Below are 115343 nucleotides of genomic sequence, written 5' to 3' on the forward strand. Positions count from 1 at the left end.
CCTGAACGGGGCTGCGGGACGTGGCGCGATCAAGGAATCGACAGCTATTCGTCAGGTTGCGAAAGGGCGGCGGTATACTTCTGCACTTTTTGAAGGAAAGCCCATGAGTACCTTGCCCGCCTGCCCGCAATGCCAGTCCGAGTTCACCTACGAGGATGGCGGAATGTATGTCTGTCCGGAGTGCGCTCACGAGTGGTCGTCCGAAGCAAGCACGCCCGCTGAGGCGGCCGCAAAGGTCTATCGGGATTCAGCCGGCAATGTTCTCCAGGATGGCGATACGGTTACGGTCATCAAGGATCTGAAACTGAAGGGTTCCAGCGGCGTGGTCAAAATGGGAACCAAGGTCAAGAACATTCGACTGGTCGATGGCGACCACGACATCGATTGCAAGATCGACGGCTTCGGCGCGATGAGCCTGAAAACCGAGTTCGTTCGAAAGGTCTGACCCGCCGGCATTTGGCGCGTCTAAAATGGCGCCCATGAATACTCCGACCACCACCTCCTCCCCGCGCGCGCTGCCGCGCATCGCCGTGCTCGCCACCGGCGGCACGATCGCCGGCTCGGCGGCCGATTCCGCGCAGACCGCGGGCTATCAAGCCGGCGTCGTCGGCGTCGACAAGCTGCTCGCCGCGGTGCCCGGTCTCGCGAACGTCGCGCGCATCGACGCCGAGCAGGTCGCCAGCATCGACAGCAAGGACATGCCGCTCGCGCTGTGGGCGACGCTCGCCGAGCGCGTCAACACGTTGCTCGCGAGCGACGACGTCGACGGCGTCGTCATCACGCACGGCACCGATACGCTCGAAGAAACCGCGTACTTGCTGCATCTGACCGTCAAGCACGCGAAGCCCGTCGTGCTCACGGCGGCGATGCGGCCGTCGTCGGCGCTTTCGGCCGACGGTCCGCTCAATCTGCTCGGCGCAGTGACGGTCGCGGCAAGTCCGGCGGCGCGCGGGCAGGGCGTGCTCGTCGCGTTCAACAACCGGATCCACAGCGCGCGCGACATCGTGAAGACCAGCACCTATGCGGTCGATGCGTTCCAGTCGCCGGAGATTGGCGCGCTTGGGTGGGTGCAGGATGGGCGGGTCGAATTTCAGCGCGGCGCGGTGCGGCCGCATACGGCGAGCACGCCGTTTTCGATCGGCTCGGTGGCGGCTGAATGGCCGGTCGTCGAGATCGTCGCGAGCTATGCCGGCGTGTCGCGCGTGATGGTCGATGCGCTGGTGGCGGCGGGCGCGCGCGGCATCGTCGTCGCCGGAACCGGCAACGGTTCGATCCACGCGACGCTGCAAAGCGCGCTGGCCGATGCGGTGAAGAAGGGGATTGCCGTGGTGCGTTCGTCGCGCGTGGGCTCGGGCCACGTGATGCGCAACGGCGCGGCGTCCGACGATGCGCTGGGCTTCGTGAGCGCGGGGACCTTGAATCCGTACAAGGCGCGCGTGTTGCTGATGCTCGCGCTGGCCTCGGGCAAGTCGACTGCTGCGGAGCTGCAGCAGATCTTCGACCAATACTGATACCGATAAAAACGTAGCAATCCGACAGCCGGACACCCGACGACGACGTCTGACCGACCAAGGCTTCCCCGGCGCCGCCGGGTGCCGCTGCGGACCCCACCTGCCGCTCTCAGCCCAGAGCGGCTCGTTTTGCCCGTCCGGCGCGCGTGGCTCGATATCTCGAGATTCACACGTGCCGGACAAGGCGCCCCACATTCCGGGGCCGAGCTAAACGCACGGCCCCGATGTACCTACATCCTTTGCTGCATGAGGCCGCGTAACAGCGCGGCCTTCGTCTTTCTTAAGCGTTGGCGATTTCAAAGTTCGCCATGATTTCGAGCGCGCGAATCAGCGCCGAGTGATCCCACGCCTTGCCGCCGTTCGCCGCGCAGACGCTGAACAGTTGCTGCGCGCTGGCCGTATGGGGCAGGGCGATGCCGAGCTTGCGCGCGCCGTCGAGCGCGAGGTTCAGATCCTTCTGGTGCAGCTCGATGCGGAAGCCCGGGTTGAACGTGCGCTTCGTCATGCGCTCGCCGTGCACTTCGAGAATGCGCGACGACGCGAAGCCGCCCATCAATGCCTTGCGCACGCGCTCCGGATCGGCGCCGGCACGCGAGGCGAACAGCAGCGCTTCCGCCACGGCTTCGATGTTCAGCGCGACGATGATCTGGTTGGCGACCTTGGCGGTCTGGCCGTCACCGTTGCCGCCCACCAGCGAGATGTTCTTGCCCATCAGCTCGAAGAGCGGCTTCGCGATCTCGAACGCTTTATCCGGGCCGCCGACCATGATCGAGAGCGTCGCTTCGCGCGCACCGACTTCACCACCGGACACCGGCGCGTCGAGGTAGTCGCAGCCGAGCGCGTTGATCTTCTTCGCGAACCCTTGCGTTTCGAGCGGCGAGATCGAGCTCATGTCGATCACGAGCTTGCCGGCCGAGAGGCCTTTCGCGACGCCGTCGTCGGCGAACAGCACGTTCGCGACGTCAGGCGTGTCCGGCACCATCGAGATGACGATGTCCGCGGCTTGCGCGACCGCCGTCGAGTTCGCGACGACCGTCGTCGTCTTGCTCAGGTCGTCCGGCACCGGATACGCGCCGTTCACGAACAGCGTGTGGCCACCCTTGATGAGATTGCGCGCCATGTGCGCGCCCATGATGCCGAGGCCGATAAAACCGATCTTTGCCATTTCGTTGTCTTCCGTATGTTTGATCTTGGAATGAATGCGCCGCGCGGCTTACACGTGAGAGGCAGGCGGCGCCGTGAATCACGCCGCTTGCTGTCCCGCGACGCTCTGCAGCCAGCCCAAGCCTTCGACGGTCGTCGTGCGCGGCTTGTACTCGCAGCCGATGTAGCCGTCGTAGCCGAGCGAATCGAGCAGCGCGAATAGGAACGCGTAGTTGATTTCGCCCGTGCCCGGCTCGTTGCGGCCCGGATTGTCGGCGAGCTGGATGTGCGCGATCTGCGGCAGGTTCTTCTTGATCGTGGCGGCCAGTTCGCCTTCCATGCGCTGCATGTGATAGATGTCGTACTGCAGGAACAGGTTGTCCGAGCCGACCGCGCGGATCACGTCGAGCCCTTCGGACGAACGGTTCAGCGCGAAGCCGGGAATGTCGTACGAGTTGCACGGCTCGACGAGCAGCTTGATGCCTTCCTTCTTCAGCTCGCCCGCGGCGAAGCGCAGGTTGTCGACGATGGTCGAACGCGCTTTGTCCTTGTCCACGCCTGCGGTCGGAATGCCGACGAGGCAGTTCAGTTGCGGGACCTTCAGCGCCTTCGCGTACTGAATCGCGCGGCCCACGCCTTCTTGAAACTCGCCGACGCGATCGGGCAGGCAAGCGATGCCGCGCTCGCCGCCTTCCCAGTTGCCCGCAGGCAGGTTGTGCAGCACGAGGCGCAGCTTGTTCGCTTCGAGGCGCTCAGCCAATTCCGCCGTCGAGAACGGATACGGAAACAGGAATTCGACTGCATTGAAGCCCGCGTCGGCGGCCGCCTTGAAGCGGTCGAGGAACGGCACTTCGTTAAAGAGCATCGTCAGGTTTGCTGCAAATTTCGGCATGGCTATGTGTCTCGCTGGTCGGTCAATGGTGTGTTGCGCGGCGAGCGCTCAGTGATTACGCGTTGAGCGCTCGCCGGGGCGATCAAGGCTCAGTCGAGCATCGAGATCGCGGTCGGCGCGTCCTGCTTCTTCTCGGCCAGCTCTTCGAACTCGTTGATCGCGTCGATCTCGGTGCCCATCGAGATGTTCGTCACGCGCTCGAGAATCACTTCGACGATGACCGGCACATTGAACTCGGAGAGCATCGACTTCGCTTTTTCGAGCGCGGGCTTGATGTCTTCCGGCTTGAACACGCGGATCGCCTTGCAGCCGAGACCTTCGGCAACCGCCACGTGATCGACGCCGTAGCCGTTCACTTCCGGCGCGTTGATGTTCTCGAACGCGAGCTGCACGCAGAAGTCCATGTCGAACGCCCGCTGTGCCTGGCGGATGAGGCCGAGGTACGAGTTGTTCACGACGACGTGCACGTACGGCAGCTTGAATTGCGCGCCCACGGCCAGTTCTTCGATCATGAACTGGAAGTCGTAGTCGCCCGAGAGCGCGACGATCGGACGCTGCGGATCAGCCGCCCGCACGCCGAGCGCTGCCGGAATCGTCCAGCCGAGCGGGCCTGCCTGGCCGCAGTTGATCCAATTGCGCGCCTTGTAGACGTGCAGGAACTGCGCGGCGGCGATCTGCGAGAGGCCGATCGTGCTCACGTAGCAGGTGTCGCGGCCGAACACGCGGTTCATCTCTTCGTAGACGCGTTGCGGCTTGATCGGCACGTTCTCGAAGTGCGTCTTGCGCAGCATCGTGCGCTTGCGCTCCTGGCACTCCGCGACCCACGCGCCACGATCCTTCAGCTTGCCGGCTGCCTTCCATTCCTTGGCGACTTCGACGAACAGTTCGAGCGCAGCCTTGGCATCGGACACGATGCCGAGATCCGGACCGAACACGCGGCCGATTTGCGTCGGCTCGATATCGACGTGCACGAACTTGCGGCCCTTCGTGTAGACGTCGACGCTGCCCGTGTGGCGGTTCGCCCAGCGGTTGCCGATGCCGAGCACGAAGTCGGAGGCGAGCATCGTCGCGTTGCCGTAGCGGTGCGAGGTCTGGAGGCCGACCATGCCGACCATCAGCGGGTGATCGTCGGCGATCGCGCCCCACGACATCAGCGTCGGGACGACCGGCACGCCGACCGTTTCGGCGAACTGCACGAGCAGGTCTTCAGCGGCTGCATTGAGCACGCCGCCGCCGGAAACGATCAACGGCTTGTCGGCGTTGTTGAGCAGCGTGAGGGCGGCTTCGATCTGCTTGCGCGTCGCCTTCGGCTTGTAGACCGGCAGCGGCTCGTAGGTGTCGATGTCGAACTCGATTTCGGCGAGCTGCACGTCGATCGGCAAGTCGATCAGCACGGGACCGGGACGGCCCGAGCGCATCAGGTGGAACGCCTGCTGGAATGCGCGCGGCACGAGCGCGGGTTCGCGCACGGTGACGGCCCACTTCGTCACGGGCTTCGCGATCGACTCGATGTCGACGGCCTGGAAGTCTTCCTTGTACAGACGCGCACGCGGTGCCTGGCCCGTGATGGCGAGAATAGGAATCGAGTCAGCCTGGGCCGAGTAAAGGCCGGTGATCATGTCGGTACCGGCGGGGCCCGAGGTGCCGATGCACACGCCGATGTTGCCGGGCGCGGCGCGCGTATAGCCTTCGGCCATGTGCGAGGCGCCCTCGACGTGGCGTGCGAGCACGTGGCTGATGCCGCCGGCCTTCTTCATCGCCGAATAGAACGGGTTGATCGCGGCGCCCGGAACGCCGAAAGCGGTGTCGATGCCTTCTTTTTCGAGCACGAGCACGGCTGCGTCGACGGCTCTCATCTTGGCCATGGAATGTCTCCTGAATGTCAGCTAGAGGGTGGTTGAGGAGCACTGTAAGGCCGCGCTATAGGTTTGATAAGATCAGTCCGGGTCGTTTATTTCGAAACTAAAAGTATGGAATGTGCTGACGCCAAGTCAGCACCGGCACAGCGCGCTTTGCCATGTCCAGCATGGCAGCCGCGCCTAAGCAGAAACCCTGATGGGTGGAGACAAGACGATGGACCGCTTCAAGCAAATCGAAACTTTCGTGCGTGTTGCCGATGCCGGCAGCCTTGCCGCCGCGGCGCTGGAGGAGGGGGTCTCGCCGGTGATCCTCGGGCGGCGCATCGACGCGCTCGAAAAGCGGCTCGGCGTGAAGCTCATGTACCGCTCGACCCGGCGCCTGGTCGTCAGCGAAGAGGGGGCGTCATTCCTGGAGCGCTGCCGAGGGTTGCTCTCCGAATGGGACCAGGCCGAGAACGAACTCGCCGCGGGGCGGCGCTCGGTGGGGGGGCACCTGATCGTGTCGGCGCCGGCCGCCTACGGCCGCAAGCATGTCGCGCCGCTCGCCCCGGCGTTCCTGAAGGACAAGCCCGATCTGCAGATGTCGTTCAACCTGACCGACCGCGTCGTCGATCTCGTGCGCGAAGGCTATGACTTGTCGATCCGGATCGGCGGCGCGGTCGATCCCAATTTCGTCGCGGTGAAGCTCGCGTCGAACCGGCGTGTCGTGTGCGGCACGCCCGGCTACTTCAAAAAGTACGGGCGGCCGAAGTCGCTCGAGGATCTGCCGAACCACAACTGCCTCGCGTTCAACCTGCAGGGCGGCCAGAATCGCGGCTGGTATTTCCGGCGCAACGGCAAGCTCGTGACGGTGCGGGTCGCCGGCACGCTCGACTGCAACGACGGCGAGCTGCTGCACCGCTGGGTGTCGGAGGGGCTCGGGCTCGGCTGGCGCTCGACCTGGGAAATCAATCAACAGCTCGAACGAGGCGAGCTCGAAACGGTGCTCGACGAGTACGCGCTGCCTGATTACGACATCCTCGCCGTCTATCCGCAGCAGCGCTACGTGCCGGCGAAAGTCCGGTACTTCATCGACTATCTGAAAGAGGCTTACGCGCGCCCGGGGTATTGGAGCGAGAACGAATAGCCTCCAGCCGTCTCGATCCGCCCAGGCGCGATCCGAAAGCGGCTTAGCCGACGACGATCATCCCGTTCATCGTCTCGTGTCCCGAGCCGCGGAGCGCGATGCGGTTTATTCCCGCTTTTTTTGAAGCGACTTCAATCGATGTGGGGGGCACGGGAATAAACTCGATTCGTCACTGGTATTCCATGTGTAAGCCTTTTGGGGACTAAGGGTGGGCGACACCAAACCATGCGCGGCTGACCAGCGCGCGCTCGACGAGCGCAACCGCCGCTTCCAGCAGATGGCGCTGCCGCATCTCGATGCGGCGTACAACCTGGCGCGCTGGCTTTGCGGCAACGCGAACGATGCGGACGACGTCGTGCAGGAGGCCTATCTGCGCGCGTTCCGCTTCTTCGACAACTTCCGCGGCGACAGCATGCGCCCGTGGCTCTTCGCGATCGTGCGGCGCACCTGGTACACGGAGTGGCGGCGGCGCGCGTCGTCGCACGAGGTCCAGGCGTTCGAGGACGCCGAGCCGGGCGATGAATCCGCCGACGAGACGTTCGAAGGCTGGTCGCGCTCGATCGAGGACCCGCAGACGGTGCTGATCCGCGACGAAGACGTGCGGCTCGTGCATGCGGCGCTCGAAAAGCTGCCGGTAGAGTTCCGCGAGGTGCTGATCCTGCGGGAGCTGGAAGACATGAGCTACCGCGACATCGCGGCGATTGCCGATCTGCCGGTCGGCACGGTGATGTCGCGGCTTGCGCGGGGGCGCAGGAAGCTGGCCGCCGTGCTGCATGCGTCGGAAGCCTCGGGGGCAGGGGCCGCGCAGGGTGCGCCGGCCTCGCGCGCGGCGCCGGAGTCGCGGCGCGACGTCCCGCCCGACACTAGCGCCGATTCGTGGCCGAACCGGCGCCTGGCTGCCACCCCCGCAGCCGCTAAGGAGAATCCAGATGGACTGTAAAGAAGCGCGGCCGCTGATCGATGCGGATGCCGACCGCGAACTCTCGGCGCCCGACGCCCGGCGCGTTCAAGCGCATTTGGCCGAGTGCCCCGATTGCCGGCGCGAAAGCGAAAATGTGCGCGCGCTTGGCGACACGTTGCGCGCAGCCGGCTACTACCGCGCACCTGAGTCGTTGCGGGCGCGCATTTTGGCCGACTTGCCGCCGCTGACGGAGCCGGAGGCCGAGCCTGCTCGCCAGCCGGACGCCCAATTTCGACCCGAACCCACGCGTGCCAAGCCGCGCGGCCGCCAACCGCTCGACGGCTGGCGAAACTGGTTCGGTGGCCGCTGGCCGTCGTTCGGGCCGCAGCCGGGGGGCGGGGCCGCGTGGTCGCTGGGCTGGACGGGCGCGCTCGTTCTCGCGGTTGCGGCCGCGGCGGCGGGCGTGACGCTCGCGCTGCATCGGCCGGCGGGCGTTGGCCCGATCGCCGACGAACTGGTGTCGAGCCACGTCCGCGCGCTGATCTCGGAGCGCGACATCGACGTGATCTCGACCGACCAGCACACCGTCAAGCCCTGGTTCAACGGCAGGATCGACTACTCGCCGCCCGTGGAGGATCTGGCGGCGAGCGGCTTTCCGCTGGTCGGCGGACGGCTGGACTACGTCGAGCACCGGCGTGTGGCCGTGCTGATCTACCGGTACAAGAAACATCCGCTCGACGTCTACGTGTTTCCCGAGGCCGCCGACAGCTCGGGCCGCGCTCCCGCGACGCTCGTCCGGGACGGCTATTCGCTCTCGCGCTGGCAGGAGGACGGGATGACGTTTTGGGCCGTCACCGATGCGACGCCGGACGCGCTCGTCGCGTTCAAGGCCGCGCTGCAGGCGCGGCTGCATGGCGGGGGCTCGGGGGAAGCGGGATGAGGAGGCGGGCGGCTTCGGTACGCGCCGATGCGGCGTTCCCCGAGCCGCCCCCTCTAAATCCTTGAAAACACGGCCGAATCCGCAGAAGACAGTGTCATTTGGCTTGCACTTCGGCCGAAAGCCGGGTTACAATCTTCGGCTTCTCACTTGCCACACCGGTTCCGACGCCCGGGTGGCTTTAATCCACAAGGAGTGTGTATGCGTCATTACGAAATCGTCTTCATCGTGCACCCCGATCAAAGCGAGCAAGTGCCCGCGATGATCGAGCGTTACAAGTCCACGATCACCACGCACGGTGGCCAAATCCACCGTATCGAAGATTGGGGCCGTCGCCAACTGGCCTACATGATCGAGAAACTCGCGAAGGCTCACTACGTCTGCATGAACATCGAATGCGACCAAGCCACGCTCGACGAACTCGAGCACGCATTCAAGTTCAACGACGCCGTGCTGCGTCACCTCATCGTCAAGATGAAGAAGGCCGAAACCGGCCCGTCGCCGATGATGAAGGAAGTGCAGCGCGAAGAAGCCAAGAAGGCGGCTGCATCGTCGCAACCGTCCGAAGCGCAGGCTTAAGGACTCTGGTTTATTAAGCCACCAAGGCTCACTCTGCTCTCGTGAACCGGCTGCAACTCACGGCCAGCGTCGTCGAACGCGAACCGGTGCGGTACACCCCCGCCGGCGTTCCGATCGCAAGCTGCACGTTGCAGCACCGCACGGAAGTCGTCGAAGCGGGCATTGCCCGGCAAATCGAACTGACCATGCCGGCGGTCGCCGCGGGAGCCGCGAGCGGCAAGCTGGAAAGCTGCGAGATGGGCGTCGAGACGCTCTTCACCGGCTTCCTGGCGAAGAAAAACCGCAACGCGCGAACCTTGGTGTTTCACATCACTGAATTGCAGGACATTGGAAAGGACTGAACATGCCCCGCCCGACTGGTAAGAAATTCGACAAGCGTCGTCAGCAACAAAATCCGCTCTTCAAGCGCAAGAAGTTCTGCCGTTTCACGGCCGCTGGCGTCGAATCCATCGACTACAAGGACACTGAAACGCTGAAGGACTTCATCGGCGAAAACGGCAAGATCACGCCGGCTCGTCTGACGGGTACGAAGGCCCACTATCAACGCCAGCTCGACACGGCAATCAAGCGCGCACGTTTCCTCGCGCTGCTGCCGTACACCGATCTGCACAAGGCCTAATCAGACGACGCAATAAGGAGAATCCGAATGCAAATCATTCTTTTGGAAAAAGTCGTCAACCTGGGCAACCTCGGCGACATCGTCAAGGTGAAGGACGGCTACGCACGTAACTTCCTGATCCCGAAAAAACAAGCTCGCCGCGCAACGAAGGAAGCGATCGCCGAATTCGAAGTCCGCCGTGCGGAACTCGAAAAGGTTGCGGCTGAAAAGCTGGCAGCGGCTCAAGCTCAAGGCGAAAAGCTGGCTGGCCTGACCGTGCAAATCGCGCAGAAGGCTGGCGTCGACGGCCGTCTGTTCGGCTCGGTGACCAACGCCGACATCGCCGAAGCGCTGACGAAGCAAGGCTTCGCTGTGGAAAAGGCGCAAGTGCGTCTGCCGGAAGGCCCGCTGAAGCTGGTCGGCGACCATCCGGTGCAGGTTTCGCTGCACACGGACGTCCTGGTCGACGTCACGGTGTCGGTGCTGGGCGAGCACGCCTAAGCGCGCAAGCTGTATTACGCCGAGCCGGCTAATTGTCGATTCGGCGTGCAAGGAAAAAGACAGGGGCCGGGAAACCGGCCCCTGTCTTTTTTTATCGGCTTTCCGCATCCGCCGGGCTGGTACGAACACTGCCATTTCGCGATAATTCCTCCCCATGAACGCACCGCCGAAAGACCCCCAACTCGAGTCTCTGAAAGTCCCGCCGCATTCGATCGAGGCCGAGCAGTCGGTCCTCGGCGGGTTGTTGCTCGACAATGCGGCATGGGATCGTATCGCCGACTTCCTGGCGCAGAGCGATTTCTACCGCTATGACCACCGCATCATCTTCGAGCACATCGGCAAGCTGATCGCCTCGACGCGGCCGGCCGACGTGATCACCGTCTATGAAGCGCTCGGCACCTCCGGCAAGGCGGAGGAGGTGGGCGGCCTCGCGTACCTGAATGCGCTCGCGCAGAACACGCCGAGCGCGGCGAATATCCGCCGCTATGCGGAAATCGTGCGCGACCGCGCGGTGCTGCGCCGGCTCGTGTCGGTGGCCGACGAGATCTCCGCCGATGCTTTCAACCCGCAAGGCAAGGAAGTCCGCCAACTGCTCGACGAGGCCGAATCGAAGGTGTTTTCGATCGCCGAAGATGGCGCGCGCGGGACGCAGGGCTTCCTCGAAATCGGGCCGCTGCTCACGCAGGTCGTGGAACGGATCGACACGCTCTACCACACGGCCAATCCGAGCGATGTGACCGGCACGCCGACAGGCTTCGTCGACCTCGACCGGATGACCTCCGGCATGCACGGCGGCGAGCTGATCATCGTGGCGGGACGCCCGTCCATGGGCAAAACGGCCTTCAGCATGAACATCGGCGAATACGTCGCCGTCGAATACGGCCTGCCGGTCGCGGTCTTCTCGATGGAAATGCCGGGCACGCAACTCACGATGCGTATGCTCGGTTCGGTCGGCCGGCTCGATCAGCATCGGATGCGTACCGGGCGCCTCACCGACGAAGACTGGCCGAAGCTCACGCACGCGGTGCAGAAAATGAGCGAGGCGCAGCTCTTCATCGACGAAACCGGCGGCCTGAATCCGATGGAATTGCGCTCGCGCGCGCGGCGGCTTTCGCGCCAGTGCGGCAAGCTCGGTCTCATCATCATCGACTACCTGCAGCTGATGTCGGGCTCGTCGCAGGGCGAGAACCGCGCGACCGAAATCTCCGAAATCTCACGCTCGCTCAAGAGCTTGGCCAAAGAGCTCGACGTGCCGGTGATCGCGCTGTCGCAGCTGAACCGCGGCCTGGAGCAGCGTCCCAACAAGCGTCCGGTGATGTCGGACTTGCGCGAATCAGGCGCTATCGAACAGGACGCGGACGTGATCCTCTTCATCTACCGCGACGAGGTCTACAACCCCGACAGCCCCGACAAGGGCACGGCCGAGATCATCATCGGCAAGCAGCGTAACGGTCCGATCGGACCGGTTCGGTTGACGTTCATCGGCCAATACACGAAGTTCGACAACTTCGCGGGCCCGCAGCACTTCCACGGCGGCGAGTAATGACGTAGCAACCGAAGAGAACGAAGGTCGGCCGCAAAGTAAAGCGCCGCGTGAGAAAACGTTGCTTTCCACGTCTGCGCGGCACTTTGCGGGTTCGGCAGGGAATCCGGAACCGTTACAATGTTGCGGTTTTATGTCAGTCACACCGCGACCACTTTCTGGGATTCCAATGTTCGGCCGATTCATGCCCACCGAGGGCAAGTTCTTTGAAATCTTCAATGCGCACGCGAACTACATCGTGACCGCCAGCCAGGAGCTCGAGCTCCTGATCGACAATCTCGAAGACGCCGAGATTCACAAGCAGAACGTCCAGGTAAGCGAAAAGGCGGCCGACAAGGTTACGCACGAAGCGATCGACCTGCTGCACAAGACCTTCATCACGCCGTTCGACCGCGACGAAATCCACAAGCTGATCACCACGATGGACGACATCCTCGATTTGATGGAGGACGTCGCCACTTCGATTTCACTGTATGACGTGCAGAGTGTCACGTCGGAGGCGCGCGAACTCGCTCATTTGTGCACGGCGACGGTCAAGCACGTGCAGCAGGCGGTGAGCCTGTTGTCGGATATGAGTCAGGCCGCGCAAATCCTGAAGGCGTGCGAGGAGATCGACCGCCTGGAATCCGACGCCGACCGTGTGCTGCGCTCGGCCATCTCGAAGCTTTTCCGCGAAGAAGACGATGTGAAGACGCTCATCAAGCTGAAGGCGATCTACGAGCTGCTCGAAACGATCACCGACAAGTGCGAGGATGTCGCGAACATCATCGAAGGCATCGTGCTGGAAAACGCGTAAGCGAGCGGACCGTCACCGATGCAAACGATCCAACTCGCCCTTTGGGCGCTTGCGACGCTGGTCGTGGTCGCACTCGTGTTCGACTTCATGAACGGTTTTCACGACGCGGCGAACTCGATCGCCACGGTCGTGTCGACCGGAGTGTTGAAGCCGCAGCAGGCGGTGGCCTTTGCCGCCGCGTTCAACGTCATTGCCTATTTCATCTTCCACCTGAAAGTCGCACAGACGGTCGGTAAAGGCACGATCGACCCGGATATCGTCGACCACTACGTCATATTCGGCGCGCTCGTCGGCGCGATCGGATGGAACATCGTGACCTGGCGTTACGGGATTCCGTCGAGTTCGTCGCACGCGCTGATCGGCGGGCTGGTCGGCGCGGCGCTCGCGAAGTCGGGCTGGGGCGCGCTCAACTGGGACGGCCTTCTGAAGACCGTCGCGTTCATCTTCATTTCGCCGCTGCTCGGTTTCGTGCTCGGCTCATTCTTCATGCTGGCCGTGTCGTGGATGTACTTCCGCACGCCGCCGAGCAAGGTCGACGGGCGCTTCAGGCGCTTGCAGCTCGTGTCGGCCGGGCTCTATAGCCTCGGGCACGGCGGCAACGACGCCCAGAAGACCATCGGCATCATCTGGATGCTCTTGATCGCGACCGGCTACGCGTCGGCAACCGCCGAAGCGCCGCCGATCTGGGTAATCGGCGCGTGCTATCTGTCGATGGGGCTCGGCACGCTGTTCGGCGGCTGGCGCATCGTCCGCACGATGGGGCAGAAGATCACGAAGCTGAAGCCGGTCGGCGGCTTCTGCGCGGAGACGGGCGGCGCGATCACGCTGTTCGTCGCGTCCGCGTTGGGCATTCCGGTGTCGACGACGCATACGATCACCGGGGCGATCGTCGGGGTCGGCGCGACGCAGAAGCTCTCCGCGGTGCGTTGGGGCGTGGCCGGCAATATCGTCTGGGCCTGGGTCTTGACGATCCCGGCATCCGCGCTGCTTGCCGCCATCGGCTGGTGGTTCGGGCACCGGTTCATGTAGTTCGATTCACCGCTTCGCGACAGCCGGCGCCCGCTGGCTTGTCGTCGATGCGGGATGTCTCGGCGGCGCCCCATTGGGCGCTGCGTCTTTCATCTACTCCCTCCAGACTCTGTCCTCAGCGCGCAATCCGCTTGGCTGCGCGCGGCCGTCATGCCACCGAGCTGAGACTGAATAGCGCTCATCGATTTTTCGCCGGACCTCAATCGTCCCTGTCGCGGCCAAACACACCTTACTTCGCCCTGTCTGCGCCGTGTGAAATGCTGAATTCATCAGCAATCACTGATGCATTTATCTGCATCTCATAAATTAGCCAGTTGATTTGCCTATGAAAATCACGTATTCCAGTGCTGGCATGATGTCTGCGTTATTGGGTGTGAGAACTCAACAAAGAAGGTGATCGGCATGAAAAAGAACGCAGTGGTAATTGATCCCATCGATTGTGTCGCTACGGCGCTGCAGTCATTGAAGGCGGGCGACAAGGCAGCGATGTTTATCGGCGACGAGACGTTGGAGGTCGTGCTGCGCGACGCGATCCCGCACGGCCACAAGTTCGCCATCAAGGGCGTGGCCGCGATGGGCGAGGTTTACAAATACGGCGAATCGATCGGACGTGCGACTCAGGAGATCAAGGTAGGCGACTACGTGCATGTGCATAACGTCGAAAGCGAGCGTGGCCGCGGCGACTGGAAGTAACGCCTGCTTAATCTCCCAATATCGATACTTGAGGAACAGAAAATGAAAACCACAATTAAAGGTTATCGCCGCCCGGATGGCGCAGTGGGTATTCGCAATTACGTTTTGATTCTCCCCACCAGCATTTGCTCGAATAAGGTCGCGCAAGACATCGCCAATCAAGTAAAAGGCGCGACGTGGGTGAATAACACTTTTGGCTGCTGTCAGATCGCCACTGACGCCAAGCAAACCGAAAGAACGCTGATCAACGTGGCCAGAAACGGCAATGTCGGCGCGGTTCTCGTCGTTGGTCTCGGTTGCGAAGGCGCTGAGCCGACACACATCGCGGCGGAAATTGCCAAGAGCGGCAAACCCGTTTCGTGCATCACCATTCAAGGCGAAGGTGGCACGCTTCAATGCCAGGCGCGCGGGATCTCGATTGCGCGCCAATATGCGCAAGACCTGTCGACGATGGAGTTCGAAGCGCTGCCCGTCGGCGAGCTGATTCTCGCGATGGAATGCGGCGGCTCGGATACGAGTTCCGGTCTCGCGTCCAACCCCGCATGCGGCGTGGCGTCGGATACGTTGATCGCCAATGGCGGCACGTCGATCCTGTCGGAAACGACGGAGTTCATCGGGGCCGAGCATGTCGTCGCGAAACGCGCGATCACTCCGGAAGTCGGCGAGAAGCTGATCAAGCTCGTGGTGGGGTGCGAAGAGCGTGCAAAGTCGTTGGGCGCCGATATTCGCGGTGGTCAGCCGACGCCGGGCAATATTCAAGGCGGTCTCACGACCATCGAAGAAAAGTCCCTCGGCTGCATGCACAAGGCGGGCCACGCGCCGCTGACCGGCGTTCTCGACTACGCGGAACTGCCGACCTCCAACGGCCTGTGGGTGATGGACACGCCGGGACAGGATATCGAGTCGATCTCCGGCATGGTGGCCGGCGGTGCTCAAGTCGTTATCTTCACGACCGGACGCGGCACGCCGACGGGTAACCCGATTGCGCCGGTTATCAAGATCACGGCCAACGACGAAACGTTCAATCGCATGAAGGACAACATCGATATCGATGCGTCTGCCGTCATGCGTGGTGAGGCTTCGATCAACGATATGGGCCAAGCGATCTATGACGAAATCGTTGCGGTCGCCAATGGCAAAACCACCAAGGCCGAAGACCTGAATCACCAGGAATTTTCGATCTACAAAATCGCGCCATCTTTCTAAATAGACCAGACGGGTTTGTTTGATTGGAATGCTCTAATAGAAATCGATAAAATGAATTAGTTGGCATCGTGAATGAAGCGTGCTTTACGGCACGCTTCATTTTTGAGTCGTATTTGTTCTATGCGGGTGAAGGTCATGCGGAAACAACCGGAAATTTGTATCGTCTCTCCGTCTATCGAGCTTTCCGAAAAAGTGGAACGGCTCATTTCCCGCTACCAAGACAAGGTCAGTATTTCCGTATTGAACACATCGTTGCGAGATATCGCCGATGTGATTCCCGTACTAGAGAAAAAAAAGCCCGATGTGATTGTCAGTCGTGGCGGCATGACTTGGGCGCTCAAAAAGAGCATCGCGACGCCCGTAGTCGATATCCCCACTTCTGGCTACGACATCATCGATACGTTGAGCCCTTTTTTGCGCTCCAACAAGACGATTGGTGTCGTGGGGTTCAAGAGCGTTGTCGACGGCTGCAAGAAAATCGCCGATATGCTTGGCATCGACGTGAAAGAATTTACGATCACGGAACTCGATGTTCGAGCGATCAATAGTGCCAAGGCGGATTTTCGCCACTATGTTTACTCCAATTCCTTGGACGTGGTGATCAGCGACACGATTTTCCCCGTTTATTTCGGAGAGAGTGTTTATCAGTTCCTGCCGTTCAATACCGGAATCGACTCCATCGAGCGCGCGTTGGATGAGGCGGTTCAACTATGCGATTTGCTGCTGCGCGAACGCATCGAGCAACGGCAGCTCAATTTGATTTTGAATAGCGTGGATAAGACTGTCGTCACCATCAATCCACAGGGTGACATTTTGTATTGCAACGAGCAATCGCAGCGTGCATACAACATGAGGAAAAATGCGGCTTTGACTAAATTTTTCCCCAATCTGGAGATTGATTGGGAGCGCTTGAAATCCGGTGAGGCAGTGGAAAATGAATTGCTCGCGAGTGCGTCGGGAGAGCTCGTGGTCAATCAATATCCGATTGTGGAAGACGACGATTTAAACCGAGTGGTGGTGACATTTCAGACCGCTTCCAGCCTGAAAGGCACCGAGCAGAAAATTCGTCTGAAAGAGGCGGAACGAAAAGGCCTCTACGCGAAATATACGTTCGATGATTTCGTTACGCGCGACGCCGAAATGAAAACGCGCCTGCTGCTCGCGCAAACCTATGCGGCTACTCAGGCGACTATCCTCGTTTTGGGCGAAAACGGCACAGGCAAGGAAATCGTGGCGCAGAGCATCCACAACGCCAGTCCGCGGCGCGATGGGCCGTTCGTGGCGGTCAACTGCGGAGCCATTCCCGCTCCGATACTCGAAAGCGAATTATTCGGTTATGTCGACGGCGCTTTTTCCGGCGCCTCGCGAAAAGGCAAAGCGGGCTTGTTCGAGCTCGCGCACAACGGCACCTTGTTTCTCGATGAAATCAGCGAACTGGACAAATACCTGCAAACGAAATTGCTACGCGTATTGCAGGAGCGCCAGCTCATGCGATTGGGCTCTGACCATATCGTGCCGATCGATATTCGTGTGGTCGCGGCAACCAATAAAGATATCCCCACGCTGATCGAAAGCGGCGATTTTCGCGAGGATTTGTATTACCGCCTCAATGTGCTCAAAGTGACGATGTTGCCTCTGCGGGATCGGTCGGAAGACGTGCGGACAATTGGCGCGGTTCGGCTCGCTGAATTAAGGCGGCAATATCATATGCCGCCCCTGGAATTCAGCGAGGAATTGTGGGATTTTCTGAATCGATACAACTGGCCGGGTAACGTCAGGCAACTCAACAATATTATGGAGCGCCTCGCACTTTCTTTTAAAGAAGGGACGATCACGCTGCAGGATGCCGCGCTATTCATCGAGGATCTGACAATGCGCGAGACGGTGGATGCCGGAGACGAGCCTGGCGACCACGAAGAACATCCATGCACGGTTGAAGACTGCGCCTCGTGCCAGCTTTTGGACGGTTCCTTTAAGGAAATCCGCAACCGGATTGTCAAAGCTGTGGTCGTCAAGCAAAAGAACAATAAGAGCAGCGCCGCGCGTCAACTCAACGTCGATCGCAATTCGCTCAACCGCTGGCTTGACGATTAGGACGCGCGTTTTGCCGGCGCCGATGGTGGTGCAACGTCGGCCCGACCGTCAGATCAGAGCCGACGCGCCGCCATCCATCGGTACGATCGCGCCCGTCACGTAGCTTGCCCGGCGGCTCGCGAGAAAGAGCGCGACGTCCGCGATTTCCTCCGGCTTGGCGTATCGCCCGAGTGGCACCTGCGCTTCGCCGCGCGCAAGCGCTTCTTCGGTGCTGATGCCTTGCCTCGATGCCTCCAGTTGTAAAGCTTCCTGGACTCGCTCGGTCAGCGTCGAAGCGGGGTTGATCGCGTTGATCCGAATACCGAAGCGCGCGTAGTAATGGGCGAGTCCGACGCTCGCGAGCATCAGCGCCGCATTGGCCGCGCCGCCCGCGATATGGATGTCGCTCGCGATCTTGCCGCCCATCCCGATGATGTTCACGATTGCGCCCGGTTCGGAGACGCCGCCTGATTTCAGGCGCTCGGACATGCGGCGCAGCACCGCCTGCTGCGTGTGAATGTACGGAAAATATTTGGCGTCCATGGCCGCCTTGAATGCAGCGGCGTCGAGCGTCGCCGGGTCGTAGCGTTTTGCGGCGCCTGCGCTGTTGACGAGAATATCGATTGGGCCGACGGCCGTTGTGGCTTCTTCGACCACGTCCTCGGCGCTGTGCGCTTCGTGTAAGTCGGCGCGGGCGAGATGGATGTGATGGCCGTCCGCGGCAAGCACCTCGCGCGCTCGCGCAAGATTGGCCGGATCGCGCGAGACGATCGCGACTTTGGCGCCTTCCGCAGCGAACGCCCGCGCGCAAGCCAGTCCGATGCCCTTGCTGCCGCCCGTGATCAACACCACCTTGCCTTCGAGTCCGAGATCCATCGTCGTTCCTCGCCTGTGAATGCGTTGCCGAGTAGGGAACGATAGCAGAACGAGGTGGGCGGCGCTGTCGATTGGCGGCGCGGAACGGGAGTGCGTGCGGCGGTTAATCGCCGCCGTTGGCGAAGCGGGCGATCGGGTCGTCGGAGGTCGAGGTCGGGGCGGGCATGCTCGGCGATGCTGTGGACGCACGCATGATCTGCACGCGGCTCGGGGCGGCAGGCGAGGGCTGTGCCGCGGCTTGCTGCGCCTGTTGGGCCTGACGCGCGGCGACGGCCGCGGTGGGCGGCGGTGGCTCGAAGGCGTCGGCGGCGGCGTCGATTGCATCGGGGGCGTTCGGCGCGGGCGCTACAGTGGCGAGCGATGGGGCCGTCGCGCCCGTTGCGCCAGGAGCGCGCGCGGCTGCCTGTGCATTGCCAGCTGGCCGCTGCGTCTCGACCGCGACCGATGGCGCGACCGCGCCCGCCGCACGCGCCTGGACTTGCGCCGCGTTCATGCCGGGCGGAGGCGGCTCGAATGCATCGGCCGCCGGGCCGGGCTGGGCGGCGGCCGGCGCGACGGCCACGGCCGCCAGATTGCGGTTCGGCGACGCCGCAGCCGGATTCGAATCCGCCGGCGCAGCCAACGGTGCTGCGGAGGCGCTGCCCGCCGTCGCGTACGCGGCTGCGGCGGTCGCGGGCACTGGCGAACTCGGCGCCGGCGCTTCGCGCGGCGCGGCGAGATACGTCGGCGCATCGAATGGCGCCGGTTTGTCGAGCGGCGCGGCCACGCGCCGAATGCCGTCGAAGCGCTTCGCCCAATAAGGGTTCGTCAGATAGTCGAGCCGCACGGTGCCGCCCGTCGACGGCGCGTTGACGAAGCGCAGCTTGCCGACATAGATGCCCACATGCGAATGCGGCCGGCCGGTCGTATTGAAGAAGATCAGGTCGCCGGGCGCGATTTCGTCGGGCTCGATCGATTCGCCGCGGCTGCTCATGTCGGCGGTCGTACGCGGCAAATTGACCGAAGCGGCTCGCAGGACGACATAGCGGACGAGCCCGCTGCAATCGAAGCCGGCGTCGGGCGTATTGCCGCCCCAGCGATACGGCACGCCGACGAGGCTCATCGCCTGAATGGAGATCTCTTCGCGGCCGGTGCTGTGATCGACGAAGTTCGGGAATCCGGGCGGCGGTTCGGTCCGGTATGCACCGCCCGCGCTACCGGCGGAACCCGAGCTGCGCGTCTCCTTTTGCGGCGCGCTCGAACACGCGGCAAGCAACAGCACGATCAGCAGCGGGAACCAAAGTCGGCGCATGGACAGGAGCGATAGGGCGCGAGCAACGCTCGCCTATCGTATGGCTAACGGACGATGGGCCGATGGTAGCCCGCAGACGGACCTCCGGCAAGGATTCTTCAGAACTTACTTGAGCTTTCGCCGCTAAGTGTTGCTGTGCGAGCACGCATGAAATCATGCACATCGTGTACTTATTAAGCATCGAAATGATGAAAAAAAGCCGCATCCGGTTTCCCAGATGCGGCTTTTGAACCACGAAAAACGCGCTTTAGAGGATGTCGGACGCGTAATCGGCCAACCGCGAACGTTCGCCGCGCGCGAGCGTCACATGACCGCTATGCGCCCAGCCCTTGAAGCGGTCGACGACATACGTGAGCCCCGAGCTGCCTTCCGTCAGGTAAGGCGTATCGATCTGCGCGATGTTGCCGAGACAGATGATCTTCGTGCCCGGACCCGCGCGCGTGATCAGCGTCTTCATTTGCTTCGGCGTCAGGTTCTGGGCCTCGTCGATGATCAAGTACTTGTCGACGAAGGTCCGGCCGCGCATGAAGCTCATGCTCTTCACCTTCAAGCGCGAACGGATCAGTTCCTGGGTGGCCGCGCGGCCCCATTCTCCGGCCGCGTCATCGGTTTTCTGGAGCACTTCGAGGTTGTCGTCGAATGCGCCCATCCACGGCTGCATCTTCTCTTCCTCGGTGCCCGGCAAGAAGCCGATGTCCTCGCCGACCGGGACCGTCGCGCGCGTCACGATGATCTCGTTGTAGCGCTTGTCGTCGAGCACTTGCGCGAGACCCGCCGCGAGCGCGACGAGCGTCTTGCCGGTGCCGGCCTGGCCGAGCAGGGTGACGAAGTCGATCTCCGGGTTCATCAAGAGGTTCAACGCGAAGTTCTGCTCGCGGTTGCGCGCCGTGATGCCCCACACGTTGTTCTTGTGGTGGCCGTAATCGCGCAGCGTCTGCAGCAGCGCCGTCTTGCCGTTCAGCTCGCGCACGAGCGCGTGGAACGCGGGCTCGCCGTTCTGCGGCTCGAGATACACGAACTCGTTGACGAGCAGCGAGGAGCACAGCGGACCGGTCACGCGGTAGTACGTCGTGCCCGTCTTCGTGTCCTGCCAGCTCTCCATGCCCTTCGCGTGCTTGGTCCAGAAGTCCTGGGGCAGCGCGCGCACGCCGGAGAAGAGCAGGTCCTTGTCTTCGAGAACCTGGTCGTTGAAGTAGTCTTCGGCGGGCAGACCGAGTGCGTGGGCCTTGATCCGCATGTTGATGTCTTTCGACACCAGCACGACCTGGCGATCGGCGCGATCGCGTTGCAGCGCGCGCACGACACCGAGAATCTGGTTGTCGGCCTTGCCTTGCGGTAGGCCCTCGACCGGCTCGATGTCCGTCAGTTTGGTCTGGAAGTACAGGCGCCCGAGCGCTTCGCGGCTGCCCAGACGCGCGAGCGGCAGGCCCTCGGCCATGTCGCCGGCGTTGGCGACGAGCGAGTCGAGCGTGCGGCTGACTTGACGCGCGTTGCGCGCGACTTCGGACATCCCCTTCTTGTGATTGTCGAGTTCTTCGAGCGTCATCATCGGCAGATAGACGTCGTGTTCCTCGAAGTGGAAGAGGCAAGTTGGGTCGTGCATCAGCACGTTCGTATCGAGCACGAACAGCTTGCGGATCTCGGTCTCGCCGGTTTTGCGAGTGCGGGCTTTTTCCGTGCCTCGGGACTTCGGCGCAGCGGCGGCGGGCGCATCCGCCGGTTTGTCTTTATCCAGGCGCGCGACGGGCGCGTGAGCCGGCTGCGATGCCGGCACGGGCTGCAGCAGCGCTGCTGTCTGCTTCGATTTTCGGCCGCGCACGACCGGCGCGGCTTCTTCGGCTTCCGTAATCAGGGCGGCAGTCTTGACGGGACGCAGGCTCGTGGCGGTGTTGGCTGCGCGCGTCATCGGTTCGGCGACGCTTGCCGGGCCGCTCATCGAGCTATAGTCGGCCGTTTCTGCTTGCTCCCCAACAGTGTCCTGTTTTTTCGCTTGTTTCGCAGGCCGTGCTTTGGCTTTGAATTCATCCGGTGACAACAGGTTGCCGAGCTTGCTGGGTGGGGTAGGCAAAGGCATGAGTTCCCTCGAAAAAATCGGGTCGCATATCGTGCGCTGCGTGATCGATCCGCTCATTCCCCGTCGTGAGACGCAAGCGGTTATGACAAGCAGCGCGCTTTCAATTTCGAAACACCGGTTCGCCTAGTTTTCGATCGACTCCTTGACAGTAAAAACGCGCCGGCTTGCCGGGCCGGCTCGGTCCGAATAAAAATAAAAAAGCCGCTGCCCCGTGACCGGAGTAAGCGGCTCGACTTCAAGTATCGCGCGGCGCCTGGCGACTACGAGATCAACGGCCCCTAGGCCGGCGCGGCAGCGAAAAAAATGGGGTGGACAGGCACTCATTGAAACCCAATATAACGCGCCTCAAAGCGCTTGTACAGCCTCCAACGCCGCATCGACATGGCCCGGCACCTTGACGCCGCGCCACTCGCGCCGCAAGACGCCGTCAGCGTCGATCAAGAACGTGGAGCGTTCAATTCCACGTACTTCTTTGCCATACATTTTCTTCATTTTGATGACGTCGAAGAGCGCGCAAAGCGTTTCGTCGGCATCCGAGATCAGCGGGAACGGCAGTTCCAGCTTTGCCTTGAAGTTGTCATGCGAGCGAATGCTGTCGCGCGACACGCCGACAATCTCGGCGCCCGCCTTCTTGAATTTCGAATAGAGGTCGCGGAATTGCAGGCCCTCGGTCGTGCAGCCGGGCGTGTTGTCCTTCGGATAGAAATACAGCACCACCTTTTTGCCCCGCAAACCTGACAGCGAGAAGTCGCCGCCGGTTGCAGCGGCGGTGAAATCGGGGACGGGTTGGTCGACTGCGATGGACACGTGGTTCTCCTGTTGTTATGGCGAGGGCTGCCGATCGATCGATAGGCGGCCTGCGAGAGCTTGATGCGGAGGACGCGACCCAGGCTTGCGGTACGGGCTTGGCCAGACTGGGTTAATCGGGTTGGACGATCAGTTCGCCGGAGCGGCCCGCAATCTCGCCCCATACGACAGGGTACGATGGCAGGGTGTCGCGGTCCAGCGCAGCATGATAGTCGCCCATCGTCGCAAATGTGTGACCTTGTGCGCGCCAGCCTGCCAGCAGTTGCTCGAACACCGGCGCGAGCTTTTGGCCTTCGAGTTCCGCGTGCAGCGTGAAGACTTGATCGTGCGGGTTGTTTTCGGTCTGCCGCAGGATGCGCGCGGCGACGTTGGTCTCGTCGACGCCGTCGATGCCCAGCACTTCATCGAGCGTCGGCAGCGTAGTGGGCATTTGCACGTGCGTCAGTGTCTTGCCGTCGACGACCGGGAAGTACGGCGTGTGGCCGCGCCCATCGGACGCGTAGCGCATGCCCCAGGCGTCGATCTGCTTGAACGCGTGGCCGTTCATCTGCCAGCCGGCCGCGCCGTGCGTGACGGGCGGCGCGCCGAAGATGTCGATGAAGCGCGCGTAGCTCTGCTGCATTTGCTGCGCGGTCCAGTCGGACGAACGCGAGCGCACGTTGTCCTGCCAATAGACGTGGTCCCACGTGTGGATGCCGCACTCGAAGCCGGCCTCGTGGATCGCGCGCATTTCAGTGGCGGCCTTGACGCCGATATCGGGTCCGGGCAGCAGCACGCCGTACATCAATTGCTTGACGCCGTAGTGCTCGACCACCGACGTGCGCGACACCTTCTTCAGAAACCCCGGACGCAGCACGCGCCGCATCGCCCAACCGGTGTGGTCGGGCCCGAGGCTGAAGAGGTAGGTGGCGCGCGCCTTGAAGCGATCGAGCAAGCGCGCGAGATTCGGCACGCCTTCGCGCGTGCCGCGCAGCGTGTCGACGTCGATCTTCAGGACGATGCGGGCCAAGGAGCGGTCCTTATCCTTGTTGCTCGACCAGCGCGCGGGCCTCGGCGACGTGGCCTCGATACGCTTCGAAGATCTTGCGCAGCGCGTCGTCGAACGTGGCCAGCGGCGCCCAGTTCAATTCCTGCATCGTGTTGTCGATCTTCGGCACGCGGTTCTGCACGTCCTGATAGCCGTTGCCGTAGTAGGCGCCCGACGACGTTTCGACGAGCTTCACTTGCTTCGCCGAATCCGCGTACTCGGGGAATTCCGCTGCGAGGGCCAGCATCTTGTGCGCGAGTTCACGCACCGAGAAGTTGTTCTTCGGGTTGCCGATGTTGTAGATCTTGCCCGACGCGACGCCGTTCGAATTTTCGATGATCTTCATCAGCGCGCTGATGCCGTCGTCGATATCGGTGAACGCGCGCTTTTGCGAACCGCCGTCGACGAGGCTGATGTTCTCGCCGCGCACGATGTGGCCGAGGAACTGCGTGACCACGCGCGAGCTGCCTTCCTTCGGCGTATAGATCGAGTCGAGGCCCGGGCCGATCCAGTTGAACGGGCGGAACAGCGTGAAGTTCAGGCCTTCCTGCATGCCGTAGCCCCAAATCACGCGGTCCATCAGCTGCTTCGAGCATGCGTAGATCCAGCGCGGCTTGTTGATCGGGCCGTAGGTGAGCTGCGAGGCTTCCGGATCGAATTGCTCGTCGGCGCACATGCCGTAGACCTCGGAGGTCGACGGGAACACGAGGTGCTTCTTGTATTTCACGGCCGAGCGCACGATCGGCAGGTTCGCCTCGAAGTCGAGTTCGAACACGCGCAGCGGCTGCTGCACGTAGGTGGCGGGCGTGGCGATCGCGACGAGCGGCAGGATCACGTCGCACTTCTTGACGTGGTACTCGACCCACTCTTTATTGATCGTGATGTCGCCTTCGAAGAAGTGCATCCGTTCATGATTCGCGAGATCGCCCAGACGGTCGGTCTGCATGTCCATGCCGAAGACTTCCCAGTCGGTGGTCTCGAGAATGCGCTTGGACAGGTGGTGGCCGATGAAGCCATTGACGCCCAGAATCAGGACTTTTTTGCCGGAGCCTACGGTTTTCATGAATGACGGGAAGAGTGAATGAGCTGGACGAACTGCGAAGGAGTGACGACGGGTTGGTCGTCGTCGCGTTGGTGCCGCAGTTCGGAAATGGCGACGGCTCGACCGTCGCCGCAGACGCCAAGAAACGCATTATCGCTTACGTGGAGTCCCTGCGGCAAATCCGCCAGGCTTACCGAGTGCGGCGTGCCAGGCCCGGCCAGGCGCGCCCGCGCGACGATGAAGCGCTCGCCTGCGATGTCGGTGAACGCGCCGGGATAGGGCGGCGCGACCGCGCGAATCAGGTTGTAGACCTGCTGTGCCGACTGCGACCAGTCGATGCGGCCGTCTTCGGGCTTGCGTCCACCGAAGTAGCTGCCGTGCGCGAGGTCGTTCGGCAGATGCGGCGCTTCGCCCTTGACGAGCGCGGGCAGCACGCGCCAAAGCGTTTGTTCGGCGGCGACGGTGACTTTGTCGAACACTTGCGCGGCCGTGTCGTCGGGCAGGATCGGCACCGGCGTCTGCGCGATGATCGCGCCGGCGTCGGGCTTCGCGGCCATCTCGTGGAGCGTCGCGCCGGTCTCGGTTTCGCCGTTGAGCACTGCCCAGTTGGTCGGCGCGCGGCCGCGGTACTTCGGCAACAGCGAGCCGTGCATGTTGTACGCGCCACGCGCGGCGATCGCGAGCAGGTCGACCGGCAGCATGTGCCGGTAGTAGAACGAGAAGATGAAGTCGGGCTTCGCGCGGCTCACGGCATCGCGCAGCTCGGCGCTCTTCGGGTCGGCGGGCGTGATAGTCGGGATGCCGTGCTCGGCTGCTACCGCGGCCACGCTGCCGAACCAGATGTTTTCGGTGGCGCTGTCCTCGTGCGTGACGACGAGTGCGACATCGACGCCGCGCGCGAGCAGCACCTGCAGGCAGCGCACGCCGACGTTGTGATAAGCGAAGACGACGGCGCGTGGTTTCATCGGTTGATGCCCTGATCGGCGATGTTGGCGGGCTGCACGGCTTGCACCGGCTGCTGCACGGGCGCGCTTACGACGGGCTCGCCGTTGCGCTGTTCGAGAATCGTCTGCACGAGATAGCGGGGCCGTGCGCGCACTTGCTGATAAATGCGGCCGATGTACTCGCCGAGCAGGCCGAGCGCGAAGATGATCACGCCGAGCATGAAGAACGTGATCGCGAAGAGCGTGAACACGCCTTGCACTTCCGCGCCGATCACGAAGCGGCGAATCAACAGCAGCAGGAACAGGCCCGCCGAGCCCAACGACAGGATCACGCCGATGAACGACAGCCACTGCAGCGGCACGACCGAGAAGCCGGTCACGAGGTCGAAATTCAGACGGATCAAGCTGTAGAGCGAGTACTTCGATTCGCCGGCGAAACGCTCCTCGTGGGCGACCTCGACTTCGATCGGGTTCTGCGCGAACGTGTAAGCGAGCGCCGGGATGAATGTGTTGATCTCGCCGCAGCGGTTGATCGTATCGATGATGTGGCGGCTGTACGCGCGCAGCATGCAGCCCTGGTCGGTCATCTTGATGCGCGTGATGCGCTCGCGCAGACGGTTCATCGCGCGCGATGCCTTGCGGCGCCACAGGCTGTCCTGCCGCTGCAGGCGAATCGAGCCGACGTAGTCGTAGCCTTCATGCATCTTCGCGACGAGCTTGCCGATCTCCTCGGGCGGGTTCTGCAGGTCCGCATCGAGCGTGAGGACGATGTCGCCGCGCGACTGCTCGAAGCCCGCCAGGATCGCCATGTGCTGGCCGTAGTTGCCGTTCAGCAGGATCACGCGCGTCGTATCGGGGCGCGCGCGGAACTGCTCGGCGAGCATCGCCGCGGATTTATCGCGGCTGCCGTCGTTGATGAAGATGACTTCGTAAGTCGTCCCCAGTGCGTCGAGCGCCGGATAAAGGCGCGAGAAGAGCGCGGCGAGCCCCGCCTCCTCGTTGTACACGGGGATGACGACGGAGACTTCCGGCGGCGCGATGCGCTGTTCCGTTTGACTCATTTCCGCTTATTTTCCGTATTGTTCGCAAATTTCATTGACTGCGGCGCACACGCGTGCCACGTCGCCTTCGGTCATCTGCGTGAAGAGCGGCAGCGTGACCGTCGTCGCCCCGAAGCGCTCGGCGTGCGGGAACATGCCTGGCTTGAAGCCGCGTGCGCGATACAGCGTGAAGAGGTGGATCGCCGGGTAGTGCACGCCCGAGCCGATGCCTCGCAGCTTCAACTGCTCCATGAATCCCGCGCGGTCGAGCTTCAAGCGCTCGAGCGGCAGCGTGATCTGGAACATATGCCAGTTGGAGTTCTCGAAGTCGGCGACCGGCAGGCCGATGCCGAGCTTCACCGCCGCGCCGCCTTGGAGGCGCTCGAAATACGCGCGCACGAGCTGACGGCGCTGCGCGTTGAAGCGCTCGATCTGCGCGATCTGGCCGAGGCCGACGCGCGCGGCGACGTCCGTCAGGTTGTACTTGCCGCCGAGCACGTCGCAGTCCATGCCGTCGAAGCCGGTGCGCGTGATGCCCTGCAGACGGTACTTGGTCGCGAGCGTCGCTTCTTCCTCGTTGTTCAGAACGAGCGCGCCGCCTTCGATCGACGTCAGGTTCTTGTTCGGGTGGAAGCTGAACGACACGATGTCGCCGATAGCGCCGATGCGCTTGCCTTTCCAGGTCGAGCCGATGGCTTGCGCGGCGTCTTCGATCACGCGCAGCTTGTGGGCGCGGGCGATCTCGTAGAGCCGGTCCATGTCGACGGGCAGCCCTGCGAGATAGACCGGAATGATGGCCTTGGTGCGCGGCGTGATCGCTTTTTCGACGAGATCGAGATCGATATTGCGCGTGACCGGATCAATGTCCGCGAACACCGGCGTCGCGCCCACTTCATAGATGACGTTGCTCGTCGCGACCCACGACGCCGGCGTTGTGATCACTTCGTCTCCCGGCCCCACACCGGCGATCCGCAGACCGATTTCGAGCGTCGCCGTGCCGGAGTTGTACGCGCGCACCGGACGGCCGCCGAAGTACTCGGACAGCGCCGCTTCGAACTTCTGGTTCTGCGGGCCGGTCGTGATCCAGCCGGAGCGCAGCACGTCGGCGACGCCCTGAATCGTTTCCTCGTCGATCTCGGGCTTCACGAACGGCAAAAAGGGGAGTGATTCCTGACTCATGAATGCGTGGCTCGTGTAAGGGTTGGCAAGCTGTTCGCGTCGCTCGTGACGCCGCGGCAGCGGTTTATGCATTTGCTTAAAGCACTCGTAACGGAATTCAACTGCGTGCCAGCACGAACACGCCAATCAGGATGATGCCGATACCGACGAGCCGCTGCACCGACAGCACTTCGCCGAACAAATACCAGGCGGCGAACGCATTGACGACGTAGCCGAGCGAGAGCATCGGATACGCAATCGACACGTCCACCCGCGACAGCCCGATGATCCACACGGCCACGCTCACCACGTAGCAGGCGAGGCCGCCGATGATCGGCAGTTGCGTGGCGAGCTTGAACCCGATGGGCAGAATGTTCGCACGGGTGAAATCGAAGTGTCCAACGGCATTCACCCCGGCTTTGAGAAGCAATTGCGCGCCGGCGTTCAAGGCGACGCCTGTCAGGATGCAAAAGAGCGATATCGGGTTCATCGGTAATTTGGGGTCCAGCGGGTTGGGATCAAGGTTGCGTCGCGTCGATGGGCTACTTACTCGGCGGCGGGCTTCTCGACGATGACGCGCCGCGTGTCCTGGGCGATCACCTGCATCGGCAGATGTTCGGCGGCGAGCGCTTTATAGCGGTCCACCGGAATCAGCGCAAGTGCAGTTTTGTCGGCCTTCCAGCGCGTTTCCCATTCGGCGATGGTCGGCACCCATTTCTGCGGTTCTTCGGTGACGCCAAAGCGCAGCTCGTCGGCGTTCTCGACCATGATCATCGTATGGCCGACGTAGAAAGGCACCGTATGGTCGAGCACGCCGACCGAGTAGAACGGTGTGTCGGGCGGCAGCTTGGCGAGTGCCGCCTTGACCGCCGGAGCAAGATCCGCCCCCGAGCTCTGGCGGCCGAACACGTCGTGGCCGGTGCCCGCGATCGTGCCGAGCATGAGCCAGGCCGCGCCGAACGCGATCACGGCCGGCATCACGCCAGCTTGCTTGCGCCGCGTCAGCGCGATCGCCGCGAGCGTCAGCACCAGCGCGACGGCGATCGCGGCCCAGACCCACACCTGGTACTCGCGATAGAGCACATTCGGCGTGCGCGCGTCGCCCTGGGTGCCGAGGAAGATCGTGCCGAACGCGGCGATCACGAGGAAGGCCGCGTAGCCGATCCAATGGCGGCGCAACGTGTCGCTGTTAAGCGTCGTCAGGTACATCCCGAGCATCAGCGCGAGCGCCGGCGCGATCGGCAGCACGTACGAAATCAGCTTCGAATGCGACGCGCTGAAGAACAGGAAAATGAAGCCCGACCAGATCAGCAGCATCGTGGCCGGGGCAAAGCCGTTGGGCTGCCGCGGCAGCCGCAGCGCGTGGCGCAGGCTCTGCCAGCCGATCGACAGCCAAGGCAGGAAGCCCACCAGAATCACGATGGCGAAGTAGTAGACCGGGCCGGGCCGGTTCTGCTCGGGCGTCAGGTAGCGCGCGAACTGCTGCACGATGAAGAAGAAGTTGAAGAACTCCGGGTTGCGCATCTGCACGAGCACGAACCACGGGGTCGCGATCGCAAAGAAGAGGATGAGCCCGCTTCCCAGATACAGACGCTTCCAGATCGCCCAATCGCGTGCGATCAGCGTGTAGAGAACGAGCACCGCGCCCGGCAGGATCAGGCCGACGAGCCCCTTGGAGAGCACCGCGAGCGCCATTGACGCCCAGCACGCCCACATCCAGAGTCTTACCTGGCCTTTCGGCAGCCCCGGCCGCTGCGCGAGCAGGAGCGAGCACAGCGAGAGCGCCATCCAGAACGACAGGGCCATATCGAGCGTATTGAAGTGGCCCATCAGGTTCCAGTACGGCGAGCACGCGAGGATCACGGCGGCGGCGAGGCCGGCGGTCGCGTTGAAGACGCGCGCGCCCGTATAGCCGACGAGCAGCACGCCCGCAAAGCCGGTCAGCGCGGTGTAGAGGCGCGCCTGCCAATCGCCGAGACCGAACCACGCGAACGTGAGCGCGTTGGCCCAGGTTTGCAGCGGCGGCTTCTCAAAATACTTGTAGCCGTTGTAGCGGGGGGTGATCCAGTCGCCGGTGACGAGCATTTCGCGCGCCATTTCGGCGTAGCGGCCTTCGTCGCTCGGCACGAGGTGGCGCCAGCCGAGCGGCACGAACCACACGAGGGCGAGCGCGAGAATGAGGAACAGCAGGGCGTTGCGATTGAGCGGTAGCCGGGTAGGCGTATCGTTCATTTTTGTTGAGCCTGTCAGTCGATGCCGCACGAAGGCAGCGTGGTGAGCATGGGTGAAGCGCGGGGGTTCCCGCAATCCAGCCGGCGCCGTCGGCGGACCAAATGGGTTCGCGCAAATTCGACGGCGCGCAGCCGAGGGCCGTGCCGCGGACGCTTGAACTCCCAGCGTCGACCGGCGGCGCGGATAATACACGCCCCAACTTAGCGGCGGCTTATGACTCGATCAGCAACGCGGCCGCGACCTTGCGGCCTTCGGCCATCAAGATGTTGTAGGTCCGGCAGGCCGCCATGAAATCCATGCTCTCGACGCCGATGCGCTTGGCCGCCAGCGCGGCCGTCAGGCGCGGATGCGGAAAGCGCAAGCGCGAGCCGCTGCCGAACACGACGACTTCCGGTGCCGGCGCGATCAGGCATTCGAAGTGCTCGAGCGTGAGCGCGTCGAACGACGACACGGGCCAGGGGATGACGGGACTTTCGGGCATCACGATGATGCTGCCTTCGTAACGCTGCAGATTGATTTCGACGTAGCCGGCGCCGTAACCGGTCACGGTATTGAGGGCGCCGCTCGAATCCTGATGTAATTTCAAATTGAGTTTCCGTTGTGCCGATGGATTTCGCGCTTGCCGCACGCCATTGGTGCATTGCGGAAGTCGGTCAAAATCCGCTAAATTATAACTTTTTAGCCGCCCCACTGCGGCTGCCGCCTTGTGCGCCGCCATAAGCCGCGCCCAATCCTGTTCGGATAAGTCCGACATCTCATCAGACAAGTCCTTCGTGAGCGTGCTCGGACCGGCCGCTCGCGAGCGCCGCCGAGTACTATCGAGCACCGCCGAGCGCCGCCCAGTGCCAGGCTTCCCCGTCTTCAGGCTTTCCCAGGAATAGTGCCCGCCGTGAAACCGATTCTGAAATCGAACAAGCTGCTAAACGTCTGCTACGACATCCGCGGGCCCGTGCTCGAGCACGCCAAGCGTCTCGAGGAAGACGGCCACCGCATCATCAAGCTGAACATCGGCAACCTCGCGCCGTTCGGCTTCGACGCGCCGGACGAGATCATTCAGGACATGATCCGCAATCTGCCGATGTCGTCGGGCTATTCGGATTCGAAGGGCGTGTTCGCGGCGCGCAAGGCGATCATGCACTACACGCAGCAAAAGGGCGTGCAGGGCGTCGAGCTCGACGACATCTACATCGGCAATGGCGCGTCCGAGCTGATCGTAATGGCCACGCAGGGCCTCTTGAACGACGGCGACGAAGTGCTGCTGCCGGCGCCCGACTACCCGCTGTGGACGGCTGCCGTGAGCCTGTCGGGCGGCACGCCGGTGCACTACCTGTGCGACGAGTCGAACGCCTGGATGCCCGATCTCGACGACATCCGCGCGAAGATCACGCCGAACACGCGCGCGCTCGTCATCATCAACCCGAACAACCCCACGGGCGCGCTCTATTCCGACGAGCTGCTGCTCGATCTGATCGAGATCGCGCGCCAACACGGCCTCGTGATCTTCGCCGACGAGGTGTACGACAAGATCGTCTACGACGGCAAGAAACACACGTCGATTGGGGCGCTGTCGGAAGACGTGCTGACGGTCACGTTCAACAGCCTGTCGAAGAGCTATCGTTCGTGCGGCTACCGCGCCGGCTGGATGTTCGTCTCGGGGCTGACTGGCGACAACCGTCGCCGCGCGAAAGATTACTTCGAGGGTCTCGGCATCCTTGCGTCGATGCGCCTGTGCCCGAACGTGCCGGGACAGTACGCGATCCAAACGGCGCTCGGCGGCTATCAGAGCATCAACGATCTGATCGTGCCCTCGGGGCGCCTCTATAAGCAGCGCCAGATCGCGTACGACATGCTGACGTCGATCCCGGGCGTGACCTGCGTGAAGCCCGAAGCCGCGCTGTATATGTTCCCGCGCCTCGATCCGAAGATGTATCCGATCGAAAACGACCAGCAGTTCATCCTCGACCTGCTGCTCGAGGAGCGCGTGCTGCTCGTGCAGGGCACGGGCTTCAACTGGCCGAAGCCGGATCATTTCCGCGTCGTGTTCCTGCCAAACGCGGACGATCTCGCCGATTCGATCAACCGCATTGCCCGGTTCCTCGATGGTTACCGGAAACGGCATGCGGCTTGACCTGCTTCATTGACCTACGACAGGCAATGTTCGGGTTCGCCGATGCGCTGGCTCGGGGCGACTTACCGGTCCTTTATCATTAACGTTTCACTCACATAGAACACACACGCTGCATGGAACCGATCAAAGTTGGCCTTTTGGGCTTCGGCACGGTGGGCAGCGGCACCTTTACGGTACTGCGCCGCAATCAGGAAGAAATCAAACGTCGCGCGGGCCGTGGCATCGAGGTGGCGCGCATTGCCGTGCGCAATCCGGCCAAGGCGCGCGCCGCGTTGAACGATGACGCGCTGTCCGCGCTCGTCACCGATAACTTCGAGGCCGTCGTCGACGATCCGTCGATCGGCATCGTCGCCGAAATGATCGGCGGCACGACGATCGCGCGCGATCTCGTGCTGCGCGCGATCGCCAACGGCAAGCACGTCGTGACGGCCAACAAGGCGCTCCTCGCCGTCCACGGCACCGAGATCTTCGAGGCGGCGCGCTCGAAGGGCGTGATGGTCGCGTTCGAAGCGGCGGTGGCGGGCGGCATTCCGATCATCAAGGCGCTGCGCGAAGGGCTCACGGCCAACCGCATCCAGTACATCGCGGGCATCATCAACGGCACGACGAACTACATCCTGTCGGAGATGCGCGAGCGCGGGCTCGATTTCGCCACCGCGTTGAAGGGCGCGCAGGAGCTCGGCTACGCGGAAGCCGATCCGACCTTCGATATCGAAGGCGTCGACGCCGCGCACAAGGTCACGATCATGAGCGCGATCGCGTTCGGCGTGCCGGTGCAGTTCGACCGCGCTCACATCGAAGGCATCAGCAAGCTCGCCGCGATCGACATCAAGTACGCCGACGACCTCGGCTACCGCATCAAGCTGCTCGGCATTACGCGCCGTACCGAACGCGGCATCGAATTGCGCGTGCATCCGACGCTGATCCCCGCCAAGCGCCTGCTCGCGAACGTCGAAGGCGCGATGAACGCGGTGGTGGTGCACGGCGATGCCGTCGGCGCGACGCTGTACTACGGCAAGGGCGCGGGCGCGGAGCCGACGGCGTCCGCCGTGGTCGCCGATCTGGTCGACGTGACGCGCCTGCATACCGCCGATCCGGAACACCGCGTGCCGCATCTCGCGTTCCAGCCCGATAGCCTCTCGAACACGCCGATCCTGCCGATCGAAGAGGTGACGAGCGGCTATTACCTCCGTCTGCGCGTGGCCGACGTGACCGGCGTGCTCGCCGACATCACGCGCATCCTCGCCGATTCGGGCATCTCGATCGATGCGCTGCTCCAGAAGGAGTCGCAAGAGGTGGACGACGGCGGCGAGACCGACATCGTCATCATCACGCACGAAACGATCGAGAAGAACGTGAACGCGGCGATCGGCCAGATCGAAGCGCTCTCGACGATCGTCTCGAAGGTCACCAAGCTGCGCATGGAAGCGCTGAACTAGGTCTCTGAAATAACCCCCACGCTCCCTGTGGTCGCTGCCCCCCGAGGGGGCGTCAGCACTCTTGGGGGCGGCCCGGCGAGTACTGACATGAACTACATCTCCACGCGCGGCGCCGGCATCGGCGAGCGCCATACGTTCTCCGACATTCTCCTCGGCGGTCTCGCGAAGGATGGCGGCCTGTATCTGCCCGCCGAATATCCGCGCGTATCGGCTGACGAACTCGCGCGCTGGCGCACGCTGTCGTACGCGGATCTGGCGTTCGAAGTGCTGTCGAAATTCAGCGACGACATCCCGGCCGAAGACCTGCGCGCGCTCACGCGCCGCACCTATACCGCCGATGTCTACTGCAACGTGCGCAACAGCGAGAGCGCTGCGCAGATCACGCCGCTCAAGCCGCTCGGCGTCGAGTCGGGCGCGCAGTTGTCCTTGCTGGAACTGTCGAACGGACCGACGCTCGCGTTCAAGGACATGGCGATGCAGCTGCTCGGCAACCTGTTCGAGTACACGCTCGGCAAGACCAGCCAGACGCTGAACATCCTCGGCGCGACGTCGGGCGATACCGGCAGCGCCGCCGAGTACGCGATGCGCGGCAAGAAGGGCGTGCGCGTCTTCATGCTCTCGCCGAACAAGAAGATGAGCGCGTTCCAGACCGCGCAGATGTACAGCCTGCAAGATCCGAACATCTTCAACATTGCAGTGGAAGGCGTGTTCGACGAGTGCCAGGACATCGTGAAGGCCGTCTCGAACGACCACGCGTTCAAGGCGAACTACAAGATCGGCACGGTCAATTCGATCAACTGGGCGCGCGTCGTCGCGCAGGTCGTCTATTACTTCAAGGGCTATTTCGCGGCCACCAAGAGCAACGACGAACGGGTGTCGTTCACGGTGCCGTCGGGCAATTTCGGCAACGTCTGCGCGGGCCACATCGCGCGCATGATGGGCCTGCCGATCGAAAAGCTCGTCGTCGCGACCAACGAGAACGACGTGCTCGACGAGTTCTTCACGAGCGGCATCTATCGTGTGCGCGCCTCCGCCGAGACCTATCACACGAGCAGCCCGAGCATGGATATTTCGAAGGCGTCGAACTTCGAGCGTTTCGTGTTCGATCTGCTCGGCCGCGATCCGAAGCGCGTGCTGCAACTGTTCCGCGATGTCGAGGAGAAGGGCGGTTTCGACCTCGCGGCGAGCGGCGATTTCGCGCGCGTGCGCGAGTTCGGTTTCGTGTCGGGCAGCAGCTCGCACGCGGACCGCGTCGAGGCGATCCGCGACGTCTATCAGCGCTACAACACGATGATCGACACGCATACCGCCGACGGCCTGAAAGTCGCACGCGAGCATCTGCAAGCGGGCATCCCGATGATCGTGCTCGAGACAGCGCAGCCGCTCAAATTCGGCGAAACGATTCGCGAGGCGCTTGCGCGCGAGCCGGAACGGCCCGCGGCGTTTGCCGGGCTGGAAGCACTGCCGCAGCGGTTCGAAGTGCTGCCGGCCGATGCCCAGCAGATCAAGGAGTTCATCGCCGCGAACGTGCGCGACTGAACGACGCTGATCCGAGTATCGAAGCAAACAGTCGTACCGGGCGAGGGAGGCGCAGCTTCGCTATAAGCGGCGCCTTGCACGGCCTCTTCATGGGGCCGCTACAATGGCCTTTTCAAGACTCGCCCGCCACTGATCGATGTCCACGCCTTCTTCCCCGGTGCCTCGTGCGCCGATGCTGTCGACCGCCGAGGCGCTCGCCACGCTCCTTGCCGCAGCACGCCCCCTCGCCGAAACGGAAACCGTCGCCACGCTCGACGCGCTGAATCGCGTGCTGGCTGCCGACGTCGTGTCGCCACTCGACGTGCCGCCGATGCACACGAGCGCGATGGACGGCTACGCAGTGCGTGTCGCGGATCTCTCGCATGGCGATCGGCGTCTGCCGGTGTCGCAGCGCATTCCCGCGGGCCACGCGCCGGAGCCACTCGCGGCGGGCACGGCGGCGCGCATTTTCACGGGCGCCACGCTGCCGCCGGGCGCCGACGCTGTTGTGATGCAGGAGCAAACCCAGGCTGCCGGCGACGAGGTCGAGATCCTTCACACGCCTAAAGCGGGCGAGTGGATCACCGCGCAAGGCGCCGACATCCGGCGCGATGCCGTGATCCTGCCGGCCGGCACGCGGCTCACGCCGCAGGCGCTCGGCCTGGCCGCGTCGATCGGATGCGCGCAATTGGCGGTCACGCGGCGCGTGAAGGTCGCCGTGTTCTTCACGGGCGACGAATTGACGATGCCCGGCGAGCCGCTCAAACCGGGCGCGATCTACAACTCGAGCCGCTTCACGTTGCGCGGCCTGCTCGAGCGGCTCGATTGCCAGGTCACCGATTTCGGCATCGTCCCGGACCAGCGCGAGGCGACGCGCGCCACGCTGCGCGAAGCGGCGCGCAAGCACGATTTGATCCTGACCTCGGGCGGCGTCTCGGTGGGTGAGGAAGACCATGTGCGGCCCGCCGTCGAGGCCGAGGGGCGGCTCGCCATGTGGCAGATCGCGATGAAGCCGGGTAAGCCGCTCGCGTTCGGCGCGGTGCGCCGCGCTGACGAAGCGGGGCGCCCGGGTGGCGACGCGAACGAAGCGTATTTCATCGGCTTGCCCGGCAACCCCGTGTCGAGCTTCGTGACCTTTCTGCTGTTCGTGCGGCCGTTCGTGCTGCGCGTCGCGGGCGTGCAGCACGTCGCGCCGCGCACGCTGTCGCTGCGCGCCGACTTCACGCAGACGAAAGGCGATCGCCGCAACGAATTCCTGCGCGCGCGCGTGAATGCGGCGGGCGGTCTCGATCTGTTCCCGAACCAGAGCTCGGCGGTGTTGACGTCGACGGTATGGGGCGATGGCTTGATCGACAACCCGCCCAATCACGCGATCAGCTTCGGCGAGACCGTGAGTTTCATTCCTTTTTCCGAATTACTGAGCTGACGATGTGCGGGGCGCTTGCGCGAGCGAAGCTGACGAAGCGACGCATGGCGCCGCCACATCGAGGAACCCCGGCAAGATGAAGATTCAACTGAGATATTTCGCAAGCGTGCGCGAGGCGGTGGGCCTCGCGGACGAGTCGATCGAGCTGCCGGACGGCATCGCGACGGTCGGCGACGTGCGCGCGTGGCTGCGCGTGCGCGGCGGCGTCTGGGCCGAGGCGCTCTCGGAGGGCCGCGCGCTGCGCATGGCCTGCAATCACACGATGACGGATGCCGCCACGCGCATCACCGAAGGCTGCGAAGTCGCATTCTTCCCGCCCGTCACGGGTGGCTGACGCGCGCCGCTTCGCGCGTTCCAATGAACACAGCAAGAGGTCCACGATGTCAGTCCGCGTTCAAACCGCCGATTTCGACTTGACCGCCGAGGTGGCGGCGTTGCGCGCGGACAATCCGAAAGTCGGTGCGGTGGCGTGCTTCGTCGGCACGGTGCGCGACTTGAACGACGGCGAAAGCGTCGAGGCAATGGAGCTCGAACACTATCCGGGCATGACCGAAAAGGCGCTCGAAGCCATCGCGGCCGACGCGCGCCGCCGCTGGCCCGGTTCTGACGTGCTGATCGTCCATCGCGTCGGCAAGCTCTATCCGCTCGATCAGATCGTGCTCGTCGCGACGACGGCGGCGCATCGCGGCGACGCGTTTGCTTCGTGCGAGTTCGTCATGGACTATCTGAAGACCCAGGCGCCGTTCTGGAAGAAGGAAACGACGGAAGCCGGCGAGCGCTGGGTCGATGCGCGCGTGACCGACGACGCGGCCCTCGCGCGGTGGGGCGTCGATGCGGGTAACGCGGCTGGATCGGCGGAGTCAGCGGTCCGCGGCAATGCGGATCGCGTCGAGTACGACGAATAGGGCGCTGGGCGATTCCGCGGCGATTCAGCGTCGACGGTTGGGCGCCCGGAGGCGTCAGCGAGCCGGCGTGTCGCCGTCGTCGGCGGTTCGGCCGATGATCTTCGCTGGAAACGGCTCGCCGCGAGGTTTGCCGCGACCCTCAGGCAAGTGCGCATCCGGCGCCTCGTCTTTGCCTTGGCGCTTCGGCGCGACCAGATCGAGCAGCGCCTGCTGCTCGGCCGGAATCACATAATCCCAGCCGAAACGGCTCAACTGCAGGCTTTGCGCGATGCGCAGCGCCGGTTCCATGAAGCGCACGGCCGCGGCCGGCTCATAGCGGCTTTCGACGGTATCCAGAAAGAGATGCAGCCAGCGGCTGAAATGGCGCGGCTCGACGCCATCGAGCGGCGCATGCGCCTGCTGCACGTTGCCGCGGTATTGCTTCGCGCCCAGCACGAGACTGCCCCAGAAGGTACACATCTTCGGCAGATGATCGTCCCAGCGGCCTGTGAGCACCGCATCGAAGACCGGGCCGAGCAGGGCGTCGGCGCGCACGCGGTCATAGAATGCGTAGACCAGTTCACGGATATTCGCTTCAGTGGGCTCGGTATATCGGGAATTCGGTCGGGAATTAGGCCGGACGTCCGAAGGCGGCGTGGAATTTGAATTCATCTGATGAATGGCGCGAATTTTGATCATTCGGCGCGGACAAAGAAAGTGATAAAAAAGCGTGAAGCGAATATCTGTTTGCTAAAACGTTAAATTGTTCTACCAATCGCTCGAATAGGCGAAAATTGAAGCACAATGGCGTTCTGGTAATCGCCTAAGCTGTATTGAAAATGCATGTTATGGCGAAGTCCGATTATCGGCAACCCTTTGCCCAGCAAGGTTTTTGCCGAAAATTAATGGCGCGTCGCATTGTGCGCCTGTCACGATTGCACTCATGAGACTAACCGACTATACCGATTACGCATTGCGCGTAATGCTGTACCTCGCGGTACGAGGAGACGAATTGGCGACGATTCAGGATATTTCGGATGCCTACGGCATTTCGAAAAATCATCTGATGAAAGTCGTGCAGCGGCTCGGCGAATTAGGCTGGATCGAAACGATTCGCGGCCGGAATGGCGGATTGCGGCTTTTCGAGCAATCGCGGCAATTGAGCGTCGGCGCAGTGGTGCGCGCCACCGAGAGCGATTTCGCGCTGGTCGGCTGTTTCGCGGATGAGGGTGTCGAGCCTCGCACGTGCGTCATCGAACCGCAATGCCGTCTCAAGCATGTCTTCCACGAGGCGCGCAATGCGTTTCTCGCGGAGCTCGATCGCCACACGATCGACGAGCTGACTCAACCAGCCGCACCGCTTGCCGCGTTGCTCGGTTTTCGGCGGCCCGTGGTGCAGATCGCCGTCAACGGCGCAGCGCCGCCCGACTGAGCGAGCCACGTCGCCCCGATTTGTCGTATCTCAACGGAAGCCGCCCATCCGCGCGAAAAATCGGAAAAAAGTGCTTGAAAGACGCAGGAGACGCCTCATTTTGGTGATATTCGAAAATTGGAGGTCTCTTGATGAGAATCGACAAACTCACCACCAAATTCCAAGAGGCGCTGGCTGATGCGCAGAGCCTGGCCGTCGGCCAAGGCAATCAGTACATGGAGCCGGTCCACCTGCTGGCCGCGCTCGTCGCGCAGGAAGACGGTTCCGCGCGTTCGCTGCTCTCGCGTGCCGGCGTGCACGTGCAGGCGCTGCAAACGGCGCTGAAAGAGGCGATCTCGCGCTTGCCGCAAGTGCAGGGCACCGACGGCAACGTGCAAGTGAGCCGCGAACTGAACGGCCTTCTGAACCAGGCCGACAAGGAAGCGCAGCAGCTCAACGACACCTATATTGCGAGCGAAATGTTCCTGCTCGCTGTCGCCGACGACAAAGGCGAGGCGGGCAAGCTCGCGCGCCAATACGGCCTCACGCGCAAGGCGCTGGAGTCGGCGATCGTCGGGGTGCGAGGCGGCGCGCAAGTGCACAGCCAGGACGCCGAGAGCCAGCGCGAGGCGCTCAAGAAATACACCATCGACCTGACCGAGCGCGCCCGCGCGGGCAAGCTCGATCCGGTGATCGGCCGCGACGACGAAATCCGCCGCTCGATCCAGATCCTGCAGCGCCGCACGAAGAATAATCCGGTGCTGATCGGCGAGCCGGGCGTCGGCAAGACGGCGATCGTCGAAGGGCTCGCGCAACGCATCGTCAACGGCGAAGTGCCGGATTCGCTCAAGAGCAAGCGCGTGCTGTCGCTCGATATGGCGGGGCTGCTCGCCGGCGCGAAGTATCGCGGCGAGTTCGAGGAGCGCCTGAAAGCGGTGCTGCACGACATCGCGAAGGACGAAGGCCAGACCATCGTCTTCATCGACGAAATCCACACGATGGTCGGCGCGGGCAAGGCCGAAGGCGCGATGGATGCGGGCAACATGCTGAAGCCGGCGCTCTCGCGCGGCGAACTGCATTGCATCGGCGCGACCACGCTCGACGAGTACCGCAAGTACATCGAGAAGGACGCCGCGCTCGAGCGCCGGTTCCAGAAGGTGCTCGTGGACGAACCGTCGGTCGAGGCGACGATTGCGATTCTGCGCGGCTTGCAGGAGAAGTACGAGTTGCACCACGGCGTCGAGATCACCGACCCGGCCATCGTCGCGGCCGCCGAGCTCTCGCATCGCTACATCACCGATCGCTTCCTGCCGGACAAGGCCATCGACCTGATCGACGAAGCCGCATCGAAGATCAAGATGGAAATCGATTCGAAGCCCGAAGAGATGGACAAGCTCGACCGCCGTCTCATTCAGTTGAAGATCGAGCGCGAAGCCGTCAAGAAGGAAAAGGACGAAGCGTCGCAAAAGCGCCTGCAGCTGATCGAGGAAGAGATCGAGCGTCTGAACCGCGAGTATTCGGATCTCGAAGAGATCTGGACCGCCGAGAAAGCGACGGTGCAGGGCAGTGCGCAGCTGAAGGAAGACATCGAACGCACGCGGGCGGAAATCACGCGCCTGCAGCGCGAAGGCAAGCTCGAGAAGGTCGCCGAGTTGCAATACGGCAAGCTGCCCGAACTCGAAGCGCGTCTGAAGCAAGTGACGCAGGCCGAGGCGAGGGAGCAGAACAACCCGACCCGTCCGCGTCTGTTGCGCACGCAAGTGGGCGCCGAGGAAATCGCGGAAGTCGTGTCGCGCTCGACCGGCATTCCGGTGTCGCGAATGATGCAGGGCGAGCGCGAAAAGCTGCTGCAGATCGAAGAAAAGCTGCATGAGCGCGTGATCGGCCAGGACGAGGCGATCAACGCGGTGGCCGACGCGATCCGCCGCTCGCGCGCGGGCCTGTCCGATCCGAACCGTCCGTATGGCTCGTTCCTGTTCCTCGGGCCGACAGGCGTCGGCAAGACGGAGCTGTGCAAGGCACTTGCCTCGTTCCTGTTCGATTCGGAAGATCACCTGATCCGGATCGACATGAGCGAGTTCATGGAGAAGCACAGCGTCGCGCGCTTGATTGGCGCGCCGCCGGGCTATGTCGGCTACGAGGAAGGCGGCTATCTGACCGAGGCCGTGCGTCGCAAGCCGTACAGCGTGATCCTGCTCGACGAGGTCGAGAAGGCGCACCCGGATGTCTTCAACGTGCTGCTGCAAGTACTCGACGACGGACGCATGACCGATGGCCAGGGCCGTACCGTCGACTTCAAGAACACGGTGATCGTGATGACATCAAACCTCGGCTCGCAGGTGATTCAGCAGATGGTCGGCGAGCCGCAGGAAGCCGTGAAGGACGCGGTCTGGGAGGAAGTGAAGCTGCAGTTCCGGCCGGAGTTCTTGAACCGGATCGACGACGTCGTCGTGTTCCATTCGCTCGATCGTTCGAACATCGAATCGATTGCGAAGATCCAGCTGCAGCGTCTGCACGATCGCCTCGCGAAGCTCGACATGCAGCTCGTCGTGTCGGACGCGGCGCTCGAGCAGATCGCCAAGGTCGGCTACGACCCCCTGTTCGGCGCGCGGCCGTTGAAGCGCGCGATCCAGCAGGAGATCGAAAATCCGGTCGCGAAGCTGATTCTGGCCGGCAAGTTCGGTCCGAAGGACGTCATTCCGGTCGAGGCGGACAACGGCAAGCTCGTGTTCGAGCGGGTCGTGCACTAAGCGGTAGCGCGTCGTGCATTAGGCCGTAGTGCAGTAAAAAAACAAACACCCCGCCTTCGTGCGGGGTGTTTGCTTATGTGCGCGACAAACTCGTCTGTCGCGCGGTGGTGTGCTGCTGCAAGGCGCCGCTTGAATAGCCGACGCCGCAGCGCGCGTTCAGGCGTCCTTCTTGCCGAACAGCCCGCCCGCGAGCGATGCCAGGCCGCCGGCGCCGCCGAGCGCACCTAGCACGCTCGACACATCGAGCTGGCCGCCGGCCGGCACTTCGCCGTCAGGCGTCGCGTGATTGACGACGTGCGGCAGCACTTGCGCGAGCAGCCCGGACACTTGATCGGACGACACGCCTGCCTTCTGCGCGATGCCGGAGAGCGCGTCGGAGCCGAGCACGTTTTGCAGCGTTTCAGGCGAGATCGCCTGGTTCGCGCCGTTGCCGATCCACGAGCTGACGATGTCGCCGGCGCCTTTCTCCTGGAACTGCTGGACCAGGCCGCTCAAGCCGCCCGGCTGGTTGTTGACGAACTCCAGGGCGGCCTGGATCAGATTCTGGCTGCCTTCGGGCGACGAGTTGTTGCCTAGCAGGGACGAGACGGTGTCGAGCAAGCTCATGACGGACTCTCTTTGTGAACGGCATCGCGTGTAGTGCTTGATGCCTGTGGTGAACGGCGCCGCGCGCGAAGCGCGGCGAACGGGGGGATGCGGATGGCGGCGATCAGCCGCCCGATGCGGCAGCGGCCGATGCCGCCTTGGCCTTCTTCGACTTCTTCGATGCTTTGCCGCCCGATGCGGCCATCGGCGCGCTCGCGGCGGTGCTCGCCGAGGCCGCGGCCATCGTCGACGGCGCGGCGCTCTTCGACATGGCCTTGGCGGCCGGCGCCGAAGCGGCGGGGCTCATCGCGCCAGTGGCGCCCTTCGTGCTATTCGTGCTCTTGCTGCCGGCGCCCGTCGGCGGCACCGATGATCCGCCGATCGTCAGGCCCTCGGATTCGAGTTTCGTCACCGATTTCGTGCCGAGGCCCTTGACGCGATTCGCGAGGTCGTCGGCGTCCTTGAACGGACCGTTCTTGCTGCGCTCGTCGATGATGGCTTTCGACTTGACGGGGCCGAGTCCCTTCAAGCTTTCGAGCGTGGTTTGGTCAGCAGTGTTGACGTCGACGGATGCCGCGAACGCCGCGGACATCGTCAGGAAGCAAGCAACGCACAGCAGTAACAGCTTCTTCAGCATGGCAACGACTCCATTGAGGGCAAAGGGAAACAGCCGGGAACGGACGACACATTGCAGCAGGCGCTGCGGTTAAGCATAGGACAATTTGCGCGCCCTTTTTATGACGCGCTCAAAGTTTGCCGGGGCCGTGCGAGCGCTGTAAAGCGCATCTGACCATATCTGACGATTCATTCTGGAACTATTGATGCGGCGTTACGCGGCTGCCTTCGCGCGCGGCGGCACGCTTCGCGCTCGCGCCGCGCACTTCGAAGCGCACGGTGTCGGCGACGTTGCCGTGCGCTTCGACGAGTTCGAGCACGTGTGTCCCGGGCCACGGCAGCCACGCGACGCGCGCTGCGCTGCCGAGCGGCTTGCCGTCGAGCCGCCAGGTGCTGCGCGCGGATGAGCCCGGCGCGCGCTCGAACCACACGCGTTGGCGTGCGGGCGGGATGTCGGGGTCGAGCGCGAAGATCGTGCCGTCGGTCGGTCCGACGATTTGCGGCGCGGCGGCTTGCGCGCTGGTCGTGGCGTTCGGAGTGGCGGCGGCGTTTGCAGCCAACCCGACGAACGGCGTTTGCGTGCCGGCCATGAACCAATCGTCGCGCGCAGGTTCGAGCGCGTTCTCGAAGACGACGCGCGTCCTCACGACGCCCGGCGGCGCGGCCGGCGCGACGCTCGGCGTGTTCCGGTGCAAATAGCCGGCGATCGCCGCCCACACGGGCGACGCGCCGGAGACGCCGGACACGTCCCACATCGGCGTGCCGTCGGCATTGCCGACCCACACGCCGATCGTGTAGCGCGACGTGAAGCCGACGGTCCAGTTGTCGCGCATGTCTTTGCTGGTGCCGGTCTTCACGGCCGAGAAAAAGCGCGTCGCGAGCGGACTGTCGAAACCGAACGTGCGCGTGCGGGCGTTGTTGTCGGAGAGCACGGTCGTCACGATGAAGCTCGCGTCGCGGCTGAAGACACGGGTTTCCTTGGCTGCCGATACCGACGCCGACGTTGCCGTTTTTGCGGAGGACGCGTCGCGCGGAATATCGAACGTCGGCCGCACCACGCCATCGTTCGCGAGTGTGCGATACGCGTTGCTCAGCGTAAGCAGATTCACGTCCGCACTGCCGAGCGCGAGGCTGTAGCCGTAGTAGTCGCCTTCCTGCGTGAGCGGCAGGCCGAGCGCGGTGAGCGTCTTGGCGAAGCGGTGCGGCGTGACCATCACGAGCGTACGCACCGCCGGCACGTTCAGCGACGACCCGAGCGCCGTGCGCACGCTGACCCAGCCCTTGAAGCCCTTGTCGTAGTTCTGCGGCATGTAGAGGCCGCCGCCGGCCGCGAGGTCGAGCGGGGCGTCGTCGAGGAGCGAGGCGGTCGTCACGCGCCGCTCGTCGATCGCTTCGGCGTAGAGGAACGGCTTGAGCGTCGAGCCGGCCTGACGCAGCGCGAGCACCGCATCGACGTCGCGCGCCTTCGACAACGCGCCCGACGAGCCGACGTAGGCAAGGATGTCGCCCGTTGCATTGTCGATGACGACGGCCGCGCCATCCTGCACGTTGCGCCGATGGGCCGGCGCGTTCAATTCGATCAGCGTGCGCGTGAGGGTGTCGCGCGCGAAGCGCTGCAGGCGCGCGTCGAGTGTCGAGCGCACGCGCATGCCCGCGCTTGGGTGGACTTCGTTGGCGACGCGTCGTGCGAAGTGGGGCGCGAGGGCATCCGAATCGGTGGACGCGCTCGCGACCGTGCTCACTACAGGCAGCGCCGGACGCGCAAACGCAAGCTGCACGAAGCCATCGAGATTCGCGCAACCGCTTGCCGAATCCATGTCGCGCAGGATGCGGCAGGCGCGATCCGCCACTTTGCGATAGGGCGCGTTCGGCGCGCGGATCAACGCGGCGGCGACGGCTGATTCGCGCTCATCGAGCCCGGACGGCGCCTTGCCGAAGAGCGTCTGCGAGAGCGCCGAGAGGCCGACGGTCTCGCCGCGAAACGGCACGAGGTTCAAGTACGCTTCGAGGATCTGGTCCTTGCGCCAGGTCCGCTCGAGCCAGAGCGCGCTCGCGGCCTGCGTGGCCTTTTGCGCGATCGATCGTTGTCCAGAGCGTTTCGGATCGTCGTCGAGCAGGCCCGTGAGCTGCATCGTGACCGTCGACGCGCCGCGCGTGCGCGTATTCCACAGGTTGCCCCACGCCGCGCCAGCAACGCCACGCCAGTCCACCCCGCTGTGCGCGTAGAAGCGCTTGTCCTCGGAGACGACGATCGCCTGCCGCAGCGCGGGCGACACGTCGGCGAGCGCCACCCAGTCGCCGCGCCGCTCGCTGCGGTCGACGCGCGTGCGTTCGAGCGGCTCGCCGTCGCGTGAGAGCAGCACCCAATCGGAGCTGCGCCAGTCGCTTTTGACGATGTCGAACGTGGGCAGTGCGAGGGCGTGGAGCGGGAGCAGCGCGAGGATGACGATGGCGGCTCGGCGCAACGTGGCGCGCGCTGTCGCTCGGCGTTCGCCCAGGCGTGCCGGCGCGTCGTCACGCGCGGGCAGCCGGATAGCGAACGTCGATATCCTCATCGCAGACTCACTTCGCCGCCGGCGCCGGCTGCACGGCCAGTTGGGCATTCGGCAGCACGCCGAACGTCGAAGGCGCATAGAGCGCCTCGACGCGCGTCGGCGGCAGGCCGAACGTGCCGACGTTGTTCAGGCGCACCGTGTACTCGACCGAGAATTTGCCCTTCGGCACGTACTCGTAGTACGCGCGATAGCCGTCGAAGCCGCGCTCGACGAACGCGGGCCAGGTGTCGCCGCGCTGCTTTTCACCTTGCGTTGCCGCTTCCGAGTCGCGCCCGAGCCCCGAGCCGAGGATCGTTGCGCCGGCTGGAATCGGATCGTTGACGACGACCCAGGTCATGTCCGTCTGCGCGTCGATGTCGAGATGGACACGCACGATATCGCCGCGCGAATAGGCGCCTTTGACAGCGGGTTCGACCGGCGTGATGGTCTTCATGATCCGGTAGCCGGCGGCGAAGGGCGCTTTCAATGCGACGGCTGCGAGGCTTTCGATCGTCGCCCACGGCTTGCCGGTGCCTTCCTGCGTCAACGTGAGCGGCGCGGTGGATTGCGCCGCGGGCCATGGCAGCAATTCGCTGCGCACATTGCGGGTCCGAGTGACGGGCGATGCGTTGACGCTCGATACGGCGGATGCCGAGCTCGCGGCCTGCGCGGGCGCAGCCGCGGCCGACGTCGCCGCGCTCCAGCCGATCGTTTTCGTGACGCCATCGAGCTGAATCTTCGTCTGCCCCGTGACCGGCGTACTCTCGAACACGCGCGAGAACCGCTCGACCGCCAGCGATCCATAGACGTTGGCAGTCGTCGTCTGCCATGCGCCGCGGGTCTGCAGCGCGAGCATGCCGGCCACGAGCCGCGGCATCTCGTCTTTCCAGCCGGGGTTGTCGACGAACGCGAGCGCCATGCGCGCCGCGTTGACCTCGGGATCGGTCATGAGCCACCAGAGCGTGTCGCCGGCTTCGGTCGAGAACGTGAGGCGCGTGCCCTGGTACGTGAGCCGCGCGCGCAGGATCTGCTCGGCTTGCACGAGCTTCTCGTCGCGCTGTGGAACGTCCTTCACGCGCGAGAGGATCTGGTAGTAGTCGAGCACCGCCGAGGTTGGCCACTGGTTCGGCGCGATCTCGATCGAGCCCAGCATGCGCGCGTTGCCCGCGCCATAGCGCGACAACGCCTCGATCGCCGCGAGCTTGCGCAAGTCGAGGTCTTTGCGCGGCGCCCAGAAGTTGCGCTCGATGCGGCCTTCGACAAAGCTCGTGAGGCCCGCTTCGAGCTTGCTGCGCAAATCGTCGGGCAGGGCGAAGCGCGGATCGAGCTTCGACGCTTCGTCGGTGACGGCGAGCAGATACGCCGACAGCGTGGGGCTGCCGTGACTCGCGTCGTCGTCGCTCGGCGGGAAGTAGTTGGCGAGGCCGTCGCGGTCGAGATAGACAGGCATGCGTGCAATCACCGCCTGCCATTGCGTCGCGTCGCGCAGGCCGATCGCGCGCGAGGTCTGCTGTTCGAGGCAGCTATACGGGTAGCGCTCGAACCAGCGCGTGACGCCGGGCATGCCCTCGGACAGCTTCGGCTGCAGCGAGACCGCGATGCCGCCGCGCAGGACGCCGGCTTGCGTCGATGTCGCGTTCGCGGGTGCGGCCACCGGGATCGACAACGTGCTGTCCACCTGGGCGAGCGTGGCCTGCTGGACCGTGACGGGCACGGCGGCAGCCACGCGCTGCGAGAGCTTCACCGCATCGGCCGCATGCGTGCCGCCTTGCTCGGCGGCGTTCACGGTCCAGGTGAGCGTGGGCGTCGGGGCGTCGGCAATGCCGTCTGGCGTGGTGACAGTCCACGCGATATCCTGCGCCGCGTTGGGCGCGAGGTCGATCGTCTGCGGCGCGAGCGTCAACGGCGCGGCGTTCGGAGTCACGACGACCTTCATCGCGCGCGCCGTCGTATTGCGCACGGTGAACTGCGCGCGGAACTGATCGCCTTCGCGCACGAGCGGAGGCAAGCCCGAGATCAGCTGCAAATCCTGCGTGCTGCGGATCGATGCGCTGCCGCTGCCGAACTGGCCCGTGCCGACTGCGGCGATCGCGACGATCCTGAAGCTCGTCAGCGAATCGTTGAGCGGCACTTCGACGCTCGCCTGGCCGTTCGCATCGAGCGTCACGCGCGGGTTCCACAAGAGCAGCGTGTCGAACAGCTCGCGCGTGGCGCTATGCCCACCGCCGCCGCCCGCGGGCACCGCCTTGCGGCCGAAGTGACGGCGTCCGACGATTTCCATCTGCGCGGTCGACGTCTCCACGCCGTAGGCACGCTGTTGCAGCATCGCGTCGAGCACGTCCCAGCTTTGGTTCGGCATCAGTTCGAGCAGCGCTTCGTCGACGGCGGCCACGGCGACCTGCGTGCCGGCCGGCGCCGGCTTGCCGTCAGGCAATTGCACGCGCACGGTGATGTGCGACTTGCCGCGCACGGGGTAGGACTTGGCATCGGGCGTGACCGTCACCGCGAGCCGATGCGCCGCCGTGCCGACCTTGATCTGAGCGAGCCCATAGCGGAACGCGGGCTTCGAGAGATCGACGAGAGGCGTCGGCGCCTCGTATTGGCGGCCCTCGTACCAGAACGCGCGCACCCATTCGAGCGGCGCCTTCCAGCCCCAGGTGAAGAACGAGTACCAGGGCACTTCGTGGATGCGCCCGCGCAGCGCGAGCACCGACACGTACACGTTCGGCCCCCACGCTTCGTTGACTTTGAGCTCCACGGTCGGGTCCTTGCCGTCGAGCTGCACGACGTGCGTCTCGATGATGCCTTCGCGTTCGACCGCGACCAGCGCGGTCGCGAAACGGAACGGCATGCGCACCTGGAAGCGGGCGGTCTCGCCCGGCTCGTAGCTGGTCTTTTCCGGCAGGACGTCGATGCGGTCGGTGTTCTCGCCGCCGAACCACAACTCGTCTTCGCGTGTGACCCACACGGAGGTGCTGGCGCTCGAAGTGTGGCCGTCGCCGTCCTTCGCGACCGCGATCAGATCGATGTTGCCCGCGTCGCGCAGCTTGGCGTCGCACGACAGGAGGCCGTGGTCGTCGCTCGTGCCGCTGCACAGCGTGCCGAGATCACGCGTTTCGGTGTGGTTGTCGTAGGCATAGAAGCCGCCCACCATGCGCTTGCGCGAAGTCGTCATGATGCGCGCGACGCCGCGCACTTCGAGCGCGACGCCGGAGCGAGGCTTGCCCTGCAGATCGACGGCGAGCGCCTTGACCGGCACAGAGTTGCCGACCGACACCCAGCGTCCCGATTTGATCCCCGCGACGACGGCCGCGGGCCACAGCGTCGCGTTGCCGCTGATCGTCTGCACCTCGCCGTTCGGATCGGCGAACGTGGCTTCGAGCGCGAGGCGCTTCGGCGCATCGACGCTCGGCAGATTCTTCAGCACGAGCGCCCCCGAGCCGTTTCGATCGAGCGTGACGGGCTCCTTGTCGGCAACGAGCTTCGCCACTTCCTCGGCCGCTTGCGTGTCGCTGTCTTCGTCGGACGAAGCGTTTTCGTCGCCGGCGTTGTTGTCGTCCGCATGACGGCGGTACGGCGCGAAACTGAAATCGGGGAAACGGTCGGTGAAGGAGGGCGTAGCCGGCTTCACGAGCGCCGATACCTGCACCGGCAGATTCGATGCCGGGCCGCCGGAGACATAGTCGATTTGCACCGAAACGGGCGCTTCCTTCGCGGCGACGAGCGGGCTCGTTTTCTCGTTACGCACGGCAATCGTGCCTTTGAAAACCGGCAGGCGGAATTCTTCGACGCGGAAGCTCCCGCTGTCGTAACTCACGCGCGGGGAATCGCCGGCGTCGCTGTTGTCGCTGTCGCCGCTATTGTCGTCACCGCCTTGACTATCGCCGCTCGCACCCGCGTCGCCGTTGTCAAGCGACACGCTGTACTCGCCGAGCTTCGCCGATGTCGGAATCGTGAACGTCGAATCCGCCGTGTGATCGGCGGCCCAGGTGAGCGGCAGATGATAGGTCTGGCCAGTGCCGAGGTGGCGGATCGTGACGCGCGTCGGATACTGCTTCGGAAACGCGAAGCCCTGCAGCGTCTGGATGCGGATCATGTGCTTCATCGACACCGTTTCGCCCGCGCGCAACAGCGTCCGGTCGAACACGGTATGCGCACGCACGGTTTGTTCGGTGCTGAGATCGGTCGGCACGTTGAAGCGCCACGATTCGATGCCGCGATTCCAGTCCGATTGGACGAAGGCCATGTCCGGACCGGTCTTCGGATCGTCGATGCGCGCCGAGACGAAGAAGCCGTTGAAGCGATCGTCGTCGCAGCGGCGCTTGGCTTCGAGCGGGCCATCGATGGTCAGGAGGCCGCGCGCATCGGTCTTGCCCGAGGCGATCTCGTCGCCGTCGCAATCGGACACGTGCACATTCGCGTTCGGCACGGGCTGCCCTTTGTCGAGCGTCGTGACCCACACGACGCTGTTCTCGCGCCCTTGCTTGAAATGCACGCCGAGGTTCGTGACGAGCACCGCCGTGCGCACGTACATCGGCGCCGGCTTGCCGAGCAGCGATGCGCCGAGCGCGGGCGACGCCAGCTCGATCACATAGAAGCCGGGCTTGCCGACCGGCACGCCGACGACTTCGAACGGCCGCAGCGTCTTCGGATCGGCTTTCGGCAAGTTCAGCGTTTCGACGCCCTTTTGCCCGGCAAGCAGCGACAGCGAACGGACATCGATGAGCGGATCTTTGCGGCTGGCGCTATCGGCTTGCGTATCGGTCTGTGCGTCATCGGACGAACCTCGCGGCGGCGGCACGATCACCGCGTTGGGGTTGCGCGCGAGCAAGCCCGGCAGGAGCTTGTCGATCGACGACTTGCTCATGCCGTATTCGTCGAAGCGCTCGACAAGCTGCATCCAACGGCGGATATCACTGTCTGCGCCGACTTGCAGTTTCGTGAACTGCGCGCTGCCCGCGTTGAGGCCGGCGATGTGCAGATCGGCTTCGACGTTGCGCAGCGTGACAGGCACGAGCGGCGGCATATCGGGCTCGGCGTAACGCTCGATGATGCCGAACGTCGACGACGAAAACTTCGCGAGCGGCGGCATCGGAGCAGTGCGCGTTTTGAGCGGGAAGAGGTCGGCGTTCGAGAGCGATCGACCGCTCGCGTCTTTGAGCGACTTGGGCACGTCGATCGTGAGTTCCGCGTTCTCGGGCAACGGCGCCGCGAATTCGACGATGGCGGTTTCCGCGTCTTTGTCGTCGGGCGCGAAAGTCGGCGCGATCGCGCCGCTCGGGCCTTGCACGCGGATGGTTTCGGCATCGGCGCGCTTGATCGGCGCGTTGAATTGCAGGCGGATCGGTCGCAGCGGCGTGCACGGCGCCTTCGCGTTTTCGCGCTCGCACGAAAAGCTCGCGGCGAACGGCTCGCGCACCGTGTAGTCGAAGCGCCGCTCGACATCGTTCGCGATGCCACTCGGGCTCGCGACCCCCTTGCCATAGACGAGCTGCATCTTCGCGCTCGAAGGCAGCGTCTGCTGGCAAGCAAGCGTCAGCACGCGCGCGCTTTCTTTCTTGAGGCGGAAGTGATCGAGGAGCGCGTTGCGCGTCGCGGCGTCGGCGTACTGCACAGGGATGCGATTGCCAAGGCCGTTCGATTCGCACCAGACATGCTCGCGCACCGATGCCTCGGTCGCCGGACCATTGAGCTTCACGACAAAGACCTGGTGCTCTTCGATTTCCCCGCCGCCCGGCATGACGTCGGTGGGGAACGGGCCGCCGGTTTCGAACGTGAACCGCCGCGTGCCCGTCACCGCGTTGCCGGCGCTGGACTTCAGCCCGCCATTCAAGTCGATCGTGCAGCGCACGCCCGGCGGGAGGTCGTTCGTGAAGTCGTAGGCCCAGGTCTTTTCGTCGATCCAGCGGCCTTGGCCGCTCGTCGCGGCGGCATCGTTGCAATGAAGCTGCGCGGGGTTGGGCAGATCGGGCGCGCCGAACGGCACCATCGCTTCATCGAATTTGACGACGGCCTGCCGCACCTGCGCGACCTTGCCTTGCGGGGACACGCTGATGGTGCGCGCCGCGTCGGCTCGCCACGCGGTCAGGCTGACGATACCGATGACCGCAGCCGTCGCGACGGCCCATATGCCTTGTTGTTTTGCTTTGCCGTTTCGCATCGACCGCGCTCCTGATGGCTTTCAGAGTGCTGGCGATTCTACCTGAGGGTCGTAAGCGGTTGTAAGCAAAACGGTGCCCAAGCATGACAAGCATGGACGCTTGACTTAGAGTGCACTCGAACTCCTAACCTTGGTGCTGTCATGTCAAACGCACTCACGATCGGCCAGATGGCCACGGCCACCGGCGTCTCGACGCACACGCTGCGCTACTACGAACAGGCGGGCCTGATCCGGGCCGTCGCGCGGACGGAGGCGGGGCACCGCCTCTATTCGGGCGCCGATCGCGACTGGCTGGTGATGCTGATGCGGCTGAAAGCGACCGGCATGCCGATCGCCGGGATGCAAGCGTTCGCGGAGCTGCGTGCGCGCGGCAATGCGACGGTGGGCGAGCGGCGCGAGATGCTGGCCGCGCATCGCGACGCGGTGCTGGCGCAGATCGAGCAGTTGCAGACGAACCTCGCGGCGATCGACGAGAAGATCGTGCACTACGCGACGCTCGAAGCGGACATGACAGGTAAGCATGAAAACCCCTCTCAACCTGCCAAGGACACGCCATGGAAAATACCAACGCACAAGCTGACCGCTACGCACGAGGATGGAACAAGCTGAAGGAGATCGACGGCGAGGCCGGTCAGCGCGTCGTCGATGCGCTCGCACCGATCGCGCCGGATTTCGCGCGTCTTCTGATCGAGTTTCCGTTCGGCGATATCTACAGCCGGCCGCAGCTCGACTTGAAAGCGCGCGAGATCGCGACGATCGCAGCGCTGGCCGCGCTCGGCAACGCGCAACCGCAGTTGAAGGTGCACATCGAAGGGGCGCTGAACGTCGGCTGCTCGCGTGAGGAGATCGTCGAGGTGTTCATTCAGATGGCGGTCTACGCCGGGTTCCCGGCGGCGGTGAACGCGCTCTTCGCGGCGCGCGAAGTGTTCGAGCAGCGGGACGCGCTCGAGGCTGCTTGACGCGTGCTTAGCGCGAGGCGGGACGCGCTGAGTACGGCTGTGTTGCGCTCAGACGGCGTCCGTCGATGCCGTCCGAGCGACGGCATGGAGGTGCCGCGAACTCACGTGGCGCCAATACAGGAACAGCCCGCCACCCGCGACCGCGAGGCTCGCGGCATTGGCTGACCAGAAGCCGCGCGCGCCGGTGAGCCATGCCGGTGCGAGGCCGCCGATGTCGAAGCCGAGCCAGTAGCCGCCGCCGAGCCCGACGCCCCACAGCGCGACCGCATAGATGACGGTCGGCACGATGACAACCTTGTACGCGCGCAGCACGAACGCCGTGCTGACCTGCAGCGCGTCGAACAGGTGATAGACGGTCACGATCAGGACGAGCGGCATCGCTGCCGCCGCGACGTTCGCATTCGGCGTATAGCCGGCGATGATCAAAGGCCGCAGCACCGCCACGGCGAAACCGAAACAGCACGCGATCGAGCACGCCATCATGATGCCGTGCCGCGAGAGCGTGCGCGCCGCTTCGGGCTTGCCGGCGCCGAGCGCCTGCGCGACGAGCGTCGAAGCGGCGATGCCGATCGACAGCGGCGTCATGTACAGCACGGCTCCGATGTTGCCCGCGATCTGATGCCCGGCGAGCGTCGTCGTGCCGAAGCGCGCGATAAAGAGCGCCATGAACGTATAGGACGTCACTTCGATCAGATACGACAGACCCATCGGCAAGCCGAGCTTGAGCAGCTCGACCTGACGCCGCCAGACCGGCCAGCAAAAGCGCGAGAAGATCGCGAACGGTTGGAACACGTCGAGCTTGGCGAGGAGGGCGAGGCCGGTCGCGGCGAGCGCCCAGTTGATCGCGATGCTCGCGAGCGCGCAGCCCGGGCCGCCCAGCGCCGGCACGCCGAGCCCGCCGAAGATGAACCACGTATTGAGCGGAATCTTGACGATGAGCGCCGCGACTTGCAGAAACATCACGAGCCGCGGCTTGCCGACCGCGTTCGTGAGCGAGTTGTAGACGCGAAACACAAGCGCGGCCGGCAAGCCGAACGCGAGGATGCGCAAATACGCGACCGTGCGATCGTGCAGCGCTTCCGGCGCCCGTGCGATGCGCAATAGCGGCTCGGGCGAAAACAGAAACCAGAAGCCGACGACCGCGAGCGCCGCCGCGAGCCAGAGCGCTTGCCGGACTTCCTCGCCGATCTCCGGCTCGCGCTGCGCGCCGAAGAGCTGCGCCGCCACCGGCTGCAGCGCGACGAGAATGCCGGTCAGGCCGATATACACCGAGATATAGATCGAGGCGCCGAGCCCCAGCGCGGCGAGATCGGTCGCGGAGTAGCGGCCGACCATCGCCGTATCGATCACGCCGAACGCGATGATCGCAAGCTGCCCGATCAGCACCGGCCAGGCGAGGCTCGTGATTTTTCGCACATCGGCGAACATGGCCCTAGCCCTTTGGTTGGCGATAGATGCGGCGCTTGACGGTGGGCGGAGGCTTCGGACGGTCGACGCGCACATACAGACGGAAGCGCTCGTCGCGGTCGGCCGCGCGGCGGCCTTCCCAGACCAGCTTCCACACGTAGCTCAGCATCGGGCTTGGCGCGCTGAAGTCCTGCGAATCCTGGCGCAAGATCACGTCGCAGTCGTCGGTGAACGAGAACTGCATGTCGCCGAAGTACGCGAAGGTGGCGATCTGCGCGTCGCCCAAGCGGATCGGCGAGATGCACGTGTAATCGTCGGGCAGGTGCGCGGCGATTTGCTGCGCGACGTCGCGATAGGTCCGGCTGTAGTTGACCATCGGCAGCCACAGCGTCATCAGCAGCACCCACATCAGCGTCGTGCCGGCGCTCGATAGCACCACGCTGCGCCAGAGCACCTTCGGATGCCGCGCGAGACGCCAGCGCACGAGCGCGAACCAGCTCAGCGTCACGACGACCGCGCAGACGAAGCTGATTGCGCTGAATTGCCCGACATACCCCGGCACGATCCGTGAGAGATTGCGGGCGAGTTGATGCGGCGTGCCCGTCAAGCTCGCGAGCCACACGAGCCAGACGAACGTGCCGAGGATCGTGAAGGAGAGGAGCGCGAACCAGTCGATCGCATTGATGGCGCCGCGCTTCAACGTGGGCAGCGCGAAGGCCGCCAGCGTCGCGAGCGGTGGCAACAGCAGCATGTAGAGGAGGTTGCTCTGATGGCTTTGCAGCACGACCAGCACGAGCAGCGGCGCGATCACGAGCAGCGGAATCGCGATGTGCGGCTTGCGGCGCAGGCCGCCCCAGCTGAACCACGCCCAGATCGCGAGCGGCCAGGCGGGCCACGTGAAGAGCGGCAGGTTCTTCAGCGCGTAGATCAGCACATAGCCCGGCGGCGCGGAAAAGCGGTTGAAGCTGCCGTTCGCCCATTGATTGAGGAACCACGCGGCGTCCTCGCGATACGTGAGCAGCGCGGCCACCGGCCATGAGATCGCGAGCGCGACCGCAAGCGGCAGGCCGATCAGCGGCCGCCAGACCGAACGCACTTCGGGAACGATGACGACCATCGCGATCGTGCCGACGAGCAACGCGGCGACGACGAGCGGATTGCTCGCCATCGCGATCAGCCCGAGCGCGAGCCCCCACCACAGCGCGCCTTGCACGGGCTTGTCGATGCCGCGCACGAGCCCGTAGACGAGCATGCCGATGCAGACGAACTGCGCGAGCTGCGGCGTCGTTTCATGGCCGCGCTCGGCCAAGCCGAAGCACGCGAGCAGGATCAAGAGCGCGCCGTCGGCGAGCGTGCGGCCGTAGTCGCGCGGCTCGGGCTCGCCGCCGAACGCATACTTGAACGGCTGCACCTCGGCGCGGCGGCCGAGCAGATAGGCCGTGTACCAGACGAACGCACAGGCTGCGCAAAAGAGCAGGCCGGTGAACAGACGCGACGCGTTGCTCGCATCGACCCATGGGCTGAGTGCGCGGATCGACGCCGCGCCGAGCCAGTAGCCGAGCGGGCCGTTGTCGGTGATGTACTTGCCCACGAGATTCGGCAGCAGCCAGTCGTGCGTGCCGCCGTTGGCCATCGTCCACATCACGCCGAAACCCGCCGCATCCTCGTTTTTCCATGGATCACGGCCGAAGAGACCGAACGCCGCATAGACGATGGTCAGCGTGAGCAGGAGCCAGCGCGGCAGCGCGCGGGTGGCGGAAGCGGTGAGGCGGACAACGGGTCTCATGCAGATTGAGCGGATATCGGTGAGCGGATCATCCCGCTTAGGCGTGACGCCAGCGGGCTTTTTTGAGCATCCGGCATTGTAGACGGGGCGGACGCCGCGGGACAGCGCACCTTACAGGCGGCAACGATATGTCGCGATTGGGAATGAGCTGAAAGTTTTGGAAACAGCTTGGTGGCCCCGTGCGTGGCCAGCCCGCCGACGGCCAAGCGCACGCGACAAAAAAGGGCAGCCGAAGCTGCCCTTTCTCGTTTGTGCCGGCTTGCCGTCGACTGAGTGCCGACGCCCGATCCGGGGGTATTACTTCGCTGCCTTGGCGCCAGCGCGCATACCGAACTTCTTGTTGAACTTCTCGACACGGCCGGCCGTGTCCATGATCTTTTGCTGACCCGTGTAGAACGGATGCGATTCCGACGACACTTCGATCTTCGCGAGCGGGTAGGTCTTGCCGTTGAACTCGGCGGTTTCCTTCGTCTGGATGGTCGAGCGCGTCACGAACTTGAAGTCGATCGACAAATCGACGAACAGGACTTCGCGGTAATTCGGGTGAATGCCTTCTTTCATGGTCTTTCCTTTAGTCTGGCGGTAGCCAACCCGCTGCGGTCGTCCGCATTGCCTCGGACGTTCCCAGGCGCGAGCCACTTGCCTAAGGTCGAAAAACGGCGATTATGCCAGAAAATCAGTCGGTTGACGAATTTTTGGCGGCCGTGGCTATGGCGCCCCCGGCCGTTTCGCCACCCGCGCCTGCCAGCACGCCGGTGCGGGCCGGATCCTGCCGGTAATAGCGCGCGAGCAGCCGGTACAACTCCGGGTATTCGGCTTCGAAAGCGCGCGGCTTCACGAACAGGGCCTCCGTGCATACGGCAAAAAATTCCGATGGATGGTCGGCCGCATAGGGATCGATCAGCGATTCGCGCTCGAAGCGCGCCCAGCGCCGCTCGGGGACAGCGTCCACGCGCGCGCAGAACTGGTCGTAGGCGTGATCGAACACGTCGGCCCAGTTAGCGGCGTCGAGGGGAGCGTGCCAGCGCCGGAAGAGCGGCGGGTGGCCGTCGGTTTCGCCCGTCAGCATATCGATCTTGTGCGCGAATTCGTGGATGACGACGTTGTAGGCGTCCTGGCCGTCGGTCATCTGCGCATCCTCCCAGGAGAGGATCACCGGGCCGCCTTCCCATGCCTCGCCGCTCGCATCGTGCTCGACTTCGTGCACGACGCCGTCCTCGTCCTCGACGGTCTTGCGGATGATGAACTCGCCCGGATACACGATTACGCCGACCCAGCCGCGGTACAAGTCGAGGCTCAGATTCAGCACCGGCAGGCATGCCTGCACGGCGATTGCGACGGTCATCGCGTCGGTCAGTTCGAGCTCGTGCGCGGTGGAGAACTCTTTTTGCGCGATGAAGAGGCTCGTCAAGTCGCGCAGGCGGATGACGTCGGCCGCATCGAGGTGCGCGAGAAACGGCAGGCCGTCGAGCGTCGCCTGCCAGACGTCGTCGGCGATCGCGTGCTCGCGCAGCGCGCGGTCGCGCCGCCGGTTATCGAACCACTGAGTGAATTTGGAAAGCATCGTCGGAGAGGGTGCGGTGCGCGCGGCAATCGGGCGCACCGCATCGCATGAATCAGTCGGTGAAGGAAACGTAACTCAATCGATCTGCTTTTGCCACGCCGCAAATATACCGCCGCAAACCGCCACGCCGATCAGGAATTGAAAACCGTCGAGCGAGCTTAGGAAGCTTGCCTGCTGCGAGACCAGCTTGCTCACTTCGACGAGCGCGAGCGAATGCGCCGCGCCGAGCGTGTGGCCCGCGGCGGCGAAGCCGTCGGTGAGCGCGGCGATGGCGTTCTGGAACTCCGGGTTATACGGGTTCGCAGCTTCGGCGAGCCGAGTCTGGTGCAGCGCTTGCCGATGCTGCTCGACGATGATGACAAGCGCCGTCGCAAAGGAGATCGTCAGTTGCCGCACGATGTTCTTGAGACGGTAGCCGTGCGTAAACTCTTCGATCGCGAAGATGCTGAACGTCACGTTGGCGACCGGCAGCACGATGAACAACAACAGCAGGCCGCGCAACAGCAACGGCACGATCAGCGCGCTCTGGCCGACGTCGGGCGTGAGGCGCGTCATCATGAACGCGGCCAGTGCCGCGACCGCGAAGCCTGGCACGACGACCCATTTTTTGTGCGTCACGAACTTCGCGTAGCGCAGATAGACGAAGAGGGCGGTCGCCGAAATCAACGACGTGATGCCGACGATTCGTCCTGCGTTTTCGACGGGATAGTCGAGACCCTGCTCGAGAAAGCGCGACACCAGGTAGCTGAAGGCGGTGGTCTCGAAGTAATAAAACATATAGAGGGCGAGCCCGACGCGGAATGTCTTTTCGCGCAGCGCATGCAGGCGCACGAGAGGCGCCGGGTGATGCCATTGATGGTAGGCGAACCAGACGAGCGCGGCGATGCCGGCCGCGGTCAGCCCGATCAGCAGCGGCGAGCCGCTAAAGAGCTGGAACCGCACCTGTTGCATGACGATCTGCAGCGCGCCCTGAGCGAACGCGAAGACGAGGTAGGGCCAGAAGTGGAGGCTGCCACGTGCTACCGGCTCGACGTCGCCTGAATTGGGCAGCGTGAGGAGAGCGAGCGCGGCGAACACGACGGCGGCGGGCGCCGTGCATGCGAACACCATGCGCCAGTCGAAGTGCGACACGAGCAGGCCGCCGATAAGCGGAGCAAGCGCCGTGCTCGACACGATCAACGTCAGGAAGGCCCGCGTCGCTTTCGGGCGTTCCTTCGGGGCGAAAGAGAGCTGGATCAAGATGCGGCAGGTGCCCATCATCGGTCCGATGAAGTAGCCCTGAAAGCCGCGCACGAAGGCGAGTTCGAGCGACGACTCAGAGGCCGCGGCCGCCATCGCTCCGGCCGCGTATAGCAACATGCAGCCCGCGACGTAGCGTCGATAGCCGAACCGCTCGACCCACCATTGCTGCTGCAGGATGCCAAGCACGGCCGCCACGGCATACGCGCTCGACGACCATACGAGTTCGTCGGGCGACGCATTGATGCCGCCCGCGATGTAGCTCGTAAAGAAGGAAAAGATCGAGTTGTCGAAATAGTCGAGGCCCGTAACGAGGGCGAGCACCCACGGAAATGCGTCGCCGCGCAGACGCTCGGAGAAGAGGGCTGGTGGGCTGCTGGTAGCGGTGCTCATGAACGGCGGCCCCGCGCCGGCGCTTTTGTCGGCGGCGTATCGCCGCGTTTCTTGCTGGCGGCTTGTGCGCGGCGCTCTTCGATCAATGCGTCGGCGTTCTCGCCGGCGAGACGCCGCTCGATGTAGTCGAGATCGCGGCCGAGTTCGGACTTGAGCGCCCGGGCTTCCTTCAATTCGCGCTGCACGCTTTCGATGCGCGCGTCCAGTGCCTGCACTTGTTCGGCCAGTCCGTCGCGAATCTGCTGTAAAGAGTCCGTGGAATAGCGTTTGCGCCCGCCCTCGACGGATTCGAGCGGACGCTTGAGCATTTCGATGATCCCGTTGAGCGAGAACCCAAGCGAACGCAATCGCAGGATACGTCCGAAGCGTTCGAGATCCTGATCGTCGTAAAGCCGATAGCGTCCCTCGCTGCGCGAGGGCGTGACGAGCCCGCGCTCCTCGTAGTACTTGAGTGTTCGAGGCGTCACGCCAAGCCGCTCGGCGGCGTCTCGAACGGTCATTAGGGCGGCGGATTCCTTGGTCATGGAAGGCTTGCGGGGTGTTGATCGAATGAGCGAAGTATAGCAAAACGTGAACGTTCACGTTCATGTTTGGAGCCGAATCGCCCTGATCGAATTGTCCAGCGTACGGGCGAAAAAAAACCGTCCGCGGGGCGGACGGCTTTTCTGGCGCGCAGGGCTGTGAGTATCAGCCGCCGCGGCGCATCAGATCGAAGAACTCGGAATTGCCCTTCGTCTGGCGGATCTTGTCGAGCAGGAATTCCATTGCCTCGACTTCGTCCATGTCGTGGATGAACTTGCGCAGCACCCAGATCTTCTGCAGGACTTCCGGCTTGATCAGCAGTTCTTCGCGGCGCGTGCCCGACTTGTTCAAGTTGATCGACGGGTATACGCGCTTCTCCGCGAGACGCCGCTCGAGGTGCACTTCCATGTTGCCGGTGCCCTTGAACTCTTCGTAGATCACGTCGTCCATGCGGCTGCCGGTTTCGATCAGCGCGGTGCCGATGATCGTGAGCGAGCCGCCTTCTTCGATGTTGCGCGCCGCGCCAAAGAAGCGCTTCGGACGTTGCAGCGCGTTCGCATCGACACCGCCCGTCAGCACCTTGCCAGACGCCGGAATGACCGTGTTATACGCACGTGCGAGACGTGTAATCGAGTCGAGCAGAATCACGACATCGTGCTTCATTTCGACGAGACGCTTGGCCTTCTCGATCACCATTTCGGCGACTTGCACGTGACGCGTGGCCGGTTCGTCGAACGTCGACGCGATCACTTCGCCCGCGACCGAGCGCTGCATTTCCGTCACTTCTTCCGGACGCTCGTCGATGAGCAGCACGAACAGGACGACATCGGGATGGTTCTGCTTGATCGCATGCGCGATGTGCTGAAGCATCACGGTCTTGCCCGACTTCGGCGACGCGACGAGCAGGCCGCGCTGGCCTTTGCCGATCGGCGCGATCATGTCGATGATGCGGCCGGTGACGTTCTCTTCGCCGCGCATTTCTCGCTCGAGCAAGAGCGGCTTGTTCGGGTGCAGCGGCGTGAGGTTCTCGAACATGATCTTGTGTTTCGAGGCCTCGGGCGGCTGCCCGTTGACTTTGTCGACCTTCACCAGCGCGAAGTAGCGCTCGCCGTCCTTCGGCGTGCGGACTTCGCCTTCGATGGTGTCGCCGGTGTGCAGATTGAAGCGGCGGATCTGCGACGGACTGATGTAGATGTCGTCGGTGCTCGCGAGGTACGACATTTCAGGCGAGCGCAGGAAACCGAAGCCGTCGGGCAGCACTTCGAGCGTGCCGTCGCCGAAAATGGTCTCGCCGGTCTTGGCGCGCTTCTTGAGAATGGCGAACATGAGTTCCTGCTTGCGCAGGCGGTTCGCGTTTTCGATCTCGAGGCCGTTCGCCATCTCGATCAATTGCGACACGTGCTGAGACTTAAGCTCGGATAAATGCATACGGAGAACCCGTCGGGGAGAGAAGGTGCGACGAAATGAAATCTGGGAGGAGGAATCGAGCGGAACCGCTCAGGGACTTACACGTCTTCTTGAAGTCTTATGATTCTAGCATAGCACACGCAAAAACCCGCCCGGGCGGCGGATTGGCACGCATGCTCCGCGCGTGTTGTCCACCGACAACACGCGCGGAGAACAACGATTAAAGATTGCTGTCGAGGAACGCCGTCAGTTGCGACTTCGACAAAGCGCCGACTTTCTGTGCAGCGACCGCGCCGTTCTTGAACAGGATCAGCGTGGGAATGCCGCGCACGCCGAACTTGACCGGCGTCGACTGATGTTCGTCCACATTGATCTTTGCGATTTGCAGGCGGTCGCCGTAATCCTTCGCGACCTCGTCGAGGATCGGGGCAATCATCTTGCAGGGACCGCACCACTCGGCCCAGAAGTCGAGCAGGACGGGTTTATCGGATTTCACGACGTCCTGTTCGAACGATGCGTCGCTGATGTGCTTGATTTGTTCGCTCATGAATGAATACCTCTTTCGGTTCGAGGTCCGCCTGAAAAATTGCTCGCCACGATACACCAAAACTGGGAAAAGTTCCGTTTGCGCTACCGCTCGATGAGTCCGGGCAAAACGCGTTGAAGCCTGGCTTCGAAGCGTTTTAACGTTCCGGAAACCGCGGTTTGCGGGTCATCCGAGCGTCATATTAGCCTAAATTGCTATGCGTTGCCGGTAGCGATAGTACTCATTCGCACAGTAGGGTTGTATGGGCTCCAATGCCTCACCGGACCTTCGATCGGCTTACGTATCGAGTCAGAAATGGAGGTGTCGCGAACGAATGCAATAGACGTGCTGCGCGATATTCTGGCGATTTAGATTCGCGCTATGCGGTGACCGATGATAGAATACGCCGTGACGGGCCTCCTCGCATGGAGGCGCGGTCAACCTGGTCAGGTCGGGAACGAAGCAGCCACAGCCGTTTTCCACCAGTGCCGAGGGTCGGGCTCGTCACCTTCCGCTTTTTCTTCCGTTTTTCCTCATCTTCCGCTGTCCATTCCCGCTTCGTCTTTCAGCCATTTAAAATCGTTGCTAGCCGACGTTGGCGTGTCGCGTCTGTGTGTCGTTGTGTCCTGATACAATTTCCGGATGACCTATCAAGTTCTCGCACGCAAGTGGCGACCGAAGGATTTCGCTTCGCTCGTCGGACAAGAACACGTCGTGCGCGCGCTCACGCACGCGCTTGACGGCGGGCGTCTGCACCACGCCTATCTGTTCACTGGAACCCGCGGCGTCGGCAAGACGACGCTCTCGCGCATCTTCGCCAAAGCGCTCAATTGCGAAACCGGCGTGACCGCGACCCCGTGCGGCGTGTGCCGCGCGTGCCGCGAGATCGACGAAGGTCGCTTTATCGACTATGTCGAGATGGATGCGGCGAGCAACCGCGGCGTCGACGAAATGGCGGCGCTGCTAGAGCGGGCGGTGTATGCGCCGGTCGATGCGCGCTTCAAGGTCTATATGATCGACGAAGTGCACATGCTGACCAACCACGCGTTCAATGCGATGCTGAAGACGCTGGAAGAGCCGCCCGCGCACGTCAAATTCATTCTCGCGACCACCGACCCGCAAAAGATTCCAGTCACGGTTCTCTCGCGCTGCCTGCAGTTCAATCTGAAGCAGATGCCGGCCGGGCATATCGTGTCGCACCTCGAGCGGATTCTCGGCGAAGAGCAGGTCGTGTTCGAGCCGCAGGCGCTGCGTCTGTTGGCGCGTGCAGCCGAGGGCAGCATGCGCGACGCACTGTCGCTGACCGATCAGGCGATCGCCTACTCGGCGAATCAGGTCTCCGAGGAAGCGGTGCGTGGCATGCTCGGCGCGCTCGATCAGAGCTATTTGATTCGTCTGCTCGACGCGCTCGTCGCCGGCGATGGTCCGCAAGTGCTGGCCGTCGCGGACGAGATGTCATTGCGCAGCTTGTCCTTTTCCAATGCGCTGCAGGATCTCGCGGGCTTGCTGCATCGGATTGCGTGGGCGCAGTTCGCGCCGACGTCGGTGCTCGACGAATGGCCCGAGGCGAACGACCTGCGGCGTTTCGCGGATGCGCTGACGCCTGAACACGTGCAGCTCTTCTATCAGATCGCGACGCTTGGCCGGAGCGAACTGGGTCTCGCGCCCGACGAATATGCGGGCTTCACGATGACGCTGCTGCGCATGCTGGCGTTCGAGCCGGCCGCGCCGGGCGGCGGGGGCGCCGCGCCCGCGCCGCGAGCGGCGGCGCCGGCAGTCGGCGGTGGTGCGGGCCGTCGGCCGACCACTGCGCCGACGGTTGCCGTGCAGGCGGCTTCGCCTGTGCAGAGGCCGGCCGCTTCGCCGTCGCCCACGGAGTCTTCACGTGATGCGTCGCCAGCGCAAGCGGCAGCGAGTCAGCAAGCTACCGCTGTGCCGCCAGCTGTTGAACCCGATCGCGGCGCCGTAAAGGCCGAGGCGGCTACAGAAATAGCGAGCGTGCCTGCGCAACAGACTGTCCAGCGCGCGGAGCCAGTAGCAACCTCGCCGGCGGCTGCAGCCGCGGAGCCGACATCTGAGCCAACACAGCAGGAAGCCGCGCCGCGTTCTCGCGCGGGTGGCGCAAGCGCTGCGCTAGACGTGCTACGCAACGCCGGCATGCGCGTCTCGACGGATCGCGGCCGCGCAGCGCCTGCCGCAACAAGTGCGAAACCTGCGCCGGCCGTCGTGCCCAAAGCGAGCGCGCCCCAAGTCAAGGTGCCCACGCCGCGCGCCGTGCCGCGAGAAGAGGCGGCGCGCCCGCCGGCTTCGAACGCCGCGCCGACTCCTCCTTGGGACGACATCCCGCTTGACGACTACGTCCCGGCATCTGCCGAAGACGCGTACTTCGCGCAGCCCGACGACGGTTTCGTCCCGGCCTTCGACAGCGCGCGCGATGACATGCGGATCGAGCCGAAAGCACCTCAAGCCGCAGCGCCGGTCGACACGCGTCCGTTGCCGCCGGCCATTCCGCTCGACGCGATCGGTTTCGACGGCGACTGGCCTTCGCTCGCTGCCGGCCTGCCGCTGAAAGGGATTTCTTATCAGCTCGCGTTCAACAGCGAACTGACGGCATTGGAAGGCGGCGCGTTGAAGCTGAGCGTTCCCGTGCCTCAGTACGCGGAAAGCTCGCAGGTCGCGAAGCTCAAGGCCGCGCTTGCCGAGAAGCTCGGCAAGCCGGTCGACGTGCAAGTCGAGGTCGGGCCTGCACGCCGCACGGCGGCGGCGCTCGATGCCGCGGCGCGCGCCGAGCGTCAACGCGAAGCCGAACGCGAGATCGGCACCGACCCGTTTGTGCAATCGCTGATCCGCGAATTCGGCGCGAGCATCGTGCCGGGTTCGATCCGCCCGATTGCGCCCGATGCGTCGGCGGGCGCCGGCAGCGCCGCGCACTGAGCCGAACCATCGACACCACGTCCCAGCATTCGCGGCGCGTTGCCAGCAGATAACACGCCGCATTGAAAACCCAATCGAATACGAAGGAGCAAGTCCATGATGAAAGGCCAACTCGCAGGGCTGATGAAGCAAGCCCAGCAGATGCAGGAAAACATGAAGAAGATGCAGGAGCAGCTCGCCCAGATCGAAGTCGAAGGGCAGTCGGGCGCGGGTCTCGTCAAGGTGACGATGACCTGCAAGAACGACGTGCGCCGTGTCCAGATCGACCCGAGCCTGCTCGCCGACGACAAGGACATGCTCGAGGACCTCGTCGCCGCCGCGTTCAACGATGCCGTGCGCAAGGCCGAGGCCACCGCGCAGGAAAAGATGGGCGGCATGACGGCCGGCCTGCCGCTTCCTCCGGGCTTCAAGCTGCCGTTCTAAGCAGCCGCTTTATTGATCGACAGCGCCGATTTGCATGAAACAACCCTCCGCCTTGTCGGCGCTCGTCGAAGCGCTGCGCGTGCTGCCCGGTGTCGGACCGAAGTCCGCGCAGCGGATGGCGTACCACCTGATGCAGCACGACCGCGACGGCGCCGAAAAGCTCGGGCACGCGTTGCTCTTCGCGACTGAGCATCTGCAGCACTGCGAGAAGTGCAACACGTTCACCGAAGCGCAGATCTGCGAGGTCTGCAGCGACGAGGAACGCGATCCGACGCTGTTGTGCGTCGTCGAAACGCCCGCCGATCAGATCATGCTCGAACAGACGCTGACCTATCGGGGGCTCTATTTCGTGCTGATGGGGCGGTTGAGCCCGCTCGACGGCATCGGCCCCAAGGAAATCCATTTCGACCGGCTCGTGAAGCGCGCATCGGACGGCGTCGTCAAGGAAGTTGTGCTTGCAACCAACTTCACGAATGAAGGCGAGGCGACCGCGCATTACCTCGGGCAGACGCTGAAGGCGCGCGGCCTCTCGGTGACCCGTCTTGCGCGCGGCGTGCCGGTGGGCGGCGAGCTCGAATACGTCGACGCCGGCACGATAGCGCGCGCGATGCTAGACAGACGCGCGCTTTAGTCCGCTCTGCAGGAAACCCATGACCGCAACCACCACCGGCCCTCTGGCGGGCATCAAAGTCCTCGAGCTCGGCACGCTGATCGCCGGGCCGTTTGCCGCGCGCTTTCTCGGCGAATTCGGCGCCGACGTCATCAAGATCGAAGATCCGAACGGCGGGGATCCGTTGCGCAAGTGGCGCAAGCTCTATCCGGAAGTCGGCGGCACCTCGCTGTGGTGGGCCGTGCAGGCGCGCAACAAGAAGTCGGTGACCGTCAACCTGAAAGCGGAAGAGGGCAAGGAGATCGTGCGGCGGCTCGCGAAGGAAGCCGATATCGTCGTCGAGAATTTCCGCCCGGGGCTGCTCGAAAAGCTCGGGCTCGGCTACGACGTGCTGTCGGCCGAGAACCCCGGCCTCGTGATGGTTCGGTTGTCGGGCTACGGGCAGACTGGGCCGTACCGTGACCGCCCGGGCTTTGGCGCGATCGCAGAATCGATGGGCGGGCTGCGCCACATCACCGGTTATCCGGATCTGCCGCCGCCGCGCATCGGCATTTCGATCGGCGATTCGATCGCGGCGCTGCACGGCGTGATCGGCGCACTGATGGCGCTGCATCACAAGCAGGTGAACGGCGGCAAAGGGCAGGTGGTCGACGTCGCGTTGTATGAGGCCGTCTTCAACATGATGGAGAGCGTCGTGCCCGAGTACGGCGTGTACGGGATGGTGCGCGAGCGCACCGGCGCGTCGCTGCCGGGCATCGTGCCGTCGAATACCTACCCGTGCAAGGATGGCAGCATCGTGATCGGCGGCAACAGCGATCCGATTTTCAAGCGCCTGATGACGGCGATCGACCGCGCCGATCTCGCCAACGACCCCGGTCTCGCGCACAACGACGGCCGCGTGCCGCGCACCCAGGAAATCGACGGTGCGATCGCGGCGTGGCTGTCGACCCGCACGATCGAAGAAGCGCTCGACGTGCTCAACGCGGCGGATGTGCCGGTCGGACGCATTTACAGCGTCGCCGATATGTTCACCGATCCGCAATACCTCGCGCGGCAGATGATCCAGCAGTTCAAATGGCAGGACGGACACGAGATCGCGCTGCCGAACGTGACGCCGAAACTGTCGGAAACGCCGGGCGAGACGCGCTGGCTCGGGCCGGAGCTCGGCGAGCATACGGACGCAGTCCTGCAATCGCTGGGTTACGACGCGGACCGGATTGCCGCGTTGCGTGAGCAGAAAATTATCTGAGCCGATCGCGCGCGCCGCTTCCGCGGTGCGCGCGATTCGCGAACGAGCGCGCCGGGCGCTTACGGCACGATGACGATTTTGCCGGTTACGCGGCGCTCGGCCATGTCACGCAGCGCACGCGGCGTGTCTTCGAGCGCGTAGCGCGCCGAGATATGCGGCCTCAGCTTGCCTTCTCGCATCCACTCGATCATCTGCTGGAACCCAGCCGCATTGCGCTGAGGCTCACGCTTTGCGAAGTCACCCCAGAACACGCCGACCAGGCTTGCGCCTTTGAGCAGCGCCAGATTCAGCGGCAGCTTCGGGATCTCGCCGTTCGCGAATCCGACCACCAGATAACGCCCGCGCCAAGCGATGCTGCGAAACGCGGGCTCCGCATAAGCGCCTCCAACCGGGTCGTAAATGACGTCCGGACCTTTGCCGTCGGTGAGCGCCTTGATGCGCTCGCGCAGGTCGTCACGCGTGTAGTTGATCGTCGCATCGGCGCCGTGCTCGACGCATACCGCGAGCTTCTCGTCGGTGGACGCGGCGGCGATCACGCGTGCGCCGAGCGCTTTGCCGATTTCGACGGCGGCAAGGCCGACACCGCCTGCCGCGCCTAGTACGAGCATCGTTTCACCGGCCTGCAACGCGGCGCGATCGACGACCGCGTGATGCGATGTGCCATACGCGAGCGTGAACGCGGCGGCGACCGCGAGATCGGCTTCGTCGGGCAGCGGCACGCAGGCTCCGGCAGGCGCTACCGCCTGCTCGGCGAATCCGCCCAACGCCGTGTACGCCACGACGTGCATACCCGGCCGCACATGCTCGACGCCATCGCCCACGGCGCGTACGATCCCGGCCACTTCGGCGCCTGGCGTGAACGGCAGTTCCGGCTTCAACTGGTACTTGTTCTCGATGATCAGCACGTCGGGGAAGTTAACGCTCGCAGCCTTGACGTCGATTACGACCTGACCGGCTTGCGGTTGCAGATCGGGCAAGGTCTCGACCGTCAGGCTTTCCGGCGGTCCGTATTGATTGCAGCGGATGGCGCGCATCGTGTCTCCTTCGTTGAATGGCGAGTAGAAAGCGTAGCGAATCCGGGTGCCGGAATTCGGCTTGGGCCAGTGTAAACCACCGCGAGCGACCGTACGTTTTCCGACCGGCGCAACATACCCCGAAGCGCCTGCCAGCGTGTCGTTCGCGTGCCTTCTTTCCTCGGTTACAATCGCCGCATGCGAATCCTACTGAGTAACGACGACGGTTATCTGGCGCCCGGGCTCGCCGCGCTTTACGACGCGCTCAAGCCGCTGGCCGATATCACAGTGATGGCGCCCGAGCAGAATTGCAGCGGCGCATCGAACTCGCTCACGCTGTCGCGGCCGCTGTCCGTGCTGCGTTCGGCGAACGGCTTCTATTATGTGAACGGCACGCCGACCGACTCCGTGCACATCGCGCTGACCGGCATGCTCGATCACAAGCCCGATCTCGTCATTTCCGGCATCAACAACGGCCAGAACATCGGCGAGGACACGCTCTACTCGGGGACGGTCGCCGCCGCGACGGAAGGTGTGATGTTCGGCGTGCCGTCGATCGCTTTTTCGCTCGTCGACAAAGACTGGGTGCATCTGCAAGACGCGGCGCGCGTGGCGGTCGATATCGTCAAGCATTTCCTCGAGAATCCGCTGCCCGGCCATCCGCTTTTGAACGTCAACATCCCGAACCTGCCGTATGAGCAGTTGAGCGATTGGCAAGTGACGCGGCTCGGCAAGCGTCATCCCTCGCAGCCGGTGATCCGCCAGACCAATCCGCGCGGCGAGCCGATCTACTGGATCGGACCGTCGGGCGCGGCGCTCGACGCGAGCGAAGGCACCGATTTCCACGCCATCGCAAACGGCCGGGTGTCGATCACGCCGCTGCAACTCGATCTCACGCATACGCAAATGCTGGCCGCGACGCGCGAATGGGCGCGCGCCGGGCGTCACGCTTCATGACGAGCGAGCGCGCCAAGCGTTTTCCCCTGGAACTCGCCGATCTCAAGCGCGAGTCGCGCAAGCCGCAAGGCCGCGCGGGGGAGTCGCGCGGGCCGGCGACCGTACGGACCGAGCCGGCGCGCGCTGTTGCGCGCGCACATGACGCTCGCGTCGAACGCCATCCAGCCAAAACGGCCGAAAAGAGCAACGCACCGAATGTCGCTTTGAACGGCACGCTTGCGCTGACGTCGGAACGCGTGCGCGAACGGATGGTCGAACGCCTTCGAGCAAACGGCGTGACCGATCCGCGCGTCTTGAATGCGATGTCGGTCGTGCCGCGCCACATGTTTGTCGATCCCGGCCTCGCGACTCAGGCTTACGAGGATGCGGCGCTGCCGATCGGTCACCACCAGACGATTTCGAAGCCATCGGTCGTCGCGCGCATGATCGAACTCGCGGCGGCCGGTCGCAAGCTCGAACGCGTGCTCGAAATCGGCACGGGCTGCGGCTATCAGGCCGCCGTGCTGAGCCAGGTGGCGCGCGATGTGTATTCGATTGAACGAATCAGGCCGCTTTACGAGCGCGCGAAGACCAACTTGCGGCCCCTGCGCGTGCCGAACATCCGCTTGCATTACGGCGATGGGCGCGTCGGCCTGCCGTCGGCGGCGCCGTTCGATGCGATCGTGATCGCTGCTGCCGGGCTCGATGTCCCGCAAGCGCTGCTCGAGCAGCTTGCCGTGGGCGGACGCCTGGTCGCGCCGGTCGGTGCGCAAAGCGGACAGGCTCAGGTGCTCACGCTCGTCGAGCGTCTCGGGCCCAGCCAGTGGCGCGAGTCGCGGCTTGATCGCGTTTTCTTTGTCCCCTTAAAATCCGGAGTGATTTGACACCGATGAGTATGTTGCGCGCGATGCATAGTAATAGTTCAAATGTCCGGTTCACCGTAGCTCAGCGTGCCTTCTGCGTAGTGGTGCTCTCGGCGCTGACGGCTTGCGCGACGCGGCTCGATAATGCGCCGGTCGTCGACCGCTCTTCTTCCGCTCAAGCTGGGGCCGCTGCTCAGGCTCCCGTGCCGCTCGGCCCGCCGCCTCCTGGCTACTACCGTGTGAAGCCGGGCGATACGCTTTACCGGATCGCGCTCGAGAACGGCCAGAATTATCGCGACATCGCGACCTGGAACAATCTCGCGAATCCGAACCAAATCGAAGTCGACCAATTGCTGCGCGTCGCGCCGCCGGGTGCGAACGTTGCGGCGGTGACGCCGGGCGTTGCGACTGCGCCGATCGGTGGCGGCGCCGTGCAGAGCGCTCCGCTTGCGAACAACGCACCAGCCGGTGCTTCGGGTGTGAATCCGGCGCAGCCGCCCGTGTACGGCTCCGCACCCGCCGTGACCACGATTCCGCCGCAACCCGGCGCAAGCGATGCGGCCGCGTCGGTCGGCAACATCGCTTTTGCGTGGCCGGCGCGCGGACCGATCCTCGGCACGTTCGACGACGCGAGCAACAAGGGCATCAATATTGGCGGGGCAGCGGGTACGGCTGTGCAAGCCTCGGCGGATGGACGTGTCGTTTACGCTGGAAATGGGCTGCGCGGCTACGGCAATCTCATTATCATCAAGCATGACGCAACTTATCTCACCGCGTATGCACACAACCGCGCTTTGATGGTAAAAGAGGGGGACGCGGTGACCAAAGGGCAGAAGATCGCCGAAATGGGCAATAGCGATTCGGACCGCGTGATGTTGCATTTCGAAGTTCGCCGGCAGGGCAAACCTGTCGACCCGCTGAAGTACTTGCCGCCGCAATAAGCGAAACGACCATGCCGAAATCGAAGCGCCGCCCGCAGCAAGATGAGACCGAAACGCTCAGCCGTGTCGCGCACGCCTTGGAGTCGGACTCCGGCGCTTCGACGAGCGAGCCCGAGGAGGAGCTCGTCGAGAACGAGCCCGAACTCGAAGAGCGTCACAACGGTGCGGACGATTCCGGCGACGCGGCCGATTCAGCGAGCGAAGCGGCACCCGATCCCGACGATTTCCGCGCCCTGTTGCAGGCCGAGCTGACTGCTGACACGATTCAGCACTATTTGAACCGCATCAGCGTGAAGCCGCTCTTGACCGTCGAGGAAGAGCAGCGCTATTCGCGGCTCGCCAAAGCGGGCGAGTTCGAGGCGCGGCAGGTGATGATCGAGCGCAACCTGCGGCTCGTCGTCAGCATCGCGAAGGGCTATCTGAACCGTGGCGTGCCGTTGCTCGATCTGATCGAGGAAGGCAACCTGGGCCTCATGCACGCGATCGAGAAATTCGACCCGACGCGCGGCTTCCGTTTTTCGACGTATGCGACCTGGTGGATTCGCCAGAGCATCGAGCGCGCGATCATGAACCAAGCGCGCACGGTGCGGCTGCCCGTGCACGTGATCCGCGAACTCAATCAGGTGCTGCGCGCGAAGCGTCACCTGGAAAAGAACTCGATGAATTCCGGCGAAGCGGCGGACCGGCGCGACGCGAGCATCGACGATATCGCCTACCTGACCGGCAAGACGACCGACGAAGTCACCGATATCCTCGCGCTGAACGAGCACACGGCGTCGCTCGACGCGCCGCTCGATCTCGATCCCGCGAGCAGCCTGCTCGATCTGCTGTCGGACGACCAGAGCCAGTCGCCCGATGCCGAAGTCCAGCACCGCGAACTCGAAACGCTCACGCGCGCGTGGCTGTCGCGTTTGTCGGATAAGCACCGGCACGTGATCGAACGCCGCTTCGGCTTGAATCACATCGAGCCCGCGACGCTCGAAGAGCTTGCGGACGAAATGGGCCTCACGCGCGAGCGCGTGCGGCAAATCCAGCAAGAAGCGCTCGTGCGCTTGAAGCGCTTCTTTGCGTCCAACGGCGTGCGCAAGGACGCTGTTCTCTAATCGATGATTCCCATTCTGGTTTTCGACATCGAGACGATTCCCGATGTCGCCGGCATTCGCCGTCTTGAAGATCTTCCCGCCACGCTGTCCGATGCCGAAGTCGCCGAGCACGCTTTCGCGGCGCGCCGCGAAAAGACCGGCAGCGATTTTCTGCCGCACCATCTCCAGCGCATCGCCGCGATCTCGTGTGTGTTTCGCGACCGCACGGGTTTGCGTGTGCGCTCGCTCGGCACGCTCGAGGACTCGGAAGCGACGCTGATCCAGTCGTTCTATCGCGTGATCGAAAAGTACACGCCGCAGCTTGTTTCCTGGAACGGCGGCGGATTCGATTTGCCGGTGCTGCACTACCGGGCGCTGGTCCACGGCGTGTCCGCGTCGCGCTACTGGGATCTCGGCGAGGACGATCGAGAATTCAAGTGGAACAACTACATTAGCCGCTATCACTCGCGCCACACGGATTTGATGGACGTGCTCGCGATGTATCAGGCGCGCGCGAACGCGCCGCTGGACGCACTTGCGAAGCTGTGCGGCTTTCCCGGCAAGCTCGGGATGGACGGCGGCCAGGTGTGGACGGCGTTTCAGGAAGGGCGCATCGAAGAAATCCGCAACTACTGCGAGACGGACGTCGTCAACACGTACTTGTTGTACTGCCGCTTTCAATTGATGCGCGGAGCGTTTTCGCAGGACGAATACACCGACGAGATCGCATTCGTCAAAAATACGCTCGCGCAGGAACCGGCGCCGCACTGGGCCGAATATCTCGAAGCCTTCGAGGGCTGAGTCGAAAGTGAAAAGCGTGCCCGGCTGACAACGTTTCAGTCGAGTTCCAGCAATACCGGCTGGTGATCCGAGGCGTGCGTCGCACTGTCGATTTCGCAACGCTTGAGGCGCGGCCGCAAATCCTCGGTGACGAACACGAAATCGCACGCTATCGGCCCGGATGACCACTGTACGGTGTCGTAGACGCCAGCCGTCATCGGCGGCGTCTTGCCGGGGTGCAGCGTCGTCCAGGCGTCGATAAAGGCTGGGGCGCCGTGCGGATTCTCGTTGAGCGGGGCGACGAAGCGCTGGTACGCCTCGCTGTCGAACGCACTGTTGAAATCGCCGCACACGATCGCGCTGACAGGACGAGCGGTGGCGGCAAACGGTCCGGTCGCGTTTTCGGCGGGAGCCGAGCGGGCCGCATGCGCGGCGGCCTCCAGATGTAGCCGGCGCAGCTCGTCGACTTGCGCGAGGCGCTGCTTCAGCGAATAGAACTCCAGATGCGTGGTCACGACGCGCACGGATCCGCCCGGCGCGCGCAGCACCGCTTCCAGCGCCACACGCTGCATCGATGGCGCGTCGGGGTCGGCGGGCCAGGGCAGCGTATGCCGGATCACTTGCTCGACCGGCAGCCTCGTCACGATCGCATTTCCGAATTGCCGCCTTGGCGCGCTAGCTTCGAGCGGAGGCAGATCGGCGCCGATCGCGTCGAGCACCGTGAAGCCGGGCAGGGCGGCTTCGAGTTCGGCGAATTGATCGCCGGACGGCCGGCCCGGCAGCGCGCCGAAGCCGCGCGTGATCTCCTGTAGGCAGAGCACGTCGAAATCGGCAATCCGCTTCGCCTCGGCGAGCGTTCGCGGAAGATCGACGTCGCCGCTCGCGTCGCGTCCCCACTGGACATTCCAACAGATCAGTCGCATCGTCAAATCTCCGTTGTGGTTTGCCGTTCGTCTACAATCTCGCCTTTCGTTAATGTCTGTCAGGAATCCGCAGGTGTCCGAATCCCCCAACCGTAGCGGGCGCAAGCTGAAAAGCGCGCCGGCGCCGTCCGCCTCTCCCGTTAGTGCCCCGATTCTCGAGATCGAATCGCTCGATATGGAAGCGCGCGGCGTGGGTCGCCTCGTCACGGAAACTGGCGAGCCCGGCAAGGTGATCTTCGTCGAAGGCGCGCTGCCTGGCGAGCGTGTCAGCTATTCGAGTTATCGCAAGAAGCCGAGTTTCGAGCAGGCGCAGGTTGTCGACGTGCTGCGTGAAAGCGTGCTGCGCACCAAACCGCAATGCCGTTTTTTCGGCACCTGCGGCGGTTGTTCGATGCAACATCTCGACGTGCGCGCGCAAGTCGCCGTCAAGCAGCGCGTGCTCGAAGACAACCTGCAGCATCTCGCGAAGCTGTGCGCCGAGACGGTATTCAGGCCGATTCAGGGGCCGTCGTGGGGCTACCGGTATCGCGCGCGCCTGACCGTGCGCAACGTGGTGAAAAAGGGCGGTGTGCTGGTCGGCTTTCACGAGCGCAAAAGCAGCTACGTCGCCGATATGACGAGTTGCGAAGTGCTTCCGCCTCATGTCTCGGCGATGCTCGTGCCGTTGCGCCGGCTGGTCGAGGGGCTGTCGATTCGCGATCGGATGCCGCAGATCGAGCTGGCCGTCGGCTCGCAAGTCACCGCGCTGGTGCTGCGCGTGCTCGAGCCGATCAACGCCGCTGATGAGGCGCTGCTGCGCGAGTTCGCCGATGCCCATCAGGTGCAGTTCTGGCTGCAGCCGAAGGGTCCGGACACGGTCGTGCCTTTCTACCCGCTCGACGTGCCGCTCGACTACACACTGCCGGAATTCAACATCCGGATGCCGTTCAAACCGACCGATTTCACGCAGGTCAATCATCAGATCAACCGCGTGCTGGTGGGCCGCGCATTGCGGCTGCTGGCGCCAGGGCGTGGCGATCGCGTGCTCGATCTCTTTTGCGGAATCGGCAACTTCACGCTGCCGCTGGCCCGCCTTGCGCGCGAAGTCGTGGGGATCGAAGGCAGCGAAGCGCTGACGACCCGGGCGCTCGCGAACGCCAAGGAAAACGGCGTCGACGGGCATACCTCGTTCGCGTGCCGCAATTTGTTCGAAGTCACGGCCGACGACCTGCGCGCGCTTGGGGCATTCGACAAGTTTCTCGTCGATCCGCCGCGCGAGGGCGCGCTGGCTGTTTCGAAGGCGCTCGCCGAGATCGCACAGAGTGGTGACGGCCCGCTGCCGTCGCGCATCGTCTACGTGTCGTGCAATCCGTCGACACTCGCGCGCGACGCTGGCCTGCTCGTTCACGAGGCGGGCTACCGGCTGAAAGGCGCGGGTGTGGTCAATATGTTCCCGCACACGTCCCACGTGGAATCGATCGCGCTGTTCGAGCGCGACTAGAAGGCAACCAAGCCGGCGATTCGTAAACCTCGCGCGCATAAAAAAACCGGCCCGAAGGCCGGTTTTTTACATCGCAACAGCGTTCGAAATCAGTTGCGGTTGCCGCCGAAGATGCCCAGCAGCGACAACAGGTTCACGAACACGTTATACAGATCCAGATAGATCGCCAGCGTGGCCGTGATGTAGTTGGTTTCGCCGCCATTCACGACGCGCTGCACGTCGAACAGCATGTACGCCGAAAAGATGGCGATCGCGAGGACCGAAACCGTCAGCATCAGCGCCGGCAGTTGCAGGAACATGTTGGCGACCATGGCGAGCAGCAGCACGATCACGCCCATGAAGAGCCACTTGCCGAGGCCGGAGAAGTCACGCTTGCTGACCGTGGCGATGGTGGCCATTGTGGCGAAGATCACACCAGTGCCACCGAACGCGAGCATGATGAGCGACGGCCCGTTCGTGAAGCCGAGGATGAAGCTCAGCAGGCGCGAGAGCATCAGGCCCATGAAGAACGTGAAGCCGAGCAGGACGACGACGCCCATGCTGCTGTTCTTCGTGCGCTCGATCGCGAACATGAAGCCGAAGGCAATGGCGAAGAACGCGAGCATGCTCATCGCGGGGCTGGTGGCGGCGAACAGCGAGAAGCCGGTCGCGACACCCACCCAGGCGCCGAGCACGGTCGGCACCATCGACAGCGCGAGCAGCCAATAGGTGTTCCGCAGTACGCGGTTGCGGGTTTCAGCCGTGGTGACGCTGCCGCCGCGGCCAAAGTTGTAGGGATACTCGTTCATGGTTTCTCCTTGCGTCAAACGCAGTGATGCTCTGTGATCATGCCGCGGCGCTCGCACGATGCGGCGCCGCGTGGATAGAGCCGTACCACTCCATAAGATATGCGCGGCGGCCTGGAGTTTCAACGGCCACGGCGAGCGGAAGAGTGATGCGGAATATACCCTTTGAGCCTTACGATCATGTAAGGGTTCAATCGCAATAATACACGGGATCATGCTACAATTGCGGATTCATTTGAATCTGTAACCTCTTAATTTTCTGGAGTTTTTATGGCGATCGAACGCACCCTGTCGATTATCAAGCCGGACGCAGTGGCCAAGAACGTGATCGGCCAGATCTACAGCCGTTTCGAAAACGCTGGCCTGAAGATCGTGGCGTCCCGCATGGTGCATCTGTCGCGCGCCGACGCGGAGAAGTTCTACGCAGTTCACGCCGCACGTCCGTTCTTCAAGGATCTGGTTGAATTCATGATCTCGGGCCCGGTGATGGTGCAGGTTCTCGAAGGCGAGAACGCGATCCTGACGAACCGCGATCTGATGGGCGCGACCGATCCGAAGAAGGCAGAAAAGGGCACGATTCGCGCCGATTTCGCCGACAGCATCGACGCCAACGCCGTGCACGGCTCGGACGCAGCGGAAACGGCTGCTGTCGAAGTTGCGTTCTTCTTCCCGGCACTCAACGTTTACTCGCGCTAATCGTCCAACGGAAGCGCTAAAGTAGAACTCGCAGGAACTGGCGCGAACGGCACCGTGCATGCGGTCCAGTGTCCAATCAGCAGTTGAATGGGCACGGCGGCACGCACGGTTTTTCGCACTGAAATGGCAGGAATCGATATGACGAGCAGTTCAACCGTCAACCTTCTCGACCTCGACGCCGCAGGCCTCGTCGCGTATTGCGACAGCCTCGGCGAGAAGCCGTTTCGCGCCAAGCAATTGCAGCGCTGGATTCACCAGTACAACGCTGCCGATTTCGACGGCATGACCGATCTCGCCAAGTCGCTGCGCGAAAAGCTCAAGGGCCGCGCGACGATCTCGATGCCGGGCATCGCCAGCGACCACACTTCCACCGACGGCACCCGCAAGTGGCTGATCGACGTCGGCAACGGCAATGCGGTCGAAACCGTGTATATCCCCGAGGAAACGCGCGGCACACTGTGTGTGTCATCGCAGGCGGGGTGCGCGGTCAACTGCCGGTTCTGTTCGACCGGCAAGCAAGGTTTTTCCCGCAATCTGACGACCGGCGAAATCATCGGCCAGTTGCGGATGGCGGAATTTGCGCTGCGCGCCGTACGGCGCGAGGCAAATGGGCTCGACGCGGCCCAGGAAGGCAAGGGCGAGCGCGTCATTACGAACGTCGTGATGATGGGCATGGGCGAGCCGCTGCTGAATTACGATGCCGTCGTGCCGGCCATGCGGCTGATGCTCGACGACAATGCCTACGGTCTGTCGCGCCGCCGCGTCACGCTCTCCACGTCAGGCGTCGTGCCGATGATGGACCGCCTCGGGGCGGATCTTCCCGTGGCGCTGGCGGTGTCGCTGCACGCTTCGAACGACGCGCTGCGCGACGAACTGGTGCCTCTCAACAAGAAGTATCCGCTGCGCGAGCTGATGGCTGCCTGTGAGCGCTATCTGAAAGTCGCGCCGCGCGATTTCATTACCTTCGAATATTGCATGCTGGACGGTGTCAACGACAGCGAGGCGCATGCGCGCGAGCTGCTCGCGGTGACGCGCGACGTCCCGTGCAAATTCAATCTGATTCCGTTCAATCCGTTTCCGGAGTCGGGGCTGATCCGCTCGAAGCCGGAACAGATCAAGCGTTTCGCGCAGGTGTTGATCGACGCGGGCGTCGTGACGACTGTGCGCAAGACGCGAGGCGACGATATCGACGCGGCGTGCGGCCAGCTCGCCGGCGCGGTGAAGGATCGCACTCGCCTTGCCGAGCGCATGGGGCGCCCGGGCAAGGTGATCGAAGTGAGGCAGGTGCATTAATCGATGTGGATGGTGGCGCAGCTATCGCTGACGCAGTGCTCGCTGAAAATGGGGCAGCGGGCAGTAAGGCAGGCAGCAAATCGATCGGAAGCGGCACTCAAGCCGCGCATTTTGTTATAAACGGTCTGCGAATCCGGGCTTTGACGTTCCGGAGCGCACAGGTCAAAAAGAGAATCGACGCGAGGATTTGGGATGAGTGAGCCGCAGCATCCGCAGCCACACGATAACGATATGAGTGCTGGGCCGTCCGAGCCGGCCGCCGGGCAAGGTGTCACGCCAATTGCGCCGCAGCCCGCGAGCAGCCAGGCGGCGCCTGACTCGCTGGCGGCGGTAGGGGCGCGTCTTGCGCAGCTTCGAGAGGCCAAGGGCTGGTCGATCGACGACGTTTCTGCTCGGCTCAAGGTTGCCTCGCAGAAAATGCGCGCGCTCGAAGCGGGTGATATCAGCCAACTGCCTGGCACGACATTCGCTGTCGGCGTCGTGCGCAGCTACGCGAAAATGCTGGGCGCCGATCCGGCGCCATTTACACAGGCGCTGCGCCGCGAAAAGGGCGTGCCGGAGCCCGATCTTTCCATGCCGGCTTCGGCGGGTACGGGTTTGCCGCGCGGAAAGGTGTCGGTGTCGCTCGGCGGCGGTCCGAAGCATCGGTCATGGCTTTGGGGCGTGGCGGCAGTCATCGTCGCCGTGATCGCGCTCGCGATGTGGCACACGGGCGGCGGCGATTCGTCGGCTTGGCTTGCGCGGCTGCGCGCGAGCGCCAATGGCGCGGCTGGCGGTGCGAACGGTGCATCGGCGACCGTGGTCGAAGGGCAGACGGCGGCATCCGTGGCAGGGACGGTCGAAAACGGCGCATCGGCTGACGCTTCGGCATCGGCTGACACCGCTGCGTCGGCTGCACCGGCGCCGAACGACGCGAGCGATGCGGCGGCTGCCGCCAGCGCGGTCCAGCAAGTGCCGGCGCCCGTGCCGGCTGCTCCGGCTGTGGTGGCGCCCGCGCCGGCAGCGCCCGCGGCGACCTCGCCCAGCGCTCCCGTGGTTATCCCGGGCGCCAGCGCGCCGCAAGCGGCTGCTCCGGCTACCAAGACGGCATCGGTCGCCGTTGCTGCTTCATCGGCCGCCAAGGCAGCATCGGCTACCGTTGCCGCTTCGTCTGCTGCGAATGCGGCGTCTGCAGTTGCCGACGCGCCAGCTGGTGAATCGATCGTGGCGCTGCGCGTGACGCAGGACAGCTGGTTCAGCGTGCGCGACAAGAGCGGGAAAGAGGTATTCTCCGGTCTCGTTCACGCCGGCGATGCGAAGGAAATTCACGGTGAGCCGCCGTTCAAAGTGACGGTCGGCAACAAAGCGGGGCTCGAATCGATGACGTTCGACGGTCAGTCGGTCGACTCCACGAAGTATTCGGCAGCAAAGGGCAACGTGGCTCGCTTCTCGCTGCCTTGACGGCAGGCGCCCCGGCCGGCGGCCAGGGCGCTTTTTCAATTCATGCGGCGCGCTTTCGGGCGCGCCGCATCCGGTGTCAATGGGTCCTTCGATGCACTCCGAAGCACATTCCGAAAGCAGCAGTCAGATTTGTTCCTCCGAGCCGATTTTCGGCGGTCATGCGCCGCGCCGCGTGTCGCACGCGGTCGATGTCCGGTGGGGTGGCCAGCTCGTGACGATCGGCGGTGACGCGCCGGTGCGCGTGCAGTCGATGACGAACACCGACACCGCCGACGCGATCGGCACCGCCATCCAGATCAAGGAGCTTGCGCAAGCGGGCTCGGAACTCGTGCGCATCACGGTCAACACGCCGGAAGCGGCGGCGGCCGTGCCGGCAATCCGCGATCAGCTCGACCGCATGGGCGTGTCGGTGCCGCTCGTCGGCGATTTTCACTACAACGGCCACTTACTGCTGCGCGACCATCCGGCTTGCGCCGAGGCGCTGTCGAAGTACCGGATCAATCCGGGCAACGTCGGCCAGGGCGCGAAGCGCGACACGCAGTTCGCGCAGATGATCGAAGCGGCCATCAAGTACGACAAGCCGGTGCGTATCGGCGTGAACTGGGGCAGTCTCGACCAGGACCTGCTCGCGCGGATGATGGATGAGAACGCCTCGCGCGCTGAGCCGTGGGAAGCGCAAAGCGTGATGTATGAAGCGCTGATTCAATCGGCGATCGGCTCCGCTGAGCGTGCTGTCGAATTGGGTCTGAGTCGCAACAAGATCATTCTGTCGTGCAAGGTGAGCGGCGTGCAGGACCTGATCGCTGTCTACCGCGAGCTGGCGCGCCGCTGCACCTTCGCGCTGCACCTCGGGTTGACCGAGGCCGGCATGGGCTCGAAGGGCATCGTTGCGTCGACGGCGGCGCTTGGCGTGCTGCTGCAACAGGGCATTGGCGACACGATCCGCATTTCGCTGACGCCGGAACCGGGTGGGCCGCGCACGGGCGAAGTGATCGTCGGCCAGGAAATCCTGCAGACGATGGGACTTCGCTCGTTCACACCGATGGTGATCGCGTGCCCGGGCTGCGGGCGCACGACGAGCACGCTGTTCCAGGAACTCGCGTCGCAGATCCAGACCTACCTGCGCACGCAGATGCCCGTCTGGCGTGACCAGTACCCCGGCGTCGAGAAAATGCACGTCGCGGTGATGGGCTGCATCGTCAACGGTCCGGGCGAGTCGAAGCAGGCGAACATCGGCATCAGCCTGCCGGGCTCGGGCGAGAATCCGGCCGCTCCGGTGTTCATCGACGGCGAAAAGGTCAAGACGCTGCGCGGCGAGCGCATCGCCGAAGAATTCCAGCAAATCGTGAGCGACTACGTCGAGCGCCGTTATGGCCGCGCGACCGCCACCAATTAATTCGTCAACCGAAACCAGATGACTGAACAGAAGAGAAAGCTCGAAAAGCTGACTGGCGTAAAAGGCATGAACGACATCCTTCCGCAGGATGCCGGGTTGTGGGAATTCTTCGAGACGACAGTGAAGTCGATGCTTCGCTCGTATGGGTATCAGAACATCCGTACGCCGATCATCGAGCATACGCAGCTGTTTACGCGCGGCATCGGCGAAGTGACCGACATCGTCGAGAAGGAGATGTACAGCTTCACCGACGCGCTGAACGGCGAAAACCTGACGATGCGCCCGGAGAACACCGCAGCCGTCGTGCGTGCCGCCATCGAGCATAATCTTCTGTATGACGGCCCGAAGCGTCTGTGGTACGTCGGGCCTATGTTCCGGCACGAACGTCCGCAACGCGGCCGCTACCGTCAGTTCCATCAGGTCGGCGTCGAAGCGCTTGGCTTCGCGGGGCCGGATGCCGACGCGGAAATCATCCTGATGTGCCAGCGTCTGTGGGACGACCTGGGGCTGACTGGTATCCGGCTTGAAATCAACTCGCTCGGTCTGGCCGAGGAGCGCGCCGCGCACCGTGTCGAACTGATCGCTTACCTCGAGAAGCACGTCGAGGCGCTCGACGAAGACGCGAAGCGCCGCCTGTATACGAACCCGCTGCGCGTGCTCGATACGAAGAACCCGGCGCTCCAGCAGATCGCCGAGAACGCGCCGAAGCTGATCGATTTTCTCGGCGACGAGTCGCGTGCGCACTTCGAAGGGCTGCAGCGCATCCTGAAGTCGAACAACATTCCGTTCACGATCAATCCGCGGCTCGTGCGCGGTCTCGACTACTACAACCTGACCGTGTTCGAGTGGGTCACCGATAAACTCGGCGCGCAAGGCACGGTTGCGGCGGGCGGCCGTTACGATCCGCTGATCGAGCAGCTTGGCGGCAAGCCGACGGCGGCATGCGGCTGGGCGATGGGCATCGAGCGGATTCTCGAATTGCTGAAGGAAGACGATCTCGTTCCCGAAGACGAGGGTTGCGACGTCTACGTCGTGCACCAGGGCGACGCGGCCCGTGAGCAGGCGTTCATCATCGCCGAACGTCTGCGCGACACGGGGCTCGACGTGATCCTGCATTGCAGCGCGGATGGCGCATCGGCGAGCTTCAAATCGCAGATGAAGCGTGCCGACGCGAGCGGCGCGGCATTCGCGATCGTCCTCGGTGAAGACGAGGTCGCGAATGGCACGGTCGGCGTCAAACCGTTGCGTGATGTAGCGCAAAGTGGTGAAAAGAACGAACAACAGAACGTGCCGGTCGAAGACTTGACCGAATTTCTGATCAATGCGATGGTTGCAACCGCCGATGACGGCGACGACTGAATAGCGCCCGTCGCCCGATAAACACAAGGCATGTAGAAGAAGGAATCGCTTAGCGATGAGTTACCACGACGAACAAGAATCGATAGAAAGTTTTAAGGCATGGTGGGCACAGTGGGGCAACGCGACCACTTGGATCGTGCTCATCGCGCTGGTCGCCGCAGCAGGCTGGAACGGCTGGAATTTCTGGCAGCGGCGCCAGGCGGCGCAAGCTGCCGTGCTGTACGAGCAGGTCCAGCAAGCTGTCGCATCGGGCGACAAGGCGAAGGTCAGCCGCGTTGCCGCCGATATGGAAGACCGCTACGGCAGCACGGCCTATGGTCAAATGACGGCGCTTGCGGCGTCGAAGGCCCTCTACGACGCGGGCGACGAAGCCGGGGCGAAGGCGCAGCTGCAATGGGCCGTCGACCATGCCAAAGATGACGAGTACAAGGAGATCGCCAAGCTGCGCTTGGCCGGGCTGTTGCTTGACGAGAAGGCGTACGACAAGGGTCTCGCGCTTCTGAACGATACGCCGCCGGACGCGTTCAAGGCCCTCGTGGCAGATCGCCGCGGCGATTTGCTGGCAGCCCAAGGCAAGCGCGACGAGGCTCGCACGGCCTATCAGCTCGCACTCGACACGGTGGCGAAAAACGATACGTCAGCGCACCAACTGATCCAGTTCAAGCTGGACGCGCTGGGTAGCTGACCGGCGCCGCATGCGCCGCGCGTCGCTCCCATTCCATTGACCAACCTTACCTAGCTTGCCCACCGATGAATCTGCTGAAACGTTACGCTGCGCCCGTTGTCTGTGCGATGACCGTCCTCGCCCTGGCGGCTTGCTCATCCACGAAAGACGAGCGCCGCGTGCCGACGCCGCTGACCGATTTCAAGTCCGTGCTGAACGTTCAGCAGGCTTGGAAGGCGAGCGTCGGCAAGGGCGGGCGCTATTTGTTCTCGCCGGTCGCGGTCGGTGACGCGGTCTATGCCGCTGGCACGAACGGCTCAGTCGAAAAGATCGACGCGAAGACCGGCCAGGAAGTGTGGCGCACGAAGGTGGGCGTGGACCTGACGGCTGGTGTCGGCAGCGACGGCACGCTGACTGCGGTTGGCGCGGAAAAGGGCGGTGTCTACGTGTTGGGCGCGGACGGCAAGCTGCTGTGGAAGGCGACGGCGCAAGGCGAAATCATTTCGCCGCCGCTCGTCGGCAACGGTCTCGTGATCGTGCGGACGATCGACGGCGCAATCAGCGCTTTCAACGCGGACACGGGCGAGCTGAAGTGGGTGTATCGCAATCGTGCGGTACCGCTCAATTTGCGCGTGTCGGCCGGCATGACCTTCGCTGGCAATGCCGCAGTGCTCGCCGGCTTCCCGGGCGGCGGCCTCTCGGCGATCAATCTGCAAACCGGCGACGAGTACTGGGAAGCGCCGGTCTCGTATCCGAAGGGCGTGACCGAAGTCGAGCGTATCAATGACGTGACGGGCGCACCGACGCTGATCGGCGCCGAAACCTGCGCCGTGACGTTCCAAGGGCAAATCGGCTGCTTCGACGCGAACTCGGGCCGTCCCGTGTGGCAGAAGGCGTTCTCGAGCGCACGCGGCGTGGCGCAGGACGATTCGGTCGTTGCCGCGCCTGACGACTGGTCGGTGATCAGCGCGTTCGACGTGCAAAGCGGCAAGAAGCTTTGGAGCAATGACAAGCTCAAGAGCCGCGATCTGAGCGTGCCGTTCCTGCTGGGGCCGTCGGTGGTGGTCGGCGACTATGAGGGCTATGTGCATTTCCTGTCGCGGGACGACGGTTCGTTCGTCGCGCGGATGAAGACCGACGGCAGCCCGATCGTTTCGGCGCCGGTCATGGCGGGCGACACGCTCGTCGTGCAAACGACTGACGGCGACCTGTACGGTTTCCGGCCGCGCTAAACGCGGCTGCTTGTAACGGTTCGCAACCGTTTTCTGTACGTACGCGTGCAGGCCGGCTCATGCCGGCCTGTATGCTTTTTTATCGGCAGTGCGAAGGCATGGGGCGCCGGCCCGCCGTACCTTCGGCCGAACTATCGCCCGCTTAAGACACGGCGGCCGGCCAGTGCTGGGCCACGATGAATTCGTGATAATTTTTGTCAAACGCAGCCTGTCGGTTGCCGGGCGGCCTCGCCGCGGCAGCAAGGGGACGACGCCTCTGCGCTTCACTTTAGACAACATCAGATGAAACCCGTAATTGCCCTCGTCGGGCGCCCCAACGTGGGGAAATCCACTCTGTTCAACCGCTTGACGCGCTCACGCGATGCGCTCGTCGCGGACCTGCCGGGTCTCACGCGCGACCGCCACTATGGCGAAGGGCGCGTGGGCGAGCGGCCGTATCTGGTGGTCGACACGGGCGGCTTCGAGCCCGTCGCGAAAGACGGCATCCTGCACGAGATGGCGCGCCAGACTCGTCAGGCGGTCGAAGAGTCGGACATTGTCGTGTTCATCGTCGACGGTCGCAACGGCCTCGCGCCGCAGGACAAATCGATCGCGGATTATCTGCGCAAGACTGGCCGGCCGATTTTTCTCGTCGTCAACAAGTCCGAGGGGATGAAGTACACGGCGGTCGCCGCCGATTTCTACGAACTCGGTCTCGGCGATCCGCGCGCGATTTCCGCCGCTCACGGCGACGGTGTCGCGGAGATGATCAACGAGGCGCTCGGCGTCGCCTATGCCGGCCATCCGGAAGAAAGCGAAGAGGAAAAGGCGCATCGCGGCGTGAAGATTGCGATCGTCGGGCGGCCGAATGTCGGCAAATCGACGCTCGTCAATACGCTGATCGGCGAGGACCGTGTCATTGCATTCGACATGCCCGGCACGACGCGCGATTCGATCTACGTCGATTTCGAGCGGCAGGGCAAGAAGTACACGCTGATCGACACGGCGGGCCTGCGCCGCCGCGGCAAGGTGTTCGAAGCGATCGAGAAATTCTCGGTCGTGAAGACACTGCAATCGATCGCGGATGCGAACGTCGTCATTCTATTGCTCGACGCGCAACAGGACATTTCGGATCAGGACGCGCACATCGCCGGCTTCGTCGTCGAGCAGGGCCGTGCGCTCGTGGTCGGCGTGAACAAGTGGGACGGGCTCGATTCGCATGTGCGCGAGCGCACGAAATCCGACTTGACGCGCAAGCTCAAATTCCTTGAATTTGCGAAATTCCACTACATATCGGCAGTGGAGAAAACGGGGATCGGCGCGCTCATGCGCTCGGTCGACGACGCGTATGCCGCCGCGATGGCGAAGTTGCCGACGCCGAAGCTCACGCGCGCGCTGATCGAGGCGGTCGAGTTCCAGCAGCCGCGGCGCCGCGGTCCGGTGCGTCCGAAGCTGCGTTATGCGCACCAGGGCGGACAGAATCCGCCGATCATCGTCATCCACGGTAATGCGCTCGACGCGGTGACCGAAACCTACAAGCGCTACCTCGAGAACCGCTTTCGAGAAACTTTCTCGCTGACTGGGACTCCATTGCGCATAGAGTTTCGTTCGTCGACGAACCCTTACGCGGAAAAAGGCTGAAACCCGCGTGCATCAAGGGTTTGGCCGAATGGCTAGCCCGCTGGTGCGATAACGAAAATCGGCTATAGTGTAGCGATTGACGGGGAATTTCTTTTTCTTCACCGCTCAATCACGATCAACCTGCAAAAAAATGACGGAGTTTGCTATGAGCAACAAAGGGCAATTGTTACAAGACCCGTTTTTGAACGCGCTGCGTAAAGAGCATGTGCCGGTGTCTATCTATCTGGTCAACGGCATCAAGCTCCAGGGGAACATCGAATCGTTCGACCAGTACGTTGTGTTGCTCCGGAATACCGTGACCCAGATGGTCTACAAGCACGCCATTTCCACTGTCGTGCCTGCCCGTCCGGTCAATTTCCACCCGGATTCCGAACAGTCCTAAATCCCATCGTCGCGGCCGGCATTGCGTCGCCGTCGGCGATACATGCCGGTCGCTTTATTTTGACATCCACCAATTTGATCAACGCTGCACTCGTCGGCATCGACTTTGGAAAGATTGATTTCCAAGCCAGTCTAGAAGAACTCAGCCTGCTCGCGCAGAGCGCGGGCGCCCATCCTGCCGTCACGCTCACCGGACGACGTTCCAGCCCCGATGCCGCAATGTTCGTCGGCAGCGGCAAGGCCGAAGAATTGCGCCTTGCCTGCGAAGCGAACGACATCGAAATCGTCATTTTCAATCACGCGTTGGCTCCTGCGCAGCAGCGCAATCTGGAGCGTGCGCTTAACAGGCGCGTCATCGACCGTACCAGCCTGATTCTCGACATCTTCGCGCAGCGCGCCCGCAGCCATGAAGGCAAGCTGCAGGTCGAGCTCGCGCAGCTGCAGTATTTGTCGACGCGCCTGATTCGCGCGTGGACCCACCTCGAGCGGCAAAAAGGCGGTATCGGCCTGCGCGGTCCCGGTGAAACCCAGCTTGAAACCGACCGCCGGCTGATTGGCGAACGCATCAAGATGCTGAAGTCGCGGCTCGATAAATTGAGGCGCCAGCATGGCACGCAGCGGCGCCAGCGCGAACGCAACCGGACCATGTCGGTGTCGCTCGTCGGCTATACCAACGCCGGCAAATCGACGCTCTTCAACGCATTGACGAAGGCGCAAGCCTACGCGGCCGATCAGCTGTTCGCGACGCTCGACACCACTTCGCGCCGCGTCTATCTCGGCGATGAAGCCGGGCAGGTGGTCGTGTCCGATACGGTCGGCTTCATCCGCGAATTGCCGCACCAGCTTGTCGCGGCATTTCGCGCGACGCTAGAAGAAACGATTCATGCCGACTTGCTGCTGCATGTGGTCGATGCGTCGAGCGCGGTGCGCCTCGATCAAATCGATCAGGTGAATGAAGTGTTGCACGAGATCGGCGCGGACTCGATTCGCCAGGTTCTCGTCTTCAACAAGATCGACGCGGTGCCCGAGTTGGCGGCGCGTGGCGAGGCGGTCGAAAGAGACGAGTATGGTAATATTTCGCGCGTCTTTTTGAGCGCGCGCACGGGCCAAGGATTAGACACGCTGCGCGCCGCGATCGCCGAAATCGCGACTTCAGACAATCTTCCAGACACTGGGCGAGCACTGCCGGAAGACGACCGGTTGGCAGAACAACGCGAAGAACTCAAGGTCACGCTGGACGCCGGAAACGAGGTGCTGACCCGTTCTAATTTGCTTTGACGACCCTCCCAAGATAGCGCCGGGCTGCGCCAAGTTTTCCGCCCCGATAGGAAGTCTCCTTGGGGGATTGTCCTCCTCGGGTCGACGGGCGCGTAGCGGCAGGTCTGGGGGCCCTCACTACTCTAGTGACGAACACTGGTGAACGAATACAAAGAGCGGAGTACCTGGCTGCGTTTGCGCGCCATTCTTTCGATCAACGATCCTCGATGGGGACGTAGCGAAGGCAATGGCGACAAGCAGCGCCCGAATGAGCCCAAGCGCCCGCAAGGCGACGGCGAAGGGCCGCCCGATCTCGATGAGATGTGGCGTGACTTCAATCGCCGTCTGAGCGGCTTGTTCGGCGGCAAGGGTAAGGGCAAAGGTATGGGTCCGGGCGATCGCCGTCCGGATAACGGCCGTGCGGCGCGCGTTGGCGTCGGTATCGTGATTGGCGTGCTCGTCGCGATCTATCTCGGCAGCGGCATTTTCATCGTGCAGGACGGCCAAGCTGGCGTCGTACTGCAATTCGGCAAGTACCGCGGAACCGTCGAGCAAGGCGTGCACTGGCGCCTGCCGTATCCGTTCGAAACGCAGGAAATCGTCAACATCAGTCAGGTGCGCGCGGTGGAGATCGGGCGTAACAACGCTGTTGCAGGCGCCAACGTGAAGGACTCGGCGATGCTCACGCGCGACGGCGATATCCTCGATGTGCGCTTTGCCGTCCAATACCAAGTCAAGACGCCCACGGACTATCTGTTTCGCGCCACCGATCCCGATCAAAGCGTGACGCAGGCCGCGCAGGCATCGGCGCGCGAGATTGTCGGCACGCGCAGCACGGAAGACATGCTTTATCAGGATCGCGAAGCAATGCGCCAGCAGTTGCAGGACGCGATTCAGCGCAAGCTCGATCAATATAAGACCGGCCTTGCCGTCACGGGCGTCACCATCGAGAGCGTGACGCCGCCCGAGCAGGTGCAAAGCGCGTTTGACGACGCCGCCAAGGCTCGTCAGGACCGTGAGCGCGCGAAGCACGATGCGCAAGCCTATGCGAGCGATCTGGTGCCGCGTGCGCAAGGCGACGCCGCGCGCATGATTGACGACGCGAAGTCCTACGCGGACCGCGTCGTGGCCGAAGCGCAGGGCGATGCCGAGCGCTTCGAGCAAGTTTATGCGCAGTATTCGAAAGCGCCTGCAGTGATCCGTCAGCGCATGTACCTCGAAACGATGCAGCAAATTTACTCGAACACGACGAAGGTCTACATCGGCGCCAAGACCGGCGCCAATGTGATCCTGCCGCTCGACAAGATCGTCGAGGAGAGCCGTCAGCGTGCAAGCGAAGCGGCACGCGGTGCGTCTGCGCCTGCTGCAGCGGGCGCGAGCGAAGCTGCCAGTACGGCTGCCGCCGCGTCGTCTGCGGCAGTTTCTGCGCCAAGCGCCGCAAGTCAAGCGGCCGCGGCAAGCGACGTCCTGCGCTCGCGCGATGCGTTCCGCAGTCGCGATCGCGAAGACGATCTGCCGCAATAAGGAGCGCGAAGATATGAACCGAATTATTGCGCTCGTCGTGGTTGTCGTGGCTGTCCTGTTTGCAGGGTCGTCGATGATTTATGTCGTCGATCAGCAGCAAATGGCCGTCGTTTCATCGCATGGCGGGGACAACCCGCTGGTCGAAGGACCGGGACTGCACTTCAAACTGCCCCCGCCGCTGCAAACTGCGGTGCTCGTCGATACGCGCATCCAGTCACTCGATTCGCCTGATGCCGATCGTTACGCAACGTCCGACAAGATCGATCTTCTCGTGAGTCCGGTGCTCAAGTACCGTGTCGCCGATCCGCTGAAACTGTTCGTCGAAACGAAGGGCGATCCGCAAAGCGTGTCCGAGCAGCTCGTCACGCAATTGCGCGGCGCGCTTGGCGACGCGTTCGCGAAATACGCCCTTGCTGACGCGCTCGGAAAGCAGCAGGCGATTGCCGGCGAGGCGCGCGAGGCAATGCAGAAGAACGCTAGCGCGCTCGGCATCGAGATCGTCGACATCGAACTCACGCGCGTCGATTTTCCGGCTGCGATGGCGGACACCGTCTACAAGCGAATGATTGCCGCCCGCAAACAGGCGGCGGATCAGGAGCGCGCGCAAGGCGCGGCGGAAGCCGAGCAGATCAAGGCCGACGCCGAGCGCCAGCAGCAAGCCGTGCTGGCAGACGCCTACAAGCAAGCTCAGTCGATCAAGGGCGAGGGCGATGGCAAGGCTGCGGTGATCGCCGCGGATGCGTTCAGCCGCGATCCGCAGTTCTATCAGTTCTACCAAAGCTTGCAGGCGTACCGGAGCATTTTCAAGCCGAACGACGTGATCGTCGTCGATCCGGACAGTGACTTCTTCCGCTTCATGCGCAGCCCCGATGGCAGCGTCCCCGCGCCCGCAACGGCCTCACGCAAACACTGATTCAGGAGCGCCGCACGCCTGTTGCGGCGCTGGCATTCGTATGGACATGGCCGGCTCTTTACTGCTCGCGATAGCGCTGATGCTCATCATCGAGGGCATGTTTCCCTTCGTGTTTCCCACCGCGTGGCGGGAGACGTTTCGTAGAATAGCGGATCGGCCGATCAACCATATCCGCATCGGCGGGCTGATCATCATGGCGCTCGGGCTGTTGCTGCTGCTGGCTGCGACCTGAGCCCCGGCGTGCGCGGGCGCGTTTTGCCGCCTCGTCTTGCCGCCTGATAGGCGGTTTCATCGAATCTTCATATCGTGGCGCGCGCTGGCGTGCCGCTCTTTTACGCCGTAGGACTATACCGATGTCGACCTGGTTGCTTCCTGAAAATATCGCCGACGTGCTGCCGTCGGAGGCGCGCAAAATCGAGGAGTTGCGACGCGCGTTGCTTGATCGTTTTCGAGCATACGGCTACGAAATGGTGATGCCGCCGTTGCTCGAATACCTCGAGTCCCTTCTGACGAGCGGCGGCAGCGACTTGAGCCTGCGCACGTTCAAGCTCGTCGATCAGCTGTCGGGCCGCACGCTCGGACTGCGCGCGGACACGACGCCGCAAGTGGCGCGCATCGACGCGCACCTGCTCAACCGCCAAGGCGTGACGCGGCTGTGCTATGCGGGCAACGTGCTGCATACGCGTCCGCGCGGTCTGCACGCCACGCGCGAACAGATTCAGGTCGGCGCGGAAATTTATGGCCATGCGGGCCTCGAAGCGGACATCGAAATTCAGCAGTTGATGCTTGACGTGCTGCAGTTGACGGGTCTCACGAAGATTCGACTCGACTTGTGTCACGCGGGCGTGCTGTCCGCGATCTTTGCTCAGGACCCCGCGGCGGCGGCGGCGGGTGAAGCGCTCTATGAGGCACTCGCCGCGAAAGACGTCGCACGCCTGGACGAGTTGACGCAAGGTATGAGCGACGTGGCGCGCGATGCGCTGCGCGCGCTGCCCGCGCTATACGGCGACGCGTCGGTGCTCGCGCTTGCGCGGCAGCGCTTGCCGAATCTGCCGGCGATCACGAATGCGCTCGACGATCTCACGTTTTTGGCTGCACAGGTGGACGGCGCCGAGGTCGCGATCGATTTGGCCGATTTGCGCGGTTACGCGTATCACAGCGGCGTGATGTTCTCGGCCTATGTCGATGGCGTGCCGAACGCGGTCGCGCGCGGCGGCCGTTATGACCACGTCGGGCAAGCTTACGGCCGCGCGCGTCCCGCGACGGGCTTTTCGCTCGACCTGCGCGAAGTCGCGCGCATTTCGCCGATCGAAGCGCGCAGCAGCGCGATCCTCGCTCCCTGGAAGCACGACGATGCGCTGCGCGCAAGTGTCGCGTTGCTGCGCGACGCGGGAGAAGTCGTCATCCAGGCGCTGCCGGGTCACGATCACGCATTGGATGAGTTCGCCTGCGATCGTGTGCTCGTCGAGCGCAATGACGTGTGGGTCGTCGAGGCCCGCTAGCCGCGCGCCGGAAGCCATGAGAGGCGAATGGCGGCGGGTACTTATTATCCCCGGTGCCATTTCCGCCGACGTCTCGAAAATAGCCCATATCGTTGAGCCGAAACGGAAAAACTCGGAACCTTCAGCGAACATGGGTAGAATACGTTTTTAACCAGCTAACGAATCAACATGTCTGCCAGCGCTGTGAATGTGACCCCCGGCCGCAACGTCGTCGTCGTGGGAACTCAATGGGGTGATGAAGGCAAGGGCAAGATCGTAGACTGGCTGACGGACCACGCTCAGGGCGTCGTGCGTTTCCAGGGCGGTCACAACGCCGGCCACACGCTCATCATCGGCGGCAAGAAAACCATCTTGCGCCTCATTCCTTCAGGCATCATGCGCGCGGGCGTTGCCTGCTATATCGGCAACGGCGTCGTGCTGTCGCCCGAGGCGCTCTTCAAGGAAATTGGCGAGCTCGAAGCTGCGGGTCTCGACGTTCAGAAGCGTCTGTTCATTTCCGAAGCCACCACGCTGATCCTCCCGTATCACATCGCGATCGATCAAGCGCGCGAAGCACATCGCGGCGCCGGCAAGATCGGCACGACTGGCCGTGGCATCGGTCCGGCGTACGAGGACAAGGTCGGTCGCCGCGGGATGCGCGTGCAAGACCTGTTCGAGCCGAAGGCATTCGCCGAGCGTCTGCGCGACAATCTCGATTTCCATAACTTCGTGCTGACCCAGTACCTGGGCGCCGCGCCTGTCGATTTTCAGCAGACGCTGGATACGATGCTGAGCTACGCGGATCGCCTCGCGCCGATGGTCACCGACGTTTCGCGCCGCTTGTACGACGAAAATGCGGCAGGCCGCAATTTCTTGTTCGAAGGCGCGCAAGGCACGCTGCTCGATATCGATCACGGTACGTACCCGTTCGTCACGTCGAGCAACTGCGTCGCCGGTGCGGCGGCTGCAGGCGCAGGTGTCGGTCCGCAAAAGCTCAACTACATCCTCGGCATCACGAAGGCGTACTGCACGCGCGTGGGTTCGGGGCCGTTCCCGAGCGAGCTGTACGACAACGACAACCCGGCCCGCCAGGACCAGGTCGGCCTGACGCTCGCAAACGTCGGCAAGGAATTCGGCTCGGTCACGGGCCGTCCGCGCCGCACGGGCTGGCTCGATGCCGCCGCACTGCGCCGCTCGATTCAGATCAACGGCGTGTCGGGCCTGTGCATCACGAAGCTCGATGTGCTCGATGGCCTGGACGAAGTCAGGTTGTGCGTCGGCTACAAGATCGACGGCAGGGACGCCGATATCCTCCCGCGCGGCGCATCCGAAGTCGCGCGCTGTGAGCCGGTGTACGAGACGTTCGGCGGCTGGAAGGAAAGCACGATCGGCATCACGCAATGGGACAAGCTGCCCGCGAACGCGCAAGCCTATCTGACGCGCGTGCAGGAAGTGGCAGGCGTGCCGATCGACATGGTTTCGACCGGCCCGGATCGCGACGAGACGATTCTCCTTCGCCATCCGTTCAAGGTTTAACGATGACGCAGAGCATGCCCATGATTGCGATGACGGACCCGCGCAACGACGACAAGAACCTCTGGGTCGGCTGGGACGAGTATCACCGGCTGATCGAGCTGCTCGCGCTGGCCGTGCACGAATCCGGCTGGAAGTTCGACAAGATCCTGTGTCTCGCGCGCGGTGGGCTGCGCGTTGGCGACCAGCTGTCGCGCATCTACGACCTGCCGCTGGCGATCCTCGCGACGAGTTCCTATCGCGAGGCCGCCGGCACCGAGCAGGGCGAGCTCGATATCGCGCAATACATCACGATGACGCGCGGCGAGCTGTCGGGCAACGTGCTGCTCGTTGACGATCTCGTCGATTCCGGCGTGACGCTGTCGCGCGTGCAGCAGCATTTGAAGGACCGCTATCCGGCCATTACCGCCGTGCGTTCCGCGGTGCTTTGGTACAAGGGCTGCTCGAAGGTCAAGCCTGACTACCACGTGCAATACTTGCCGACGAACCCATGGATTCACCAGCCGTTCGAGGAGTGGGATACCGTGCGTCCGCACAATCTCGGTGCATGGATCAAGCGCGGCTTGGCACGAAATTCGGCGCCGAACGAGTGACGCTTCGCACGACCCAGCTGAGTGATCGTTGGTGTCAAGCGGGTCAAGAGGATCAAGCGGAGTCTCCTGACTCCGCTTTTTTTATGTGTAAGCGTTTTAGCCACTCCGTTGACCGCAGTCATGCTGCAATGCGCAAAACGTACCTGACTCCGACACGCGGCGATGCTAAACTTCGGCGGCTTCCGCTCGTAGCGTATGCACAACATGCAAGGCGGCATGTCTGCATCCCCCGCTAGAATTGCGCTCGTTTCTTCCGCCCAATCCGAGAACGGATTTACCCCGCGTTTATGACAGATAACAACCAGGCACATACGCACAAGCAGCCTTTGCCTTCACTCGCCATTGCGGCGATCGGCGTGGTTTTCGGCGATATCGGAACCAGTCCTCTTTATTCGTTGAAGGAAGCATTTAGTCCGGCGCACGGGATTGCGCTCACGAATAACTCGATTCTCGGCGTCATTTCGCTGCTGTTTTGGGCGATCGTGGTCGTGGTCGGGATCAAATATGTGCTTTTCGTGATGCGCGCCGACAATAACGGTGAAGGCGGCGTGCTCGCGTTAATGGCCCTTTCGCTGCGTTCGTTCAACACGAAAAGCAGGGGGGCTGCCGTATTAATGGCGCTGGGGATATTCGGCGCCTGCATGTTCTATGGCGACGCGGTCATTACGCCGGCGATTTCAGTGATATCGGCCGTCGAGGGTTTGGAAATTGCGACGCCGCAGCTATCGCATCTCGTGCTGCCCATTACGATCGTCATTCTGATTGCGCTGTTTTGGATTCAGCGGCATGGCACAGCGCTCGTCGGCAAGCTGTTCGGGCCGATCATGGTGCTGTGGTTTATCACGATCGGCATTCTGGGCGCGTATCACATCGTCCGGTCCCCCGGAGTCATTGCCGCGCTCAATCCTTACTACGCGGCGTCGTTCATGTCGGCGCACGTGCTGCAGGCCTACGTCGTGCTCGGTTCGGTCGTACTGGTGCTGACCGGCGCCGAAGCGCTCTATGCCGATATGGGCCACTTCGGCGCCAAGCCGATCCAGATGGCTTGGTATGTGCTCGTGATGCCGTCGCTCGTGCTGAATTACTTCGGCCAGGGCGCATTGCTGATGCAGGACCCGAAGGCAATCGAAAATCCGTTCTTTCTGCTCGCACCTGACTGGGCGCTGCTGCCGCTCGTCGTGCTTTCGACGGTGGCGACCGTGATCGCCTCGCAGGCCGTGATTTCGGGCGCGTATTCGCTGACCTCGCAAGCGATCCAGCTCGGCTACGTGCCGCGGATGAAGGTGTTGCACACGTCGGAATTGGCGATCGGCCAAATCTACGTGCCGGTCGTGAACTGGATGCTGCTTTTCATCATCTTGTGCATCGTGATCGGCTTCAAGAGCTCCGACAATCTCGCGGCGGCGTACGGCATTGCGGTGACGGCCACGATGGTCATCACGACGATCCTCTTGTGCGTCTCGATGGTGAAGGTTTGGAAGTGGAACAGGGCGCTGGTAGCGCTCATCATCGGCGCTTTCATGATCGTCGACGTCGGTTTCTTCGGCGCGAATCTGCTGAAGATCGAAGAGGGTGGCTGGCTGCCGCTCGGCATCGGAGCGGTGCTGTTCTTCCTTTTGATGACCTGGCACAAGGGGCGCATGATCGTGAAGGAACGCACGGCTGCCGACGGCATCCCGCTTGCGCCGTTCCTCCAAGGCTTGCTCGCCCATCCGCCGCACCGCGTCTCGGGTACCGCGATCTATTTGACGGGTAGCGATACGCTCGTGCCGGTGAGTCTCCTTCACAACCTGAAGCACAACAAAGTGTTGCATGAGCGAACCATTTTCCTGACTTTCGTCACGCGCGATATACCGTATGTGAAGGACGAAGAGCGCGTGACGGTGCGCGATGTCGGCGGCGGGCTCTTTGTCGTGAAGGCGGCGTACGGCTTCAACGAAACGCCGGACGTGAAGGCGACGCTGCTCGAAGTAGGACGCATGTACGACTTGACGTTCGAGCTGATGGATACGTCGTTCTTCCTCGCGCGTGAAACGGTCGTGCCGACGCAATTGCCTGGCATGTCGGTGTGGCGCGAGCGCGTGTTCGCGTGGATGCATCAGAATGCCGCGAAACCGACCGACTTCTTCTCGATTCCGGCCAATCGCGTGGTCGAACTCGGAACGAAGATCGAGATTTGATCGCGCCGGAATAGCACCGCGCAACGGGAACATTTCCGTTGCGCGCACAACAAAAAGCCCACGCATCAGCGTGGGCTTTTTGTTGTTAGCTGGCAGGGCGCTGCCAGCCCGTAAGCTGCTTAGCGCTTGAGCTTCGCGAACGCCGCTGCCATTGCGCCGGCCGGTTCCGGATCGCGCGAGCGCTGCGGTCGCGCACCGCCGCCAGGGCGGCCGCCGCGGTCCTGCTGAGCACCGCCACTGCTGCCGCCGCCGCCGCGCGACGACGAGCCTGCGGACGCATCGTCGTCGAGGCGCATCGTCAGCGCGATGCGCTGGCGTTTCACGTCGACTTCGAGCACCTTCACCTTCACGACCTGGCCGGCCTTGACGACTTCGTGCGGGTCCTTGATGAACTTGGTCGACATCGCCGACACGTGCACGAGGCCGTCCTGATGCACGCCGACGTCGACGAACGCGCCGAACGCCGCGACGTTCGTCACGACGCCTTCGAGCACCATGCCCGGGATCAGGTCGGAGACCTTTTCGACGCCTTCGCGGAACGTCGCCGTCTTGAACTCGGGACGCGGGTCGCGGCCAGGCTTTTCGAGTTCGGTCAGGATGTCGCGCACGGTCGGCAGACCGAAGCGCTCATCGACGAATTCCGCCGGCGACAAACCGGAGAGCGCGTCGCGATTGCCGAGCACATCGCCGATCTGCTTCTTGATCTTCGCGAGCATCCGTTCGACGACCGGATACGCCTCGGGGTGGACGGACGAGCGATCGAGCGGGTTCTCGCCGCCGTTGATGCGCAGGAAGCCCGCAGCCTGCTCGTAAGTCTTGTCGCCGAGACGGGGGACTTTGCGCAGATGGTCGCGCGACGGGAACGGACCGTTTGCGTCGCGATACTCGACGATGTTGCGCGCGAGCGTCGAATTCAATCCGGATACGCGTGCGAGCAAGGCGACGGAAGCCGTGTTCGCATCGACGCCGACCGCGTTCACGCAATCCTCGACGACCGCGTCGAGCGAGCGCGCGAGTTCGCGCTGATTCACGTCGTGCTGATACTGGCCGACGCCGATCGCCTTCGGCTCGATCTTCACGAGTTCGGCGAGCGGGTCTTGCAGTCGGCGCGCGATCGACACCGCGCCGCGCAGCGACACGTCGAGTTCCGGAAACTCCTTGGCAGCGAGCTCGGAAGCCGAATAGACCGATGCGCCGGCTTCGGACACGACGATCTTCTGCAGCTTCAGCTCCGGATGGCGCGAGATCAGCTCGCTGGCGAGCTTGTCGGTTTCGCGCGAGGCCGTGCCATTGCCGATGCTGATGAGCTCGGCCTGCGTCTGCGCGGCGATGCGCGCGAGCTTCGCGAGCGAGCCGTCCCAATCGCGGCGCGGCTCATGCGGATAGATCGTGTCGGTGGCGAGCACTTTGCCCGTGCGGTCGACCACGGCCACTTTCACGCCCGTGCGCAGGCCCGGATCGAGCCCGATCACGGCCTTCGGGCCAGCGGGAGCCGCGAGCAGAAGATCCTTGAGATTGCGCGCGAACACGCGAATCGCCTCGTGCTCGGCTTCGTCGCGCAACTGCGTGAGCAGTTCGTTTTCGATGTGCGGCTGCACCTTGACGCGCCAGCACCAGCGGCACACGTCGGAGAGCCATTTGTCGGCGGGACGGTTCTGATTCGCGATGCCGAAATGGCGCGCGATCATCGCTTCGCCCGGATGCGGCACTTGTGCATCGAGCTCCTCGCCCAAGCCGAGCTTCACCATCAGCACGCCGGCATTACGGCCGCGGAAGAGGGCGAGCGCGCGGTGCGACGGAACGGTCTTGATGGTCTCCGAATAGTCGTAGTAGTCGCGGAATTTCTCGCCTTCTTCGCCTTCCTTGCCCTCGACGACAGTCGACGACACGACGCCCTGGCTGTGCAGGTAATCGCGCAGCTTGCCCAGCAGCTCAGCGGTTTCGCCGAATTGCTCGGACAGGATGTCGCGCGCGCCATCGAGCGCCGCCTTTACATCGGCGACGCCCTTTTCGGCGTCCACGTAGGCGGCGGCTTCTGTCTGCGGGTCGAGCAGCGGGTTCGCGAGCAGCGCCTGCGCGAGCGGCTCCAGGCCCGCTTCGCGCGCGATCTGCGCGCGCGTGCGGCGCTTCGGCTTATAGGGCAGGTACAGGTCTTCGAGCACCTGCTTGCTGTCGGCGGCTTCGATTGCCGTGCGCAGCTCGTCGGTGAGCTTGCCTTGTTCCTCGATGCTCGCGAGGATCGAGGCGCGCCGGTCTTCCAGCTCGCGCAGATACAGGAGCCGTTCTTCGAGCTGACGCAATTGCGTGTCGTCGAGATTGCCGGTCACTTCCTTGCGGTAGCGGGCAATGAACGGAACAGTCGACCCTTCGTCGAGAAGTTGAACTGCCGCCGCGACCTGGCGCGGCTGGACGGTCAATTCAGTGGCGATGCGCTGTACGATCTTGAGTGCTACGGTATCCGTCATGTGAAGTACGTCTGCCTGACAGGCTCAATCGGGGCCCCAACCGGGAGATCCGCAGCCGGGGATGGCGCGGGAGGCGGGAGCCAGGGTTGTCGGAGCGGGGCATTTTGCCATAAATGCCCGAGTGCTCAAGCGCGGGGTGTTAGAATTTCGAGCATGTTCCGATGCCTCCCTACGACGTTGCCAACCTCCCGTTTTTTGCTTGCTTCGCCCGCTGCGTGGGTTGCCGCAGCCGCGTTTGCGTTGCCGCTCGGACTGCCGTCCGCGGCCTTCTCGCAAGACATGCCGGCCTCGGCGGCAAATGCCGCAATGCGCGGCGCAGCGGCCCCGCAAGGCGCATCCGACGCTGCTTCAACTGCGGCGCCCAATGATTTCGACTCACGCCAAAAGGCGCTCGATCGCCGCACCGAGCAGAACGACTACGAGTACGGTGTGGCCGTTCACAATTGCTACAGCACGTTCTTCGTGAACCATTGCCTCGGCAATGCGCGCGACAAAATGCGCGATGTCCGCGAGCAGATCCGCAAAGAGCAACTGGCGCTCAATGACGAGCAGCGCGTCGTGCGCGCACAGCAACGCGACGATCAAGCGGCGATCAAACGTGCGCTGGACGAAGCCAACGCGCCTCAGCGCGCCGCGAACGAGGCGCAGAGCCAGCAGCAGTACGAAGACAAACAACGTCAGCACGAACTCGATCAGGCGAAGCGCAATGGGGAAGGCCCGCAGCGCGCGGCCAACGAGGCGACGTACAACCAGAAGCAGGCCGACTACCAGCGCAAGCTCGACGAAGCGCACGCGCAAGCCGCGCAGAAGGCTCAGGAGCGCGCGGAAAACGCGCAGCGCTACCAGCAGAAACAGACCGATGCCGCGCAGCACAAGGCGGACGTCGAGACGCGCCAGAAGCAGGCCGCCGACAAGCAGAAACAGCAGCAAGAGCAGCAGTTGCAGGAGCAACAGCAGCAGGAGCAGCTCAAGCAACAACAGCAGCAGAGCGAATAACGCGTTTTTTGCCGTACAGCAACCTCAGACGCCGGGGCCGCGACGAGCGGTACGACGCCTAATCGACCGAGGAGGCCAGCATGCGCGAGCAGCAAGCGATCAAACCGGATGTGCTTCGTGACCGGATTTTGCAATTGCAGTCGGAGCACAGTGAGCTCGATCGCATGATCGACCAACTGGCGACCTCGTCGGATATCACCGACCTCGAGCTGCAGCGTCTTAAAAAGCGCAAGCTCAAAGTCAAAGACAACATTCTCTTGCTGCAATTGCAGCTCGAACCGGATACGCACGCATAAGCTGCGGCCTGGCAAGCGCTGGTGTCGCGCCGGGTGCACCGGTCTTTGCAGGAACCGCTTGCCTTGAATTCAACGCTCGATGCTTCTTCTGACAAGCCGCGCGCCGGCGCTTCCGACGCGCGGGCATCCGCGCGCGAACCGCTTGCGCTGAATCCGAAACGCGGCACCGAACTCGAGGCGATCTTCGCCGCCGATGGCCTGCTCGCGCAGCGCATCGACGGCTACCGGCCGCGGGCGTCGCAGATCGAAATGGCGCGCGCCGTGGCGGCCGCGATGGAGGCATCGGGGCGCGCGATGCCGGAGCCGGCGATGTTCGAGGCGCACGCGCGTCCGGCGCGCCGCCTGCAAAAAAGCGGCGAAGCAGGGGACCGAGGCGGCGCCGATACGGCAGAGATCGCGCGCGAGGTCGCCGAAGACACCGGCGACAACACGCTGATCGTCGAGGCCGGCACCGGCACCGGCAAGACCTATGCGTACCTCGTCCCGGCGATGCTGTGGGGCGGCAAGGTCGTCGTGTCGACCGGCACCAAGCACTTGCAGGATCAGCTTTTTCAGCGTGACATCCCCACCGTGCGCGATGCGCTCGCGGTGCCGGTCACGGTCGCGATGCTCAAGGGGCGCGCGAACTACCTGTGCCATTACTACCTGCAGCGCACGGCCGACAACGGCCGCATGCCGTCGCGGCAAGACACCGTCTATCTGCAGGAGATCGTCCGCTTCGCGAAGATCACTCGCACCGGCGACAAGGCGGAGCTCGCAAGCGTGCCGGAGAACGCGCCGGTCTGGTCGATGGTCACGTCGACGCGCGACAACTGCCTCGGCCAAGAGTGCCCGCACTACAAGGAATGCTTCGTGATGCAGGCGCGCCGTGAAGCGCAGCAGGCGGATATCGTGGTCGTCAATCACCACCTCTTTTTCGCGGACATCATGTTGCGCGATACGGGGATGGCGGAGCTGCTGCCGTCGGCGAACACGATCGTCTTCGACGAAGCGCACCAGTTGCCTGAGACCGCCACGCTCTTTTTCGGCGAGACCCTGTCGACCGCGCAGTTCCTCGAGCTCGCTCGCGATTCGGTCGCGGAGGGCTTGAGCCATGCGCGGGACGCCGTCGAGTGGGTGAAGCTCGGCGCTGCGCTGGAGCGTGCGGCTCGCGATGTGCGGCTCGCGTTCAAGGAAGATTCGGTGCGGCTGTCGCTCAGCCAGATGCCCGGCGACCATCCGCTCTTCGCGGCGCTCGATGCATTGGAGACCGAACTGAATGCGCTCGCGGTGGCGCTCGCGGGACAGGCCGAGCGCGCGGAGTCGATCGGCGCTTGCCAGCGGCGCGCGCGCGAACTGCAGGATCTGCTCAAGGGCTGGACGGCGCTGCCGGAGGCGGAGGCGCCGAGCGTCGAATCGGATACGAAGAAAGAGTCGGCCGACGATCCGAACGAAAAAGTGCGCTGGATCGAAGTGTTTTCGCACACGGTGCAGTTGCACGAAACGCCGCTGTCGGTCGCGCCGATCTTCGCGAAGCAGCGCGCGGGCGTGCCGCGTGCGTGGATCTTCACGTCGGCGACGCTGTCGGTGCGCGGCGACTTCACGCATTACGCCGCGCAAATGGGCCTGAGCGCGCGGCGTTCGATGACGCTGCCGAGCCCTTTCGATTACGGTACGCAAGGTCTGCTTTACGTACCGCGCAACCTGCCGCAGCCATCGTCGCCGATGTTCACCGATGCCGTGTTCGACGCTGCGCTGCCTGCGATCGAAGCATCCGGGGGCGGCGTCTTCATGCTTTGCACGACGCTGCGCGCCGTCGACCGGATCGCAGCTAAGTTGCGCGACGTGATCGAATCGCGCGGTTGGAAGACGCCTCTGCTCGTCCAGGGCGATGCGAGCCGCACCGAACTGCTCGACCGCTTCCGCGCCTATGGCAACGCGATCCTGGTGGGCAGCCAGAGCTTCTGGGAGGGCGTGGACGTGCGTGGCGACGCGCTGTCGCTCGTCGTGATCGATAAGCTGCCGTTCGCGCCGCCGGACGATCCGGTGCTGTCCGCGCGGCTCGACGCGCTGGCGAAGAAGGGCCTGAGCCCGTTTGCCGTTCATCAATTGCCGCAGGCCGTGATTACGCTCAAGCAGGGCGCGGGGCGTCTGATCCGCGCGGAGACCGATCGCGGGGTGCTGATGATCTGCGATACGCGTCTCGTCGACAAACCGTATGGCAAGCGCATCTGGCAGAGTCTCCCGCCGTTCAAGCGAACGCGCGAGATCGACGTCGTGCGGGAATTTTTCGAAGAGCGAACAAGCGGACAATAAAAAACCCCGGCATCACTGATGCCGGGGTTTTTTATATTCGGTTCGCCGCTATCGGAGCCGGCGAATCACCAGATCTGCCACCACGACTTCGACACGCCGGAGCGCGAACGCCCCGTGATATACGGGCTGTCGGGGAAGGTGGCCGCGAGCACGCGCTTCGTATCGTCGGCGAGCTGCGGCTCGTTCAACTGCGTGTACGACAGCATCATGATGTGCAGCGCATCTTCGATCGCCGGCGCGTTCTTGTATTCCTTGATCGCGAGCTGGGCACGGTTGATCGCTGCCACGTAAGCGCCGCGGCGATAGTAGTAGTCAGCGGCGTGCACTTCGTGCGACGCGAGCGCGTTCACGATATAGCGCATGCGGGCCGCAGCGTCCGGCGCGTACTTGCTGTTCGGATACTTGTCGACCACGATCTTGAACGCGTCATACGACTCGCGCAGCGACTTCGGATCGCGCTCGCTCATGTCCTGACCGGAGAAGCGGCCGAAGAGTCCGAGGTCGTCGTTGAAGTGAATCATCCCCTTCAGATAGTACGCGTACGCGATATCGGGGTGATCCGGGTGCAGCTGGATGAAGCGGTCGATAGCGGTGTCGGCGGCGGCCGTTTCGCTGTCTTTCCAGTTGCAGTAGGCGACGTTGATTTGAGCCTGCTGAGCGAAGTGGCCGAACGGGTCGCGGCCCTCGAGCGCTTCGAAGTACTTCGCGCACTTGCCCCAATCCCCGCCGGTCAAGGCGTCTTGAGCCTCCGAGTATAATTTGTTGTTCGACCAGGTCGCCGTCTCATCGGTCTTTTGCGGCAGGCCGTGGCAAGCCGCCACGAGCGCAACGACTGCGCCTAGTGCCAAATAAGTGCTAGCGGGTTTGATTGCGCGCTTTGCCGCGAGGGCGGCCGCGCCGAGGGCCGATTTGATGATGGTGTTCAGGGCTCGCATTTCCTAGCAATAAGTCTCAGTGACCCAGTCTAAATGACCCGCTCAAGTGCTTCAGGCGCCAATTCGCGAAACAAATCCGGCCCCAAAGATCGCGACGAAGATTATAGCCCATGCGCCGACCCCGCCGACGCGCCGGCAGGGGAACCCCTAGATGATGATTTTTCGGCCGACGCGTCAGGGCCCCTGGCCGCGCCCGAGGACGACGCGCCCACCGGCGCGCAGCGCCATGCCGGCGACACCGAACCGCGCGTCGCGCAGGTCCCGCCCGAGCTTGCTGGCGAGCGGCTCGACAAGGTGCTCGCCAAGGTGTTTCCAGAGTTCTCGCGCAGCCGCTTGCAAAGCTGGATCGAGGCGGAACGGGTGCTTGTCGACGGAGCGGCCGCGAAAGTGCGTCAACCGGTTCCGCTCGGCGCGACCATCGAACTGACGCCCGATTTGCTGCCCGAGCAGCTCGCGTTCGCGCCCGAGCCCGTGCCGCTCGACATCGTCTACGAAGACGACACGCTCGTCGTCGTCAACAAGCCCGCGGGCCTCGTCGTGCATCCGGCTGCGGGCAACTGGAGCGGCACGATCCTCAACGGCCTCTTGCATCGCTACGGCGACGCGGCGGCCGGCCTGCCGCGCGCGGGCATCGTGCACCGGCTCGACAAGGAGACCTCGGGGCTCATGGTCGTCGCGCGCACGCTCGAAGCGCAGACCGATCTCGTGCGCCAGTTGCAGGCGCGCACGGTCAAGCGCCGTTATCTCGCGCTCGTGTGGGGCAACATGCCGTCCGACGGAACGATCGACGCGCCGATTGGCCGCGATCCCCGCGAACGCACGCGCATGGCCGTCGTGACTGGCGCCTCGGGGAAGCCCGCGCGCACGCATTTTCGTACGGTCGACGAAACAATTTGGGAGCGCCAGCCGGTGTCGGCGATTCATTGCGATCTCGACACCGGCCGCACGCATCAGATCCGCGTGCACTGTGCCCACATCGGCCACCCGCTGCTCGGGGACCCCGTCTACGGACGCGCGCGCGGCAAGCGCTCGGTGACGCCGCTGCCGGGCGGCTTCGCGCGTCAGGCGCTGCACGCATGGCGGCTTGGCCTGATTCATCCGCAGACCCGGCGCCCGATGCAATGGCGCGCCGACCCGCCCGCGGACATGGTCGCGCTGGCTGAAGCGCTGGGCCTTGGCGGCGGCGAGTCCGAACTCGACGACGACTACGATGTCTACGACGACGAGTTCGACGCCGCGGGCGAAGGCTACGAATCGTCGTACGACGAAGACGAGGACGAATAAGTCCCGCGGCGCGCCGGCGCGCTTCCAACCCGCCGCCAACCACGAAACGAGGATCGATCCGCATGACCTTGCCGAACCTGACGTTCGCTGACTGCCTGCAACCTGAATGGCGCGTGTCGTCGCGCGTGCGTGCGCTCGTGACGACGCGCAACGGCGGCGTGAGCGAGCCGCCTTACGGGCGCTGGACTGCGGGAGCCGATCAGGCCGGCGGTCTGAATCTGGGCCTGCACACGGGTGACGACCCGGTCGCGGTCGTTGCCAATCGCGCGCGCCTGTTATCGCTTGCCGGCGCGCGCGCCGCGTGGCTCGAACAAGTGCATGGCAACGACGTTGTGCTCGCCGACGACGTGATCGCCGCTGCCGCAAATGGCGCCGCGCCGACACGCGCCGACGCCAGCGTCACCACGACACCCGGCGTGGCGTGCCTCGTGATGGTCGCGGATTGCATGCCGGTGTTGCTGTGCGACGAGGCGGGGCGCGCCGTTGGAGCAGCGCATGCCGGATGGCGCGGGCTTGCCGCCGGCATCATCGAGAAGACGGCGCAGCGCGTGGCGGACATGGCCGGTACGCATATCGAAAGCGTCTGTGCTTATCTTGGGCCTGCAATTGGTCCCGAGGCATTCGAAGTCGGTCCAGACGTGCGTGACGCCTTCATGACGGAGGCCCGCGCCGACGAGCGCGATCTCGTCGCTCGAGCGTTCGTCGATCATCCGTCGACGTCCGGCAAGTACCTCGCCGATCTCTATGCGCTGGCCCGCGTGCGGCTCGCGCGCCTCGGCATTGCTCAGATCGACGGCGGAGGCGCATGTACGGTGACCGACCGCGAGCGTTTCTATTCCTATCGCCGCGACCATGTAACCGGCCGCATGGCCGCGATGATCTGGCTTGCCGACTGAGAACGATTTCGTGGTGCCAATCGTTTGTGCGGTATGCAAAACGCATCGTCGCCGCATGACGCCGCGGGTCACTTGAAAACGGGCAATAGTCTGAGCGTACTCCGCGTTTTTTGCTGCAACGCGCCGCGCCATACCACGGCTATGTTGCATCGCGTAGGGGGCCGCGATTGCTTGCCGCATCGAATCGGCAAATCGAGCCCGAGCCGCGCCTGGATTGCCTTGTTGGCTAAACCGTGAGGACCACGACAAACACGCTGCAAAACACCGCAAAAACGCGTCAATCGACATGGGGAAAACGATAATTAAAAAACTATCGCACTGCGGCAAAATCGGAATGAAGCATTGACACGCCTTGCAGCGGGGAGCAAGAATGACCCCTCGCCAGGGCGAGCGTGTCGTAGGTTGCGAGAATTCGCCCGCGTGCGCGAACGCCCGCCTCTCAATCAGTCTTCCGAGACTCACAGGTCAAAAGCGGGTATGACTGCATCAAAAAAATCTTCGACTTCCTCTGACAAGGGGACTTCGTCGGGTAGCGTGCATCAGCAAGCTGGAGCAGGCGCCGCCGACATGCAGCAAATGTTCGACGCCTGGATGAACACCTGGCGTTCGCTTGCGAATCCCGCCAACTGGCAGCAAGCCGGCCAACAGGCAGCAGCTCACTTGGGCGCCGTCGGCAACGGCGGGGCGTTTCCGTTCTCAGTGCCGCAGATGCCGTCCATGCCCTCGATGCCAGGGGTGCCGAATTTCGATCCCGCCGCCTTCGGTCAGGCGGCATCGCAAGCGCTCGCTGGCCTGAAGGTTCCCACCGCAGCCGTTCCGCCGGCTCGTCTGCAGCAATTGCAGGCGGACTACTCGCGCGATTGTCTCGAACTCCTCAAGCAAGCCAGCGGGGCAAACAGCACGGTGCCTGAGTTGAAGGACCGGCGGTTCAGTGCAGACGCGTGGAAGTCCACGCCGGCCTACGCGTACACAGCGGCGTGGTACCTGCTCAATGCGCGCTATCTGCAGGAACTGGCCGATGCGATCGAGACCGATCCGAAAACGCGCGAACGTATCCGCTTCGCCGTTCAGCAATGGACGGCAGCCGCCGCCCCCAGCAATTTCTTCGCGCTGAATCCCGAGGCGCAGAAAACCTTGCTCGAGAGCCAAGGCGAGAGCTTGCGGCAAGGCGTGCTGAACCTGCTCGCCGATATGCAGCGCGGCAAGATTTCGCAGAGCGATGAAACGCGTTTCGTCGTCGGCAAGAACTTGGCGACGACCGAAGGTGCTGTCGTCTTCGAAAACGAATTGATCCAGGTGATTCAGTACAAGCCGCGCACGGGGACCGTCTTCGAGCGGCCGCTTTTGATCGTGCCGCCTTGCATCAACAAGTACTACATCCTCGATCTGCAACCCGAAAGTTCGCTCGTCGCGTATGCCGTGGAAAGCGGGCATCCGGTGTATTTGATCTCGTGGCGCAATGCCGACGCATCGATTGCCGGAAAGACGTGGGACGACTACATGGAAGAGGGCGTGCTGGCCGCCATCGACGTCGTCAAGCGAGCAAGCGGGCACGAGCAGATCAACACGCTCGGCTTTTGCATCGGCGGCACGATGCTCGCAACGGCGCTCGCGGTGCTGGCCGCGCGTGGCGAGCATCCGGCGGCGTCGATGACGCTGCTCACTGCGATGCTCGACTTCTCCGATACCGGCGTGCTCGACGTGTTCGTCGACGACCCGCATGTGCAGATGCGCGAGCAGACCATCGGCGGCAAGAACGGCACGCCGCCGGGCTTGATGCGCGGCATCGAATTCGCCAATGCGTTTTCGTTCTTGCGTCCGAACGATCTCGTGTGGAACTACGTTGTCGACAACTATCTAAAGGGCCGCACGCCTGCGCCGTTCGACCTGCTGTTCTGGAACAGCGATTCCACGAATCTGCCAGGGCCGATGTATGCGTGGTACCTGCGCAATACGTATCTCGAGAATCGCCTGCGCGAGCCCGGTGCGTTGACTGTGTGCGGTGAAGCCGTCGACCTGTCGCGCATCGACGTGCCGACCTTCATCTACGGTTCCCGCGAGGACCATATCGTGCCGTGGCAAACGGCCTATGCGTCGGCGCCGTTGCTCACGGGGCCGCTGCGCTTCGTGCTGGGCGCTTCGGGGCATATCGCGGGCGTCATCAATCCGCCTGCCAAGAACAAGCGCAGCTACTGGACGGTCGAAGATCAAGAGAAGGCGCTGCCGGAAAATCCGGACGACTGGTTCGGCGTTGCCACCGAAAAGCCGGGTAGCTGGTGGCCGGAATGGACCAGCTGGCTCGATCAATACGGCGGCAAGAAGGTGAAGCCGTCGGCGCAACTCGGTTCGGCGGAGTATCCCGTGATCGAGGCGGCGCCGGGGCGCTACGTGCAGCAGCGCGACTGAACTCGCAGCCGGCGGAAAAGCGCCGTCGGCCGGCTTCCGGAAGCATGGTTTCGGAGCACCGGCCCCAACGAGTTACGCAGGAATGGGTTTTTAACTGTACGAGTTGCGGCGCCATGCGCCGCTTCGCTCGGAGGACTTGGAAATGACTGACGTAGTGATCGTATCGGCCGCCCGTACCGGGGTTGGCAAATTCGGCGGTTCTCTCGCAAAGATCGCGGCGCCCGAGCTCGGCGCAACGGTGATCCGCGCGGTGCTCGAGCGTTCGGGCATCAAGCCTGAGCTAGTGAGCGAAGTCATCTTGGGTCAGGTGCTGGCGGCCGGTTCCGGCCAGAACCCGGCGCGGCAGTCGCTGATCAAGGCCGGCCTGCCGAGCGCGGTGCCGGGCATGACGATCAACAAGGTGTGCGGCTCGGGCCTGAAGGCCGTGATGCTCGCCGCCAACGCGATCATCGCGGGCGATTCGGAGATCGTGATCGCCGGCGGTCAGGAAAACATGAGCGCGGCGCCGCACGTGCTGCTCGGTTCGCGCGACGGCTTCCGCATGGGCGACGCGAAACTGACCGACACGATGATCGTCGATGGCCTCTGGGACGTCTACAACCAGTACCACATGGGCATCACCGCGGAAAACGTCGCCAAGGAATACGGCATCACGCGCGAAGATCAGGACAAGTTCGCGGCGCTGTCGCAGAACAAGGCGGAAGCCGCGCAGAAGGCGGGCCGTTTCGACGACGAAATCGTGCCGGTCGAGATTCCGCAGAGGAAAGGCGAGCCGCTGCGCTTCGCCACGGACGAATTCGTGCGTCATGGCGTGACGGCCGATTCGCTCGCGGGCCTGAAGCCCGCGTTCACGAAGGAAGGCACGGTGACGGCCGCTAACGCGTCGGGCATCAACGATGGCGCTGCGGCGGTCGTCGTGATGTCGGCGAAGAAGGCCGAAGCGCTGGGCCTCACGCCGCTCGCGCGGATCAAGGCGTACGCGAGCGCGGGCGTCGATCCGAAGGTGATGGGCATGGGCCCGGTGCCGGCATCCAAGCGCTGTCTGGAGCGCGCGGGCTGGTCGGCCTCGGATCTCGACCTGATGGAGATCAACGAGGCGTTCGCGGCACAGGCGCTCGCCGTGCACAAGCAAATGGGCTGGGATACGTCGAAGGTCAACGTGAACGGCGGCGCGATCGCGATCGGTCACCCGATCGGCGCATCGGGCTGCCGGATTCTCGTCACGCTGCTGCATGAAATGCAAAAGCGCGACGCCAAGCGCGGTCTCGCGTCGCTGTGCATCGGCGGCGGGATGGGCGTGGCGTTGGCAGTGGAACGCGCCTGATTCGTCGGGCAGCCGCGCCCGGCGCCGGCAGGCGCAACGGGCGCGGGTTCAAGCAGGGCAGACTAGGTGGGGCAAGGAGCGGCCCCTAGCCGCTTCCGATAACGATAATGGAGTGTGATTCATGACTCAGCGTATTGCGTACGTAACTGGCGGCATGGGCGGCATCGGTACGAGCATCAGCCAGCGCCTGCACAAGCAAGGCTTCAAGGTCGTCGTGGGCTGCGGCCCGAATTCGCCGCGCCGGGTGAAGTGGCTCGAGCAGCAGAAGGCGCTCGGCTATGACTTCATCGCGTCGGAAGGCAACGTCGGCGATTGGGAGTCGACCAAGCTGGCGTTCGACAAGGTGAAATCCGAAGTCGGCGAAGTCGACGTGCTGGTCAACAACGCGGGCATCACGCGCGACGTCGTGTTCCGCAAGATGACGCACGAAGACTGGACGGCCGTGATCGACACGAACCTGACGAGCCTCTTCAACGTGACTAAGCAGGTGATCGACGGGATGGTCGAGCGTGGCTTTGGCCGCGTCATCAACATTTCGTCGGTGAACGGTCAGAAGGGCCAGTTCGGCCAGACCAACTACTCGACGGCCAAGGCCGGCATCCACGGCTTCACGATGGCGCTCGCGCAGGAAGTGGCGACCAAGGGCGTGACGGTCAATACGGTGTCGCCGGGCTACATCGGTACGGATATGGTCAAATCCATCCGCCCGGATGTTCTGGAAAAGATCGTCGCGACGATTCCGGTGCGCCGTCTCGGCTCGCCGGACGAAATCGCGTCGATCGTGGCGTGGCTCGCTTCGGACGAATCGGGGTTCTCGACGGGCGCCGATTTCTCGCTGAACGGCGGGTTGCATATGGGCTGATTCGTGTTGCGCCGTCCGGTTTTTCCGGGTGGCGCAGCCGCGTCAGAGGGTCTCGGGGGCGCTTGGCAGATCGCGGGCGCCGCCACTGCGCTTCGTTTGCGCTCAAAGGCGTTACATGTCCACCACTACAAAGAAAACAGCCGAACGACTGATCAAGAAATATCCGAACCGTCGGCTCTATGACACTGAGACGAGCACCTACATCACGCTGAGCGATGTGAAGCAGCTCGTGCTCGAGCAGGAGGACTTCAAGGTCATCGATGCGAAGAGCAACGAGGACCTGACGCGCAGCATCCTGTTGCAGATCATTCTCGAAGAGGAGAGCGGCGGCGTGCCGATGTTCTCCTCTTCGATGCTGTCGCAGATCATCCGTTTCTACGGCCATGCGATGCAGGGAATGATGGGGACGTACCTGGAAAAGAATATCCAGGCGTTCATCGAGATCCAGAACAAGCTCGCCGATCAGTCGAAGAACCTGTATGAAGGCAATGCGCTGAACCCGGAGGTGTGGTCTCAGTTCATGAACATGCAGGCGCCGATGATGCAGGGCATGATGACGAGCTACATCGAGCAGTCGAAGAACATGTTCGTGCAGATGCAGGAGCAGATGCAGAACCAGGCGAAGAACATGTTCAGCACGTTCCCGTTCAAGCCGAATCCGGAGCCGGAGAAGAAGTAACGGCTTTCGAGGCAACTGGTGTGAATGAGCCGGCCTGTTGGCCGGCTCGCGTTTTTCTGGGCTTTGCCGGTTGTGTGCAGGTTGGGTGAGAAGCGCGCCAGACGGCGCGGATCGGGGCCCGGCGCGGTACAATGTCGGCCTTTCACGCGACGTGACGGACCCCGCTGCCACTCAGGCGTTTCGAGGTGTTCCGACCCCGTCGCGAGCGATGCGGCGGTGGCTTTGCGCTCCCCCCATCGCCCATGCAGCGCCAGCGCGCAGCCTTGCCGGGCAGGTTTCCGGCAGCCGCCCGAGCGCTGCCCGATTGTCGTCACTCGCCGGACCATCCTTATGTCGCAAACTTCCTCTTCCGCCGCGCCTACGCCGGTCGCACCTACGCCGATCGCACCGAAGGTAGGCTTCGTCAGCCTCGGCTGCCCGAAAGCCCTCGTCGATTCCGAGCAGATCATCACGCAGCTGCGTGCCGAAGGCTACGAAATCTCGGGCACCTATGACGGCGCGGATCTCGTCGTCGTCAACACCTGCGGCTTCATCGACGAAGCGGTCCAGGAAAGTCTCGATGCGATCGGCGAGGCGCTGACCGAGAACGGCAAGGTGATCGTCACCGGCTGCCTCGGCGCGAAAAAGAGCGCAAGCGGCTCGGGGCTGATCGAAGAAGTGCACCCGAAGGTGCTCGCCGTGACCGGGCCGCACGCGGTCGGCGAGGTGATGCAGGCCGTGCACAGCCATCTGCCCAAGCCGCACGATCCGTTCGTCGATCTCGTGCCGCCCGCCGGCATCAAGCTCACGCCGCGCCACTACGCGTATCTCAAGATCTCCGAAGGCTGCAACCATCGCTGCACGTTCTGCATCATCCCGTCGATGCGGGGCGATCTCGTCTCGCGTCCGGTCGCGGAAGTCATGCTCGAGGCCGAGAATCTGTTCAAGTCCGGCGTCAAGGAACTGCTCGTGATCTCGCAGGACACGAGCGCCTATGGCGTCGACGTCAAATTCCGCACCGGCTTCTGGAACGGCCGCCCGCTCAAGACGCGGATGACCGAGCTGGTGGGCGCCCTCGGTGAGCTGGCCGCGCAATACGGCGCGTGGGTGCGTTTGCACTATGTGTATCCGTATCCGCACGTCGACGAAATCATTCCGATGATGGCCGAGGGGCCGTTCAAGGGCCACGTGCTGCCGTACCTCGACGTGCCGTTCCAGCACGCGCACCCCGACGTGCTCAAGCGCATGAAGCGGCCGGCCAACGCCGAGAAGACGCTCGAGCGCGTCCAGGCGTGGCGCGAGATTTGTCCGGATCTGACGATCCGCAGTACCTTCATTGCGGGTTTCCCGGGTGAGACGGAAGCGCAGTTCGAGACGCTCCTCGACTTTATCCGCGAGGCCGAGCTCGATCGCGTCGGTTGCTTTGCGTATTCGCCGGTCGAAGGCGCGAGCGCGAACGAACTCGACGGCGCGCTGCCCGACGAAGTCCGCGAGGAGCGCCGTGCGCGCTTCATGGAAGTCGCCGAGGAGGTGTCGGCCAAGCGCATGATGCGCAAGGTCGGCAAGACGCTCAAGGTGCTCGTCGACGAAGTCAATGCCGACGGCGGCATCGGCCGGACCGCGGCCGATGCGCCCGAGATCGACGGTGTCGTCTATGTGGCGCCTGCGGCGAAGGCGTCGAAGCGCTACAAGGTCGGCGACTTCGTTTCGGTGAAAATCACCGGCGCCGACGGCCACGATCTCTGGGGCGAGGTCTGAGCGTGAGCCCCGCGCAGCCGTCGCCGGCGTCGTCGGCTTCGAATACGCCCGACATCCTCGCGCTCGGCGAGGCGATGGTGGAGTTCAATCAGTCGTCGCCGGGGCGGCCTGACTATCTGCAAGGCTTTGGCGGGGACACGTCGAATTTCTGCATCGCCGCCGCGCGCCAAGGGGCGCGCGCGGGCTTTGTGTCCGCCGTCGGCGACGATCATTTCGGGCAATTGCTGGTCGAGTTGTGGCAGCGCGAGGGCGTCGATACCTCGACGGTGCGCGTCGATGCGCATGCGCCTACCGGCGTCTATTTCGTTTCGCACGGGGCTGACGGGCATCGGTTCGACTATCTGCGCGCCGGCTCGGCCGCCAGCCGCTACGCGCCGCACGATCTGCCGCTCGACGCGATCGCAGCCGCGAAAATCATTCACTTGTCCGGCATCAGCCTCGCGATTGGCGTCAACGCGTGCGACGCCGCGCTCGCGGCCATGGAGCACGCCCGCGCCAACGGCGTGCGCGTGAGCTTCGATACCAATCTGCGCTTGAAGCTCTGGCCGCTGGCCCGTGCGCGCGCGGTGATGCTCGAAGCGATCCGGCAAACCGATATCTGCCTGCCGAGCTGGGACGACGTCACGGCGCTCACGGGACTTACCGGGCGCGACGATATCGTCGATTTCCTGCTCGCGCGGGGGCCGCGAGTCGTCGCGCTCAAGCTCGGCAAGGACGGTGCCTACATCGCGACGCCTGACGAGCGGCGCGTCGTGCCCGGGCTCGTCGTCAATGCTGTCGATGCGACGGGCGCGGGCGATTGCTTCGGCGGCGCGTTCATCGCGCGGATCGTCGCGGGCGATGATCCGTTTGCCGCCGCGCGTTACGCGAACGTGGCCGCGGCGCTGTCGACACAAGGATTCGGGGCGGTTGCGCCGGTTCCCGATCGCGCAACGGTCGAGCGAAAGCTCGCCGAGTGAGCGGTACTCGGCGAGCCGCCGCGGCGTGGCAAGCGACGCACGCGAATTGGCCCGAAGCGCGGAGGCGCCGGCCATGACGGGCCGCCGAGACCAGTAACCCGAAGGTTCATCCGATTCATAACCGAGCAACCAGGAGACACAGCGATGCAACGTGAAGTGGTGGTGGCAAGCGGCGTGCGGACCGCGATCGGCGATTTCGGCGGCAGCCTCAAGGACTTTTCTCCGACGGATCTCGGCGCACGCGTCGTGCGCGAGGCACTGGCGCGCGCGCAGGTGAATGGGGATGACGTGGGCCACGTGGTGTTCGGCAACGTGATCCAGACCGAACCGAAGGATATGTACCTCGCGCGCGTCGCCGCGCTCAACGGCGGCGTCGCGCAGCACGCGCCGGCGCTGACGGTGAACCGCCTGTGCGGCTCGGGGCTGCAGGCGATCGTGTCGGCGGCCCAGAGCGTGCTGCTCGGCGACGCGGATATCGCGATCGGCGGCGGCGCGGAGAACATGAGCCGCGCGCCGTATATCGCGCCCGCTGCACGCTTTGGTCAGCGCATGGGCGACGTGCGCATCATCGACATGATGCTCGGCGCGCTGCAGGACCCGTTCCAGTCGATTCATATGGGCGTGACCGCTGAAAACGTCGCGCAGAAATACGGCATCACGCGCGACGCTCAAGACGCGCTCGCGCTCGAATCCCACCGCCGCGCGGCGCGGGCGATCGAAGCGGGCCGGTTCAAGGAGCAGATCCTGCCGATCGCGATCGCATCGAAGAAGGGCGAGGTGAGTTTCGATACCGACGAGCACGTGCGTCTGAACGCAACCGCCGACGACTTCGCGAAGCTCAAGCCGGTGTTCGCCAAGGAAAACGGCACGGTGACGGCCGGCAACGCGTCGGGCATCAACGATGCCGCCGCGGCCGTCGTGCTGATGGAACGGCGCGTCGCCGAAGCCCGCGGCGTCAAGCCGCTGGCGCGGCTCGTTGCCTATGCGCACGCAGGCGTGGACCCGGCCTACATGGGCATCGGCCCTGTGCCGGCCACGCGCCGCGCGCTGGAGCGCGCGGGCATCACCGCTGCCGACCTCGACGTGATCGAAGCGAACGAGGCATTCGCCGCGCAGGCGTGCGCCGTGACGAATGAGCTGGGGCTCGATCCGGCAAAGGTCAATCCGAACGGCTCGGGCATCTCGCTCGGCCACCCGATCGGCGCCACCGGCGCGCTCATCACCGTCAAGGCGCTGTACGAGTTGCAGCGCATCGGCGGACGCTACGCGCTCGTGACGATGTGCATCGGCGGCGGGCAGGGCATCGCCGCGATTTTCGAGCGGATTTAATCAGGCTCGGCTTGCTTGGGCGGGGCGGCTGAGGCGGCGCAACTGCTAGCGCCGCAATGAGCCGCTTCCGCCTGAGTGTTGGATGAAATGGCAGGACAAGGATGGAACGGATGCAAGGATCGAAGATGTCTGCAACACAGCGCGCCACGGCAACGGTGAGTTGTTCGCGCGCGTTGAAGCGGGTCGCATCGTACGGCGCTATGGCCTGGCTGCTCGCTTGCAGCGCCTGCGCGCAGGTTCAGGCGCAAAACGCGGCGCAAACCGCAGCGGAGAGCGACCCGGTGAAGGCGCTGGCCGCTCCGCCCGCGACGCCGTTGCCGCTCAAGCCGAACCCCGAGTTCGCCAAGTTCCCCAGCTATGCGGGCACGCTTGGCTCGCGCCGGATCGTGCTGCGGCTCGGGGCGAAGACCGATGACCCGTCGGGTGTTCACGGTGAATATCAGTTCGCGGATACGGGCGAAGTCATCCTGATCGCGGGGGACCGCGACGGCGACACGCTCGAAGTCGAAGAGTCGAACGACGGCACGCGCATCACCGGCAATTGGGTCGGCAAGTTCGCGCCGGACGGCTCGGTGCAGGGCGACCGGATGAACGTCGACGATTCCGATCCGCAACCGTTCGATTTGCATCCGGCCGGCGCGGCGCAAGCGCCTGCGGCTGGTGCCAAGCCGGCGATTGGCGGTGCAACCGCGCCGGCCGCGGCCGTTGCCGCGCCCGCGCCGTCGACCGCCCAGCCGTCCGTCAACCCAGCGCCTGGCGCGGCCAATCCGCACGCAGTCGGCGGCGTGGGCAATTTGTCTACCGGCGACTGACCTCCGCCGCAGCCGTCAACGACCGACATCCTCTCCCAACACATCATGACCGAGCCCACTTCCAAACGCGCATTGCAGACCCGTATCGTTCATCCCGAAGTCTCGCTTACACCTGGTTTCGCGTCGTTTTCGACGCCGGTGGAGCGTGCGTCGACGGTCGTGTTCCCCGATCTCGCGACGATGCGCGAACTGGACTGGCGCAACGACGCGCAGTGGCGCTACGGCCTGCATGCAACGCCGACTTCGCTCGCGCTCGCGCAGCGGCTTGCCGCGCTCGAAGGCGGCAAACACGCGCTGTTGCAGCCGTCGGGTTTGGGGGCGATTTCGAATGTCTACTTCGGCGTCGTGAAAGCGGGCGACGACGTCCTGATTCCCGATAACGTCTACTCTCCGAATCGCGACCACGGCGATTGGCTCGCGCGCGACTTCGGCATCACCGTGCGCTATTACGATCCGCTGATCGGCGCGGGGATCGCCGGCCTGATCCGTCCGAACACGCGCCTGATCTGGATCGAGGCGCCGGGCTCGGTGACGATGGAAGTACCGGACGTGCCCGCGATCGTCGCGGCGGCGCGCGCACACAACGTCGTGACCGCGATCGACAACACCTTCTCGGCGGGCCTCGCGTTCCGTCCGTTCGAGCACGGCGTCGACATCTCCGTGCAGGCGCTGACGAAATACCAGTCAGGCGGCAGCGACGTGCTGATGGGCGCGACGATCACCGTCGACGATGAACTGCACCTGAAGCTCAAGCGCGCGCGCATGCGCATGGGGAGCGGCGTGTCGGTCGACGATTGCTCGCTCGTGCTGCGCAGCCTGCCGAGCATGAAGGCGCGTTTCGAAGCGCACGACCGCAGCGCGCTCGCGCTCGCCCAGTGGCTGAAGACGCGCCCCGAGATCGCGGCGGTGCTGCATCCGGCACTGCCGGATTGCCCGGGGCACGAATCGTTCAAGCGTGATTTCAGCGGCGCGGGCGGATTGTTCTCGGTCGTGTTCGACGCGCGCTACAGCGCCACGCAAATCGACGCGTTCGTCGAGGCGCTGGAGCTGTTCGCCATTGGCTGGAGCTGGGGCGGCGCGCACAGCCTCGCGATGCCTTACGACATCGCGTCGATGCGCACGGCGTCGGCGTGGCCGCACCGCGGCACGCTGGTGCGCTTCTATGTCGGGCTGGAAGAGGAGGCGGATTTGCGCGCGGATATCGAGCGGGCGATGGTGACGGCGCTCGCGTGAAAGCTGGCGTCGCTAAGTTTTAGCGCGCACATAAATCGGGGCATACCTGACGAGGCACGCCCCGTTTGACGCTTAGAAGAGCCGCAACAACCCGTCGAGCCCGACGTAATTCAACGCGACGCT

At 63.8% G+C, this 115343-nt stretch carries 100 protein-coding genes, 1 other RNA gene and 1 pseudogene (2 of these 102 running past the window's edge); 68 read left to right on the forward strand and 34 right to left on the reverse strand.

The window, feature by feature from the left end:
* The 3 genes from AAHK20_RS22275 to AAHK20_RS22285 all read left to right on the forward strand — a co-directional run.
* Window positions 1-5, forward strand: partial view of a CysB family HTH-type transcriptional regulator gene (locus AAHK20_RS22275; protein ID WP_449183673.1) — the 3' portion only. Its footprint begins 922 nt before the window's first position; only the last 5 of its 927 coding nucleotides appear in the window; its start codon lies off the left edge, out of view; its stop codon occupies window positions 3-5.
* 98 nt (window positions 6-103) lie between these two features.
* A complete protein-coding gene (locus AAHK20_RS22280) occupies window positions 104-445 on the forward strand; it encodes a zinc ribbon domain-containing protein YjdM (protein ID WP_449183674.1) in 342 nt (113 codons plus the stop codon).
* Between the two features lie 34 nt (window positions 446-479).
* Window positions 480-1511 carry an asparaginase gene (locus AAHK20_RS22285; protein WP_449183675.1) on the forward strand — a complete coding sequence of 344 codons (1032 nt, stop codon included), beginning with the start codon at window positions 480-482 and terminating at the stop codon, window positions 1509-1511.
* 280 nt (window positions 1512-1791) lie between these two features.
* Here the strand turns inward: AAHK20_RS22285 and AAHK20_RS22290 are convergent, their stop codons facing one another.
* The 3 genes from AAHK20_RS22290 to gcl all read right to left on the reverse strand — a co-directional run bounded on the left by AAHK20_RS22290 (window position 1792) and on the right by gcl (window position 5411).
* A complete protein-coding gene (locus tag AAHK20_RS22290; RefSeq protein ID WP_449183676.1) occupies window positions 1792-2676 on the reverse strand; it encodes a 2-hydroxy-3-oxopropionate reductase in 885 nt (294 codons plus the stop codon).
* A gap of 78 nt (window positions 2677-2754) precedes the next feature.
* Window positions 2755-3546: a hydroxypyruvate isomerase gene (gene hyi, locus AAHK20_RS22295; protein ID WP_449183677.1), complete on the reverse strand. Its 792-nt coding sequence runs from the start codon at window positions 3544-3546 to the stop codon at window positions 2755-2757.
* Window positions 3547-3635: 89 nt separating this feature from the next.
* Window positions 3636-5411, reverse strand: coding sequence for a glyoxylate carboligase (gene gcl / locus AAHK20_RS22300; protein ID WP_449183678.1), 1776 nt, complete (start codon window positions 5409-5411; stop codon window positions 3636-3638).
* A 208-nt stretch (window positions 5412-5619) separates the two neighbouring features.
* Here gcl and AAHK20_RS22305 point away from each other — a divergent pair, with 208 nt between their 5' ends.
* The 13 genes and pseudogenes from AAHK20_RS22305 (at window position 5620) to AAHK20_RS22365 (ending at window position 17408) form a co-directional block, all read left to right on the forward strand.
* Window positions 5620-6531 (forward strand): LysR family transcriptional regulator, encoded by a 912-nt coding sequence (locus AAHK20_RS22305; RefSeq protein ID WP_449183679.1) that lies wholly within the window; start codon window positions 5620-5622, stop codon window positions 6529-6531.
* A 277-nt stretch (window positions 6532-6808) separates the two neighbouring features.
* On the forward strand, window positions 6809-7471 hold the full coding sequence (locus AAHK20_RS22310; RefSeq protein WP_449183827.1) for an RNA polymerase sigma factor: 663 nt from the start codon (window positions 6809-6811) through the stop codon (window positions 7469-7471).
* On the forward strand, window positions 7461-8372 hold the full coding sequence (locus AAHK20_RS22315; protein WP_449183680.1) for an anti-sigma factor family protein: 912 nt from the start codon (window positions 7461-7463) through the stop codon (window positions 8370-8372). The genes AAHK20_RS22310 and AAHK20_RS22315 overlap by 11 nt, the downstream gene beginning before the upstream one ends.
* A gap of 198 nt (window positions 8373-8570) precedes the next feature.
* Window positions 8571-8948 carry a 30S ribosomal protein S6 gene (gene rpsF, locus AAHK20_RS22320; protein ID WP_449183681.1) on the forward strand — a complete coding sequence of 126 codons (378 nt, stop codon included), beginning with the start codon at window positions 8571-8573 and terminating at the stop codon, window positions 8946-8948.
* A 41-nt stretch (window positions 8949-8989) separates the two neighbouring features.
* Window positions 8990-9289, forward strand: a complete 300-nt coding sequence (gene priB / locus AAHK20_RS22325) for a primosomal replication protein N (RefSeq protein ID WP_137332244.1) — start codon at window positions 8990-8992, stop codon at window positions 9287-9289.
* A 2-nt stretch (window positions 9290-9291) separates the two neighbouring features.
* On the forward strand, window positions 9292-9567 hold the full coding sequence (gene rpsR, locus AAHK20_RS22330; protein WP_137332245.1) for a 30S ribosomal protein S18: 276 nt from the start codon (window positions 9292-9294) through the stop codon (window positions 9565-9567).
* Window positions 9568-9594: 27 nt separating this feature from the next.
* On the forward strand, window positions 9595-10047 hold the full coding sequence (gene rplI / locus AAHK20_RS22335) for a 50S ribosomal protein L9 (protein ID WP_449183682.1): 453 nt from the start codon (window positions 9595-9597) through the stop codon (window positions 10045-10047).
* Window positions 10048-10201: 154 nt separating this feature from the next.
* Entirely contained in the window at window positions 10202-11590 is a 1389-nt protein-coding gene (locus AAHK20_RS22340) for a replicative DNA helicase (protein ID WP_449183683.1), read from the forward strand.
* Between the two features lie 169 nt (window positions 11591-11759).
* Window positions 11760-12386, forward strand: a complete 627-nt coding sequence (locus AAHK20_RS22345) for a DUF47 domain-containing protein (protein ID WP_449183684.1) — start codon at window positions 11760-11762, stop codon at window positions 12384-12386.
* Window positions 12343-13415: pseudogene (locus tag AAHK20_RS22350) on the forward strand (inorganic phosphate transporter). Before AAHK20_RS22345 ends, AAHK20_RS22350 begins: the two are co-directional and overlap by 44 nt.
* 402 nt (window positions 13416-13817) lie before the next feature.
* Window positions 13818-14108, forward strand: a complete 291-nt coding sequence (locus AAHK20_RS22355; protein WP_449183685.1) for a UxaA family hydrolase — start codon at window positions 13818-13820, stop codon at window positions 14106-14108.
* A 42-nt stretch (window positions 14109-14150) separates the two neighbouring features.
* Window positions 14151-15314: a UxaA family hydrolase gene (locus tag AAHK20_RS22360; RefSeq protein ID WP_449183686.1), complete on the forward strand. Its 1164-nt coding sequence runs from the start codon at window positions 14151-14153 to the stop codon at window positions 15312-15314.
* 135 nt (window positions 15315-15449) lie between these two features.
* Complete coding sequence (locus AAHK20_RS22365) at window positions 15450-17408, forward strand: sigma 54-interacting transcriptional regulator (RefSeq protein ID WP_449183687.1); 1959 nt, start codon at window positions 15450-15452, stop codon at window positions 17406-17408.
* A 48-nt stretch (window positions 17409-17456) separates the two neighbouring features.
* Here the strand turns inward: AAHK20_RS22365 and AAHK20_RS22370 are convergent, their stop codons facing one another.
* The 12 genes from AAHK20_RS22370 to AAHK20_RS22425 form a co-directional block, all read right to left on the reverse strand.
* Complete coding sequence (locus tag AAHK20_RS22370; RefSeq protein WP_449183688.1) at window positions 17457-18263, reverse strand: SDR family oxidoreductase; 807 nt, start codon at window positions 18261-18263, stop codon at window positions 17457-17459.
* A 103-nt stretch (window positions 18264-18366) separates the two neighbouring features.
* A complete protein-coding gene (locus AAHK20_RS22375) occupies window positions 18367-19554 on the reverse strand; it encodes a C40 family peptidase (protein ID WP_449183689.1) in 1188 nt (395 codons plus the stop codon).
* Window positions 19555-19801: 247 nt separating this feature from the next.
* A complete protein-coding gene (locus AAHK20_RS22380) occupies window positions 19802-21628 on the reverse strand; it encodes a PhoH family protein (RefSeq protein WP_449183690.1) in 1827 nt (608 codons plus the stop codon).
* A 345-nt stretch (window positions 21629-21973) separates the two neighbouring features.
* The gene (locus tag AAHK20_RS22385; protein ID WP_449183691.1) at window positions 21974-22435 is read right to left on the reverse strand and encodes a peroxiredoxin; all 462 of its coding nucleotides are present in this window, start codon (window positions 22433-22435) and stop codon (window positions 21974-21976) included.
* Between the two features lie 112 nt (window positions 22436-22547).
* Complete coding sequence (locus AAHK20_RS22390; RefSeq protein ID WP_449183692.1) at window positions 22548-23444, reverse strand: polysaccharide deacetylase family protein; 897 nt, start codon at window positions 23442-23444, stop codon at window positions 22548-22550.
* A 10-nt stretch (window positions 23445-23454) separates the two neighbouring features.
* Window positions 23455-24525 (reverse strand): bifunctional UDP-4-keto-pentose/UDP-xylose synthase, encoded by a 1071-nt coding sequence (locus AAHK20_RS22395; protein ID WP_449183693.1) that lies wholly within the window; start codon window positions 24523-24525, stop codon window positions 23455-23457.
* Window positions 24522-25469: a formyltransferase gene (locus AAHK20_RS22400; RefSeq protein WP_449183694.1), complete on the reverse strand. Its 948-nt coding sequence runs from the start codon at window positions 25467-25469 to the stop codon at window positions 24522-24524. Before AAHK20_RS22400 ends, AAHK20_RS22395 begins: the two co-directional genes overlap by 4 nt.
* On the reverse strand, window positions 25466-26509 hold the full coding sequence (locus tag AAHK20_RS22405) for a glycosyltransferase (protein ID WP_449183695.1): 1044 nt from the start codon (window positions 26507-26509) through the stop codon (window positions 25466-25468). Before AAHK20_RS22405 ends, AAHK20_RS22400 begins: the two co-directional genes overlap by 4 nt.
* Before the next feature lie 6 nt (window positions 26510-26515).
* Window positions 26516-27667: a DegT/DnrJ/EryC1/StrS family aminotransferase gene (locus tag AAHK20_RS22410; protein WP_449183696.1), complete on the reverse strand. Its 1152-nt coding sequence runs from the start codon at window positions 27665-27667 to the stop codon at window positions 26516-26518.
* 97 nt (window positions 27668-27764) lie between these two features.
* Window positions 27765-28136, reverse strand: coding sequence for an SMR family transporter (locus AAHK20_RS22415; protein ID WP_449183697.1), 372 nt, complete (start codon window positions 28134-28136; stop codon window positions 27765-27767).
* A gap of 56 nt (window positions 28137-28192) precedes the next feature.
* Entirely contained in the window at window positions 28193-29878 is a 1686-nt protein-coding gene (locus AAHK20_RS22420; RefSeq protein ID WP_449183698.1) for a glycosyltransferase family 39 protein, read from the reverse strand.
* A 211-nt stretch (window positions 29879-30089) separates the two neighbouring features.
* Window positions 30090-30464 (reverse strand): Mth938-like domain-containing protein, encoded by a 375-nt coding sequence (locus AAHK20_RS22425; RefSeq protein WP_449183699.1) that lies wholly within the window; start codon window positions 30462-30464, stop codon window positions 30090-30092.
* Between the two features lie 294 nt (window positions 30465-30758).
* On the opposite strand from AAHK20_RS22425, the gene AAHK20_RS22430 reads away from it, so the two are divergent.
* The 6 genes from AAHK20_RS22430 (at window position 30759) to moaE (ending at window position 37294) form a co-directional block, all read left to right on the forward strand.
* Entirely contained in the window at window positions 30759-32006 is a 1248-nt protein-coding gene (locus tag AAHK20_RS22430; RefSeq protein WP_449183700.1) for a pyridoxal phosphate-dependent aminotransferase, read from the forward strand.
* Between the two features lie 113 nt (window positions 32007-32119).
* Window positions 32120-33445, forward strand: a complete 1326-nt coding sequence (locus AAHK20_RS22435) for a homoserine dehydrogenase (RefSeq protein WP_449183701.1) — start codon at window positions 32120-32122, stop codon at window positions 33443-33445.
* 87 nt (window positions 33446-33532) lie between these two features.
* A complete protein-coding gene (thrC, locus tag AAHK20_RS22440) occupies window positions 33533-34984 on the forward strand; it encodes a threonine synthase (RefSeq protein WP_449183702.1) in 1452 nt (483 codons plus the stop codon).
* A gap of 136 nt (window positions 34985-35120) precedes the next feature.
* Window positions 35121-36389 (forward strand): molybdopterin molybdotransferase MoeA, encoded by a 1269-nt coding sequence (locus AAHK20_RS22445; RefSeq protein ID WP_449183703.1) that lies wholly within the window; start codon window positions 35121-35123, stop codon window positions 36387-36389.
* A 76-nt stretch (window positions 36390-36465) separates the two neighbouring features.
* Entirely contained in the window at window positions 36466-36723 is a 258-nt protein-coding gene (gene moaD, locus AAHK20_RS22450; protein ID WP_449183704.1) for a molybdopterin converting factor subunit 1, read from the forward strand.
* A gap of 46 nt (window positions 36724-36769) precedes the next feature.
* Complete coding sequence (moaE, locus tag AAHK20_RS22455) at window positions 36770-37294, forward strand: molybdopterin synthase catalytic subunit MoaE (protein ID WP_449183705.1); 525 nt, start codon at window positions 36770-36772, stop codon at window positions 37292-37294.
* A gap of 54 nt (window positions 37295-37348) precedes the next feature.
* Here the strand turns inward: moaE and AAHK20_RS22460 are convergent, their stop codons facing one another.
* Window positions 37349-37945 (reverse strand): group III truncated hemoglobin, encoded by a 597-nt coding sequence (locus AAHK20_RS22460; protein WP_449183706.1) that lies wholly within the window; start codon window positions 37943-37945, stop codon window positions 37349-37351.
* Between the two features lie 271 nt (window positions 37946-38216).
* Here AAHK20_RS22460 and AAHK20_RS22465 point away from each other — a divergent pair, with 271 nt between their 5' ends.
* Together AAHK20_RS22465 and clpB are read left to right on the forward strand one after the other, a co-directional pair.
* Window positions 38217-38705, forward strand: coding sequence for an Rrf2 family transcriptional regulator (locus AAHK20_RS22465; protein WP_449183707.1), 489 nt, complete (start codon window positions 38217-38219; stop codon window positions 38703-38705).
* Between the two features lie 131 nt (window positions 38706-38836).
* Window positions 38837-41434, forward strand: coding sequence for an ATP-dependent chaperone ClpB (gene clpB, locus AAHK20_RS22470; protein WP_449183708.1), 2598 nt, complete (start codon window positions 38837-38839; stop codon window positions 41432-41434).
* Between the two features lie 156 nt (window positions 41435-41590).
* Here the strand turns inward: clpB and AAHK20_RS22475 are convergent, their stop codons facing one another.
* The 4 genes from AAHK20_RS22475 to AAHK20_RS22490 form a co-directional block, all read right to left on the reverse strand.
* Entirely contained in the window at window positions 41591-42040 is a 450-nt protein-coding gene (locus AAHK20_RS22475) for a YidB family protein (protein WP_449183709.1), read from the reverse strand.
* A gap of 103 nt (window positions 42041-42143) precedes the next feature.
* Window positions 42144-42656 (reverse strand): ComEA family DNA-binding protein, encoded by a 513-nt coding sequence (locus AAHK20_RS22480; RefSeq protein WP_449183710.1) that lies wholly within the window; start codon window positions 42654-42656, stop codon window positions 42144-42146.
* Between the two features lie 178 nt (window positions 42657-42834).
* The gene (pbpC, locus tag AAHK20_RS22485) at window positions 42835-45189 is read right to left on the reverse strand and encodes a penicillin-binding protein 1C (protein ID WP_449183711.1); all 2355 of its coding nucleotides are present in this window, start codon (window positions 45187-45189) and stop codon (window positions 42835-42837) included.
* A gap of 7 nt (window positions 45190-45196) precedes the next feature.
* On the reverse strand, window positions 45197-51328 hold the full coding sequence (locus AAHK20_RS22490; protein ID WP_449183712.1) for an alpha-2-macroglobulin family protein: 6132 nt from the start codon (window positions 51326-51328) through the stop codon (window positions 45197-45199).
* A gap of 141 nt (window positions 51329-51469) precedes the next feature.
* Here AAHK20_RS22490 and AAHK20_RS22495 point away from each other — a divergent pair, with 141 nt between their 5' ends.
* Both AAHK20_RS22495 and AAHK20_RS22500 read left to right on the forward strand, forming a co-directional pair.
* Window positions 51470-51937 (forward strand): MerR family transcriptional regulator, encoded by a 468-nt coding sequence (locus AAHK20_RS22495; RefSeq protein WP_449183713.1) that lies wholly within the window; start codon window positions 51470-51472, stop codon window positions 51935-51937.
* Window positions 51883-52287 (forward strand): carboxymuconolactone decarboxylase family protein, encoded by a 405-nt coding sequence (locus tag AAHK20_RS22500; RefSeq protein WP_449183714.1) that lies wholly within the window; start codon window positions 51883-51885, stop codon window positions 52285-52287. The genes AAHK20_RS22495 and AAHK20_RS22500 overlap by 55 nt, the downstream gene beginning before the upstream one ends.
* A gap of 48 nt (window positions 52288-52335) precedes the next feature.
* On the opposite strand, the gene AAHK20_RS22505 is transcribed toward AAHK20_RS22500, so the two are convergent.
* The 8 genes from AAHK20_RS22505 to trxA form a co-directional block, all read right to left on the reverse strand.
* On the reverse strand, window positions 52336-53715 hold the full coding sequence (locus tag AAHK20_RS22505) for an MATE family efflux transporter (protein ID WP_449183715.1): 1380 nt from the start codon (window positions 53713-53715) through the stop codon (window positions 52336-52338).
* A 4-nt stretch (window positions 53716-53719) separates the two neighbouring features.
* Entirely contained in the window at window positions 53720-55480 is a 1761-nt protein-coding gene (locus AAHK20_RS22510; RefSeq protein WP_449183716.1) for an ArnT family glycosyltransferase, read from the reverse strand.
* Window positions 55481-55777: 297 nt separating this feature from the next.
* Window positions 55778-56041 carry a type B 50S ribosomal protein L31 gene (locus AAHK20_RS22515; protein ID WP_449183717.1) on the reverse strand — a complete coding sequence of 88 codons (264 nt, stop codon included), beginning with the start codon at window positions 56039-56041 and terminating at the stop codon, window positions 55778-55780.
* Between the two features lie 115 nt (window positions 56042-56156).
* Entirely contained in the window at window positions 56157-57044 is an 888-nt protein-coding gene (locus AAHK20_RS22520; protein ID WP_449183718.1) for a M90 family metallopeptidase, read from the reverse strand.
* A 75-nt stretch (window positions 57045-57119) separates the two neighbouring features.
* Window positions 57120-58676, reverse strand: a complete 1557-nt coding sequence (locus tag AAHK20_RS22525) for an MFS transporter (protein ID WP_449183719.1) — start codon at window positions 58674-58676, stop codon at window positions 57120-57122.
* Window positions 58673-59200: a MerR family transcriptional regulator gene (locus AAHK20_RS22530; protein ID WP_449183720.1), complete on the reverse strand. Its 528-nt coding sequence runs from the start codon at window positions 59198-59200 to the stop codon at window positions 58673-58675. Before AAHK20_RS22530 ends, AAHK20_RS22525 begins: the two co-directional genes overlap by 4 nt.
* A gap of 163 nt (window positions 59201-59363) precedes the next feature.
* Entirely contained in the window at window positions 59364-60626 is a 1263-nt protein-coding gene (gene rho, locus AAHK20_RS22535; RefSeq protein ID WP_136893545.1) for a transcription termination factor Rho, read from the reverse strand.
* 199 nt (window positions 60627-60825) lie between these two features.
* Window positions 60826-61152, reverse strand: coding sequence for a thioredoxin TrxA (trxA, locus tag AAHK20_RS22540; RefSeq protein ID WP_137332284.1), 327 nt, complete (start codon window positions 61150-61152; stop codon window positions 60826-60828).
* Between the two features lie 389 nt (window positions 61153-61541).
* Between trxA and ffs the strand changes: the two genes are divergently transcribed.
* The 5 genes from ffs to AAHK20_RS22565 all read left to right on the forward strand — a co-directional run bounded on the left by ffs (window position 61542) and on the right by AAHK20_RS22565 (window position 66347).
* An RNA gene (gene ffs / locus AAHK20_RS22545) (signal recognition particle sRNA small type) lies at window positions 61542-61640 on the forward strand.
* Between the two features lie 133 nt (window positions 61641-61773).
* The gene (locus tag AAHK20_RS22550) at window positions 61774-64065 is read left to right on the forward strand and encodes a DNA polymerase III subunit gamma/tau (RefSeq protein WP_449183721.1); all 2292 of its coding nucleotides are present in this window, start codon (window positions 61774-61776) and stop codon (window positions 64063-64065) included.
* 96 nt (window positions 64066-64161) lie between these two features.
* Window positions 64162-64488 (forward strand): YbaB/EbfC family nucleoid-associated protein, encoded by a 327-nt coding sequence (locus tag AAHK20_RS22555; RefSeq protein ID WP_136893548.1) that lies wholly within the window; start codon window positions 64162-64164, stop codon window positions 64486-64488.
* Between the two features lie 34 nt (window positions 64489-64522).
* Window positions 64523-65119, forward strand: coding sequence for a recombination mediator RecR (gene recR / locus AAHK20_RS22560; RefSeq protein WP_449183722.1), 597 nt, complete (start codon window positions 64523-64525; stop codon window positions 65117-65119).
* A gap of 19 nt (window positions 65120-65138) precedes the next feature.
* A complete protein-coding gene (locus tag AAHK20_RS22565; RefSeq protein WP_449183723.1) occupies window positions 65139-66347 on the forward strand; it encodes a CaiB/BaiF CoA transferase family protein in 1209 nt (402 codons plus the stop codon).
* A 59-nt stretch (window positions 66348-66406) separates the two neighbouring features.
* Here the strand turns inward: AAHK20_RS22565 and AAHK20_RS22570 are convergent, their stop codons facing one another.
* Window positions 66407-67381: an NADPH:quinone oxidoreductase family protein gene (locus tag AAHK20_RS22570; RefSeq protein WP_449183724.1), complete on the reverse strand. Its 975-nt coding sequence runs from the start codon at window positions 67379-67381 to the stop codon at window positions 66407-66409.
* A 177-nt stretch (window positions 67382-67558) separates the two neighbouring features.
* On the opposite strand from AAHK20_RS22570, the gene surE reads away from it, so the two are divergent.
* From surE to AAHK20_RS22595, 5 genes are read left to right on the forward strand one after another with little or no spacing between them, the layout of a single operon-like run.
* Window positions 67559-68317, forward strand: coding sequence for a 5'/3'-nucleotidase SurE (gene surE, locus AAHK20_RS22575; protein WP_449183725.1), 759 nt, complete (start codon window positions 67559-67561; stop codon window positions 68315-68317).
* Window positions 68314-69180: a protein-L-isoaspartate(D-aspartate) O-methyltransferase gene (locus AAHK20_RS22580; protein ID WP_449183726.1), complete on the forward strand. Its 867-nt coding sequence runs from the start codon at window positions 68314-68316 to the stop codon at window positions 69178-69180. The genes surE and AAHK20_RS22580 overlap by 4 nt, the downstream gene beginning before the upstream one ends.
* Before the next feature lie 5 nt (window positions 69181-69185).
* Window positions 69186-70100 carry a peptidoglycan DD-metalloendopeptidase family protein gene (locus tag AAHK20_RS22585; protein ID WP_449183727.1) on the forward strand — a complete coding sequence of 305 codons (915 nt, stop codon included), beginning with the start codon at window positions 69186-69188 and terminating at the stop codon, window positions 70098-70100.
* An 11-nt stretch (window positions 70101-70111) separates the two neighbouring features.
* A complete protein-coding gene (rpoS, locus tag AAHK20_RS22590; RefSeq protein ID WP_449183728.1) occupies window positions 70112-71203 on the forward strand; it encodes an RNA polymerase sigma factor RpoS in 1092 nt (363 codons plus the stop codon).
* Between the two features lie 3 nt (window positions 71204-71206).
* Entirely contained in the window at window positions 71207-71983 is a 777-nt protein-coding gene (locus AAHK20_RS22595; RefSeq protein WP_449183729.1) for a 3'-5' exonuclease, read from the forward strand.
* Between the two features lie 35 nt (window positions 71984-72018).
* Here AAHK20_RS22595 and AAHK20_RS22600 read toward each other — a convergent pair whose 3' ends face one another.
* Entirely contained in the window at window positions 72019-72885 is an 867-nt protein-coding gene (locus AAHK20_RS22600) for an endonuclease/exonuclease/phosphatase family protein (RefSeq protein WP_449183730.1), read from the reverse strand.
* Between the two features lie 52 nt (window positions 72886-72937).
* Here AAHK20_RS22600 and rlmD point away from each other — a divergent pair, with 52 nt between their 5' ends.
* Window positions 72938-74365 (forward strand): 23S rRNA (uracil(1939)-C(5))-methyltransferase RlmD, encoded by a 1428-nt coding sequence (gene rlmD / locus AAHK20_RS22605; RefSeq protein ID WP_449183731.1) that lies wholly within the window; start codon window positions 72938-72940, stop codon window positions 74363-74365.
* A gap of 89 nt (window positions 74366-74454) precedes the next feature.
* Here the strand turns inward: rlmD and AAHK20_RS22610 are convergent, their stop codons facing one another.
* Window positions 74455-75153, reverse strand: a complete 699-nt coding sequence (locus tag AAHK20_RS22610; protein ID WP_449183732.1) for a Bax inhibitor-1/YccA family protein — start codon at window positions 75151-75153, stop codon at window positions 74455-74457.
* Window positions 75154-75420: 267 nt separating this feature from the next.
* Here AAHK20_RS22610 and ndk point away from each other — a divergent pair, with 267 nt between their 5' ends.
* The 17 genes from ndk (at window position 75421) to AAHK20_RS22695 (ending at window position 94712) form a co-directional block, all read left to right on the forward strand.
* Entirely contained in the window at window positions 75421-75846 is a 426-nt protein-coding gene (gene ndk, locus AAHK20_RS22615; protein WP_449183733.1) for a nucleoside-diphosphate kinase, read from the forward strand.
* Between the two features lie 138 nt (window positions 75847-75984).
* Window positions 75985-77139, forward strand: a complete 1155-nt coding sequence (gene rlmN, locus AAHK20_RS22620; protein ID WP_449183734.1) for a dual-specificity RNA methyltransferase RlmN — start codon at window positions 75985-75987, stop codon at window positions 77137-77139.
* Between the two features lie 192 nt (window positions 77140-77331).
* Window positions 77332-78579, forward strand: a complete 1248-nt coding sequence (locus AAHK20_RS22625) for a helix-turn-helix domain-containing protein (protein WP_449183735.1) — start codon at window positions 77332-77334, stop codon at window positions 78577-78579.
* A gap of 79 nt (window positions 78580-78658) precedes the next feature.
* Window positions 78659-79975, forward strand: coding sequence for a flavodoxin-dependent (E)-4-hydroxy-3-methylbut-2-enyl-diphosphate synthase (gene ispG / locus AAHK20_RS22630; protein ID WP_449183736.1), 1317 nt, complete (start codon window positions 78659-78661; stop codon window positions 79973-79975).
* An 18-nt stretch (window positions 79976-79993) separates the two neighbouring features.
* Window positions 79994-81334: a histidine--tRNA ligase gene (gene hisS / locus AAHK20_RS22635; RefSeq protein ID WP_449183737.1), complete on the forward strand. Its 1341-nt coding sequence runs from the start codon at window positions 79994-79996 to the stop codon at window positions 81332-81334.
* A gap of 55 nt (window positions 81335-81389) precedes the next feature.
* Complete coding sequence (locus AAHK20_RS22640) at window positions 81390-82019, forward strand: tetratricopeptide repeat protein (protein WP_449183738.1); 630 nt, start codon at window positions 81390-81392, stop codon at window positions 82017-82019.
* A gap of 65 nt (window positions 82020-82084) precedes the next feature.
* A complete protein-coding gene (gene bamB, locus AAHK20_RS22645; RefSeq protein WP_449183739.1) occupies window positions 82085-83230 on the forward strand; it encodes an outer membrane protein assembly factor BamB in 1146 nt (381 codons plus the stop codon).
* Window positions 83231-83512: 282 nt separating this feature from the next.
* Window positions 83513-84850 (forward strand): ribosome biogenesis GTPase Der, encoded by a 1338-nt coding sequence (gene der / locus AAHK20_RS22650; RefSeq protein ID WP_449183740.1) that lies wholly within the window; start codon window positions 83513-83515, stop codon window positions 84848-84850.
* 145 nt (window positions 84851-84995) lie between these two features.
* The gene (gene hfq, locus AAHK20_RS22655) at window positions 84996-85232 is read left to right on the forward strand and encodes an RNA chaperone Hfq (protein WP_006051315.1); all 237 of its coding nucleotides are present in this window, start codon (window positions 84996-84998) and stop codon (window positions 85230-85232) included.
* Between the two features lie 59 nt (window positions 85233-85291).
* Window positions 85292-86509, forward strand: coding sequence for a GTPase HflX (gene hflX, locus AAHK20_RS22660; protein WP_449183741.1), 1218 nt, complete (start codon window positions 85292-85294; stop codon window positions 86507-86509).
* A gap of 138 nt (window positions 86510-86647) precedes the next feature.
* Window positions 86648-88012: an FtsH protease activity modulator HflK gene (hflK, locus tag AAHK20_RS22665; RefSeq protein WP_449183742.1), complete on the forward strand. Its 1365-nt coding sequence runs from the start codon at window positions 86648-86650 to the stop codon at window positions 88010-88012.
* A gap of 13 nt (window positions 88013-88025) precedes the next feature.
* On the forward strand, window positions 88026-88925 hold the full coding sequence (gene hflC / locus AAHK20_RS22670; RefSeq protein ID WP_449183743.1) for a protease modulator HflC: 900 nt from the start codon (window positions 88026-88028) through the stop codon (window positions 88923-88925).
* 40 nt (window positions 88926-88965) lie between these two features.
* Window positions 88966-89157, forward strand: coding sequence for a DUF2065 domain-containing protein (locus AAHK20_RS22675; RefSeq protein WP_449183744.1), 192 nt, complete (start codon window positions 88966-88968; stop codon window positions 89155-89157).
* A gap of 121 nt (window positions 89158-89278) precedes the next feature.
* Entirely contained in the window at window positions 89279-90427 is a 1149-nt protein-coding gene (locus tag AAHK20_RS22680) for an ATP phosphoribosyltransferase regulatory subunit (protein WP_449183745.1), read from the forward strand.
* A gap of 168 nt (window positions 90428-90595) precedes the next feature.
* On the forward strand, window positions 90596-91942 hold the full coding sequence (locus tag AAHK20_RS22685) for an adenylosuccinate synthase (RefSeq protein WP_449183746.1): 1347 nt from the start codon (window positions 90596-90598) through the stop codon (window positions 91940-91942).
* Between the two features lie 2 nt (window positions 91943-91944).
* On the forward strand, window positions 91945-92532 hold the full coding sequence (locus AAHK20_RS22690) for a phosphoribosyltransferase (protein ID WP_449183747.1): 588 nt from the start codon (window positions 91945-91947) through the stop codon (window positions 92530-92532).
* A 287-nt stretch (window positions 92533-92819) separates the two neighbouring features.
* Window positions 92820-94712, forward strand: a complete 1893-nt coding sequence (locus AAHK20_RS22695; RefSeq protein ID WP_449183748.1) for a potassium transporter Kup — start codon at window positions 92820-92822, stop codon at window positions 94710-94712.
* Window positions 94713-94831: 119 nt separating this feature from the next.
* On the opposite strand, the gene AAHK20_RS22700 is transcribed toward AAHK20_RS22695, so the two are convergent.
* On the reverse strand, window positions 94832-97177 hold the full coding sequence (locus AAHK20_RS22700) for a Tex family protein (RefSeq protein ID WP_449183749.1): 2346 nt from the start codon (window positions 97175-97177) through the stop codon (window positions 94832-94834).
* Between the two features lie 153 nt (window positions 97178-97330).
* Here AAHK20_RS22700 and AAHK20_RS22705 point away from each other — a divergent pair, with 153 nt between their 5' ends.
* The 3 genes from AAHK20_RS22705 (at window position 97331) to yoaA (ending at window position 100764) form a co-directional block, all read left to right on the forward strand.
* Entirely contained in the window at window positions 97331-98173 is an 843-nt protein-coding gene (locus AAHK20_RS22705) for a hypothetical protein (protein WP_449183750.1), read from the forward strand.
* Between the two features lie 80 nt (window positions 98174-98253).
* Window positions 98254-98469 carry a DUF465 domain-containing protein gene (locus tag AAHK20_RS22710; RefSeq protein WP_137332313.1) on the forward strand — a complete coding sequence of 72 codons (216 nt, stop codon included), beginning with the start codon at window positions 98254-98256 and terminating at the stop codon, window positions 98467-98469.
* Window positions 98470-98532: 63 nt separating this feature from the next.
* Window positions 98533-100764 carry a DNA repair helicase YoaA gene (gene yoaA / locus AAHK20_RS22715; protein WP_449183751.1) on the forward strand — a complete coding sequence of 744 codons (2232 nt, stop codon included), beginning with the start codon at window positions 98533-98535 and terminating at the stop codon, window positions 100762-100764.
* A gap of 65 nt (window positions 100765-100829) precedes the next feature.
* Here the strand turns inward: yoaA and AAHK20_RS22720 are convergent, their stop codons facing one another.
* Window positions 100830-101699: an outer membrane protein assembly factor BamD gene (locus AAHK20_RS22720; protein WP_449183752.1), complete on the reverse strand. Its 870-nt coding sequence runs from the start codon at window positions 101697-101699 to the stop codon at window positions 100830-100832.
* Window positions 101700-101732: 33 nt separating this feature from the next.
* On the opposite strand from AAHK20_RS22720, the gene AAHK20_RS22725 reads away from it, so the two are divergent.
* The 11 genes from AAHK20_RS22725 to AAHK20_RS22775 all read left to right on the forward strand — a co-directional run bounded on the left by AAHK20_RS22725 (window position 101733) and on the right by AAHK20_RS22775 (window position 115220).
* A complete protein-coding gene (locus AAHK20_RS22725) occupies window positions 101733-102983 on the forward strand; it encodes an RluA family pseudouridine synthase (protein WP_449183753.1) in 1251 nt (416 codons plus the stop codon).
* A gap of 62 nt (window positions 102984-103045) precedes the next feature.
* On the forward strand, window positions 103046-103879 hold the full coding sequence (gene pgeF, locus AAHK20_RS22730; RefSeq protein ID WP_449183754.1) for a peptidoglycan editing factor PgeF: 834 nt from the start codon (window positions 103046-103048) through the stop codon (window positions 103877-103879).
* A 477-nt stretch (window positions 103880-104356) separates the two neighbouring features.
* Window positions 104357-106285 (forward strand): class I poly(R)-hydroxyalkanoic acid synthase, encoded by a 1929-nt coding sequence (gene phaC / locus AAHK20_RS22735; RefSeq protein ID WP_449183755.1) that lies wholly within the window; start codon window positions 104357-104359, stop codon window positions 106283-106285.
* A 142-nt stretch (window positions 106286-106427) separates the two neighbouring features.
* On the forward strand, window positions 106428-107609 hold the full coding sequence (locus AAHK20_RS22740) for an acetyl-CoA C-acetyltransferase (RefSeq protein WP_449183756.1): 1182 nt from the start codon (window positions 106428-106430) through the stop codon (window positions 107607-107609).
* 121 nt (window positions 107610-107730) lie between these two features.
* Window positions 107731-108471 carry a 3-ketoacyl-ACP reductase gene (locus AAHK20_RS22745; protein WP_137332320.1) on the forward strand — a complete coding sequence of 247 codons (741 nt, stop codon included), beginning with the start codon at window positions 107731-107733 and terminating at the stop codon, window positions 108469-108471.
* A 115-nt stretch (window positions 108472-108586) separates the two neighbouring features.
* Window positions 108587-109150, forward strand: a complete 564-nt coding sequence (gene phaR, locus AAHK20_RS22750; protein WP_137332321.1) for a polyhydroxyalkanoate synthesis repressor PhaR — start codon at window positions 108587-108589, stop codon at window positions 109148-109150.
* Between the two features lie 330 nt (window positions 109151-109480).
* Entirely contained in the window at window positions 109481-110887 is a 1407-nt protein-coding gene (rimO, locus tag AAHK20_RS22755) for a 30S ribosomal protein S12 methylthiotransferase RimO (RefSeq protein WP_449183757.1), read from the forward strand.
* Between the two features lie 2 nt (window positions 110888-110889).
* Window positions 110890-111846, forward strand: coding sequence for a sugar kinase (locus AAHK20_RS22760; protein WP_449183758.1), 957 nt, complete (start codon window positions 110890-110892; stop codon window positions 111844-111846).
* 144 nt (window positions 111847-111990) lie between these two features.
* Complete coding sequence (bktB, locus tag AAHK20_RS22765) at window positions 111991-113175, forward strand: beta-ketothiolase BktB (RefSeq protein WP_449183759.1); 1185 nt, start codon at window positions 111991-111993, stop codon at window positions 113173-113175.
* 200 nt (window positions 113176-113375) lie between these two features.
* The gene (locus AAHK20_RS22770) at window positions 113376-113987 is read left to right on the forward strand and encodes a hypothetical protein (RefSeq protein ID WP_449183828.1); all 612 of its coding nucleotides are present in this window, start codon (window positions 113376-113378) and stop codon (window positions 113985-113987) included.
* Window positions 113988-114032: 45 nt separating this feature from the next.
* Entirely contained in the window at window positions 114033-115220 is a 1188-nt protein-coding gene (locus tag AAHK20_RS22775; RefSeq protein ID WP_449183760.1) for a cystathionine beta-lyase, read from the forward strand.
* A gap of 72 nt (window positions 115221-115292) precedes the next feature.
* Here the strand turns inward: AAHK20_RS22775 and serB are convergent, their stop codons facing one another.
* Window positions 115293-115343: the end of a phosphoserine phosphatase SerB gene (gene serB, locus AAHK20_RS22780; RefSeq protein ID WP_449183761.1), read on the reverse strand. The gene runs 789 nt beyond the window's last position; the window shows 51 of its 840 coding nt (coding positions 790-840); its start codon lies beyond the right edge, outside the window — the gene reads right to left on this strand; its stop codon occupies window positions 115293-115295.

Source organism: Trinickia camelliae (genome assembly GCF_053525655.1).

What these genes read in the sequence shown, in the direction of transcription:
- rho (WP_136893545.1), bottom strand. Translation starts at nt 60,626, where the DNA reads ATGCATTTATCCGAGCTTAAGTCTCAGCACGTGTCGCAATTGATCGAG.
- AAHK20_RS22705 (WP_449183750.1), top strand. Translation starts at nt 97,331, where the DNA reads ATGTTCCGATGCCTCCCTACGACGTTGCCAACCTCCCGTTTTTTGCTT.
- AAHK20_RS22305 (WP_449183679.1), top strand. Translation starts at nt 5,620, where the DNA reads ATGGACCGCTTCAAGCAAATCGAAACTTTCGTGCGTGTTGCCGATGCC.
- hflC (WP_449183743.1), top strand. Translation starts at nt 88,026, where the DNA reads ATGAACCGAATTATTGCGCTCGTCGTGGTTGTCGTGGCTGTCCTGTTT.
- AAHK20_RS22580 (WP_449183726.1), top strand. Translation starts at nt 68,314, where the DNA reads ATGACGAGCGAGCGCGCCAAGCGTTTTCCCCTGGAACTCGCCGATCTC.
- AAHK20_RS22510 (WP_449183716.1), bottom strand. Translation starts at nt 55,480, where the DNA reads ATGAGACCCGTTGTCCGCCTCACCGCTTCCGCCACCCGCGCGCTGCCG.
- AAHK20_RS22315 (WP_449183680.1), top strand. Translation starts at nt 7,461, where the DNA reads ATGGACTGTAAAGAAGCGCGGCCGCTGATCGATGCGGATGCCGACCGC.
- ispG (WP_449183736.1), top strand. Translation starts at nt 78,659, where the DNA reads ATGGGTCCTTCGATGCACTCCGAAGCACATTCCGAAAGCAGCAGTCAG.
- AAHK20_RS22360 (WP_449183686.1), top strand. Translation starts at nt 14,151, where the DNA reads ATGAAAACCACAATTAAAGGTTATCGCCGCCCGGATGGCGCAGTGGGT.
- AAHK20_RS22400 (WP_449183694.1), bottom strand. Translation starts at nt 25,469, where the DNA reads ATGAAACCACGCGCCGTCGTCTTCGCTTATCACAACGTCGGCGTGCGC.
- AAHK20_RS22310 (WP_449183827.1), top strand. Translation starts at nt 6,809, where the DNA reads ATGGCGCTGCCGCATCTCGATGCGGCGTACAACCTGGCGCGCTGGCTT.
- pgeF (WP_449183754.1), top strand. Translation starts at nt 103,046, where the DNA reads ATGACCTTGCCGAACCTGACGTTCGCTGACTGCCTGCAACCTGAATGG.
- AAHK20_RS22365 (WP_449183687.1), top strand. Translation starts at nt 15,450, where the DNA reads ATGCGGAAACAACCGGAAATTTGTATCGTCTCTCCGTCTATCGAGCTT.
- rpsR (WP_137332245.1), top strand. Translation starts at nt 9,292, where the DNA reads ATGCCCCGCCCGACTGGTAAGAAATTCGACAAGCGTCGTCAGCAACAA.
- AAHK20_RS22410 (WP_449183696.1), bottom strand. Translation starts at nt 27,667, where the DNA reads ATGAGTCAGGAATCACTCCCCTTTTTGCCGTTCGTGAAGCCCGAGATC.
- clpB (WP_449183708.1), top strand. Translation starts at nt 38,837, where the DNA reads ATGAGAATCGACAAACTCACCACCAAATTCCAAGAGGCGCTGGCTGAT.
- rlmD (WP_449183731.1), top strand. Translation starts at nt 72,938, where the DNA reads ATGTCTGTCAGGAATCCGCAGGTGTCCGAATCCCCCAACCGTAGCGGG.
- AAHK20_RS22290 (WP_449183676.1), bottom strand. Translation starts at nt 2,676, where the DNA reads ATGGCAAAGATCGGTTTTATCGGCCTCGGCATCATGGGCGCGCACATG.
- AAHK20_RS22555 (WP_136893548.1), top strand. Translation starts at nt 64,162, where the DNA reads ATGATGAAAGGCCAACTCGCAGGGCTGATGAAGCAAGCCCAGCAGATG.
- AAHK20_RS22550 (WP_449183721.1), top strand. Translation starts at nt 61,774, where the DNA reads ATGACCTATCAAGTTCTCGCACGCAAGTGGCGACCGAAGGATTTCGCT.
- AAHK20_RS22495 (WP_449183713.1), top strand. Translation starts at nt 51,470, where the DNA reads ATGTCAAACGCACTCACGATCGGCCAGATGGCCACGGCCACCGGCGTC.
- AAHK20_RS22695 (WP_449183748.1), top strand. Translation starts at nt 92,820, where the DNA reads ATGACAGATAACAACCAGGCACATACGCACAAGCAGCCTTTGCCTTCA.
- AAHK20_RS22505 (WP_449183715.1), bottom strand. Translation starts at nt 53,715, where the DNA reads ATGTTCGCCGATGTGCGAAAAATCACGAGCCTCGCCTGGCCGGTGCTG.
- pbpC (WP_449183711.1), bottom strand. Translation starts at nt 45,189, where the DNA reads ATGAGGATATCGACGTTCGCTATCCGGCTGCCCGCGCGTGACGACGCG.
- hyi (WP_449183677.1), bottom strand. Translation starts at nt 3,546, where the DNA reads ATGCCGAAATTTGCAGCAAACCTGACGATGCTCTTTAACGAAGTGCCG.
- trxA (WP_137332284.1), bottom strand. Translation starts at nt 61,152, where the DNA reads ATGAGCGAACAAATCAAGCACATCAGCGACGCATCGTTCGAACAGGAC.
- AAHK20_RS22745 (WP_137332320.1), top strand. Translation starts at nt 107,731, where the DNA reads ATGACTCAGCGTATTGCGTACGTAACTGGCGGCATGGGCGGCATCGGT.
- AAHK20_RS22475 (WP_449183709.1), bottom strand. Translation starts at nt 42,040, where the DNA reads ATGAGCTTGCTCGACACCGTCTCGTCCCTGCTAGGCAACAACTCGTCG.
- AAHK20_RS22690 (WP_449183747.1), top strand. Translation starts at nt 91,945, where the DNA reads ATGACGCAGAGCATGCCCATGATTGCGATGACGGACCCGCGCAACGAC.
- AAHK20_RS22525 (WP_449183719.1), bottom strand. Translation starts at nt 58,676, where the DNA reads ATGAGCACCGCTACCAGCAGCCCACCAGCCCTCTTCTCCGAGCGTCTG.
- AAHK20_RS22740 (WP_449183756.1), top strand. Translation starts at nt 106,428, where the DNA reads ATGACTGACGTAGTGATCGTATCGGCCGCCCGTACCGGGGTTGGCAAA.
- AAHK20_RS22610 (WP_449183732.1), bottom strand. Translation starts at nt 75,153, where the DNA reads ATGAACGAGTATCCCTACAACTTTGGCCGCGGCGGCAGCGTCACCACG.
- moaD (WP_449183704.1), top strand. Translation starts at nt 36,466, where the DNA reads ATGAAGATTCAACTGAGATATTTCGCAAGCGTGCGCGAGGCGGTGGGC.
- recR (WP_449183722.1), top strand. Translation starts at nt 64,523, where the DNA reads ATGAAACAACCCTCCGCCTTGTCGGCGCTCGTCGAAGCGCTGCGCGTG.
- AAHK20_RS22640 (WP_449183738.1), top strand. Translation starts at nt 81,390, where the DNA reads ATGAGTTACCACGACGAACAAGAATCGATAGAAAGTTTTAAGGCATGG.
- AAHK20_RS22710 (WP_137332313.1), top strand. Translation starts at nt 98,254, where the DNA reads ATGCGCGAGCAGCAAGCGATCAAACCGGATGTGCTTCGTGACCGGATT.
- AAHK20_RS22500 (WP_449183714.1), top strand. Translation starts at nt 51,883, where the DNA reads ATGGAAAATACCAACGCACAAGCTGACCGCTACGCACGAGGATGGAAC.
- AAHK20_RS22345 (WP_449183684.1), top strand. Translation starts at nt 11,760, where the DNA reads ATGTTCGGCCGATTCATGCCCACCGAGGGCAAGTTCTTTGAAATCTTC.
- AAHK20_RS22490 (WP_449183712.1), bottom strand. Translation starts at nt 51,328, where the DNA reads ATGCGAAACGGCAAAGCAAAACAACAAGGCATATGGGCCGTCGCGACG.
- AAHK20_RS22625 (WP_449183735.1), top strand. Translation starts at nt 77,332, where the DNA reads ATGAGTGAGCCGCAGCATCCGCAGCCACACGATAACGATATGAGTGCT.
- AAHK20_RS22460 (WP_449183706.1), bottom strand. Translation starts at nt 37,945, where the DNA reads ATGAATTCAAATTCCACGCCGCCTTCGGACGTCCGGCCTAATTCCCGA.
- AAHK20_RS22520 (WP_449183718.1), bottom strand. Translation starts at nt 57,044, where the DNA reads ATGCTTTCCAAATTCACTCAGTGGTTCGATAACCGGCGGCGCGACCGC.
- AAHK20_RS22420 (WP_449183698.1), bottom strand. Translation starts at nt 29,878, where the DNA reads ATGAACGATACGCCTACCCGGCTACCGCTCAATCGCAACGCCCTGCTG.
- der (WP_449183740.1), top strand. Translation starts at nt 83,513, where the DNA reads ATGAAACCCGTAATTGCCCTCGTCGGGCGCCCCAACGTGGGGAAATCC.
- thrC (WP_449183702.1), top strand. Translation starts at nt 33,533, where the DNA reads ATGAACTACATCTCCACGCGCGGCGCCGGCATCGGCGAGCGCCATACG.
- AAHK20_RS22405 (WP_449183695.1), bottom strand. Translation starts at nt 26,509, where the DNA reads ATGAGTCAAACGGAACAGCGCATCGCGCCGCCGGAAGTCTCCGTCGTC.
- phaR (WP_137332321.1), top strand. Translation starts at nt 108,587, where the DNA reads ATGTCCACCACTACAAAGAAAACAGCCGAACGACTGATCAAGAAATAT.
- gcl (WP_449183678.1), bottom strand. Translation starts at nt 5,411, where the DNA reads ATGGCCAAGATGAGAGCCGTCGACGCAGCCGTGCTCGTGCTCGAAAAA.
- hisS (WP_449183737.1), top strand. Translation starts at nt 79,994, where the DNA reads ATGACTGAACAGAAGAGAAAGCTCGAAAAGCTGACTGGCGTAAAAGGC.
- moaE (WP_449183705.1), top strand. Translation starts at nt 36,770, where the DNA reads ATGTCAGTCCGCGTTCAAACCGCCGATTTCGACTTGACCGCCGAGGTG.
- AAHK20_RS22700 (WP_449183749.1), bottom strand. Translation starts at nt 97,177, where the DNA reads ATGACGGATACCGTAGCACTCAAGATCGTACAGCGCATCGCCACTGAA.
- rplI (WP_449183682.1), top strand. Translation starts at nt 9,595, where the DNA reads ATGCAAATCATTCTTTTGGAAAAAGTCGTCAACCTGGGCAACCTCGGC.
- AAHK20_RS22375 (WP_449183689.1), bottom strand. Translation starts at nt 19,554, where the DNA reads ATGCGCCGACTTTGGTTCCCGCTGCTGATCGTGCTGTTGCTTGCCGCG.
- AAHK20_RS22775 (WP_449183760.1), top strand. Translation starts at nt 114,033, where the DNA reads ATGACCGAGCCCACTTCCAAACGCGCATTGCAGACCCGTATCGTTCAT.
- rimO (WP_449183757.1), top strand. Translation starts at nt 109,481, where the DNA reads ATGTCGCAAACTTCCTCTTCCGCCGCGCCTACGCCGGTCGCACCTACG.
- AAHK20_RS22685 (WP_449183746.1), top strand. Translation starts at nt 90,596, where the DNA reads ATGTCTGCCAGCGCTGTGAATGTGACCCCCGGCCGCAACGTCGTCGTC.
- bamB (WP_449183739.1), top strand. Translation starts at nt 82,085, where the DNA reads ATGAATCTGCTGAAACGTTACGCTGCGCCCGTTGTCTGTGCGATGACC.
- AAHK20_RS22480 (WP_449183710.1), bottom strand. Translation starts at nt 42,656, where the DNA reads ATGCTGAAGAAGCTGTTACTGCTGTGCGTTGCTTGCTTCCTGACGATG.
- AAHK20_RS22585 (WP_449183727.1), top strand. Translation starts at nt 69,186, where the DNA reads ATGAGTATGTTGCGCGCGATGCATAGTAATAGTTCAAATGTCCGGTTC.
- AAHK20_RS22415 (WP_449183697.1), bottom strand. Translation starts at nt 28,136, where the DNA reads ATGAACCCGATATCGCTCTTTTGCATCCTGACAGGCGTCGCCTTGAAC.
- AAHK20_RS22445 (WP_449183703.1), top strand. Translation starts at nt 35,121, where the DNA reads ATGTCCACGCCTTCTTCCCCGGTGCCTCGTGCGCCGATGCTGTCGACC.
- AAHK20_RS22370 (WP_449183688.1), bottom strand. Translation starts at nt 18,263, where the DNA reads ATGGATCTCGGACTCGAAGGCAAGGTGGTGTTGATCACGGGCGGCAGC.
- AAHK20_RS22770 (WP_449183828.1), top strand. Translation starts at nt 113,376, where the DNA reads ATGGCCTGGCTGCTCGCTTGCAGCGCCTGCGCGCAGGTTCAGGCGCAA.
- phaC (WP_449183755.1), top strand. Translation starts at nt 104,357, where the DNA reads ATGACTGCATCAAAAAAATCTTCGACTTCCTCTGACAAGGGGACTTCG.
- hfq (WP_006051315.1), top strand. Translation starts at nt 84,996, where the DNA reads ATGAGCAACAAAGGGCAATTGTTACAAGACCCGTTTTTGAACGCGCTG.
- AAHK20_RS22515 (WP_449183717.1), bottom strand. Translation starts at nt 56,041, where the DNA reads ATGAAAGAAGGCATTCACCCGAATTACCGCGAAGTCCTGTTCGTCGAT.
- AAHK20_RS22340 (WP_449183683.1), top strand. Translation starts at nt 10,202, where the DNA reads ATGAACGCACCGCCGAAAGACCCCCAACTCGAGTCTCTGAAAGTCCCG.
- AAHK20_RS22680 (WP_449183745.1), top strand. Translation starts at nt 89,279, where the DNA reads ATGTCGACCTGGTTGCTTCCTGAAAATATCGCCGACGTGCTGCCGTCG.
- AAHK20_RS22595 (WP_449183729.1), top strand. Translation starts at nt 71,207, where the DNA reads ATGATTCCCATTCTGGTTTTCGACATCGAGACGATTCCCGATGTCGCC.
- AAHK20_RS22530 (WP_449183720.1), bottom strand. Translation starts at nt 59,200, where the DNA reads ATGACCAAGGAATCCGCCGCCCTAATGACCGTTCGAGACGCCGCCGAG.
- AAHK20_RS22395 (WP_449183693.1), bottom strand. Translation starts at nt 24,525, where the DNA reads ATGAAAACCGTAGGCTCCGGCAAAAAAGTCCTGATTCTGGGCGTCAAT.
- AAHK20_RS22280 (WP_449183674.1), top strand. Translation starts at nt 104, where the DNA reads ATGAGTACCTTGCCCGCCTGCCCGCAATGCCAGTCCGAGTTCACCTAC.
- AAHK20_RS22600 (WP_449183730.1), bottom strand. Translation starts at nt 72,885, where the DNA reads ATGCGACTGATCTGTTGGAATGTCCAGTGGGGACGCGACGCGAGCGGC.
- AAHK20_RS22720 (WP_449183752.1), bottom strand. Translation starts at nt 101,699, where the DNA reads ATGCGAGCCCTGAACACCATCATCAAATCGGCCCTCGGCGCGGCCGCC.
- AAHK20_RS22380 (WP_449183690.1), bottom strand. Translation starts at nt 21,628, where the DNA reads ATGCCTTTGCCTACCCCACCCAGCAAGCTCGGCAACCTGTTGTCACCG.
- ndk (WP_449183733.1), top strand. Translation starts at nt 75,421, where the DNA reads ATGGCGATCGAACGCACCCTGTCGATTATCAAGCCGGACGCAGTGGCC.
- AAHK20_RS22570 (WP_449183724.1), bottom strand. Translation starts at nt 67,381, where the DNA reads ATGCGCGCCATCCGCTGCAATCAATACGGACCGCCGGAAAGCCTGACG.
- surE (WP_449183725.1), top strand. Translation starts at nt 67,559, where the DNA reads ATGCGAATCCTACTGAGTAACGACGACGGTTATCTGGCGCCCGGGCTC.
- rlmN (WP_449183734.1), top strand. Translation starts at nt 75,985, where the DNA reads ATGACGAGCAGTTCAACCGTCAACCTTCTCGACCTCGACGCCGCAGGC.
- AAHK20_RS22355 (WP_449183685.1), top strand. Translation starts at nt 13,818, where the DNA reads ATGAAAAAGAACGCAGTGGTAATTGATCCCATCGATTGTGTCGCTACG.
- AAHK20_RS22725 (WP_449183753.1), top strand. Translation starts at nt 101,733, where the DNA reads ATGACCCGCTCAAGTGCTTCAGGCGCCAATTCGCGAAACAAATCCGGC.
- AAHK20_RS22565 (WP_449183723.1), top strand. Translation starts at nt 65,139, where the DNA reads ATGACCGCAACCACCACCGGCCCTCTGGCGGGCATCAAAGTCCTCGAG.
- bktB (WP_449183759.1), top strand. Translation starts at nt 111,991, where the DNA reads ATGCAACGTGAAGTGGTGGTGGCAAGCGGCGTGCGGACCGCGATCGGC.
- AAHK20_RS22675 (WP_449183744.1), top strand. Translation starts at nt 88,966, where the DNA reads ATGGACATGGCCGGCTCTTTACTGCTCGCGATAGCGCTGATGCTCATC.
- AAHK20_RS22465 (WP_449183707.1), top strand. Translation starts at nt 38,217, where the DNA reads ATGAGACTAACCGACTATACCGATTACGCATTGCGCGTAATGCTGTAC.
- rpoS (WP_449183728.1), top strand. Translation starts at nt 70,112, where the DNA reads ATGCCGAAATCGAAGCGCCGCCCGCAGCAAGATGAGACCGAAACGCTC.
- rpsF (WP_449183681.1), top strand. Translation starts at nt 8,571, where the DNA reads ATGCGTCATTACGAAATCGTCTTCATCGTGCACCCCGATCAAAGCGAG.
- AAHK20_RS22285 (WP_449183675.1), top strand. Translation starts at nt 480, where the DNA reads ATGAATACTCCGACCACCACCTCCTCCCCGCGCGCGCTGCCGCGCATC.
- AAHK20_RS22435 (WP_449183701.1), top strand. Translation starts at nt 32,120, where the DNA reads ATGGAACCGATCAAAGTTGGCCTTTTGGGCTTCGGCACGGTGGGCAGC.